The organism is Chromobacterium paludis (assembly GCF_008275125.1).
Classification (GTDB): domain Bacteria; phylum Pseudomonadota; class Gammaproteobacteria; order Burkholderiales; family Chromobacteriaceae; genus Chromobacterium; species Chromobacterium paludis.
This window is the reverse complement of sequence record NZ_CP043473.1, coordinates 4,009,798-4,118,721: the sequence shown is the minus strand read 5'-3', so window position 1 is coordinate 4,118,721 and position 108,924 is coordinate 4,009,798. Positions and strand designations below refer to the sequence as shown.

119 protein-coding genes, 12 tRNA genes and 1 riboswitch (2 of these 132 cut by a window edge) are annotated in these 108,924 nt (G+C 62.8%); of the genes, 44 read left to right on the top strand and 87 right to left on the bottom strand.

Annotated features, from left to right (window positions below; all coding sequences use genetic code 11):
• From FYK34_RS19625 to FYK34_RS19585, 9 genes are all read right to left on the bottom strand, one after another.
• On the bottom strand, positions 1 to 829 hold the 5' portion of the coding sequence (locus FYK34_RS19625) for a lipopolysaccharide biosynthesis protein (protein WP_149299434.1). The gene continues 437 nt to the left of window position 1, outside the view; the window shows 829 of its 1,266 coding nt (coding positions 1–829); it begins with the start codon at positions 827 to 829; its stop codon lies off the left edge, out of view.
• A gap of 4 nt (positions 830 to 833) precedes the next feature.
• Positions 834 to 1,931 carry a DegT/DnrJ/EryC1/StrS family aminotransferase gene (locus tag FYK34_RS19620; protein WP_149299432.1) on the bottom strand — a complete coding sequence of 366 codons (1,098 nt, stop codon included), beginning with the start codon at positions 1,929 to 1,931 and terminating at the stop codon, positions 834 to 836.
• A 126-nt stretch (positions 1,932 to 2,057) separates the two neighbouring features.
• Positions 2,058 to 2,627: an acyltransferase gene (locus tag FYK34_RS19615; RefSeq protein WP_149299430.1), complete on the bottom strand. Its 570-nt coding sequence runs from the start codon at positions 2,625 to 2,627 to the stop codon at positions 2,058 to 2,060.
• A complete protein-coding gene (locus tag FYK34_RS19610; protein ID WP_149299428.1) occupies positions 2,624 to 2,890 on the bottom strand; it encodes a hypothetical protein in 267 nt (88 codons plus the stop codon). The genes FYK34_RS19615 and FYK34_RS19610 overlap by 4 nt, the downstream gene beginning before the upstream one ends.
• 10 nt (positions 2,891 to 2,900) lie before the next feature.
• Positions 2,901 to 3,965, bottom strand: coding sequence for a Gfo/Idh/MocA family protein (locus FYK34_RS19605; RefSeq protein ID WP_149299426.1), 1,065 nt, complete (start codon positions 3,963 to 3,965; stop codon positions 2,901 to 2,903).
• Positions 3,966 to 4,073: 108 nt separating this feature from the next.
• A complete protein-coding gene (locus FYK34_RS19600; RefSeq protein ID WP_149300093.1) occupies positions 4,074 to 5,378 on the bottom strand; it encodes a nucleotide sugar dehydrogenase in 1,305 nt (434 codons plus the stop codon).
• A 219-nt stretch (positions 5,379 to 5,597) separates the two neighbouring features.
• On the bottom strand, positions 5,598 to 6,398 hold the full coding sequence (locus tag FYK34_RS19595) for a polyamine aminopropyltransferase (protein WP_149299424.1): 801 nt from the start codon (positions 6,396 to 6,398) through the stop codon (positions 5,598 to 5,600).
• Positions 6,388 to 7,353 (bottom strand): tRNA 2-thiocytidine(32) synthetase TtcA, encoded by a 966-nt coding sequence (gene ttcA, locus FYK34_RS19590; protein WP_149299422.1) that lies wholly within the window; start codon positions 7,351 to 7,353, stop codon positions 6,388 to 6,390. Before ttcA ends, FYK34_RS19595 begins: the two co-directional genes overlap by 11 nt.
• 75 nt (positions 7,354 to 7,428) lie before the next feature.
• Positions 7,429 to 8,187 (bottom strand): pteridine reductase, encoded by a 759-nt coding sequence (locus tag FYK34_RS19585; RefSeq protein ID WP_149299420.1) that lies wholly within the window; start codon positions 8,185 to 8,187, stop codon positions 7,429 to 7,431.
• An 81-nt stretch (positions 8,188 to 8,268) separates the two neighbouring features.
• Here FYK34_RS19585 and FYK34_RS19580 point away from each other — a divergent pair, with 81 nt between their 5' ends.
• The 3 genes from FYK34_RS19580 to FYK34_RS19570 all read left to right on the top strand — a co-directional run bounded on the left by FYK34_RS19580 (position 8,269) and on the right by FYK34_RS19570 (position 9,690).
• On the top strand, positions 8,269 to 9,426 hold the full coding sequence (locus tag FYK34_RS19580; protein WP_149299419.1) for a class I SAM-dependent methyltransferase: 1,158 nt from the start codon (positions 8,269 to 8,271) through the stop codon (positions 9,424 to 9,426).
• Positions 9,427 to 9,501: 75 nt separating this feature from the next.
• Positions 9,502 to 9,578, top strand: a tRNA-Met gene (locus FYK34_RS19575).
• A gap of 35 nt (positions 9,579 to 9,613) precedes the next feature.
• Positions 9,614 to 9,690, top strand: a tRNA-Met gene (locus FYK34_RS19570).
• Positions 9,691 to 9,887: 197 nt separating this feature from the next.
• On the opposite strand, the gene FYK34_RS19565 is transcribed toward FYK34_RS19570, so the two are convergent.
• Together FYK34_RS19565 and FYK34_RS19560 are read right to left on the bottom strand one after the other, a co-directional pair.
• On the bottom strand, positions 9,888 to 10,748 hold the full coding sequence (locus FYK34_RS19565; protein WP_149299416.1) for an AraC family transcriptional regulator: 861 nt from the start codon (positions 10,746 to 10,748) through the stop codon (positions 9,888 to 9,890).
• Between the two features lie 70 nt (positions 10,749 to 10,818).
• Positions 10,819 to 11,709: a LysR family transcriptional regulator gene (locus tag FYK34_RS19560; protein WP_149299414.1), complete on the bottom strand. Its 891-nt coding sequence runs from the start codon at positions 11,707 to 11,709 to the stop codon at positions 10,819 to 10,821.
• A 157-nt stretch (positions 11,710 to 11,866) separates the two neighbouring features.
• Here FYK34_RS19560 and FYK34_RS19555 point away from each other — a divergent pair, with 157 nt between their 5' ends.
• The 12 genes from FYK34_RS19555 to lnt all read left to right on the top strand — a co-directional run bounded on the left by FYK34_RS19555 (position 11,867) and on the right by lnt (position 22,854).
• Positions 11,867 to 13,087: a tetratricopeptide repeat protein gene (locus tag FYK34_RS19555; protein WP_149299412.1), complete on the top strand. Its 1,221-nt coding sequence runs from the start codon at positions 11,867 to 11,869 to the stop codon at positions 13,085 to 13,087.
• Positions 13,080 to 14,021 carry a DMT family transporter gene (locus FYK34_RS19550; protein WP_196782544.1) on the top strand — a complete coding sequence of 314 codons (942 nt, stop codon included), beginning with the start codon at positions 13,080 to 13,082 and terminating at the stop codon, positions 14,019 to 14,021. Before FYK34_RS19555 ends, FYK34_RS19550 begins: the two co-directional genes overlap by 8 nt.
• A gap of 62 nt (positions 14,022 to 14,083) precedes the next feature.
• Positions 14,084 to 14,785 (top strand): RNA pseudouridine synthase, encoded by a 702-nt coding sequence (locus tag FYK34_RS19545; protein ID WP_149299408.1) that lies wholly within the window; start codon positions 14,084 to 14,086, stop codon positions 14,783 to 14,785.
• Between the two features lie 156 nt (positions 14,786 to 14,941).
• Positions 14,942 to 16,144, top strand: a complete 1,203-nt coding sequence (locus tag FYK34_RS19540) for a cation:proton antiporter domain-containing protein (protein WP_149299406.1) — start codon at positions 14,942 to 14,944, stop codon at positions 16,142 to 16,144.
• 72 nt (positions 16,145 to 16,216) lie between these two features.
• On the top strand, positions 16,217 to 16,597 hold the full coding sequence (locus FYK34_RS19535) for a hypothetical protein (RefSeq protein WP_149299404.1): 381 nt from the start codon (positions 16,217 to 16,219) through the stop codon (positions 16,595 to 16,597).
• A gap of 30 nt (positions 16,598 to 16,627) precedes the next feature.
• Positions 16,628 to 17,962: a tRNA (N6-isopentenyl adenosine(37)-C2)-methylthiotransferase MiaB gene (gene miaB / locus FYK34_RS19530; RefSeq protein WP_149299402.1), complete on the top strand. Its 1,335-nt coding sequence runs from the start codon at positions 16,628 to 16,630 to the stop codon at positions 17,960 to 17,962.
• Positions 17,963 to 18,041: 79 nt separating this feature from the next.
• Complete coding sequence (locus FYK34_RS19525; RefSeq protein WP_149299400.1) at positions 18,042 to 18,329, top strand: YciI family protein; 288 nt, start codon at positions 18,042 to 18,044, stop codon at positions 18,327 to 18,329.
• Positions 18,326 to 18,997: an HAD family hydrolase gene (locus tag FYK34_RS19520; RefSeq protein WP_149299397.1), complete on the top strand. Its 672-nt coding sequence runs from the start codon at positions 18,326 to 18,328 to the stop codon at positions 18,995 to 18,997. The genes FYK34_RS19525 and FYK34_RS19520 overlap by 4 nt, the downstream gene beginning before the upstream one ends.
• Positions 18,994 to 19,953: a PhoH family protein gene (locus FYK34_RS19515; protein ID WP_149299395.1), complete on the top strand. Its 960-nt coding sequence runs from the start codon at positions 18,994 to 18,996 to the stop codon at positions 19,951 to 19,953. Before FYK34_RS19520 ends, FYK34_RS19515 begins: the two co-directional genes overlap by 4 nt.
• On the top strand, positions 19,940 to 20,446 hold the full coding sequence (gene ybeY / locus FYK34_RS19510; protein WP_149299392.1) for an rRNA maturation RNase YbeY: 507 nt from the start codon (positions 19,940 to 19,942) through the stop codon (positions 20,444 to 20,446). The genes FYK34_RS19515 and ybeY overlap by 14 nt, the downstream gene beginning before the upstream one ends.
• 3 nt (positions 20,447 to 20,449) lie before the next feature.
• Positions 20,450 to 21,301 carry an HlyC/CorC family transporter gene (locus tag FYK34_RS19505; protein ID WP_149299390.1) on the top strand — a complete coding sequence of 284 codons (852 nt, stop codon included), beginning with the start codon at positions 20,450 to 20,452 and terminating at the stop codon, positions 21,299 to 21,301.
• Positions 21,302 to 21,363: 62 nt separating this feature from the next.
• Positions 21,364 to 22,854 (top strand): apolipoprotein N-acyltransferase, encoded by a 1,491-nt coding sequence (lnt, locus tag FYK34_RS19500; RefSeq protein ID WP_168209811.1) that lies wholly within the window; start codon positions 21,364 to 21,366, stop codon positions 22,852 to 22,854.
• A gap of 165 nt (positions 22,855 to 23,019) precedes the next feature.
• On the opposite strand, the gene FYK34_RS19495 is transcribed toward lnt, so the two are convergent.
• Both FYK34_RS19495 and FYK34_RS19490 read right to left on the bottom strand, forming a co-directional pair.
• On the bottom strand, positions 23,020 to 24,666 hold the full coding sequence (locus FYK34_RS19495; protein WP_231137318.1) for a methyl-accepting chemotaxis protein: 1,647 nt from the start codon (positions 24,664 to 24,666) through the stop codon (positions 23,020 to 23,022).
• A 148-nt stretch (positions 24,667 to 24,814) separates the two neighbouring features.
• Positions 24,815 to 26,692 (bottom strand): methyl-accepting chemotaxis protein, encoded by a 1,878-nt coding sequence (locus FYK34_RS19490; protein ID WP_149299388.1) that lies wholly within the window; start codon positions 26,690 to 26,692, stop codon positions 24,815 to 24,817.
• A 382-nt stretch (positions 26,693 to 27,074) separates the two neighbouring features.
• On the opposite strand from FYK34_RS19490, the gene FYK34_RS19485 reads away from it, so the two are divergent.
• On the top strand, positions 27,075 to 27,869 hold the full coding sequence (locus tag FYK34_RS19485; RefSeq protein ID WP_149299386.1) for an MOSC domain-containing protein: 795 nt from the start codon (positions 27,075 to 27,077) through the stop codon (positions 27,867 to 27,869).
• 33 nt (positions 27,870 to 27,902) lie between these two features.
• Entirely contained in the window at positions 27,903 to 28,817 is a 915-nt protein-coding gene (locus FYK34_RS19480) for a glutaminase (protein ID WP_149299384.1), read from the top strand.
• Between the two features lie 95 nt (positions 28,818 to 28,912).
• On the opposite strand, the gene rplQ is transcribed toward FYK34_RS19480, so the two are convergent.
• The 49 genes from rplQ to rsmD form a co-directional block, all read right to left on the bottom strand.
• Positions 28,913 to 29,308 carry a 50S ribosomal protein L17 gene (gene rplQ, locus FYK34_RS19475; RefSeq protein WP_103903487.1) on the bottom strand — a complete coding sequence of 132 codons (396 nt, stop codon included), beginning with the start codon at positions 29,306 to 29,308 and terminating at the stop codon, positions 28,913 to 28,915.
• A 24-nt stretch (positions 29,309 to 29,332) separates the two neighbouring features.
• Positions 29,333 to 30,316 (bottom strand): DNA-directed RNA polymerase subunit alpha, encoded by a 984-nt coding sequence (locus FYK34_RS19470; RefSeq protein WP_149299382.1) that lies wholly within the window; start codon positions 30,314 to 30,316, stop codon positions 29,333 to 29,335.
• Positions 30,317 to 30,339: 23 nt separating this feature from the next.
• Positions 30,340 to 30,960: a 30S ribosomal protein S4 gene (gene rpsD / locus FYK34_RS19465; protein WP_114061424.1), complete on the bottom strand. Its 621-nt coding sequence runs from the start codon at positions 30,958 to 30,960 to the stop codon at positions 30,340 to 30,342.
• An 18-nt stretch (positions 30,961 to 30,978) separates the two neighbouring features.
• Positions 30,979 to 31,374 carry a 30S ribosomal protein S11 gene (rpsK, locus tag FYK34_RS19460; RefSeq protein ID WP_011137709.1) on the bottom strand — a complete coding sequence of 132 codons (396 nt, stop codon included), beginning with the start codon at positions 31,372 to 31,374 and terminating at the stop codon, positions 30,979 to 30,981.
• Between the two features lie 17 nt (positions 31,375 to 31,391).
• A complete protein-coding gene (gene rpsM, locus FYK34_RS19455) occupies positions 31,392 to 31,754 on the bottom strand; it encodes a 30S ribosomal protein S13 (RefSeq protein ID WP_149299379.1) in 363 nt (120 codons plus the stop codon).
• A 70-nt stretch (positions 31,755 to 31,824) separates the two neighbouring features.
• A complete protein-coding gene (gene rpmJ / locus FYK34_RS19450; RefSeq protein WP_011137711.1) occupies positions 31,825 to 31,938 on the bottom strand; it encodes a 50S ribosomal protein L36 in 114 nt (37 codons plus the stop codon).
• A gap of 36 nt (positions 31,939 to 31,974) precedes the next feature.
• A complete protein-coding gene (gene infA, locus FYK34_RS19445) occupies positions 31,975 to 32,193 on the bottom strand; it encodes a translation initiation factor IF-1 (RefSeq protein ID WP_011137712.1) in 219 nt (72 codons plus the stop codon).
• 23 nt (positions 32,194 to 32,216) lie between these two features.
• Positions 32,217 to 33,536, bottom strand: a complete 1,320-nt coding sequence (gene secY, locus FYK34_RS19440; RefSeq protein WP_149299377.1) for a preprotein translocase subunit SecY — start codon at positions 33,534 to 33,536, stop codon at positions 32,217 to 32,219.
• A gap of 11 nt (positions 33,537 to 33,547) precedes the next feature.
• Positions 33,548 to 33,979, bottom strand: coding sequence for a 50S ribosomal protein L15 (gene rplO / locus FYK34_RS19435; protein ID WP_149299375.1), 432 nt, complete (start codon positions 33,977 to 33,979; stop codon positions 33,548 to 33,550).
• Positions 33,980 to 33,982: 3 nt separating this feature from the next.
• Positions 33,983 to 34,168 carry a 50S ribosomal protein L30 gene (rpmD, locus tag FYK34_RS19430; RefSeq protein ID WP_043627110.1) on the bottom strand — a complete coding sequence of 62 codons (186 nt, stop codon included), beginning with the start codon at positions 34,166 to 34,168 and terminating at the stop codon, positions 33,983 to 33,985.
• Positions 34,161 to 34,679 carry a 30S ribosomal protein S5 gene (rpsE, locus tag FYK34_RS19425; protein WP_149299372.1) on the bottom strand — a complete coding sequence of 173 codons (519 nt, stop codon included), beginning with the start codon at positions 34,677 to 34,679 and terminating at the stop codon, positions 34,161 to 34,163. Before rpsE ends, rpmD begins: the two co-directional genes overlap by 8 nt.
• Before the next feature lie 13 nt (positions 34,680 to 34,692).
• A complete protein-coding gene (gene rplR / locus FYK34_RS19420; RefSeq protein ID WP_149299370.1) occupies positions 34,693 to 35,046 on the bottom strand; it encodes a 50S ribosomal protein L18 in 354 nt (117 codons plus the stop codon).
• Between the two features lie 13 nt (positions 35,047 to 35,059).
• Complete coding sequence (gene rplF, locus FYK34_RS19415) at positions 35,060 to 35,593, bottom strand: 50S ribosomal protein L6 (RefSeq protein WP_149299368.1); 534 nt, start codon at positions 35,591 to 35,593, stop codon at positions 35,060 to 35,062.
• Between the two features lie 9 nt (positions 35,594 to 35,602).
• Positions 35,603 to 35,998: a 30S ribosomal protein S8 gene (rpsH, locus tag FYK34_RS19410; protein ID WP_114061419.1), complete on the bottom strand. Its 396-nt coding sequence runs from the start codon at positions 35,996 to 35,998 to the stop codon at positions 35,603 to 35,605.
• A 15-nt stretch (positions 35,999 to 36,013) separates the two neighbouring features.
• Positions 36,014 to 36,319 (bottom strand): 30S ribosomal protein S14, encoded by a 306-nt coding sequence (gene rpsN, locus FYK34_RS19405; protein ID WP_011137720.1) that lies wholly within the window; start codon positions 36,317 to 36,319, stop codon positions 36,014 to 36,016.
• 4 nt (positions 36,320 to 36,323) lie between these two features.
• Positions 36,324 to 36,863 (bottom strand): 50S ribosomal protein L5, encoded by a 540-nt coding sequence (gene rplE, locus FYK34_RS19400; RefSeq protein ID WP_149299366.1) that lies wholly within the window; start codon positions 36,861 to 36,863, stop codon positions 36,324 to 36,326.
• A gap of 9 nt (positions 36,864 to 36,872) precedes the next feature.
• Positions 36,873 to 37,187 carry a 50S ribosomal protein L24 gene (rplX, locus tag FYK34_RS19395; RefSeq protein WP_011137722.1) on the bottom strand — a complete coding sequence of 105 codons (315 nt, stop codon included), beginning with the start codon at positions 37,185 to 37,187 and terminating at the stop codon, positions 36,873 to 36,875.
• 9 nt (positions 37,188 to 37,196) lie between these two features.
• Positions 37,197 to 37,565, bottom strand: a complete 369-nt coding sequence (gene rplN / locus FYK34_RS19390; protein WP_011137723.1) for a 50S ribosomal protein L14 — start codon at positions 37,563 to 37,565, stop codon at positions 37,197 to 37,199.
• Positions 37,566 to 37,771: 206 nt separating this feature from the next.
• Positions 37,772 to 38,035: a 30S ribosomal protein S17 gene (gene rpsQ / locus FYK34_RS19385; protein WP_149299364.1), complete on the bottom strand. Its 264-nt coding sequence runs from the start codon at positions 38,033 to 38,035 to the stop codon at positions 37,772 to 37,774.
• 1 nt (position 38,036) lies between these two features.
• The gene (gene rpmC, locus FYK34_RS19380) at positions 38,037 to 38,225 is read right to left on the bottom strand and encodes a 50S ribosomal protein L29 (protein WP_011137725.1); all 189 of its coding nucleotides are present in this window, start codon (positions 38,223 to 38,225) and stop codon (positions 38,037 to 38,039) included.
• Positions 38,225 to 38,641, bottom strand: coding sequence for a 50S ribosomal protein L16 (rplP, locus tag FYK34_RS19375; RefSeq protein WP_043627131.1), 417 nt, complete (start codon positions 38,639 to 38,641; stop codon positions 38,225 to 38,227). The genes rpmC and rplP overlap by 1 nt, the downstream gene beginning before the upstream one ends.
• Positions 38,625 to 39,326, bottom strand: a complete 702-nt coding sequence (gene rpsC, locus FYK34_RS19370) for a 30S ribosomal protein S3 (protein ID WP_114061418.1) — start codon at positions 39,324 to 39,326, stop codon at positions 38,625 to 38,627. The genes rplP and rpsC overlap by 17 nt, the downstream gene beginning before the upstream one ends.
• A gap of 10 nt (positions 39,327 to 39,336) precedes the next feature.
• Positions 39,337 to 39,666 carry a 50S ribosomal protein L22 gene (gene rplV, locus FYK34_RS19365; protein WP_043627133.1) on the bottom strand — a complete coding sequence of 110 codons (330 nt, stop codon included), beginning with the start codon at positions 39,664 to 39,666 and terminating at the stop codon, positions 39,337 to 39,339.
• A 9-nt stretch (positions 39,667 to 39,675) separates the two neighbouring features.
• A complete protein-coding gene (rpsS, locus tag FYK34_RS19360; protein ID WP_011137729.1) occupies positions 39,676 to 39,954 on the bottom strand; it encodes a 30S ribosomal protein S19 in 279 nt (92 codons plus the stop codon).
• A gap of 6 nt (positions 39,955 to 39,960) precedes the next feature.
• Positions 39,961 to 40,794, bottom strand: a complete 834-nt coding sequence (rplB, locus tag FYK34_RS19355) for a 50S ribosomal protein L2 (protein ID WP_149299362.1) — start codon at positions 40,792 to 40,794, stop codon at positions 39,961 to 39,963.
• A gap of 11 nt (positions 40,795 to 40,805) precedes the next feature.
• A complete protein-coding gene (gene rplW / locus FYK34_RS19350) occupies positions 40,806 to 41,114 on the bottom strand; it encodes a 50S ribosomal protein L23 (RefSeq protein ID WP_019100830.1) in 309 nt (102 codons plus the stop codon).
• A complete protein-coding gene (gene rplD, locus FYK34_RS19345; protein WP_149299360.1) occupies positions 41,111 to 41,731 on the bottom strand; it encodes a 50S ribosomal protein L4 in 621 nt (206 codons plus the stop codon). Before rplD ends, rplW begins: the two co-directional genes overlap by 4 nt.
• Positions 41,731 to 42,375, bottom strand: a complete 645-nt coding sequence (rplC, locus tag FYK34_RS19340; protein ID WP_149299358.1) for a 50S ribosomal protein L3 — start codon at positions 42,373 to 42,375, stop codon at positions 41,731 to 41,733. Before rplC ends, rplD begins: the two co-directional genes overlap by 1 nt.
• 144 nt (positions 42,376 to 42,519) lie before the next feature.
• On the bottom strand, positions 42,520 to 42,831 hold the full coding sequence (gene rpsJ, locus FYK34_RS19335) for a 30S ribosomal protein S10 (protein WP_011137734.1): 312 nt from the start codon (positions 42,829 to 42,831) through the stop codon (positions 42,520 to 42,522).
• 18 nt (positions 42,832 to 42,849) lie between these two features.
• Entirely contained in the window at positions 42,850 to 44,040 is a 1,191-nt protein-coding gene (tuf, locus tag FYK34_RS19330; protein WP_149299336.1) for an elongation factor Tu, read from the bottom strand.
• Between the two features lie 82 nt (positions 44,041 to 44,122).
• Positions 44,123 to 46,219, bottom strand: a complete 2,097-nt coding sequence (fusA, locus tag FYK34_RS19325) for an elongation factor G (RefSeq protein ID WP_149299355.1) — start codon at positions 46,217 to 46,219, stop codon at positions 44,123 to 44,125.
• Positions 46,220 to 46,246: 27 nt separating this feature from the next.
• Positions 46,247 to 46,717, bottom strand: a complete 471-nt coding sequence (rpsG, locus tag FYK34_RS19320) for a 30S ribosomal protein S7 (RefSeq protein WP_021479140.1) — start codon at positions 46,715 to 46,717, stop codon at positions 46,247 to 46,249.
• 111 nt (positions 46,718 to 46,828) lie between these two features.
• The gene (gene rpsL, locus FYK34_RS19315; protein WP_011137738.1) at positions 46,829 to 47,200 is read right to left on the bottom strand and encodes a 30S ribosomal protein S12; all 372 of its coding nucleotides are present in this window, start codon (positions 47,198 to 47,200) and stop codon (positions 46,829 to 46,831) included.
• Between the two features lie 164 nt (positions 47,201 to 47,364).
• Positions 47,365 to 51,555 (bottom strand): DNA-directed RNA polymerase subunit beta', encoded by a 4,191-nt coding sequence (gene rpoC, locus FYK34_RS19310; protein WP_149299353.1) that lies wholly within the window; start codon positions 51,553 to 51,555, stop codon positions 47,365 to 47,367.
• 55 nt (positions 51,556 to 51,610) lie between these two features.
• Positions 51,611 to 55,786 (bottom strand): DNA-directed RNA polymerase subunit beta, encoded by a 4,176-nt coding sequence (gene rpoB, locus FYK34_RS19305; RefSeq protein WP_149299351.1) that lies wholly within the window; start codon positions 55,784 to 55,786, stop codon positions 51,611 to 51,613.
• Positions 55,787 to 55,939: 153 nt separating this feature from the next.
• A complete protein-coding gene (rplL, locus tag FYK34_RS19300; protein WP_149299349.1) occupies positions 55,940 to 56,311 on the bottom strand; it encodes a 50S ribosomal protein L7/L12 in 372 nt (123 codons plus the stop codon).
• A 36-nt stretch (positions 56,312 to 56,347) separates the two neighbouring features.
• The gene (rplJ, locus tag FYK34_RS19295; protein ID WP_149299347.1) at positions 56,348 to 56,842 is read right to left on the bottom strand and encodes a 50S ribosomal protein L10; all 495 of its coding nucleotides are present in this window, start codon (positions 56,840 to 56,842) and stop codon (positions 56,348 to 56,350) included.
• Positions 56,843 to 56,928: 86 nt separating this feature from the next.
• Positions 56,929 to 57,003, bottom strand: a tRNA-Thr gene (locus FYK34_RS19290).
• A 178-nt stretch (positions 57,004 to 57,181) separates the two neighbouring features.
• Entirely contained in the window at positions 57,182 to 57,877 is a 696-nt protein-coding gene (rplA, locus tag FYK34_RS19285; protein WP_149299345.1) for a 50S ribosomal protein L1, read from the bottom strand.
• Positions 57,878 to 58,309, bottom strand: coding sequence for a 50S ribosomal protein L11 (gene rplK, locus FYK34_RS19280; RefSeq protein ID WP_149299343.1), 432 nt, complete (start codon positions 58,307 to 58,309; stop codon positions 57,878 to 57,880).
• Positions 58,310 to 58,409: 100 nt separating this feature from the next.
• The gene (gene nusG / locus FYK34_RS19275; RefSeq protein ID WP_149299341.1) at positions 58,410 to 58,943 is read right to left on the bottom strand and encodes a transcription termination/antitermination protein NusG; all 534 of its coding nucleotides are present in this window, start codon (positions 58,941 to 58,943) and stop codon (positions 58,410 to 58,412) included.
• A gap of 2 nt (positions 58,944 to 58,945) precedes the next feature.
• Positions 58,946 to 59,299, bottom strand: coding sequence for a preprotein translocase subunit SecE (gene secE, locus FYK34_RS19270; RefSeq protein WP_149299339.1), 354 nt, complete (start codon positions 59,297 to 59,299; stop codon positions 58,946 to 58,948).
• A gap of 64 nt (positions 59,300 to 59,363) precedes the next feature.
• Positions 59,364 to 59,439, bottom strand: a tRNA-Trp gene (locus tag FYK34_RS19265).
• 7 nt (positions 59,440 to 59,446) lie between these two features.
• Positions 59,447 to 60,637, bottom strand: coding sequence for an elongation factor Tu (gene tuf, locus FYK34_RS19260; protein WP_149299336.1), 1,191 nt, complete (start codon positions 60,635 to 60,637; stop codon positions 59,447 to 59,449).
• 40 nt (positions 60,638 to 60,677) lie between these two features.
• A tRNA-Thr gene (locus FYK34_RS19255) sits at positions 60,678 to 60,752 on the bottom strand.
• A gap of 24 nt (positions 60,753 to 60,776) precedes the next feature.
• Positions 60,777 to 60,850: transfer RNA gene (locus FYK34_RS19250), tRNA-Gly, on the bottom strand.
• A 53-nt stretch (positions 60,851 to 60,903) separates the two neighbouring features.
• A tRNA-Tyr gene (locus tag FYK34_RS19245) sits at positions 60,904 to 60,988 on the bottom strand.
• Between the two features lie 139 nt (positions 60,989 to 61,127).
• Positions 61,128 to 61,379: a YfhL family 4Fe-4S dicluster ferredoxin gene (locus FYK34_RS19240; RefSeq protein WP_149299334.1), complete on the bottom strand. Its 252-nt coding sequence runs from the start codon at positions 61,377 to 61,379 to the stop codon at positions 61,128 to 61,130.
• Positions 61,380 to 61,476: 97 nt separating this feature from the next.
• Complete coding sequence (gene rsmD, locus FYK34_RS19235) at positions 61,477 to 62,037, bottom strand: 16S rRNA (guanine(966)-N(2))-methyltransferase RsmD (protein ID WP_149299332.1); 561 nt, start codon at positions 62,035 to 62,037, stop codon at positions 61,477 to 61,479.
• A 224-nt stretch (positions 62,038 to 62,261) separates the two neighbouring features.
• Here rsmD and ftsY point away from each other — a divergent pair, with 224 nt between their 5' ends.
• The 4 genes from ftsY (at position 62,262) to rpoH (ending at position 65,982) form a co-directional block, all read left to right on the top strand.
• Positions 62,262 to 63,389: a signal recognition particle-docking protein FtsY gene (gene ftsY / locus FYK34_RS19230; protein WP_149299330.1), complete on the top strand. Its 1,128-nt coding sequence runs from the start codon at positions 62,262 to 62,264 to the stop codon at positions 63,387 to 63,389.
• Between the two features lie 56 nt (positions 63,390 to 63,445).
• Positions 63,446 to 64,099: a cell division ATP-binding protein FtsE gene (gene ftsE, locus FYK34_RS19225; protein WP_149299328.1), complete on the top strand. Its 654-nt coding sequence runs from the start codon at positions 63,446 to 63,448 to the stop codon at positions 64,097 to 64,099.
• The gene (gene ftsX, locus FYK34_RS19220; RefSeq protein ID WP_149299326.1) at positions 64,096 to 65,004 is read left to right on the top strand and encodes a permease-like cell division protein FtsX; all 909 of its coding nucleotides are present in this window, start codon (positions 64,096 to 64,098) and stop codon (positions 65,002 to 65,004) included. Before ftsE ends, ftsX begins: the two co-directional genes overlap by 4 nt.
• Positions 65,005 to 65,118: 114 nt before the next feature.
• On the top strand, positions 65,119 to 65,982 hold the full coding sequence (rpoH, locus tag FYK34_RS19215) for an RNA polymerase sigma factor RpoH (RefSeq protein WP_149299324.1): 864 nt from the start codon (positions 65,119 to 65,121) through the stop codon (positions 65,980 to 65,982).
• Positions 65,983 to 66,042: 60 nt separating this feature from the next.
• Here rpoH and FYK34_RS19210 read toward each other — a convergent pair whose 3' ends face one another.
• The 3 genes from FYK34_RS19210 to FYK34_RS19200 all read right to left on the bottom strand — a co-directional run bounded on the left by FYK34_RS19210 (position 66,043) and on the right by FYK34_RS19200 (position 70,318).
• Complete coding sequence (locus FYK34_RS19210) at positions 66,043 to 67,866, bottom strand: PglL family O-oligosaccharyltransferase (protein WP_231137317.1); 1,824 nt, start codon at positions 67,864 to 67,866, stop codon at positions 66,043 to 66,045.
• Between the two features lie 45 nt (positions 67,867 to 67,911).
• Positions 67,912 to 69,747 carry a PglL family O-oligosaccharyltransferase gene (locus FYK34_RS19205; protein WP_149299322.1) on the bottom strand — a complete coding sequence of 612 codons (1,836 nt, stop codon included), beginning with the start codon at positions 69,745 to 69,747 and terminating at the stop codon, positions 67,912 to 67,914.
• A 67-nt stretch (positions 69,748 to 69,814) separates the two neighbouring features.
• On the bottom strand, positions 69,815 to 70,318 hold the full coding sequence (locus tag FYK34_RS19200) for a pilin (protein ID WP_149299320.1): 504 nt from the start codon (positions 70,316 to 70,318) through the stop codon (positions 69,815 to 69,817).
• A 282-nt stretch (positions 70,319 to 70,600) separates the two neighbouring features.
• Between FYK34_RS19200 and FYK34_RS19195 the strand changes: the two genes are divergently transcribed.
• The 4 genes from FYK34_RS19195 to FYK34_RS19180 all read left to right on the top strand — a co-directional run bounded on the left by FYK34_RS19195 (position 70,601) and on the right by FYK34_RS19180 (position 75,900).
• Positions 70,601 to 71,950, top strand: coding sequence for an adenosylmethionine--8-amino-7-oxononanoate transaminase (locus FYK34_RS19195; RefSeq protein ID WP_149299318.1), 1,350 nt, complete (start codon positions 70,601 to 70,603; stop codon positions 71,948 to 71,950).
• A gap of 61 nt (positions 71,951 to 72,011) precedes the next feature.
• On the top strand, positions 72,012 to 73,544 hold the full coding sequence (locus tag FYK34_RS19190; protein WP_149299316.1) for a hypothetical protein: 1,533 nt from the start codon (positions 72,012 to 72,014) through the stop codon (positions 73,542 to 73,544).
• A gap of 75 nt (positions 73,545 to 73,619) precedes the next feature.
• Complete coding sequence (proB, locus tag FYK34_RS19185) at positions 73,620 to 74,738, top strand: glutamate 5-kinase (protein WP_149299314.1); 1,119 nt, start codon at positions 73,620 to 73,622, stop codon at positions 74,736 to 74,738.
• Between the two features lie 88 nt (positions 74,739 to 74,826).
• A complete protein-coding gene (locus FYK34_RS19180; protein WP_149299312.1) occupies positions 74,827 to 75,900 on the top strand; it encodes an ABC transporter substrate-binding protein in 1,074 nt (357 codons plus the stop codon).
• A 67-nt stretch (positions 75,901 to 75,967) separates the two neighbouring features.
• Here FYK34_RS19180 and FYK34_RS19175 read toward each other — a convergent pair whose 3' ends face one another.
• Both FYK34_RS19175 and ruvB read right to left on the bottom strand, forming a co-directional pair.
• Positions 75,968 to 76,390, bottom strand: coding sequence for a hypothetical protein (locus tag FYK34_RS19175; protein WP_149299310.1), 423 nt, complete (start codon positions 76,388 to 76,390; stop codon positions 75,968 to 75,970).
• Positions 76,391 to 76,477: 87 nt separating this feature from the next.
• Positions 76,478 to 77,515: a Holliday junction branch migration DNA helicase RuvB gene (gene ruvB, locus FYK34_RS19170; RefSeq protein ID WP_149299308.1), complete on the bottom strand. Its 1,038-nt coding sequence runs from the start codon at positions 77,513 to 77,515 to the stop codon at positions 76,478 to 76,480.
• Between the two features lie 79 nt (positions 77,516 to 77,594).
• Positions 77,595 to 77,743, top strand: a riboswitch (FMN riboswitch).
• A gap of 132 nt (positions 77,744 to 77,875) precedes the next feature.
• On the opposite strand from ruvB, the gene ribB reads away from it, so the two are divergent.
• Positions 77,876 to 78,508 carry a 3,4-dihydroxy-2-butanone-4-phosphate synthase gene (gene ribB / locus FYK34_RS19165; RefSeq protein ID WP_149299305.1) on the top strand — a complete coding sequence of 211 codons (633 nt, stop codon included), beginning with the start codon at positions 77,876 to 77,878 and terminating at the stop codon, positions 78,506 to 78,508.
• An 11-nt stretch (positions 78,509 to 78,519) separates the two neighbouring features.
• Positions 78,520 to 79,206 (top strand): riboflavin synthase subunit alpha, encoded by a 687-nt coding sequence (locus tag FYK34_RS19160; RefSeq protein WP_149299303.1) that lies wholly within the window; start codon positions 78,520 to 78,522, stop codon positions 79,204 to 79,206.
• 55 nt (positions 79,207 to 79,261) lie between these two features.
• Here FYK34_RS19160 and ruvA read toward each other — a convergent pair whose 3' ends face one another.
• The 4 genes from ruvA to amgK all read right to left on the bottom strand — a co-directional run bounded on the left by ruvA (position 79,262) and on the right by amgK (position 82,303).
• Positions 79,262 to 79,855: a Holliday junction branch migration protein RuvA gene (ruvA, locus tag FYK34_RS19155; protein WP_103901732.1), complete on the bottom strand. Its 594-nt coding sequence runs from the start codon at positions 79,853 to 79,855 to the stop codon at positions 79,262 to 79,264.
• Positions 79,856 to 80,043: 188 nt separating this feature from the next.
• Complete coding sequence (gene ruvC, locus FYK34_RS19150) at positions 80,044 to 80,574, bottom strand: crossover junction endodeoxyribonuclease RuvC (protein WP_149299301.1); 531 nt, start codon at positions 80,572 to 80,574, stop codon at positions 80,044 to 80,046.
• Complete coding sequence (gene murU / locus FYK34_RS19145; protein ID WP_149299298.1) at positions 80,571 to 81,269, bottom strand: N-acetylmuramate alpha-1-phosphate uridylyltransferase MurU; 699 nt, start codon at positions 81,267 to 81,269, stop codon at positions 80,571 to 80,573. The genes ruvC and murU overlap by 4 nt, the downstream gene beginning before the upstream one ends.
• Complete coding sequence (gene amgK, locus FYK34_RS19140) at positions 81,269 to 82,303, bottom strand: N-acetylmuramate/N-acetylglucosamine kinase AmgK (RefSeq protein WP_149299296.1); 1,035 nt, start codon at positions 82,301 to 82,303, stop codon at positions 81,269 to 81,271. Before amgK ends, murU begins: the two co-directional genes overlap by 1 nt.
• Positions 82,304 to 82,377: 74 nt before the next feature.
• On the opposite strand from amgK, the gene FYK34_RS19135 reads away from it, so the two are divergent.
• Genes FYK34_RS19135 through pdxA form a run of 3 tightly spaced genes read left to right on the top strand, consistent with a single transcriptional unit; the run spans position 82,378 to position 86,918 of the window.
• A complete protein-coding gene (locus tag FYK34_RS19135) occupies positions 82,378 to 84,624 on the top strand; it encodes an LPS-assembly protein LptD (protein ID WP_149299294.1) in 2,247 nt (748 codons plus the stop codon).
• Positions 84,625 to 84,633: 9 nt separating this feature from the next.
• Entirely contained in the window at positions 84,634 to 85,938 is a 1,305-nt protein-coding gene (locus FYK34_RS19130; RefSeq protein WP_174774532.1) for a peptidylprolyl isomerase, read from the top strand.
• The gene (gene pdxA, locus FYK34_RS19125; protein WP_168209810.1) at positions 85,938 to 86,918 is read left to right on the top strand and encodes a 4-hydroxythreonine-4-phosphate dehydrogenase PdxA; all 981 of its coding nucleotides are present in this window, start codon (positions 85,938 to 85,940) and stop codon (positions 86,916 to 86,918) included. The genes FYK34_RS19130 and pdxA overlap by 1 nt, the downstream gene beginning before the upstream one ends.
• A gap of 15 nt (positions 86,919 to 86,933) precedes the next feature.
• Here pdxA and FYK34_RS19120 read toward each other — a convergent pair whose 3' ends face one another.
• Genes FYK34_RS19120 through FYK34_RS19110 form a run of 3 tightly spaced genes read right to left on the bottom strand, consistent with a single transcriptional unit; the run spans position 86,934 to position 88,880 of the window.
• Positions 86,934 to 87,437, bottom strand: coding sequence for a TPM domain-containing protein (locus FYK34_RS19120; protein WP_149299287.1), 504 nt, complete (start codon positions 87,435 to 87,437; stop codon positions 86,934 to 86,936).
• Entirely contained in the window at positions 87,437 to 88,282 is an 846-nt protein-coding gene (locus FYK34_RS19115; RefSeq protein WP_149299285.1) for a TPM domain-containing protein, read from the bottom strand. The genes FYK34_RS19120 and FYK34_RS19115 overlap by 1 nt, the downstream gene beginning before the upstream one ends.
• A 1-nt stretch (position 88,283) precedes the next feature.
• On the bottom strand, positions 88,284 to 88,880 hold the full coding sequence (locus FYK34_RS19110; RefSeq protein ID WP_149299283.1) for a LemA family protein: 597 nt from the start codon (positions 88,878 to 88,880) through the stop codon (positions 88,284 to 88,286).
• Between the two features lie 318 nt (positions 88,881 to 89,198).
• Here FYK34_RS19110 and FYK34_RS19105 point away from each other — a divergent pair, with 318 nt between their 5' ends.
• The 5 genes from FYK34_RS19105 to FYK34_RS19085 all read left to right on the top strand — a co-directional run bounded on the left by FYK34_RS19105 (position 89,199) and on the right by FYK34_RS19085 (position 96,697).
• A complete protein-coding gene (locus FYK34_RS19105) occupies positions 89,199 to 93,053 on the top strand; it encodes a DUF3683 domain-containing protein (RefSeq protein ID WP_149299281.1) in 3,855 nt (1,284 codons plus the stop codon).
• Positions 93,054 to 93,152: 99 nt separating this feature from the next.
• Positions 93,153 to 93,947, top strand: coding sequence for a MerR family transcriptional regulator (locus FYK34_RS19100; protein ID WP_149299279.1), 795 nt, complete (start codon positions 93,153 to 93,155; stop codon positions 93,945 to 93,947).
• 94 nt (positions 93,948 to 94,041) lie between these two features.
• Positions 94,042 to 95,142 (top strand): DNA polymerase III subunit beta, encoded by a 1,101-nt coding sequence (dnaN, locus tag FYK34_RS19095; protein WP_168209809.1) that lies wholly within the window; start codon positions 94,042 to 94,044, stop codon positions 95,140 to 95,142.
• Between the two features lie 17 nt (positions 95,143 to 95,159).
• Positions 95,160 to 96,131 carry a D-2-hydroxyacid dehydrogenase family protein gene (locus FYK34_RS19090; RefSeq protein ID WP_149299275.1) on the top strand — a complete coding sequence of 324 codons (972 nt, stop codon included), beginning with the start codon at positions 95,160 to 95,162 and terminating at the stop codon, positions 96,129 to 96,131.
• A 41-nt stretch (positions 96,132 to 96,172) separates the two neighbouring features.
• Entirely contained in the window at positions 96,173 to 96,697 is a 525-nt protein-coding gene (locus FYK34_RS19085; protein ID WP_149299273.1) for a cysteine hydrolase family protein, read from the top strand.
• A 59-nt stretch (positions 96,698 to 96,756) separates the two neighbouring features.
• Here FYK34_RS19085 and FYK34_RS19080 read toward each other — a convergent pair whose 3' ends face one another.
• From FYK34_RS19080 to FYK34_RS19070, 3 genes are all read right to left on the bottom strand, one after another.
• The gene (locus FYK34_RS19080) at positions 96,757 to 98,370 is read right to left on the bottom strand and encodes a glycosyl hydrolase family 18 protein (RefSeq protein ID WP_196782542.1); all 1,614 of its coding nucleotides are present in this window, start codon (positions 98,368 to 98,370) and stop codon (positions 96,757 to 96,759) included.
• Between the two features lie 235 nt (positions 98,371 to 98,605).
• Entirely contained in the window at positions 98,606 to 98,845 is a 240-nt protein-coding gene (locus FYK34_RS19075; RefSeq protein ID WP_149299271.1) for an acid-shock protein, read from the bottom strand.
• Between the two features lie 131 nt (positions 98,846 to 98,976).
• On the bottom strand, positions 98,977 to 100,293 hold the full coding sequence (locus FYK34_RS19070) for a hemolysin family protein (RefSeq protein ID WP_149299269.1): 1,317 nt from the start codon (positions 100,291 to 100,293) through the stop codon (positions 98,977 to 98,979).
• A gap of 134 nt (positions 100,294 to 100,427) precedes the next feature.
• Here FYK34_RS19070 and FYK34_RS19065 point away from each other — a divergent pair, with 134 nt between their 5' ends.
• Both FYK34_RS19065 and FYK34_RS19060 read left to right on the top strand, forming a co-directional pair.
• Positions 100,428 to 100,844 (top strand): HIT family protein, encoded by a 417-nt coding sequence (locus FYK34_RS19065; protein WP_149299267.1) that lies wholly within the window; start codon positions 100,428 to 100,430, stop codon positions 100,842 to 100,844.
• A gap of 26 nt (positions 100,845 to 100,870) precedes the next feature.
• On the top strand, positions 100,871 to 101,710 hold the full coding sequence (locus FYK34_RS19060; protein WP_149299265.1) for a sulfurtransferase: 840 nt from the start codon (positions 100,871 to 100,873) through the stop codon (positions 101,708 to 101,710).
• A gap of 106 nt (positions 101,711 to 101,816) precedes the next feature.
• Here FYK34_RS19060 and FYK34_RS19055 read toward each other — a convergent pair whose 3' ends face one another.
• Both FYK34_RS19055 and FYK34_RS19050 read right to left on the bottom strand, forming a co-directional pair.
• The gene (locus tag FYK34_RS19055) at positions 101,817 to 102,413 is read right to left on the bottom strand and encodes an alpha/beta hydrolase (RefSeq protein ID WP_149299263.1); all 597 of its coding nucleotides are present in this window, start codon (positions 102,411 to 102,413) and stop codon (positions 101,817 to 101,819) included.
• Positions 102,413 to 103,189 carry an exodeoxyribonuclease III gene (locus tag FYK34_RS19050; protein ID WP_149299261.1) on the bottom strand — a complete coding sequence of 259 codons (777 nt, stop codon included), beginning with the start codon at positions 103,187 to 103,189 and terminating at the stop codon, positions 102,413 to 102,415. The genes FYK34_RS19055 and FYK34_RS19050 overlap by 1 nt, the downstream gene beginning before the upstream one ends.
• A 75-nt stretch (positions 103,190 to 103,264) precedes the next feature.
• Between FYK34_RS19050 and pyrE the strand changes: the two genes are divergently transcribed.
• Positions 103,265 to 103,909 (top strand): orotate phosphoribosyltransferase, encoded by a 645-nt coding sequence (gene pyrE, locus FYK34_RS19045; protein WP_149299260.1) that lies wholly within the window; start codon positions 103,265 to 103,267, stop codon positions 103,907 to 103,909.
• A complete protein-coding gene (locus FYK34_RS19040; RefSeq protein ID WP_149299257.1) occupies positions 103,909 to 104,496 on the top strand; it encodes a DUF4124 domain-containing protein in 588 nt (195 codons plus the stop codon). The genes pyrE and FYK34_RS19040 overlap by 1 nt, the downstream gene beginning before the upstream one ends.
• Positions 104,497 to 104,562: 66 nt before the next feature.
• Here the strand turns inward: FYK34_RS19040 and FYK34_RS19035 are convergent, their stop codons facing one another.
• The 7 genes from FYK34_RS19035 to cutA all read right to left on the bottom strand — a co-directional run bounded on the left by FYK34_RS19035 (position 104,563) and on the right by cutA (position 105,957).
• Positions 104,563 to 104,895, bottom strand: coding sequence for a hypothetical protein (locus FYK34_RS19035; protein WP_149299255.1), 333 nt, complete (start codon positions 104,893 to 104,895; stop codon positions 104,563 to 104,565).
• Between the two features lie 122 nt (positions 104,896 to 105,017).
• Positions 105,018 to 105,093, bottom strand: a tRNA-Lys gene (locus FYK34_RS19030).
• Positions 105,094 to 105,126: 33 nt separating this feature from the next.
• Positions 105,127 to 105,202 (bottom strand) — tRNA-Lys (locus tag FYK34_RS19025).
• A 28-nt stretch (positions 105,203 to 105,230) separates the two neighbouring features.
• Positions 105,231 to 105,306, bottom strand: a tRNA-Lys gene (locus FYK34_RS19020).
• Between the two features lie 26 nt (positions 105,307 to 105,332).
• Positions 105,333 to 105,408: transfer RNA gene (locus FYK34_RS19015), tRNA-Lys, on the bottom strand.
• Positions 105,409 to 105,440: 32 nt separating this feature from the next.
• Positions 105,441 to 105,516, bottom strand: a tRNA-Lys gene (locus tag FYK34_RS19010).
• 123 nt (positions 105,517 to 105,639) lie between these two features.
• On the bottom strand, positions 105,640 to 105,957 hold the full coding sequence (cutA, locus tag FYK34_RS19005) for a divalent-cation tolerance protein CutA (RefSeq protein ID WP_231137316.1): 318 nt from the start codon (positions 105,955 to 105,957) through the stop codon (positions 105,640 to 105,642).
• Between the two features lie 34 nt (positions 105,958 to 105,991).
• Between cutA and FYK34_RS19000 the strand changes: the two genes are divergently transcribed.
• Entirely contained in the window at positions 105,992 to 106,432 is a 441-nt protein-coding gene (locus FYK34_RS19000) for an FxsA family protein (RefSeq protein WP_149299251.1), read from the top strand.
• Here FYK34_RS19000 and FYK34_RS18995 read toward each other — a convergent pair.
• Complete coding sequence (locus FYK34_RS18995) at positions 106,426 to 106,722, bottom strand: DUF167 domain-containing protein (RefSeq protein WP_149299248.1); 297 nt, start codon at positions 106,720 to 106,722, stop codon at positions 106,426 to 106,428. The two genes, FYK34_RS19000 and FYK34_RS18995, sit on opposite strands and share 7 nt — an antisense overlap.
• Positions 106,723 to 106,798: 76 nt before the next feature.
• Between FYK34_RS18995 and FYK34_RS18990 the strand changes: the two genes are divergently transcribed.
• The 4 genes from FYK34_RS18990 to FYK34_RS18975 form a co-directional block, all read left to right on the top strand.
• On the top strand, positions 106,799 to 107,266 hold the full coding sequence (locus FYK34_RS18990) for a Dps family protein (protein ID WP_149299246.1): 468 nt from the start codon (positions 106,799 to 106,801) through the stop codon (positions 107,264 to 107,266).
• 89 nt (positions 107,267 to 107,355) lie between these two features.
• Entirely contained in the window at positions 107,356 to 108,192 is an 837-nt protein-coding gene (locus FYK34_RS18985; RefSeq protein ID WP_149299244.1) for a TonB family protein, read from the top strand.
• 13 nt (positions 108,193 to 108,205) lie between these two features.
• Positions 108,206 to 108,583 carry a VacJ gene (locus tag FYK34_RS18980; RefSeq protein WP_149299242.1) on the top strand — a complete coding sequence of 126 codons (378 nt, stop codon included), beginning with the start codon at positions 108,206 to 108,208 and terminating at the stop codon, positions 108,581 to 108,583.
• A 34-nt stretch (positions 108,584 to 108,617) separates the two neighbouring features.
• A protein-coding gene (locus FYK34_RS18975; RefSeq protein WP_149299240.1) for an acyl-CoA thioesterase crosses the window boundary here: on the top strand, positions 108,618 to 108,924 show its 5' portion. Its footprint extends 107 nt past the window's final position; the window shows 307 of its 414 coding nt (coding positions 1–307); the start codon lies at positions 108,618 to 108,620; its stop codon lies off the right edge, out of view.

Genomic DNA, 108,924 nt, shown 5'->3' with positions numbered 1-108,924 from the left:
CCGCCTGGCCGATCAGCGCCGCCGGCATCTTCAACACGCGCATCATCATGCCGTACAGGCCCACCGCATGGATGCCAGCCAGCATGGTCAACACCGTGATGGTGATCGTGTCCTGCATGGCCATGCTCAAGGCATGCGGCGCGTTGACCTTGGGAAATTCGACATAGGCCTTGGCCTCCGCCGCCATGCCGGACCGGCTGATCTCATGCCGCCAGCCGAAGCGGGCCTTGATGTCGGTCCACAGCTGGGCCAGCAGTGAAGACACTTGCCCGGCCAGCTGCCCCAGGATCAAGCCTGCCGCGCCGGCGCCCAGCACGCCGCCCAATACCTGGGTGCCGGCCATGCCGATGGATTGGGCCATGCGTCCATTGGCATTGGCGCGGTAACGGCGGTGCCGGTTGTTCCAATTGGTCCAGGCCTGCATCATGCCGTTCAGCCAGACCGAAAGCGGCAGCAACAACAGCCATGGCTGCAAGGAGGGCGCGCCCAGGTGGGTCGCCAGATGCTCGTGCCCGCCCAGTATGGCCAGCATGAACAGCGCGCCGGCCAGCAAGCTGGCGCACAGCAGCGACAAGCCCATCAGATTGACGGCGCGCTTTTCCTCGGCCGGCAATACGATGGCCATTTCATAACGCGCGGTGGCGAGGACGGCCAAGGCGGACAGCCAGCTCACATAGACTGTGCTGATGCCCTGATCGTGCGGCGTATATAAGCGTCCGATCAACGGCACCGCCAGCAAGGGAATCAGCTGCGCCACCGCAGCGCCCGTGGCCAGGGTGACGATGTGGCCGGCAAAGCCATGGCGCGGAATGCGCGGCAAGAACACCATTTGCTCAGCCCAACGCCTGCTTCACCGCATCCACAATGGCATCCTGCGCCGCTTCCGTCAGGAAGGGGTGCATCGGCAGGCTCATCACCCTGCGGCCAGCGGCCTCGGCGTGCGGGAAGCTGCCCTCGCCCTGGCCCAGGTGGGCGAAGGCCGGCTGCAGGTGCAGCGGAATCGGGTAATGCACGGCGGTGGGCACGCCCAGCGCTTTCAGCTTGGCCTGCACCGCGTCGCGCTCGTCCACCTCGATGGTGTATTGCGCGTAGACGTGGGTGTTGCCGGCGCCGATCACCGGCACGCGGGCCACGTCCTTCAACAACGCGCTGTAACGCGCGCCGATGCGCTCGCGCGCGGCCACTTCGTCGGCGAAGCTGGGCAGCTTGGCCAGCAGCACCGCGGCCTGGATGGTGTCCAGGCGGCCGTTCAGGCCGATCACCGGGTGGTGGTAGCGGCGGTCCTGGCCATGCACGCGGATCTCGCGGATTTTCTTGGCCAGCGCGTCGTCGCTGGTGAATACCGCCCCGCCGTCGCCGTAGCAGCCCAAGGGCTTGCTCGGGAAGAAGCTGGTGCAGCCTATGGTGGACAGATTGCCGGACTTGTTGCCGTGCTGGCTGGCGCCGAAGCTTTGCGCGCCGTCTTCGATCACCGGGATGCCGTGCTTGGCGGCGATGGCGTTGATGGCGTCGAAGTCCGCCGCCTGGCCATACAGGCTGACCGGCATGATGGCGCGGGTCTTGGCCGTGATCGCCGCTTCCAGCCGCGCCGGGTCCAGGTTGTAGCTGACGGGGTCGATGTCGACGAACACCGGCTTGGCGCCGAGCAAGGCGATCATCTCGCCGGTGGCGATGAAAGTGAACGGCGTGGTGATGACTTCGTCGCCGGGGCCGATGCCCAGCGCCATCATCGCGATCAGCAGCGCCTTGGTGCCGTCGCAGACGCCGATGGCGTGCTTGGCGCCGGTGTAGGCGGCCAGTTGCTCCTCCAGCTCCTTCACCTCCGGCCCCATGATGTACTGGCCATGATCCAGCACCGCGTGGATGCGGGCGTCGATGTCGGCTTTCAGATGCTGGTATTGCGCTTTCAGATCGATGAACTGGATAGACATGTTTAGGCTTTCATTTGCCGCGAAACCACGAAAAACACGCAATTACGCGTGGAATTTCCAAATTGCGAACCTGCGCGTCCGGTCTGCTATTTTTCGTGTCGTTTCGTGGGGTTCGCGGCTAAAAAATCAAACCGGCGTGCAGTGATTGCCGCCGACTTCGTAATGGATGCCGCAGGCCGGACAGCTCTGCGTGCCGATCTCGTTTGAGATGCGCTCGCCGCAGCGGCACATCCAGCCTATGCGCTTGGCCGGCGTCCCCACCATCAACGCGTAGGCCGGCACGTCGCGCGTCACCACCGCGCCGGCGCCGATGAAGGCGAACTCGCCCACGGTATGGCCGCAGACGATGGTGGCGTTGGCGCCGATGGAGGCGCCCTTCTTCACCACGGTGCGGCGGTATTCGTTCTTGCGGTTGACGTGGCTGCGCGGATTGTTGACGTTGGTGAACACCATGGACGGGCCGCAGAACACGTCGTCCTCCAGCGTCACCGCGTCGTAGATCGACACATTGTTCTGCACCTTGACGTTGTCGCCGATCAGCACGTCGTTGCCGACGAACACGTTCTGGCCGAAGGAGCAGCCTTTGCCTATCCTGGCGCCGCCGCAGATGTGCACCCAATGCCAGACGCGGGTCCCTTCGCCGATTTGCGCGCCGTCGTCGACGATGGCGGAGGGGTGGATGTGAACCTGGCTCATTTCTGCCGCTCCCATTTTTCCAAAAGCTTATCCAGACGATTCAACTGTTGCTCGTAACGAGCCATGGCTTTTTCCTGGCGGCTCATCAAGTCTTCATAGCGAGCGCGTTGGCGCTCGGCATCCCGCTGCTGGGCTGATACCGCTGGCACTTGCTTCTGGGCTTCTACATGGCTTCCGAAAGAGGAAAATATCAACATCAAAACACCACCGACCAGCCAGAATCCCAAACCCCACAATACGCCGTCTACTATCTTTCTGAACATGCTGTCCGCCTTAATAATCCAGCGGCAGGCTGACGCGGCGGCCGTCGCGCGCGGACAAATACATCGCGATCAGCAGCTCCAGCGACTTCAGGCCTTCGCGGCCGTCTGTTTCCGGCGTGGCTTCGCCGCGCATGGTCTTGATCACATTGTCGTAGTACAGCGGATGGCCGAAGCCGTAGACGCTGGTGGTCGCGTAGCTGGCTTGCTTGATGTCCTCGTCCATCGCGTGCGGCTCGGAAAACTCCCAGTGCTGGATTTCGTTGACGGCCACGCCGCCGACGCGCACCGAACCCTTTTCGCCCAGAATGGTGATGCTGCCTTCCAGATTCTTCGGGTAGGTCAGCATGGTGACATTCATGCTGCCCAGCGCGCCGGAGCGCCATTTGACGCTGACGGTGCCGGTGTCTTCCACCTCGATATTGCGCGCCAAGGTGGCGGTATAGGCTTGCACGCTCTCCACCGGTCCGATCAGCCAATCCAGCAGGTCGACATAGTGGCTGGCCTGGTTCATGAAGGCGCCGCCGTCGAATTCCCAAGTGCCGCGCCAGCCGGCCGCGTCGTAATACTCCTGCGGACGGGTCCAGAACACATTGACGTTGACCATGTAGATGCGGCCGAAGCGCTTTTCCGTCATCGCGCGCTTGAGCAGCTGCAGCGTGTCGTTGCGGCGGTTCTGCTTGACCACGAACAGGTATTTCTTGGCCCTGTCCGCCGCCTTGACCATTGCCAGGCCATCTTCCCAGCGGGTGGCCATCGGCTTTTCCGTCATCACGTGGAAGCCCGCCTCGGAGCACTCTATGCTCTGGGTCGGATGCAGGCCGGACGGCGTGGTCAAAATGATGATGTCGGCCGCGGTCTGCGCCAGCATGTCGGTCAGATTGCTGTGGCCGCGGGCGCCGGTGCGCGCCACCGCCGCCGCCAGCGCCGCCGGATCGATGTCGCAGACGTCGACCAGCTCGGCGCGGTCGGCGTGCTTTTCCAGCGCGCCGAAGTGGTTGTTGGCGATGCGGCCGCAACCCACCAGGGCGAAGCGGATCTTGCGGTCGGTAATCGGAGGAAGGTGCAGGGTTTGCATATTGCGCGATGCCTTTTATGCGCCACGAAACCCACTAAAAAACACGAAAAACCGCCCCGTTTCCGGGTTTGGCTTCCGTGGATTTCGTGGGTTTCGTGGCAAAAAAAATCAAGCCTTGACGATATTGTCGGCCGGCTGCAGATACTTGCCGCGGCTGTCGACGATCAGTTGGGCCTTGGCTTGGATCAGCTCGTAGTCGAACTTGTCGTGGTCGGTGGCCAGCAGCACGCAGTCGTAGCTGGCGATGGACTCGGCGGTCAGTACCACGCTGGACAGCTCGAAATGATGCTCGCGCATCTTCGGGAACACCGGCACGTGCGGATCGCTGTAGGACACTTCCGCGCCCAGGTCGCGCAGCTTCTCCATCAGGAACACCGACGGGCTTTCGCGCATGTCGTCCACGTTCTTCTTATAGGCGATGCCCAGCACCAGCACGCGGCTGCCGTTGATGGCCTTCTTGCGCAGGTTCAGCGCGGAGGCTACTTTCGAGACTACATAATCGGGCATGGCGCTGTTCACTTCGCCGGCCAGCTCGATGAAGCGGGTGTTGACGCCGTATTCGCGGGCTTTCCAGGTCAGGTAGAACGGGTCGATCGGGATGCAGTGGCCGCCCAGGCCCGGGCCCGGATAGTAAGGCACGAAGCCGAAGGGCTTGGTGGCCGCGGCGCGGATCACTTCGTGGATGTCGATGCCCATCTTGTCGGCGACGATCTTCATCTCGTTGACCAGGCCGATATTGACCGCGCGGTGGATGTTTTCCAGCAGCTTGGTCATTTCCGCGGCGCGGGTGGACGACACCGGCACCACTTTATCGATCACCGCGCTATAGAGCGCCACGCCGATTTCCTGGCAGGCCTCGCTGTAGCCGCCGCACACCTTGGGAATGGTGCGGGTGGTGAAGTTGGGGTTGCCCGGATCTTCGCGCTCCGGCGAGAACACCAGGAAGGCGTTCTCGCCCACCTTGAAGCCGCGCGACTCCATGCGCGGCAGCAGCTCTTCGTCGGTGGTGCCCGGGTAGGTGGTGGATTCCAGCGATACCAGATGGCCTTCGCGCAGATACGGCACCAGGCTGTCCATGGTGTCCAGCACGAAGCTGAGGTCCGGCTCGCGGTATTTGTTCAGCGGCGTCGGCACGCACAGGATCAGCGTGTCGGCTTCCGGCGCGCGGGAGAAATCAGTGGTGGCTTCGAAACCGCGCTCGCGGGCGGTGGCGATGCTCTCGGCGGAGATGTGCTCGATATAGCTCTTGCCGGCCATCAGGGCATCGACCTTGCTCTGGTCGATGTCGAAGCCCAGCACTTTGTAGCCGACTTCGGCGAAACGCAGCATCAGCGGCAGGCCGACATAGCCCAGACCCACGATGCCGATCACAGCGGATTTGTCCGCGATACGATTGAGCAGTTGCTGCTTGATCACGATGAATGTCCCAACAGGATGTAAAAGCTTGAGCGGCAGACGCCCGTCTGCCGCCCTGTCATTCGGTAAGCGTATTGTCTCGCCGCGACTGACCCTGGCCAGGCCCGAAACCGGCGCGCAAGGCGCGTGCAACTTGGCATTATACGCCGCGCGCCAGCGCTTTTTGGGTAAGCAAACGTAACCGCCGCGCGGTTTTCGCGGTGGATTTGTCCTGGCTCAGACCAGCAGGTGGCCGGCGGTCTGCTGATTGGTCTGCTTGAGCCGGTTCACGAATTCGCCGAACTCCAGCCCAAAGCGCCCCTCCAGCTCGTCGGCGCGTTTCTTCAACGCCTCCCATTGCGTCAGCGTCGGGCTTTGGCGGAAGGCCATCACCGCGACGTTGCCGTGGGTGGCGGCAGGCAGTTCGATCACCCGACCCTCGAAAACGTTCAATAAGCGTTCGACGAAACTGTGGTAGCGCTTGTCGCCGCTCCACCAGTTGGTGACGAACACGCCCTTGGGACTCAAGGCCCGCTTGCAGTCCTCGAAAAAATCTTCCGTGGTCAGCGCGTCGACGATCTGCAGGCCGTCGAAGCCATCCACCAGAATGGCGTCGGTGGAGCCGCGGAAAATCTTCACGTAGTCGGCGCCGTCGGCCTCGACGATCTCGAAGAAATCGCCCTCCTCCGGCAGCTGGAAGAAGGCGCGCGCCACCGCGATCACCTGCGGATTGATGTCCACCGCCACACTGACGGCGTCCGGCAGATACTCGTCGATGAAGCGGGCGAAGGAACCGCCGCCCAGGCCGATCTGCAGGATGTGCTTGGGGTCGTCGTTCCACAGCAAAAAGCCCATCATGGCGCGGCTGTAGCTGAGCACCAGGTCCGGCGGATCATCCAGATCCATTGAGCTTTGTATGGTTTCCGAGCCCAAATGCAGCGAGCGGATATTGCCCTCTTCCGAGATCTCCACCTCCGGCATGTCCTCCAGCGCCGGCCGCACGCGGCGGCGGAACGGATGCAAGGCCCTACGCGCCACAGTCTGTCTCCTTGGGGCGGGAGTCCAGGATGCTGATGGTGCGCTTCTTCGGCGCCGCATCCACATCCTCCGCATCGGGCGGCGGGTCGCGGAACTCTTCCTTGTCGAAAGCCGTATCGCCGTCGGCGAACGGCGCGTCGCCGGTCTTCAGCGACGCGAAGTCATACAAGCCGGTATCGGCCAGATGCGAGGGGACCACATTCTGCAGCGCGCGGAACATGCTCTCGACGCGGCCGGGGAAGCGCTTGTCCCAGTCGTTGACCATTTCCTTCACCACCTGCCGCTGCAGATTGGGCTGCGAGCCGCACAGATTGCACGGAATGATGGGGAAGGCTTTCAGATCGGCGTAACGGATGATGTCCTTCTCGCGGCAATAGGCCAGCGGGCGGATCACCATGTGGCGGCCGTCGTCGGACACCAGCTTGGGCGGCATCGCCTTCATCTTGCCGCCGTAGAACATGTTCAGGAACAGCGTGTGCAGGATGTCGTCGCGGTGGTGGCCCAGCGCGATCTTGGTGGCGCCCAGTTCGTCCGCCACGCGATACAAAATGCCCCGGCGCAGGCGCGAGCACAGGCTGCAGGTGGTCTTGCCTTCCGGCACCAGCTTCTTGACGATGGAGTAGGTATCCTCCTCGACGATGCGGTACTCCACGCCTATGGACGCGAGATACTCCGGCAGCACGTGCTCGGGAAAGCCCGGCTGCTTCTGGTCCAGATTGACGGCGACGATGGAAAAGTCGATAGGCGCGGATTTCTGCAGGCCCAGCAGGATATCCAGCAAGGTGTAGCTGTCCTTGCCGCCCGACAGGCAGACCATCACGCGGTCGCCTTCTTCGATCATATTGAAATCATTGATGGCGTCACCAACGTGGTGGCGCAGGCGCTTGGCCAGTTTATTGCCTTCAAACGCGGCCTTCTTGGCCTTGTCGTCGAGCACGGCGTTCAGTTCGGACATGGGTACGGCTAAGAAATTGAAAAACAGACGATTTTACCGGTTCCCGCCGCCAAAATCCATGGCGGCGGCAAACCGTCACAGCACGATGCCGCGCCCCCCGTCCACCGCCAGGATCTGGCCGGTGACATAAGTGGCGTCCAGCAGCAGGAAAGCCACCGCGCGCGCGATGTCCTCCGGCACGCCGGTGCGCTGCAGCGGGATGGTGGCTTCGATCTTGGCGCGAACCTCCGGGCCAAACGACTCCGCGCCGTCCGGCCACAGATTGACGCCCGGCGCCACGCCGTTGACGCGCACCGCCGGCGCCAGTTCGATGGCCAGGCTGCGAATCAGCTGGGCGTGGCCGGCCTTGGCCAGGTTGTACACCACGTGGCGCGCCATCGGCCGGTCCACATGGATGTCGGCGATGCCGACGATGGCGCCGCCGCGCCGCGTCAGCTCCGGCGCCAACGCCTGGCTCAGGAACAGCGGCGCTTTCAGATTGCTGCCCATCAGATCATGCCAGGCCGCCTCGTCTATCTTCCCCACCTCGGTGGGGAAGAAGCTGGAGGCGTTGTTGACCAGGCCATCGATGCGGCCGAAGGCCGCCAGCGCGCGCTCGGCCAAGTCCGGCAGGGCCGCTGCATCCAATAAATCCGCCTGGACCAGCGCCACGCTGTCCGCCCGCGCGGCGTTCAGCTCGCTCGCCAGCGCCTCGGCCTCGGCACGCGAGCCGCGATAATGCAACACCAGCCTCAAGCCGCGGCCATGTAATAGCCGGGCGATGCCGGCGCCTACCCGGCGCGCGCCGCCGGTAATCAACACTACGCGCTCGTCTTGTTGTCGCTCTGTCAGCATGGCTTCCTCGTTTAAAATTGCCTCTTCCCGGGCACGGCGCTTTGCACCACAATCGCGCCACATTGTAGCAGGACGACCACCATGACCACCCTCCCCGCCGCCAGCCCCGAAGCGCTGGCGCTCAGCCAGGCCCTGTGCGGCCGCATCAGCCAGACCATCGCCGACGCCGGCGGCTGGATACCGTTTTCGCATTATATGGAATTGGCGCTTTACGCGCCCGGCATGGGCTATTATGCCGCAGGCAGCCGCAAGCTGGGCGCGGAAGGCGACTTCATCACCGCGCCGGAGCTGACGCCGCTGTTCGGCCAGAGCCTGGCGCGCCAATTGGCCGAGCTGCTGCCGCAAACAGCCGGCATAGTCTACGAGTTCGGCGCCGGCACCGGCAAACTGGCGATAGACCTGCTGGCCGAGCTGGAAACGCTGGGCTGCTTGCCTCAGAAATACATCATCCTGGACCTGTCGCCAGACTTGATAGACCGCCAGCGCGACAATATCCGCGCCGCGCTGCCGCACTTGGCGGATCGCGTCGAATGGGCCAGCCTGCTGCCGGACGCCATCGACGGCATCGTCATCGGCAACGAACTGCTGGACGCCATGCCCTGTGAAATGGTGTTCCGCGACGAAAACCGCCTGCTGCGCCAACGCGGGGTGACGATACGCGACGGCGCCCTGTGCTACCAAGACCGCGACTTCGCCGATCCCCGCCTGGCCGAACTGGCCGCGCAGCTGGTGCCGGACATCCCGCGCTATGAAACCGAAATCAGCCTGGCCAACCGCGGCTTCATCGCGACCGTGGCCGGCGCGCTGACGCGCGGCGCCATCCTGATGATCGACTACGGCCACGCCGCATCCGAGTATTACCACCCGGAGCGCAGCATGGGCACCTTGCTGGGCCACTACCGCCACCACACCGTGCAGGACCCGTTCTACCTGCCTGGCCTGATGGATCTGACCTGCCACGTGGACTTCAGCGCCGTCGCGCAGAGCGGCATAGATGCCGGGCTGAACCTGATAGGCTACGCCAGCCAAGCGCAGTTTCTGCTCAACTGCGGCCTGACCGAGCGGCTGCAGCGGCTGGACCCGAACGACGTCAAAACCTATCTGCCGGTGGCCAAGGCGGCGCAGCGGCTGCTGTCGCCGCAGGAAATGGGCGAAACCTTCAAGGCGATAGGCTTCGGCAAGGGCGTCTCCATAGACTGGCTGGGCTTCTCCCGCGGCGACCGTTGCTACACGCTGTAATTTTTTCAATCCGGACTTGACAGCACTAGGAGCGGTGCGTATATTTCGCGTCTCGGTGCAACAGCATCGAAATGTGGCGAATTAGCTCAGTCGGTTAGAGCGACGGAATCATAATCCGCAGGTCCGGGGTTCGAGTCCCTGATTCGCCACCACAGTTTGTTGAGAAAACGCGCAAGCGGGTTCTCGCGGCGAATTAGCTCAGTCGGTTAGAGCGACGGAATCATAATCCGCAGGTCCGGGGTTCGAGTCCCTGATTCGCCACCAAATAAAAAATAGGCCAGCTGATGCTGGCCTATTTTGCATTCATCTTCCGACAAGCTCATTCCCACAAAATCTGCCACGGCAAGGCAGCCGCCTCCAAGCCCTGCGCGCGCAAGCGATGCGGCTGGCGATGCATCCGCCCACCGCTATCCAGGGCGCGAGGGCTCGCAACAGAAAGCCCTGCGCCAGTCCGAACGCCATCAACGCAGCGGCAGGTAGATGTCGGTTTGCAGCAGATGCTCCGGCGTGTCGCCGGCCAAGTTCAGATCGTGGAAGTACACCGGGAAGTCACGCGGCGTCTCGCCGCTGCCAGGCAGCCACTCACGATACAAATACCCCACACTGCCACCCAGCTGATGGTGGGAGCCCTGATGGCGCACCACCGCGCAGCGCCCGCCGGGGATTGGCTTGCCCACCACGCCCTGCGGATTGGCAGGCACCGGCGCGTCGACACTGCCGCAGATGTCGAAGCGGAAAGCCTCCGGCTCCGTGGTTTCCGGGTTGTCGTAGGCGATGCCGTAGGTCTGGCTGCTGGCCACCGGCGATAGGCCGCTTTCCTTGCGCCATGCGATGAAGCGCAGGGCGCTGTCGTTGACCTTCTCCGGCGGCCCCCTATGCTCCAACGCCGCCACCATGACGGTCGCCACCTTGACGATTTTCACATCCATACTGTCCATCCTTTCACTGACGGGAGGCGTCATCCGCGCATGCCACCCGGCCCAGTCCGGCCGGCGGCGAAACTCGCTGGGCGACTGGCCCTGCATCTGTCTGAAAGCGCGCGAAAACGACTCCGGATTGTCGAAACCGCAGTCCAGCGCAATGTCCGTGATCTTGGCCCCTGGCTGGAACACCAGCCGGTACGACGCCCGACGCAGCCTTTGCGTCAGGATGTAGCGGGCCACGCTCACGCCCAAATAGGCTGAAAACTGGCGGTGAAAATGAAAGACGGAGAAATGGGCCACCCGGCTCAAGCGCTCCACCTCCAGCGGCTGGTCCAGATGGCTGGCGATGTAATCCAGCACCTTGTCGAAACGCCGCGCATAGCGGTCCGCTTTGTCCATATCCGTCCTCCATGGCCGCCACTATGCCGCGGCGGGCCAGACTGTTCTTGACATGGTTTGCTGGATTCGCTCAAACGGCGAAGCCGCCTTCGCGTTGCATGCGCGCCGCCAGCTGCACAAAGGCCCGCGCAGCCGGGCTGGCCTCGGCCTCGCTTAACACGGCGATGCCGACACGCCGCGTCACCGGCGGCGACAAGGGACGGCTGACATAACCGCCCGGATACGGCACGCGGGGCAGCGACATCTCCGCCACCAGCGTCACCGCCTCGCCGCTGGCGACGATTTCCAGCGTGCTGAGCAACTGGGCGCAGCGATAGCGCACATTAGGCTGCAAGCGCGCCGACTGAAACAGGTGGCTGACCAGCTCCGCCGAGCCGGCCTCGGTCAGCACGAAAGGATCGCCGCACAACTCTGACAACGTCACTGCGGTCCGCTCCGCCAGCGCATGGCCGGCCGGCAGCACCGCCACCATCTGGTCCTCCAGCAGCGCATAGGTGTCGAAGCGCGGCTCCGGCAGCACCACGAAGCCGGCATCGATGCGCCGGTCCTGCAGCCATTGCAGCACCAGCCGGTCCGGCCCCTCGTCGATATGGATTTCTATGCCCGGGTATAGCTGGCGATAGCTCGCCAGAATGGCCGGCAACAACCGCATGGAGGAAGTGGGGCCAAAAGAGCCGATGCGCAGCGTGCCCTGGCGCATGCCGCGCGCGTCCGCCGCCTCCTGCCTTACCGTCTCCGCCAGCCCCAGCATGCCGCGCATGCGCGGCAGCAGCTGGCGGCCGATGTCGGTGAGTTCCACCGCGCCTAGCCGCCGCTGCAGCAGCTCCACGTCCAGTTCGCGCTCCAGCTGGCGGATGGCGTGCGACACGGCCGACTGCGAGATGCCCAGCCGGGCGGCCGCCGCGGTAAAGCCTTGCAACTCCGCCACCAAGGAAAAGATCTGCAATTGGGTCAAAGTCATGGCGATACCCACCAACATGAGTGAAAGCTCATTTTACCATGACTCGCATTTGGCATAAGAATATGCAATCGCAAACGATCACCATCATCCAGCATGCCGGAGCAAACCGCGCCTCAGGCACAGCGCAGCCGGCATGCCCGCAACGGAGCCGTACCGCATGAACGCTTCCCCCTTCGCCGCCACCGACGGCGCTTCGACGCTGTGGCCGGCAATCAACGGCCATTTTCTGTCGCTGAAGGGCATCCCTGACAGCCTGCTCCCGCAAAACCGCGCTCAGGCCATTTATCGCCAGTTGCTGATGGGCTTCGACGCCATCACCTCCTGCGAACTGAAAGACCTGTACAAATTCACCCTCTGCCTGCAACAACTGGACAAGGCCGAGACCGAGCGGCCGGAGCTGCGCACGCTGGTGGCGGCTTTCCAAAGCTGGGTCAGCTTCGACTACGCCGCCGCTCGCCGGCACTTCCGCCAGCATCTGCATCGCTATCCGACCGACGTGATCGCGCTGTTTTGCGCCCATATGTTCGACTTCTGCGCCAGCCAGACGCCGGAACTGATGCCCGACCTGGCGCTGTTCGACCAGCATATTGACGACCGCCATCCGCTGTACTCCTACTATCTGGGCGTCAAAGCCTTCGTTCATGTCGAAGCCGGCCGCGCCCAGCCGGCGCTGAAGCTGGGCCTGGATTCGCTGCGCCATTGCCCGGACAATATCTACGGCATCCATGCGGTGGCGCACGCGCTGCATGAACAGCAATGCTGGGAGGAGCTGTGCCTGTTCCTGGAACAGTGCCGCGAGCAGTGGATAGACAACGCCGGCATGCGCATGCATGTCTACTGGCACCTGGCCATCGCTTACGAGAAAAGCGAGCAGACCGAGCTGGCGGTGCGCACCTTCCACGAGATGTACGCGCTGAAGGACAGCCTGTTCGCCAAACAGGACCTGGACGCGGTGGCCTTCCTGTGGCGCCATCGCCTGCGCCATCCCGACGACAGCCGCTTCGACGACCAATGGCGGCAGCTGGCGGGACTGTGGAGCGGCAGCATAGGCTCGTCCATGTCCTACTTCCACCGTCTGCACGCCGCCCTGGCCTTCGCCGCCAGCGGGCAGCCCTTCCTGATTGAGAAATTGATCGCCGAATGCGATGGCTTCGGCCTGGACAGGGACACCCACCACACCGGCATCGCGGTGCTGCAGGCCATCCTGGACTTTGCCCACGGCCGCTACCAAGCCTGCCTGGACAAGCTGAACGAGCAGCAGCCGCGCTGGGGCGTGCTGGGCGGCAGCCGCGCCCAGCGCGAACTGCTGCCGCTGACCCTGCAGGCCTGCAAGCAGCGCCGCGAAACCGCCAACCAGGATGCCGCCCTCCATGCATGAACGCGCCTCGCCCCGTCTTTATCTGCAGCTGGCCCTGGTCTCCGCCATCTGGGGCGGCACCTTCATCGCCGGCCGCCTACTGGCCGGCGGCGTGCCGCCCTTGCTGGCCGCCAGCCTGCGCTTCGGCATCGCCAGCCTGACGCTATTGGCCTTCCTGGCCGCCACGCGCACGCCGCTGGCCCGCCCGTCGGCCCGGCAGGCGCTGCAATTGCTGCTGCTCGGCGGTTTCGGCATCTTCGGCTACAACCTGTGCTTCTTCTACGGTCTGCAACTGGTCAGCGCCGCGCGCGCCTCGCTGATCGTGGCGCTGAATCCGGCCATGATCGCGCTGGCCTCCTGGCTGCTGTTGAAGGAAGCGTTGCCGCCCCTCAAGCTGGCCGGCGTGGCGCTGTGCCTGGCCGGCGCCGGCCTGGTCATCGTCGGCAAAAGCGGAGGCGCGCTGGCGGGCATGCACCCTTGGCTCGGCGACCTGCTGATCCTGGGCTGCGTCGGCAGCTGGGTGGTGTACAGCGTGGCCTCGCGCGGCTTGTCGCGCAGCCTGGGGCCGCTGCAGACCGTCACCTGGTCCATCCTGCTCGGCACCGCCATGCTGTGCGCCGCCACCTGGATTCTGGGCGCCGCGGATCTCGCCGCCATCGCCCGCTTGCGGCCGGCGCAATGGGCCAGCCTGCTCTATCTGGGCGCGCTGGGCTCGGCGCTGGCCTATATCTGGTACTACGACGGCATCCAGAAGATAGGCCCCACCCGGTCCGGCGCCTTCATCGCCTTGAACCCGCTCACCGCCGTGTTGCTGGGCGCGGCGCTCCTGGGCGAGCGCTTGACGCCGGGCATGATGATGGGCGGCGCGCTGGCCATCCTCGGCATTGTGCTGTGCAATCTGGCCATCGGCCCGTCCTGGAGCAAACTCGCGCCGCTTGGCTCGCGCCAGGCCTAAGCCGTTTGTCAGTCCGTCGTCCAGGGCGGATAATCGCCGTCCATTTGATAAGGAAGCGAACAATGGACGAGACGAGCGTGCGCCTGTCCAAGCGCATGGTGGAACTGGGACTGTGCTCGCGGCGCGAGGCTGACGCCTGCATCGAGCAAGGCCTGGTGAAGGTGGATGGCAAAGTGGTCAACACGCTGGGCGCGCGCGTATTGCCGGAGCAAGAGATCACGCTGGCCGGCATGCCGCAAGCCTTGGCGACCCTGCCGGTGACGATGCTGCTGAACCGCCCGGCCGATGAGGACGCGCCGCCGGCGCAGTGGTTGGGACCGGACAGCCGCTCGCCGCAAGACGCTTCCGAGCAAGTCTGGCTGGCGCGGCATCGCCAACACCTGACAGCCTTCGGCGCCATTGACGAACTGTGCCATGGCCTGGTCGTACTGACCCAGGACAAGAAGCTGCCGCGCCACCTGGCCGAATGCGAGATGGAGTTCCTGCTGCAAGTGGCGCTGGCGCCCGCTCCCGATGAGCTGAAAAAACGCGTCGCCACCCTGCGCCTGGACGGCAAGCCGCTGCGCCAGTGCAAGATCAGCCGCCAGAGCGATCATCAGCTGCGCTGCGCCGTTTACGCGCCGCGCGCCGGTTTCTTCGACGAAATCAGCCGCCAGCTCGGCGTTGATCTGCAAGGCGCGCGCTGCATCCGCATCGGCCGCCTGGCCTTGTCCGGCCTGCAGCCGGGAGAATGGCGCTACTTGCAGCCCTTCGAGCGTTTCTGACGCCAAGCCCGGCGGCCGGCCCCCTTGCGCCGGCGCGAGCAGGCGTCGCCCGCCTCGCGGCAGAGTGATGTTGAATCAATAGAAGAAAATTTATCGGAACTAGGCCTCTGATATACCGTCTTTATATCATTCAGTCATTCCAACGGAACTTTGCCCATGCCCCACGACACCCCCCTGATCACCACCATCGTCGGCGGCCTGGTGTTCGCCTTCGCCTTCGGCGCCTTGGCGCTGCGCCTGAAGCTGCCGCCGCTGGTGGGCTATCTGACCGCCGGCATCCTGGTCGGCCCGTTCACGCCGGGCTTTCAGGCCGACACCGCTCTGGCGCCGGAACTGGCGGAGCTGGGAGTGATCCTGCTGATGTTCGGCGTGGGCCAGCATTTTTCGATCAAGGACCTGCTGGCGGTGAAGTCCATCGCCGTGCCCGGCGCCTTGGCGCAGATCGCCGTGGCCACCTTGCTGGGCATGGGGCTGTCGCATTTCCTGGGCTGGCCGCCGGGCGAAGGGCTGGTATTCGGCCTGGCCTTGTCCGTGGCCAGCACCGTGGTGCTGCTGCGCGCGTTGGAAGAGCACGGCTGGCTGGAAACCGAGGATGGCAAGATCGCCGTCGGCTGGCTGGTGGTGGAGGATCTGGTGATGGTGATCACCCTGGTGCTGCTGCCGGCCTTCGCCGGCGTGCTGGGAGGCGGCCAGGCCGCGCCGTCCTGGGCGCAGCTGGGCTGGACCCTGGCGCTGACCATGGCCAAGGTGGCCGCCTTCGTCGCGCTGATGCTGGTGGTGGGCCGCCGCTTCATTCCGTGGATGCTGGAGCGCATCGTCCACACCGGCAACCGCGAGCTGTTCCGCCTGGGCGTGCTGGCCACCGCCCTGGGCGTGGCCTACGGCGCCACTCAGCTGTTCCAGATTTCCTTCGCCCTGGGCGCCTTCTTCGCCGGCATGGTGATGGCGGAGTCGCCGTTCAGCCACCGCGCCGCCGAGGAGTCGCTGCCGCTGCGCGAGGCCTTCGCCGTATTGTTCTTCGTCTCCGTGGGCATGCTGCTGGACCCGCAGGTGCTGCTGCAGGATGCGCCGGTATTGATCGCCACCGTGCTGATCATCGTGCTGGGCAAGTCCGCCGCCGCTTACGGCATCGTGCGCCTGTTCCGCCTCAGCCGCCACACCAGCCTGCGCATCGCCGCCAGCTTGGCGCAGATAGGCGAGTTCTCCTTCATCCTGGCCGGCCTGGGCATGTCCTTGGGCTTGCTCAGCGCGCGCGGCCAGGCGCTGATCCTGGCCGGCGCCATCGTCTCCATCCTGCTCAACCCGATGATGTTCGCTTTGGCCGAGCGGCAGGCGGCCAAATCCGCCGCCCGCGCCTGAGGCGGCGCAAAAACATTTGGCCGGCACGGCCGCCGGCTATGCTAAAATCGCGCGCAACGCGTTCAATTTGCTATGAAAAAACTCCTCGCCGCCCTCTGCCTGCTATGCCAGATCCTGCCCGCCTACGCCGGCCGGCTGCTGCCGGACAGCCTGGTTTTGGGCACGCTGGGCGATGCCAACGAGGCGGGCCTGGCGTTCACCCGCGGCGACCGCACCCTGCTGCAGCGCCTCGTCACGTTGATCGCCTTAGCGCCGCAGCGCTTCCCGGTGGCGCCGGGCGTCAGGATTTTCGACGAACACAACCGCTTCCTGCTGAGCGGGCAATTGAACGAGCTGAATGGCCGCGTCGCAGGCGTGACCTTCGATCCGCAAGGCAACATCAACCGCATCTGGGTGCTGGGCGATGAGGAAATCGAGGCGCTGAAGCAGCGCCAGGCCCAGGCCTCCCCCTGAAACCGAACACAGCTGGAAATCCAAGTAGCAATGAAGAAGGTATACATCAAGACCTTCGGCTGCCAAATGAACGAGTACGATTCCGACAAGATGGCGGACGTGCTGGGCAGCGCCGAAGGCATGGTCAAGACGGACAACCCGGAAGAAGCCGACGTCATCCTGTTCAACACCTGTAGCGTGCGGGAAAAAGCGCAGGAGAAGGTGTTTTCCGACCTGGGCCGCATCCGCCCGCTGAAGGAAGCCAATCCCAACCTGATCATCGGCGTGGGCGGCTGCGTGGCCAGCCAGGAAGGCGACGCCATCGTCAAGCGCGCGCCGTATGTGGACGTGGTGTTCGGTCCGCAGACGCTGCACCGCCTGCCGGACCTGATCGAGAGCCGCAAGCAGAGCGGCCGCTCGCAGGTGGACATTTCCTTCCCGGAAATCGAGAAGTTCGACCACATCCCGCCGGCCAAGGTGGACGGCGGCGCGGCCTTCGTCTCCATCATGGAAGGCTGTTCCAAGTACTGCTCGTTCTGCGTGGTGCCCTACACCCGCGGCGAAGAAGTGTCGCGCCCGTTCGAGGACGTGTTGACCGAGATCGCCGGCCTGGCCGCCCAGGGCGTCAAGGAAATCACGCTGCTGGGCCAGAACGTCAACGCCTACCGCGGCCAAATGAGCGACGGCGAGATCGCCGACTTCGCCCTGCTGCTGGAGTACGTGCACGAAGTGCCGGGCGTGGAGCGCATCCGCTTCACCACCAGCCACCCGCGCGAATTCAGCCAGCGCATCATCGACTGCTACGCCAAGCTGCCCAAGCTGGTCTCCCACCTGCACCTGCCGGTGCAGAGCGGCTCCGACCGCATCCTGATGGCGATGAAGCGCGGCTACACCGGCCTGGAATACAAGTCCATCATCCGCAAGCTGCGCGCCATCCGGCCGGACCTGTGCCTGTCCTCGGATTTCATCGTCGGCTTCCCCGGCGAGACCGAGGCCGACTTCGAGCAGACGCTGAAACTGGTGCGCGATTGCGAGTTCGACTTCAGCTTCGTCTTCATCTACAGCCCGCGTCCGGGCACGCCGGCGGCCAATCTGCCGGACGACACGCCGCACGCGGAGAAGGTGCGCCGCCTGGAAGCGCTGAACGAGGTGATCGAGGCCAAGGGCTTCGCCATCAACCAGTCCATGGTCGGCACCGTGCAGCGTGTGCTGGTGGAAAACGTGTCGAAGAAGGACGCCACCATGCTGGCGGCGCGCGCCGCCAACAACCGCGTGGTCAACTTCGCCGGCCACCCGCGCCTCTTGGGCCAAATGATAGACGTCCGCATCACCGCCGCCTTCCCGCACTCGCTGGCCGGCGAGGTGGTGACCCACGAAAGCGTCTGACCGTGCAGGGGCGCGGCGCGCTATGCAATGCAAATTGCCGGGCGTATGCTGTGCCCTCTTTCTTCACGGAGGATGAAGCATGTTTGTCGTGTCGCTGACCTATACCGCCCCGCTGTCCGATGTGGACGCCTTGCTGCCCGCCCATGTGCAGTGGCTGAAGCAAGCCTATGCCGACGGCCTGTTTGTCGCCTCCGGCCGCAAAGTCCCGCGCGACGGCGGCGTCATCCTGGCCCGCGGCGAACGCGCGGCGCTGGAGGCGCGTCTGGCGCAAGACCCGTTCGCCCAAGGCGGCGTGGCCCGCTACGACATCATCGAGTTTGTCCCCAGCATGGCCGCGCCCGGCCTGGAAAGCCTGACAGAAGCATGAACCCGCGCGGCATCAAGGCCCTGCTGCTGGACCTGGACGACACGCTGTTCGACGACCGCCACGCCACGGCGCAAGGCTTTGCCGCCTTCATCGGCCCGCATGCCGCCCGCTTCGCCGAATCCGATAACGAGCTGCTCCGCCGCTGGCGCGGCTGCGTGGCCCGCCACTGGCATCGTTTCGAGCAAGGCGAATTGACGATAGAACAGCAGCGCCACGAGCGGCTGCGCGACTTCCTGAACCTGCCGCATCTAAACGATGACGAAGCCGCGCGGCTGTTCCAGCCCTATATGGACGCTTATCGCCGCCACCGCCGGCTCACGCCCGGCGCGGCCGCGTTTCTCGACGCCACGCGCCATCTGATCCGCATCGTGGTCAGCAACGGCGCCGCCGAACAACAGCGCGACAAGCTGGCCCACCTGGGCATCGACCATCACTTCCGCCACGTCGTCACCGTGGACGAGGCCGGCGCGGCCAAACCCGATCCGCGCATGTTCCGCCACGCGCTGGCGCTGGAAAACCTCGCGCCGGAACACTGCCTGATGGTAGGCGACGACGGGGAGCGCGACATCGCGCCGGCCCGCAAGCTGGGCATGGCGGCCTGCCAGGTCTCACACGGCAGCCATGCCGCCGTTTTTGAACAATTAAGCCGACAATTGCAAACCGCATGAGCACGAGCGAATCCCTGAGCTTCAACCCGGTGGACAACGACAGGCTGGCTCGCCTGGCCGGTCCGCTGGACGAAAACCTGAAACAGATAGAAACCGGACTGGACGTGGTGGTGCAGCGCCGCGGCGAAGCCTTCCGCGCGCAAGGCCCGGCCGCCAAGTTGGCGATCGAGGCCCTGACCCGGCTCTACCTGCTGGCCGACAAACAGGACGTCTCCATCGACGACGTGCAGCTGACCCTGGTGGAGCTGCGCCAACAGCAAGACACGGCGGAGCAGGAAGAGTCGCCGGTGCTGGCTACGCGCCGCGGCGACCTCAAGGGCCGCACGCCCAACCAGGCCCGCTACATCAAGGCCATCCAGCAGCACGACGTCACCTTCGGCATCGGCCCGGCCGGCACCGGCAAAACCTATCTGGCCGTCGCCTGCGCGGTGGACGCGATGGAGCGCGACGCGGTCAAGCGCATCGTGCTGGTGCGCCCGGCGGTAGAGGCCGGCGAGAAGCTGGGCTTCCTGCCCGGCGACCTGGCGCAGAAGGTGGACCCCTACCTGCGGCCGCTGTACGACGCGCTGTATGACCTGATGGGTTTCGACCGCGTCACCCGGCTGTTCGAGAAAAATCTGATCGAAATCGCGCCGCTGGCCTATATGCGCGGCCGCACGCTGAACCACGCCTTCATCATTCTGGACGAGGCGCAGAACACCACGCCGGAGCAGATGAAGATGTTCCTGACCCGCATAGGCTTCGGCTCCAAGGCGGTGATCACCGGCGACGTGACGCAGATCGACCTGGCCCGCCACCAGAAGAGCGGCCTGGTGGAAGTGGAGCGTATCCTCGGCCAGGTGCGCGGCATTCATTTCCATCATTTCACCAGCCACGACGTGGTGCGCCATCCCTTGGTGCAGAAAATCGTCGACGCCTACGACACCTATCAAAGCAAGCAAGATGAAAAAAGCTAAACGCCACCCGCTGCTGGCCCGCCTGAGGGCGCGGCTGGAGTTGACCCTGGACCTGCGCACCGACGCCGCCATCCTGCCGGAGCCGGCGCTGATCCGCCGCGCCTGCCAGGCCGCGCTGCAACGCCAGGTCAAACTGGCCCAGGTCAGCATCGTCATCGTCGATGCCGCTGAAGGCCGTCAGCTCAACAATGACTACCGCGGCAAGGATTATGCGACCAACGTTTTGTCCTTTGCCCTGAACGAAGGCGAGACGGTGGCCGGCCTGCCGCTGTTCGGCGATCTGGTGCTGTGCGCGCCGGTGGTGGAAAAGGAAGCCGCCGAGCAAAACAAAGACCTGATGGCCCACTACGCCCACCTGCTGGTGCACGGCATGCTGCATCTGCAGGGCTTCGACCACGAGGAAGACGACGAGGCCGAAGCGATGGAAGCGCTTGAAACCGTCATCGTTAAACGGCTAGGATATCCCGATCCCTACCACGAGGAGCAACACTAAGAAATGGAAGACCCCAGTAAACCGCGACCTAGTTGGCTTGAACGCCTGTCCACCATGCTCATGCGCGAGCCGGAGGACCGCGAGGATTTGATCGAATTGCTGCACAATGCCTTCGAACGCAATCTGCTGGACGCCGAGGCGCTAGGCATGATCGAAGGCGTGTTGGAGGTCAGCGAGCTGACCGTGCGCGACGTGATGATCCCGCGCAGCCAGATGCATGTGCTGAACATCGACGATCCGATCTCGCGTTTCCTGCCCACGGTGATCGACAGCGGCCACTCGCGCTTCCCGGTGATAGGCGAGAGCAAGGATGACGTGCAAGGCATCCTGCTGGCCAAAGAGTTGCTGCGTTACTTCCATGCGCCCGCCACCTTCAATCTGAAGAACGTGCTGCGCCCGGCGGTGTTCGTGCCGGAATCCAAACCGCTGAACGTGCTGCTGCGAGACTTCCGCGCCACCCACAACCACATGGCGGTGGTGGTGGACGAATACGGCGGCGTCTGCGGCCTGGTGACCATCGAGGACGTGATCGAACAAATCGTCGGCGACATTGAGGACGAATACGACATCGAAGACGACGAGGACGACATCGTGCCGGTGCGCGGCCACGAACGTTATCGCGTCAAGGCGCTGACCGAGATCGAAGACTTCAACCATTACTTTGGCACCGAGTACGCCGACGATGACGTCGACACCGTCGGCGGCCTGGTGATTTCGCTGACCGGCCACCTGCCCAAACGCGGCGAGAAGATCGAAGCCGCCGGCCTGCGCTTCACCGTGCTGCGCGCCGACAGCCGCCGCCTGGACACGCTGCTGGTGGAGCGCGTCCAGTCTGCCGTCGGCCAGGCCGAATAAGGCCTATGCTGAAAGCGGCCGGCTTGCCGGCCGCCAACCCCTCACACACGACACGCTAGCCCATGCGAATCCTGTTTTTATTGCTGGCCGCCGCGCTAGCCGGCGCGCTGACCCTGTTTGCCTTCGCCCCCTACCGCTTGTTCTGGCTGATGCCGCTGTGCCTGGCGGCGCTGATCGAACTATTGCAGCGCGAGCCGCGCCGCGCCTTCTGGATAGGCTATGTCTGGGGCGTGGCCGCCTATACCAGCAACTTCAAGTGGATTTACGACAGTCTGCACGACGTAGCCGGCTTGCCGGCCTGGATCGCCGCGCCGCTGGTGCTGCTGCTGCCCGCCTATCTGGGGCTGTATCCCGGCCTGGCGGCCTGGATAGCCTGCCGCATCGACAGCCGCCCCGCGGTACGCTGGCTGATCGCCTTTCCCGCCGCCTGGGAGCTGGGCGAATGGCTGCGCAGCTGGGTGATGACCGGCTTTCCGTGGGCCGCCGCCGGCTATTCGCAAATCACGGAGAGCCCCTTGTCCGGCTACGCGCCGCTGGGCGGCATCCATCTGGTCAGCTATCTGGTGGCGCTGTCCGCCGGCGCCCTGGCCATGCTGGCGCGCGCCGGCATGCGGCAGCGGCTGGCCATCCTGCTGGCGGCCGGCCTGATTTGGGGCAGCGGCTTCTGGCTGCGCGGCCGCGAATGGACTATCCCGGTCGGCAAGCCCATCACCGTGGCGCTGGCGCAGGGCAATATCGCCCAGGAAATGAAATGGTCGCCGGAAAACCTGGAATTGTCGCTGCTGACCTATTACCGCCAGGTAGCGAAAACGCGGGCCGATCTGATGATCCTGCCGGAAACCGCGTTGCCGCTATTCCTGGACGACCTGCCTTCCGGCTATCTGACCATGATGCGCGGCGAGGCCAAGCGCGCCGGCATGGCGCTTGCCAGCGGCGTGCCGCGCCGCACCCCGGATGGCCGCGGCTATCTGAATGCCGTGGTGGCGCTGACCGATCCCAAGATGCCCTACTACGCCAAGGACCATCTGGTGCCGTTTGGCGAGTTCGTGCCGGTGCCGGCGCTGATAGGCTGGATCTACCAGCACATGGACATGCCGCTGTCCGGCTTCAGCCGCGGCGGCGCCAACCAGGCCCCGCTGACGCTGGCGGGACAAAAGGTGGCGTTCAACATCTGCTATGAAGACAGCTTCGGCGAGGAGCTGATCGGTCCGGCAGCCCAGGCCGGCATCCTGGCCAACATCAGCAACCTGGCCTGGTTCGGCAAGAGCGAGGCCATGAGCCAACACCTGCAGCTATCGCAGGCGCGTTCGCTGGAAACCGGCCGCTACATGCTGCGCGCCACCAATAACGGCATGACCGCCATCATCCGGCCCGACGGCGAAATCTCCGCCATCGCCGCGCCGTTCACCACCCAGGTGCTGACCGGCTTCGCCCAGAGCCGCCAGGGACTGACGCCATACATGCGCGTGGGCAATCTGCCGGTCATCGCCGGCTGCGCCCTGCTGCTCATCCTGGCGCTGGGCTTGGGCTGGAGGCGACGCGGCCAGCATTAAGCCACGCCTGGCTGACGCTGCCCTCGCCCATTTCTCTACGGTCTGCGGCGCGGTTCGCGCGCCTTAAGGTAGCGATGCCTGCGACGCGAAACGCAGGATGAGAAAACGGCGGCGCTTCTTCCGAGACGCCGCCGTTTTCTGTCCCGCCTCCGCCAGCCCGCGCGCTCAGCGATCCACGTGGAAGCGCGATACCAGCTGGCGCAGATTGGTCGCCAATTGATGCATGCTGTGGATGGCCTGCGATGCCGCCTGCGACGCCGCCGCATTGCTGCTGGCGCTGGCCGCGATCTGCTCCACGTGCTGGGCGATATGCTGGCTGGCCACGCTTTGCTCCTGCAAGGCGTAGGAAATATCGCCCACCACGCCTATCACGCCATTGGCGCTGTTCTGAATGCGGGCGATTTCGTCGCCGGCCTGCTCCGCCAGGCCAAGCCCGGCCTTCACCCGGGCCACCGCCTCTTCCATGCTGAGGCGCGAATGCTCCGCGCCCTGCTGCACATCCTGGATCATCGTGGCGATCTCCTGCGTGGCCTGCGCCGTGCGCTCGGACAGCTTGCGCACCTCGTCCGCCACCACGGCAAAGCCGCGGCCCATCTCGCCAGCGCGCGCCGCCTCGATGGCCGCGTTCAGCGCCAACAGATTGGTCTGATCGGCGATGTCGCGGATCACTTGCATGATGCTGGAAATGGTCTGCGTCTTGCCTGCCAGGCTGGTGATGATGCCGGAAGTCTGATCCACCGCGTCGTTGATGCGCCGCATCTCGTTCACCGCCTCGGCGATCACCGCCCCGCCGCTCTTGGACAAGGTGCCGGACTCCTTGGCCAGATCGCGCGCGTCCTGCGAACGGTCGGAGATGTGATTGACGCTGACCGTCAGCTGCTCGATCGATGCCGCCATCGCGGTAGCGGCCGAACTTTGCTGCTCCGACCCCTTGTCCACCGCCTCCGCCTCGGCCGTCACTTCGCTGCTCACCTGCGACAAGCGGTTGGCGCCGTCCACGATATCGCGCACCAGCCGCTGCAACTCCATCTGCATGCCGCTCACCGCCGCCATCAGGCTGCTGGCGTCGCCTGCGCGCACCGGAACGGGTTCGCACAGCTGGCCCGCCGCAATGCGCTTGACCACCGCCACCGTATCTTGCGGATCGCCGCCCAGCTGCCCCAGCACATTGCGCAATATCATGCCGCCCAGCCCCAGCAGCAGCAGCATCGCCAGCACCATCACCCCGCCCAGCCACCACAGCTCCCGATGGAAAGCCGCTTGCACATCGTCCAGATAAATGCCGGTGCCGATGATCCAGTGCCAGCCCGGCGTGGTGCTGATATAGGACAGTTTGGGCACGGGGTCGGAGAAGCCTGGCTTGCTCCACACATATTCGGCGTAGCCCCCGCCTCCGGGTGAATTGATCGCACCTTGGAACAGGGTCTTCAGCTCGACGCCGTTCGGGTCCTTGACCCCGGCCAGATTCTTGCCTATCAGTTCGGGCTTGGCGCCATGCGCGACATAGTTCCAGTCCGCGTCATAGGCGAAAAAATAGTCCGACTTGTCGTAATGCATGGAGCTGATCACCTTGGACAGCGTGAGCTTGGCATCGGCCTCCTTGAACTTTCCCTCCGCCACCAGTTGCTCATAGGTGCTCACCATGGTCACCACGCCCTCCACCAGATTGCGCACCTTGTCTTGCCGGTCCTGCATCATGCTTTGCCGCTGGTGGGACACGCTGAACATGCCCACGGCGCACACCACCAGTATCACGATCAGCATCAAGCCCTGCAGGCGGACCTTCAGCGTCAAACCCTTCATGTTTCCCATCCCTGCACTCCTTCCCGATCCCCTGCCGCTTATTATTGTCGGAACCCGCCGACCCATTCCCCGCCGGCCACTTCCCCTTGCCCACCGGCATGCCGGTGTGAAAAAGCCCGGAATCACCGGGCTTTCTGCTGCTGGGCAGCGTTGCTTATCAGACGTGGAAGCTGGAGAACAGCTGCCGCATATTGTTGGCCGACTGGGTCAGGCCGGACAAGGTGTCTCTCACCGTCTGCAGCGCATCGTCGCTGTCGACGATGCGGCCGTTGATCTGCTCGGTGCTTTGGGCAATCAGCGTAGTGGCCTTATGCTGCTCGCTGGTGGACAGGGTGATCTCGTTCATCTTGGCCATCACCTCCTGCATCGCGTTCTGGATCTGTTCGATGCGCTCCACCGCGTTTTGCGTCAACTCCACCCCGCCATCCACCGAGTTGACGGTGCGCTGCATATTGTTGACCGCCTGGCTGGTTTCCTCGCGAATGGTGCTGACCATGCCGGAAATCTCCACCGTGGCCTGGCCGGTGCGTTCCGCCAGCTTGCGCACCTCGTCCGCCACCACGGCGAAGCCGCGGCCCATTTCGCCGGCCCGCGCGGCCTCAATGGCGGCGTTCAGCGCCAACAGATTGGTCTGATCGGCGATGTCCTTGATCACATTGGTGATGCCGCTGATCTGTTGTGAACGTTGATCCAGCGAGGCCAGCATGGTGGACAAGCCCTTCACCGCATCCACCGTGCTGTTCATTTCGTTGGAAATCTGCAGCATGCCGCTGGCGCTCTCGCTGGACACATTGCCGGTGTGGTTGACCAGGCCATCCGCCTCGCGCGCGGCATCGGCGATGTGCGAGATGCTGACGGTGATCTCTTCCAGCGTGGCGGCATTGGAGCTGGACACGTCGGCGATCTGGCGGGAATCGTGCGCCACCTTGTCCACCGTCTGCGTCACGCTCTCCACGCCGTTGGTCACGCGCTCCGCTTCCTCCTTCACCGCCACGAACATGCGTTGCAGCTGATCGATGAAGCGGTTGAAGGCGTTGGCGGTCTCGGCGATCTCATCCTGGCCGCTGACCTGTATGCGGCGGGTCAGGTCGCCCTCGCCCTGCGAAATTTCCAGCATGGCGCCGCGCAGGCGGCCCAAACCGGACAACATCTGGCTCAGCAACACGCTGGCCACCGGAATCAGGATGACCACGCACAAGGAGCCCAGACCGATGATGGTGAGCAGCAAGGTATGCAGCGGGCCGGACACCACGGAGCCATCCGTCACCACGCCCAGCAGCCAGTTGGTGCCTTCCACCGGCTGCACCTCCACCAGCTTGTCCTCGCCGCCGATCTGGATCGTCGCCATGCCATTGCTGCCCGCCAGCTGCGTCAGGCGGTCGCCGGTCAATTCCGGCACTTTTTCCGACAGCGGCTTCAGCGTCAGGCTGGCGTCCGGGTGGGCGATCACCTTGCCGGTCTTGTCCACCAGGAAGGCATAGCCGTTGCCGCGCAGCTTAACCGCCAGCACGGTTTTCACTAGGTCGTCGATGAAGATGTCGCCGCCGACCACGGCCTTCAGGCCGCTGCCGTCCTTAACCGGCGAGACGAAAGTCACCACCAATTTCTTGGTGTCGAAGTCGACATAAGGATCGGACACGCCGGGATTGCCGCTGGCCGCCGCCTGCTGGTACCAGGGGCGCGCCACCGGATCATAGCCTTGAGGCTGCGGCTTCATGTCGGAGCGGATCATCACATGCTGGGCGGTGCCGATGTACGTCATGTCGAAACCGCCAGCCTGGCTCAACCGCGCCAGGGTTTGCCGTGGGTCCTGCTCACTCACCAGCGGGTTGGCCGCAATGACCACCCCCACCTTGCTCTTGTACCAACTGGCCACCAGACCGGCATAGCCCTTGGACGTGCCATCCAGCTCGTTTTCCACGCCCTGGATGATCTCATTACGCATCTGGCCGTAGACCAGCACCGTGATCACCACGCCCAACACCACCAACAGCAGGGCAATAAAAGCAATCAGCTTGACTCTCAAAGAGCGCATACCACTTCCTCCTCATCCCCAATCACTTGCAGAGCCATCGCCGCTTTGCACATCGCCGCGTCTGGCACAGTTACGCTGTTATTACCTTCTCCGGTTTAGTCCTAATTCACACAAAGCTCAACGGCTAAACCAAATTACCTGAGTCATTCATTGCAAGATTGCAGCGGTCTTGATCTGGCACACCTCCGTAGCGTCATACGGGATTCCGTCCGACAATCGACGAATAGTTCCCAATGTAAATTGTCACTGCGATATATGCAACGAGACCTTTAAAAAGCCTGCCCGCCTCTCCATGGGATTTGATTAAAGATTGTGTCATAAAGTACTGGCAGCCCAGCCCATCCAGCTGCTAGCATCGACCTTCCACTCAGGAGTCATCCCCATGCACTTGACCGCCATGTTCACCCATCCCGTGAAGTCCGCCCGCGGCATCGCCACCACCCGCGCCTACGCGGGCAAACTTGGCTTGCTGCATGATCGAGAATGGCTGCTGGTCTCGCCGGATGGCAAGCAGATCACCGCGCGCACCCATCCTCAGTTGCTGCGCGTGCGCGTGGAACTGATGCCTGGCGCCATCTTGTTGCACTACCCTGGCAAAGCGCCCATTTTGGCCATGACCACCGTCTACACCCAAGCCCATCCGGCTCAGGTATGGCAAGACGATTTCGCCGCCCGTCATGGCGACATCCGTGTCGATGCGTGGTTTGGCGACATCTTGGAAGCCGACTGCCGTCTGCTCTGGCTTGGCGCCCAATCCCAGCGCCCCTTCCTGGAGGACGGGCAGATGAGCTTTGCCGACGGCTATCCCTATCTGCTGGTCAACCAGGCCTCCCTCGATGCCCTGAACCAGCAGTTGGCAGCACCCGTCACCCTGCGCCACTTCCGCCCCAATCTGGTCGTCTCCGGCGACTACCCGTGGGAGGAGGATGAATGGCAAGTGATCCGCATCGGCGAAGTGGAGTTCGATGTGATGAAGCCGTGCACGCGCTGCGTGCTGACCACCATGGATCCCGAGCTTGGCGTCAAGCGCGAGGACGGAGAGCCTTTGCAGACGCTGATTCGCACCCGCCGGCTGGCGGAAGGCGTCTGCTTCGGCATGAACCTTCGCGCGCGCAACGAGGGCGTGCTGGAACTGGGCGCGCCGCTAGAGATATTGGAACAGCGTTACAACTTCTAGACGGCGCCAGCGCGCGCTGATTAGAATCATTGAATGAATCTACAAGCGCTCATTGAAGACATTCGGCAGCAAGTCCTGCCGTTTTATGATCAGGGCAGAGTAGCGGACTATATTCCGGCGCTCGCCTCCATCCCTCCCCATCAGTTTGGCTTCGCCATCCATACCCTGGATGGCGAGCAGTACGCCTGCGGCGATGCCGACACCACCTTCTCCATTCAGAGCATCAGCAAGGCCTTCATGCTGGCGCTGACGCTGCAGGCCGACGGCGACGCGCTCTGGCGCCATGTCGGCAAAGAACCGTCAGGCAATCCCTTCAACTCGCTAGTGCAGCTGGAATACGAACACGGCATCCCGCGCAATCCCTTCATCAACGCCGGCGCCCTGGTGGTTACCGATAGGGCCATCGCCCATTTCGGCGACGCGCATGCGCATCTGCTTGCCTGGTTGCGGAGAGAGTGCGCTAACCCCGCGCTGCGAGCCGACGAAGCCATCGCCGCCTCCGAGCGCGCGCATGGCGATCGCAACGCCGCCTTAGCCCACTTCATGAAAAGCTATGGCAACCTCGAGCATCCTGTGGAAACCGTGCTCGATCAGTATTTTCACAATTGCAGCATCGCCTTGAGCTGCCGCGAACTGGCGCGGGCCGGCCTGTTCCTGGCCAATCACGGCGTCTCGCCACTGACAGGCGAAAGATACCTGAGCCGCAGCCAGGCCAAACAGGTGAACGCCGTCATGCTGACTTGCGGCACCTATGACGCCGCCGGCGAATTCGCTTATCGTGTCGGCCTGCCGGTGAAGAGCGGCGTCGGCGGCGGCCTGCTGGCGGTAATACCCGGCAAGATGAGCCTAGCGGTATGGAGCCCCCAGCTAGACGCGCGTGGCAACTCCGTGCTCGGCCTAGAAGCGTTGGATCGCTTCAGCACCGCCACCGGGCTATCCATTTTCTAAATGAGCAAAACCGGACGCGACGAATCGGGTCCGGTTTGGCAAGGCATGAAAAAAGCCAGCTCCTGAGAGCTGGCTTCTTTCTGCAACTTCGTCGATTACTCGGCGGAGTTGTCTTCTACGGCAACGGATTCTTCCGGACGGTCCACCAGCTCTACCAGAGCCATCGGGGCGTTGTCGCCCTTGCGGAAACCGTACTTCAGGATACGCACGTAACCACCATTGCGGGTAGCGTAGCGCGCGCCGAGCACGTCGAAGAGTTTAACCACGATTTCGCGGTCACGGGTGCGGTCGAACGCCAGACGACGGTTGGCGAGAGACGGCTTTTTGCCGAGCGTGATGAGCGGCTCGGCCACACGACGCAGTTCCTTGGCCTTCGGCAGCGTAGTCACGATTGCTTCGTGCTTCAGCAGCGAGTTGGCCATGTTGCGCAGCATCGCCAGACGATGGCTGGTCGTGCGGTTCAGTTTACGATTACTGTAACGATGACGCATTGTTAATGTCCTTTAGTCTCAAACTTACGGCTTTTCCAGACCAGCCGGAGGCCAATTCTCAAGCTTCATGCCGAGAGTCAGACCCTTGGAAGCGAGAACTTCCTTGATCTCGTTCAGCGACTTGCGGCCGAGGTTCGGAGTCTTCAGAAGCTCGGTTTCGGTGCGCTGGATCAGATCGCCGATGTAATAAATGTTCTCTGCTTTCAGGCAGTTGGCCGAACGGACCGTCAGTTCAAGATCGTCTACCGGACGCAGCAGGATCGGATCGATCGGCGGCGCCTTTTCAACGACTTCTTCAACCGCTGTGCCTTGGAGGTCGGCAAAGATCGACAGCTGATCCATCAGGATGCGGGCTGCGTTGCGCACAGCCTGCTCCGGCTCGATCACGCCATTGGTCTCGATGTCGAGAACCAGGCGGTCGAGGTCGGTACGCTGTTCCACTCGGGCGCTTTCCACAGCGAAGCTCACGCGGCGAACCGGCGAGAAGGAAGCGTCGAGTTGGATGGTACCGATGGAACGGTTGTCGTCATGGCTGGTGCGAACGGACACCGGCTGGTAGCCGCGGCCCTTCTCCACCTTAACCTCCATGTCGATCTTGCCGCCGGCGGAGATGTGACAAATCACGTGTTCCGGATTGATCACTTCCACGTCATGCGGCAGCTCGATATCGCTAGCCAAGACAGCGCCCTCGCCATCCTTTTTCAAGGTCAGCACGACACTGTCGCGACCATGCAGCTTAAGCACTACGCCCTTGAGGTTGAGGAGGATGTCAACAACATCCTCCCGCACACCGTCAAGCGCGGAATACTCATGCAAAACGCCAGCGATAGTCACTTCGGTCGGAGCATAGCCCGGCATCGACGACAGCAAGATCCGGCGCAGCGAGTTGCCCAGCGTGTGGGCATAGCCGCGCTCGAACGGTTCCATCGACACGCGAGCGTGAGTGGCGGAAACCGGCTGTACATCGATCAGACGAGGTTTCAGAAATTCCGAAGCGCTGTTTTGCATAGTCATTCCCTAAGAGCTAGCGATTACTTGGAGTAGAATTCCACAACGAGCTGTTCGTTGATATCGCTAGACAGTTCGGAACGTTCCGGAGCGGATTTGAAAGTGCCTTCCATTTTCTTGGAGTCAACCAACACCCAAGACGGGAAGCCACCTTGCTCAGCCAGAGCCAGGCCTTCGACGATACGAGCCTGCTTCTTGGCCTTTTCGCGGACGGACACTACGTCACCGGCTTTAACCTGGTAGGACGGAATGTTCACAACCTGGCCGTTCACCACGATAGCCTTGTGGCTAACCAGCTGGCGCGCTTCGGCGCGAGTGGAGCCAAAGCCCATGCGATATACAACGTTGTCCAGGCGGGACTCAAGCAGCTTCAGCAGGTTTTCACCCGTGGAGCCCTTGCGGCGAACAGCTTCCGCAAAGTAGTTGCGGAACTGACGCTCGAGTACGCCGTAGATGCGGCGGATTTTTTGCTTTTCACGCAGCTGGACGCCATAGTCCGACAGACGACCGCGACGGGCGCCATGTTGACCAGGAGCAGCATCCAGTTTGCATTTGGAATCCAGTGCACGACGCGCGCTCTTCAGGAAAAGGTCAGTGCCTTCACGACGAGCGAGCTTACACTTCGGGCCAATATAACGTGCCATGTTCTCACACTCTCCGAATTAGATACGACGTTTTTTGGGCGGACGGCAACCGTTGTGCGGTACCGGCGTCACGTCGGAGATGCTGGTGATCTTGAAGCCCAGCGAGTTGAGTGCGCGAACAGCGGATTCACGACCCGGGCCCGGGCCTTTGATACGAACTTCGAGGTTCTTCACACCATATTCTTGGGCAACTTTACCAGCGTGCTCTGCAGCTACCTGAGCGGCAAAGGGTGTACTCTTGCGCGAGCCCTTGAAACCAGCGCCGCCAGAGGTAGCCCAAGACAATGCATTGCCTTGACGGTCGGTGATCGTGATGATGGTGTTGTTGAACGAAGCGTGCACGTGCACGATGCCTTCGCTAACAGACTTGCGCACTTTTTTGCGTACACGTACAGCTGTGTTTGCTTTAGCCATTATCTGTGTTCCTTAGTTTACTTCTTGCCGGCGATCGCCTTACGCGGACCCTTGCGGGTGCGAGCGTTCGTGCGAGTGCGCTGACCGCGGCACGGCAAGCCGCGACGATGGCGGAAGCCGCGATAGCAGCCCATGTCCATCAGACGCTTGATGCTCATGGTGATTTCACGACGCAGGTCACCTTCAACGGTGAACTTAGCCACTTGATCACGCAGAGTTTCCATTTCAGCTTCAGTCAGATCCTTCACCTTGGTGGAGGGGCTCACGCCTGCAGCAGCACAAATTTGCTGCGCGCGAGTCTGACCGATGCCGAAAATTGCCTGCAGGCCGATAACGGCATGCGCATGATTGGGGATGTTTACCCCTGCAATACGGGCCATACTCTTTCCTTAAGCCTTAAGACCTTGAAAAGTTTGCGATTGTATCACGCAATTTCAGGTCTAACAAATGTTAGCCTTGTTTTTGCTTGTGACGCGGGTCCGTGCAGATCACGCGTACCACGCGATTGCGACGAATGATTTTGCAATTACGGCAAATCTTCTTTACAGAAGGCTGTACTCGCATGTTCAGATCCTTTCAAATCCTAAAAGAGCGAATGCGTTACTTCGCGCGGAACACAATGCGGGCGCGGGACAGATCGTATGGAGTCAACTCCACAGTCACCTTGTCACCTGGCAGGATGCGGATGTAGTGCATCCGCATCTTCCCAGAGATATGCCCGAGTACCACGTGTCCATTTTCGAGCTTGATCTTGAAGGTTGCGCTAGGCAAATTCTCCAAAACCTCGCCTTGCATCTGGATAGTGTCTTCCTTAGCCATATAACCCAGTGTGAACTCGTGTGTCAGCGGGTAAGGGCGTTGCCTTTGAAGTTAGCCTTCTTCAGCAAGCTCTCGTATTGATGCGACAACACGTAGGACTGTATCTGCGCCATGAAGTCCATCGTCACCACCACCATGATCAGCAGCGATGTACCGCCGAAGTAGAACGGCACGTTCCACTTCAGGATCAGGAATTCAGGCATCAGGCAGACCAGCGTGATGTAGATCGCACCGATCAGCGTCAGCCGCAGAATGATCTTCTCAATGTAACGAGAAGTCTGCTCGCCTGGACGGATGCCCGGGATGAACGCCCCGCTCTTCTTCAGGTTGTCAGCCGTTTCCTTCGGGTTGAACACCAACGCCGTGTAGAAATAGCAGAAGAAGATGATTGCCGCGGTATACAGCAGCACATAGATCGGCTGACCCGGATGCAGCTTGTCAGCTACGCCCTTCAACCAAGACATGTGCTCGCCCTGACCAAACCAGCCGAGAACGGTAGCCGGGAACAGGATGATGCTGGACGCGAAAATCGGAGGAATCACCCCCGCCATGTTGAGCTTGAGCGGCAAGTGCGTGCTCTGACCCTGCATGACGCGGTTGCCCACCTGACGCTTGGCGTAGTTCACCAGCACCTTGCGCTGGCCACGCTCGGCGTAGACCACCACGAAGGTCACCAGGATCACCCCGACGAACAACAGGATGGCAAACAGGATGGGCAAAGAGCCCTGACTGGTCAGAGTCAGGGTTTTACCGATGGCAGCCGGCACACCCGACGCGATACCCGCGCAGATGAGCAGCGAGATACCGTTGCCGATACCACGCTCGGTGATCTGTTCGCCCAACCACATCAGGAACATGGTTCCGGTGACCAGACACACCACGCTTGTCAGGTAAAACTCCCACTGAGCAGTCATCACCAGGTTTGGCTGCTTGTACAACATCACCGCGATGCCGAAACTCTGGAAAGAGGCAAGCGCCACGGTGGCATAACGCGTGTACTGGGTTATCTTGCGACGTCCCGCATCGCCTTCCTTCTTCAACTGCTTCAGGCTGGGCAGAACCTCGGCCGCAAGCTGCAGAATGATGGAAGCTGAGATGTACGGCGTGATGCCCAAGGCAAACACCGTGAATCTCGAGAGGGCGCCGCCCGAGAACATGTTGAACATGTCGAGCAGGCCCGTCTGCGATGTGTGGAACAACTTCGCTAGCTCGGCAGGATTCACGCCGGGAACCGGTATGTGGGCACCGATGCGGAAAACGATCAGCGCGCCAATCAAAAACCAGATCCGACGCTTCAAATCACCAAACTTATTGGCATTGGCCACTAGAGAAGTATTCGCCACAGATTTATGCCTTATTCAATGCTGCCGCCGGCAGCCTCGATGGCGGCGCGGGCGCCGGCGGTAGCGCCGATGCCACGCAGTTTCACTGCGCGCTCAATCTTGCCAGACAGCACCACCTTGGCCACTTGGGCTTGAGCGGATACCAGACCAGCTTGCTTGAGGGACAGCAGATCGATTTCGCTAACCGGCAGCAGGTTCAGCTCCGACAGGCGCACTTCGCAAACGAAGCGTGCCGTCAGCGACTTGAAACCACGCTTCGGCAGACGGCGTTGCAGCGGCATTTGACCGCCTTCGAAGCCTACCTTGTGGAAACCACCAGCGCGGCTCTTCTGACCCTTGTGGCCGCGGCCGCAAGTCTTACCCAGGCCGGAGCCGATGCCACGGCCGACACGGCGCTTGGCATGCTTGGCGCCGACGCCCGGTTGTACGGTGTTCAGCAGCATCTCTTAGCCCTCGAATTTGAGCAGGTAGCTGATCTTGTTGATCATGCCACGGTTTTCAGGGGTATCGAGCACTTCAACGGTCTGACGGATCTTACGCAGACCCAGACCACGGGCGCAGGCCTTGTGAGACTCCAGGCGACCGATCAGGCTCTTTACCAGAGTGACCTTGACAGTCTTGGCGTTACTCATGACCCACCCCCAGGATGTCCTCGATGCTCAAGCCACGCTTGGCGGCGATTTGCGCCGGGGTATTGATCTTGCTCAGACCATCCAGAGTCGCGCGAACCACGTTGTACGGGTTCGTGGAGCCGTGGATCTTGGCCGACACATTATGGATGCCCATGGCGTCGAAGATCGCGCGCATCGGACCGCCGGCCTTCACGCCGGTACCGTCCTTAGCAGGCTGAATCAGGACGCGGGTAGCGCCATGACGGCCTTCAACGGTGTGCTTCACGGTACCGTTGTACAGCTTGATCTTCATCATGTTGTGACGGGCTTGTTCCATTGCCTTTTGTACGGCAACTGGAACTTCCTTGGAACGGCCCTTACCCATGCCGATACCGCCGTCGCCATCACCAACCACGGTCAGAGCGGAGAAAGCCATGATACGGCCGCCCTTGACCACTTTGGTGACGCGGTTGACGCTGATCATTTTCTCGACCAGACCGTCGCCGCGATCTTCTATTTCGTGCTTAGCCATTCTTTACTCCGAATTAGAATACGAGGCCGTGTTCGCGAGCGGCGTCAGCCAAGGCCTTCATGCGGCCGTGGTACTTGAAGCCGGAGCGGTCGAAAGCCACGTTTACGATGCCAGCGGCTTTTGCCTTTTCAGCAATGCGCTTGCCGATCACGGCCGCAGCTGCCACGTTGCCGCCATTGGCGACTTCGGCGCGTACTTCTGCTTCCAGCGAAGAAGCGCTGGCCAGTACCTTGCTGCCGGTCTCGTCAATGATCTGAGCGTAAATGTGGCTATTGGTGCGATGCACAGAGAGGCGCACCATCTTGAGCTCCGCGATCCGTGCACGGGTTTTACGTGCGCGGCGGAGTCGAGCTTGTTTCTTGTCCATGTCAGTGCCTCAGTTACTTCTTCTTGGTTTCTTTCAGAACCACAACCTCGTCGGCATAACGAACGCCCTTGCCCTTGTAGGGTTCCGGCGAGCGGTATGCGCGGATCTCGGCAGCGACCTGACCAACGAGCTGCTTGTTAGCGCCCTTGACCAGGATCTCGGTCTGAGTCGGCGTCTCAACCTTGATGCCTTCCGGCATCTTGTGAGCCACCGGGTGCGAGAAACCCAGAGACAGGTTCAGGGTATCGCCTTGAGCCTGGGCACGATAGCCCACGCCTACCAGCTGCAGCTTCTTCTCGAAGCCCTTGGATACGCCGTTCACCATGTTGTTCAGCAGGGCACGCAGGGTGCCGGACATGGCACGCGCGAACTTGCTGTCGTTCTTGGCGGCGAAAGTCAGCTGGCCATTGTCCAGCTTCACTTCCACGTCGTTGCACAGAGCGGTGCTCAGGGAGCCCAGGGCGCCCTTCACAGTCACGTCTGCAGCGCCGAACTTCACTTCGACGCCGGCCGGAATGACTACCGGATTCTTAGCTACGCGAGACATTTGACCCCCTTATGCCACGACGCAGAGCAGTTCGCCGCCGATGCCGGCTGCGCGCGCTTTGCGATCGGTCATCACGCCCTTGGAGGTGGACAGGATCGCCACGCCCAGACCATTCATGACCTTCGGGATTTCGGTGGAGCCCTTGTACACGCGCAGGCCAGGACGGGATACGCGCTCGATGCGCTCGATCACCGGACGGCCAGCGTAGTACTTGAGCTGGATATCGAGAACAGGCTTCTTCTCTTCGCCGGCAACGGCGAAATCTTCGATGTAGCCTTCTTCCTTCAGCACCTGCGCCAGCGCAACCTTCAGCTTCGAGCAAGGCATGGAAACCTTGACTTTGGAAGCGTGTTGGCCGTTGCGGATGCGGGTCAACATATCGGAAATAGGATCGTGCATGCTCATTCTATGTGTCTCCTATTACCAGCTGGCCTTCACAACACCCGGAATCTCACCCTTCATGGCGATCTCACGCAGCTTGTTGCGACCCAAACCGAATTTACGGAACACACCACGCGGACGACCGGTCACGGCGCAACGACGGCGCTGGCGTACCGGGGAAGCGTTGCGCGGCAGTTGCTGCAGTTGCAGGCGGGCGGCGAAACGCTCTTCTTCCGAGAGGTTCTGGTTGTTGATGGTGGCGATCAGGGCTTCACGCTTGGCGGAGAACTTCTCAGCCAGCTTGACGCGCTTTTCTTCACGGTTAATCAGTGCAAGTCGTGCCATGTGCTTAACCCTTGAACGGGAACTTGAACGCGGCCAGCAGTGCGCGGGCCTCTTCGTCAGTCTTCGCCGTGGTGGTGATAGTGATGTTCATACCACGCAGAGCATCGATCTTGTCGTACTCGATTTCCGGGAAGATGATCTGTTCTTTAACGCCCATGTTGTAGTTGCCGCGGCCGTCGAAGGACTTGGCGGATACACCACGGAAGTCACGAACGCGCGGCAGCGCGATGGTGACCAGACGGTCCAGGAACTCATACATGCGTTCGCGACGCAGAGTCACCTTGCAACCAACCGGATAGTCGTCGCGGATCTTGAAGCCGGCGATGGACTTGCGAGCGGTGGTGACAACCGGCTTCTGGCCGGCGATCTTTTCCATATCGCCCACGGCGAATTCCATTACCTTTTTATCGGCAACAGCTTCACCCACGCCCATGTTCACGGTGATCTTCTCGATACGCGGAACTTGCATGATCGACTTGTAGCCGAACTGTTTCATCAGTTCCGGCACTACGCTGTCTTTGTAGAAATCGTAGAGACGTGCCATGTTTGCTCCTTAGGCGCCGATAACTTCGCCGCTGGACTTGAACACGCGCACCTTGCGGCCGTCTTCAAGAACCTTGAAGCCTACGCGGTCAGCCTTTTGGCTTGCCGGATTGAAAATCGCGACGTTAGAAGCGTCGATGGGCATGGTCTTCTCGACGATACCACCAGCTACGCCACGTACCGGGTTCGGCTTCTGGTGCTTCTTGGCGACATTCACGCCTTCCACAACCAGCTTGGTTTCCAGAACACGCAGGACGGTACCGCGCTTGCCTTTGTCTTTGCCGGTGATTACTACGACTTCATCACCTTTACGAATTTTGCGCATGTGACCTCCTTACAGCACTTCAGGAGCCAGCGATACGATCTTCATGAAGCGTTCGGTACGCAGTTCACGCGTAACGGGCCCGAAGATACGAGTGCCGATCGGCTCAAGCTTGTTGTTGAGCAGAACAGCAGCATTGCTGTCAAACTTGATCAAAGAGCCATCCGGACGGCGCACGCCTTTGGCAGTGCGTACCACGACCGCATTGTAGACGTCGCCTTTTTTGACGCGACCACGCGGAGCGGCATCCTTGATGCTCACCTTGATGATGTCACCTACGCTAGCATAGCGACGCTTGGAGCCACCCAGCACTTTGATGCACTGCACATGACGCGCACCAGTGTTGTCAGCGACCTCAAGCATGGTCTGCATTTGGATCATTTGAGATTACCTTTCTAATCCAACTTTATCCGTCACTTTCCACTGCCGTAAGCAAGGCTTAGATGCCAGCTCGAACAGCGGAAACGCCACAGAACATTCTGTGGCGTATCAAACGGCCAGTTTTGGACCCCGTAAGGGCGGAACTCCTACACAGTAGGTGCAGGAGATGGCCATTATACAGAGGACCTAAGTCCTCTGCAAGCTTTTTACACTTGGCGAGCTTTCTCGACCAGTGCGGTTACCACCCACGACTTGGTCTTCGAGAGCGGACGGGACTCGCTGATGATAACGATGTCGCCAGCCTTGAACTCGTTGTTCTCGTCGTGTGCGTGGAACTTCTTGGAGCGACGGATGATCTTGCCGTAGATCGGGTGCTTAACTTTGCGCTCGACCAGCACGGTCACAGTCTTATCCATCTTGTCGCTGACCACAACGCCGGTCAGCGTACGTACCACTTTGGTTTCGCTCATCTTAAACTGCCTTTTCTTTCAGAACGGTACGAACGCGAGCGATGTCACGACGCACTTTCTTCAGTTCAGAGGTCTTGGCGAGTTGCTGAGTAGCGTGCTGCATGCGCAGCGCAAACTGGGCCTTCAGCAGGCTCAGCAGTTCCGCCTTCAGCTCGTCAACAGTTTTGGCTTTCAGTTCGGACGCTTTCATTACTGACCTACCTGTTTGGTTACGAACACAGTGGCGATCGGCAGCTTAGCTGCGGCCAGACGGAAAGCTTCGCGAGCGAGTTCCTCGGATACGCCATCCATTTCGTACAGCATCTTGCCAGGCTGAATCTCAGCCACGTAGTACTCCGGAGAGCCCTTGCCCCCACCCATACGGACTTCGGCAGGCTTGGAGGTGATCGGCTTGTCCGGGAAGATACGGATCCAGATGCGGCCGCCACGCTTGATGTGACGGGTCATCGCACGACGCGCAGCTTCGATCTGACGCGCGGTCAGACGACCACGACCAACAGCCTTCAGACCGAAATCACCAAAGCTCACCTTGTTGCCACGAGTGGCGATACCGGTGTTACGGCCTTTGTGCTGTTTGCGGTACTTGAGTCTAGTTGGCTGCAGCATTGCGGGCACCCTTTCTCATTTTCTTCTCGGGAGCTGCCGGAGCGGCTACAACTTGGCCCGGCTTCAGCTCGCCTTTGTACACCCATACCTTGATGCCGATGATACCGTAGGTGGTCTTGGCTTCGGAGGTAGCGTAGTCCACATCGGCGCGCAGGGTATGCAGAGGCACGCGGCCTTCGCGGTACCACTCGCTGCGAGCGATGTCGATGCCGTTCAGACGGCCGGACGACATGATCTTGATGCCTTCGGCACCCAGACGCATGGCGTTCTGCATGGCGCGCTTCATGGCGCGACGGAACATCACGCGCTTCTCCAGCTGGGAAGCGATGCCGTCGGCGATGATTTGCGCATCCAGTTCCGGCTTGCGAACTTCTTCGATGTTCACGTGAACCGGCACACCCAGACGCTTCTGCAGTTCCTGCTTCAGGATCTCGATGTCCTCGCCCTTCTTGCCAATCACCACGCCCGGACGGGCGCTGTGAATGGTGATGCGGGCGGACTTAGCCGGACGCTCGATGGTTACGCGGCCAACCGAAGCGTGACCCAGACGCTTCTTCAGGAATTCGCGAACTTCGATATCCTGCTTCAGCATTTCCGGGAAGTTCTGCGAGGACGCGAACCACTTGGAAGACCAGTTTTTGTTAACGGCAAGACGGAATCCCGTCGGATGAATCTTCTGACCCATTTCTTACCCCTTAATTGCCAACGGTCAAGGAAATGTGGCAGGTCTGCTTTTCGATGCGATTGCCACGACCCTTAGCACGGGCAGTGAAACGCTTCAGACTAGCGCCCTTGTCAACAAAGATGCTGGTGACACGCAGGGTGTCGATGTCAGCGCCTTCGTTGTGCTCGGCGTTAGCGATGGCAGATTCCAGCACTTTCTTGATGATGACCGCACCCTTTTTCGGGGAGAAGGCCAGGATATTCAGGGCCTGGTCAACGGGCTTGCCGCGAACCAGGTCCGCTACCAGGCGGCACTTTTGAGCCGACAGGCGAACACTTTTCAGATTTGCAGATACTCTCATCGCTTCACCTTACTTCTTCTTCGCCTTCTTGTCGGCAGCGTGGCCTTTGAAGGTACGAGTCAGAGAGAATTCACCCAGTTTGTGGCCGACCATGTTTTCAGAAACATAGACCGGAACGTGAGTGCGACCGTTGTGCACAGCGATGGTCAGACCAATAAAGTCCGGCAGGATGGTCGAACGACGCGACCAGGTCTTGATCGGACGCTTGTCGCTGGTTGCCCGTACCGCATCGACCTTCTTCAGGAGATGCAGGTCAACGAACGGGCCTTTTTTCTGCGAACGTGCCATTGTCAATTACCCTTTGTTGGAATAGCGACGGCGTACGATCATGTTGTCGGTACGCTTGTTGCGACGGGTGCGGAAGCCCTTAGTCGGGGTACCCCACGGGCTAACCGGAACGCGACCTTCGCCAGTGCGGCCTTCACCACCACCGTGCGGGTGGTCGATCGGGTTCATCGCCGTACCGCGAACGGTCGGACGAATACCGCGCCAACGGGTTGCGCCAGCCTTGCCCAGCTTGCGCAGGGAGTGCTCTTCGTTACCCACTTCGCCAACGGTCGCACGGCAATCGACGTGCACCAGGCGGATCTCGCCAGAGCGCAGACGCAGTTGAGCGTACACGCCTTCACGAGCCAGCAGCATTGCAGAAGCGCCAGCGGAGCGAACCATCTGTGCGCCCTTGCCGGGTTGCATTTCCACGCAGTGGATAGTGGTACCCACCGGGATGTTGCGGATCGGCAGAGCGTTACCGGCCTTGATCGGAGCCTCGGAACCAGACAGCAGCACGGCGCCAACCTTCACGCCACGCGGGGCGATGATGTAGCGACGTTCGCCATCGGCGTAGCACAGCAGGGCGATGTGAGCGGTGCGGTTCGGATCGTATTCGATGCGTTCCACCTTCGCCGGAATGCCATCCTTGTTGCGACGGAAGTCGATCAGACGGTAGTGCTTCTTGTGGCCACCGCCACGATGACGCGTGGTGATGTGACCATTGTGATTGCGGCCACCGGTCGAGTTTTTCTTCTCAACCAGGGAAGCCAGCGGAGCGCCCTTATGCAGGTCCGGGTTTACCACCTTGACAACTGCACGACGACCCGCGGAAGTCGGTTTTACCTTAACGATAGGCATGCTCTATCTCCTCACTCCGCCGCGGCCGGGGTAGCGGTCAGGTCGATTTCTTGACCTTCAACCAGGCTAACGTAGGCCTTCTTCCAGTCACTGCGACGACCGATGGAACGGCCGAAACGCTTAACCTTGCCCTTGACGTTCACAGTGGAAACGCCTTCAACTTTTACGTTGAACAGCATTTCAACAGCGGCCTTGATTTCCGGCTTGGTTGCGTCCTTCGCAACGCGGAACGCCATTTGCTGGTTCTTCTCAGCAATCATGGTGCTCTTTTCGGAAACGATCGGAGCAAGGATTACTTGCAACAGACGTTCTTGGTTCATGCCCACTGCTCCTCCAGTTGCTTCACGGCGTCGCGGGTGATCACGGTCTTCTTGAAGCGCAGCAGGCTGTACGGATCAGCTTGTTGAGCTTCGATAACCAGCACGTTCGGCAGGTTACGCGAAGAGAGATAGAGGTTTTCGCTCAGTTCACCAGTGATGAACAGGGCTTGTTCCAGACCCATGGGCTGAACGGTGCCAACGAATTCCTTGGTCTTCGGGCTGTTGATGGACAGCTCGTCAACCACGATCAGACGCTCGTCGCGCACCAGCTGAGACAGGATAGCTGCCATGCCAGCGCGGAACATCTTGCGGTTAACCTTCTGAGTGAAGTTCTCGTCCGGCTTGTTCGGGAAGGCACGGCCACCGCCACGACGGTTCGGGGTGGAGGTCATACCGGCACGAGCGTTACCAGTGCCCTTCTGACGGAACGGCTTCTTGGTCGAGTGCTTCACTTCGGCACGAGTCAGCTGGGCACGGTTGCCGCTACGAGCGTTCGCCAAGAACGCGGTCACGACTTGGTGAACCAGAGCTTCGTTGTATTCGCGGCCGAACAGAGATTCGGACACTTGCAGGCTACCAACAGCCTTGCCTTGGGTATTGATTACGTTCAATTCCATTACGCACCCGCCTTCACGCTGGGACGCACAACAACTTGACCATTCTTGGCACCCGGGACTGCGCCCTTGACCAGGATCAGTTGACGTTCTGCGTCGACACGAACGATCTCGAGGCACTGAACAGTGCTCTTCACGTTACCGTACTGACCGGCCATGCGCTTACCCGGGAAAACGCGACCCGGATCTTGAGCCTGACCGATGGAACCCGGCGTATTGTGCGAACGCGAGTTACCATGGGAAGCACGGTTGGAGGAGAAGTTGTGACGCTTGATCACGCCGGAGAAACCCTTACCCTTGGAGGTACCGGTTACATCAACCAGCTGACCCACGGAGAAGATTTCCACAGCAATGGCATCACCAGCCTTGTAGCCAGCAACGGCGTCGGCGGTCAGAGCGAACTCGACCAGCGCTTCACCGGCTTCTACGCCAGCCTTGGCGAAGTGACCAGCGGCAGCCTTGGCTACGCGATTGGCCTTCTTGGAACCGAAAGTGAGCTGAACGGCATTGTAGCCATCAGTTTCGGCAGTTTTGATTTGCGTGACGCGGTTTGCGGACATGTCCAGCACAGTTACCGGGATGGTTGCGCCATCTTCGGCAAAAATGCGGGTCATGCCGACTTTGCGACCGACAAGACCTAAACTCATGTTTATTTCCTTTTGCAGGCGCCGATTACGATTGACCGGCATAAAAAACACAAAAGCGGACTCGCCAAAATGGCGAGTCCGCTAATGTATCAAGAAAATTCAGCAGCCGCAAGCACTTAGCGTGCAGCAAGCCAAATTACTCGATTACTGCAGCTTGATTTCCACATCCACACCGGCCGGCAGGTCGAGCTTCATCAGAGCATCAACAGTCTTGTCGGTCGGGTCTACGATGTCCATCAGACGCAGGTGAGTGCGGATTTCCAGCTGATCGCGGGAAGTCTTGTTCACGTGCGGGGAGCGCAGAACGTTGAAACGCTCGATTTTGGTCGGCAGCGGAACCGGGCCCTTGACTACGGCGCCGGTGCGCTTGGCGGTTTCAACGATTTCCTGAGCGGAACGGTCGATCAGGTTGTAATCGAACGCCTTCAGGCGGATGCGGATTTTTTGGCTAGACATTTAGAAATCTCCGCTCCGTTACTTGGTGATCTTGGCAACCACGCCGGCGCCGACGGTACGGCCGCCTTCGCGGATAGCGAAGCGCAGACCTTCTTCCATGGCGATCGGAGCGATCAGTTCAACGCTGAATTCCACGTTGTCGCCCGGCATAACCATTTCCACGCCTTCCTTCAGCGTGATCGCGCCGGTCACGTCGGTGGTGCGGAAGTAGAACTGCGGACGGTAGTTCGCGAAGAACGGGGTGTGACGGCCACCTTCGTCCTTGGACAGAACATACACGGAAGCTTCGAAGCCAGTGTGCGGGGTGATGGAGCCCGGCTTGGCCAGCACTTGGCCACGCTCGACTTCTTCACGCTTGGTGCCGCGCAGCAGCACGCCCACGTTGTCGCCAGCCTGACCTTGATCCAGCAGCTTGCGGAACATTTCCACGCCGGTGCAGGTGGTCTTGGCGGTAGCCTTCAGGCCCACGATTTCGATTTCTTCGCCGACCTTCACGATGCCGCGCTCAACGCGGCCAGTCACCACGGTGCCACGGCCGGAGATCGAGAACACGTCTTCGATCGGCAGCAGGAACGGCTTGTCGATGGCGCGTTCCGGCGTCGGGATGTAGGAGTCCAGAGCGTCGGCCAGACGGAAAATGGACGGTTCGCCCATTTCGGACTGGTCGCCTTCCAGCGCCAGACGAGCGGAGCCGATCACGATCGGGGTGTCGTCGCCCGGGAAGTCGTAGGAAGACAGCAGATCGCGCACTTCCATTTCCACCAGTTCCAGCAGCTCGGCGTCGTCAACCAGGTCAGCCTTGTTCAGGTAGACGATGATGTACGGCACGCCAACCTGGCGGGACAGCAGGATGTGTTCGCGGGTTTGCGGCATCGGACCGTCAGCGGCCGAGCAAACCAGGATCGCGCCGTCCATCTGGGCGGCACCGGTGATCATGTTCTTAACGTAGTCGGCGTGGCCCGGGCAGTCTACGTGAGCGTAGTGGCGGGACTCGGTTTCGTACTCAACGTGCGCGGTATTGATGGTGATACCGCGAGCCTTTTCTTCCGGCGCGCTGTCGATCTGGGAGTAGTCCTTAGCTTCGCCACCGAACTTCTTGGACAGAATGGTGGTGATAGCAGCGGTCAGGGTGGTCTTACCGTGGTCCACGTGACCGATGGTGCCTACGTTTACGTGCGGTTTGGTCCGCTCAAACTTTTCTTTTGCCATTTTGCAAAATTCCTTGATTAAAGAACATTAGATCAGGGCTGGCCGGGCGGTATGTTGTGACCCAGGCCAGCCACAGCGCGCATTACTTCTTAGCAGCCATTACAGCTTCGGCGACGTGCTTCGGCGCCTCGGAGTAGTGCTTGAACTCCATAGAGTAAGTAGCACGACCCTGAGACATGGAACGCAGGTCAGTCGAGTAACCGAACATCTCAGCCAACGGAACTTCGGCCTTGATCTTCTTGCCGCCCAGACCGTCATCGTCCATGCCTTGCACGATGCCGCGACGACGATTCAGGTCGCCCATCACATCGCCCATGTACTCTTCCGGCGTTTCCACTTCCACGGCCATCATCGGCTCGAGGATGCACGGACCAGCGCGGCGCATGGCTTCCTTGAATGCGATGGAGCCAGCCAGTTCGAACGCGATCTGCGAAGAGTCGACATCGTGGTAGGAACCGAAGGTCAGACGCACAGTCACGTCCACCACCGGGAAGCCGGCCAAGATACCGTTGTTCAGCGAGTTGCGGATACCCTTGTCGACGGAGGGAATGAATTCGCGCGGAATCACACCACCCTTGATTTCGTCGAAGAACTTGTAGCCCTGGCCTTCGCCGGACGGTTCCAGAGTAATCGTACAATCACCGTACTGACCCTTACCACCGGACTGCTTGGCATGCTTACCTTGCACGTCGGTAACGGTCTTGGTGATGGTTTCGCGGTAGGCAACTTGCGGGGCGCCGACATTGGCTTCCACGCCGAATTCGCGCTTCATGCGGTCAACCAGAATTTCCAGGTGCAGTTCGCCCATACCGGAAATGATGGTTTGGCCGGATTCTTCGTCGGTACGCACGCGGAACGACGGGTCTTCCTTGGCCAAGCGGTTCAGGGCGACGCCCATCTTTTCCTGGTCGGCCTTGGTCTTCGGCTCAACGGCAACGTGGATCACCGGATCCGGGAACTCCATGCGCTCCAGGATGATTTCGGCGTCGACGGCGCACAGGGTTTCACCGGTGGTGACTTCCTTCAGGCCGATGGCCGCGGCGATGTCGCCGGCGCGCACTTCGTCGATTTCCTTACGGTCGTTGGCGTGCATCTGCACGATACGGCCGATACGCTCCTTCTTGCCCTTGACCGAGTTCAGCACGGTGTCGCCGGACTTCACCACGCCGGAGTAGACGCGGAAGAAGGTCAGCTGGCCCACGTACGGGTCGTTCATCAGTTTGAAGGCCAGAGCCGAGAACGGCTCTTCGTCGGAAGCGTGACGCTCGGCTTCCACGCCATCGGTCTCGCCCTTGATCGCCGGTACTTCGGTCGGCGACGGCAGCAGCTCGATCACGGCGTCCAGCATGCGCTGCACACCCTTGTTCTTGAAGGCGGAACCGCACAGCATCGGCTGGATTTCGCACTTCAGGGTACGTTCGCGCAGACCAGCGATGATTTCTTCCTCGGTCAGCGTTTCGCCGCCCAAGTACTTGTCCATCATCTCGTCGCTGACTTCGGCAGCGGCTTCGACCATCTTTTCACGCCACTCTTCGGCAACGGAAACCAGATCGGCCGGGATGTCGGCGTATTCGAACTTCATGCCTTGCGAGGCTTCGTCCCAAATAATGGCCTTCATCTTCAGCAGGTCAACCACGCCGGTGAAACCGTCTTCGGCACCGATCGGCACCACGATGGGCACCGGATTGCCGCGCAGGCGGGTCTTCACTTGCTCGACCGCGCGGAAGAAGTTGGCGCCTTGACGGTCCATCTTGTTCACGAACGCGATGCGCGGCACGTGGTATTTGTTAGCCTGACGCCATACGGTTTCAGACTGCGGCTGCACGCCACCCACGGCGCAGTACACCATCACGGCGCCGTCCAGAACGCGCATGGAACGCTCCACCTCGATGGTGAAGTCCACGTGTCCCGGGGTGTCGATGATGTTGAAGCGGTGCTCGGGGAACTGCATCCCCATGCCCTTCCAGAACGTGGTGGTAGCAGCAGAGGTAATGGTGATGCCACGCTCCTGCTCTTGCTCCATCCAGTCCATGGTGGCGGCGCCGTCGTGCACTTCACCAATCTTGTGGTTTACGCCGGTGTAAAACAGAATACGTTCAGTAGTCGTCGTCTTACCAGCATCGATGTGAGCGGAGATACCGATATTGCGGTAGCGCTCAATAGGGGTTTTCCGTGCCACGGTTTACACCTTAATAAGTGAACTAGCTTAGAAACGGAAGTGCGAGAAGGCCTTGTTGGCTTCTGCCATGCGGTGCACTTCGTCACGCTTCTTCATCGCGCCGCCACGGCCTTCGGCCGCGTCGAGCAATTCACCAGCCAGGCGCAGGTCCATGGACTTTTCGCCGCGCTTGCGAGCGGCATCGCGCAGCCAACGCATGGCCAGAGCCATACGACGGGACGGACGGACTTCAACAGGAACTTGATAGTTTGCACCACCTACGCGGCGGCTCTTCACTTCCACCACCGGCTTGGCGTTGGACAGCGCGGCGTTGAACACTTCCAGAGCGTTCTTGCCGGATTTCTTTTCGATCTGTTCCAGAGCACCGTAGATGATGCGCTCGGCAACAGACTTCTTGCCGTCGATCATGACGACATTCATGAATTTGGAGAGATCCTGCGAACCGAACTTCGGATCCGGCAGAATTTCACGCTTGGGGACTTCTCTGCGACGTGGCATGTTACTTCCTTAAATATTCAGTTGAGCTGAACTGGCTCATGACTACCCAACGGAGCAGTCACTTACTAGACGACCCTGAGTGTTGATCAGGCCGCCTTCAATACATCCCGATTACTTGGGACGCTTGGCGCCGTACTTGGAGCGAGCTTGCTTACGATCCTTCACGCCCGCGGTATCCAGGGAACCGCGCACGGTGTGGTAACGCACACCCGGCAAGTCCTTGACACGACCGCCGCGGATCAGCACCACGGAGTGTTCCTGCAGGTTGTGGCCTTCACCGCCGATGTACGAAATCACTTCGAAACCGTTGGTCAGACGCACCTTGCACACTTTACGCAGAGCCGAGTTCGGCTTCTTCGGAGTGGTGGTGTAAACACGGGTGCACACGCCACGCTTCTGCGGGCAGGCTTCCAGCGCAGGCACCTTGCTCTTCGCCGTGATGGCGACGCGGCCCTTGCGAACGAGTTGGTTAATGGTTGGCATTACTATCAGTTCCTAGTTGAAGCTTCCCGGAAGCAACACGCCTCCAGAAAGGACGGAGGATTATATTTTAGTCAACGCGTCAGCGTCAAATAAAAAACGCCGCACCACCAACGTTAACCGTTGATGGAGCAGCGTTTTTTCAACACTGGGCCGCGAGGCCTAGCTTAGTCGTCGCTTTCCAGCGCGGCTGGAGCCGGATCGAACAGCATGGACTCGCCTGCGTCCAGACCCAGGTTCTGGCGACGGCGGGTGCGGTGGTAGGCGAGACCGGTGCCAGCCGGGATCAGACGGCCGACGATCACGTTTTCCTTCAGACCGCGCAGGTCGTCCTTCTTGCCCATGATGGCCGCTTCGGTCAGCACGCGCGTGGTTTCCTGGAAGGAAGCCGCGGAGATGAACGAGTCGGTGGACAGCGAGGCCTTGGTGATGCCCAGCAGCACGTTTTCGTACTGCGCCGGCTCCTTGCCCTCCGCCATCATCTTGTCGTTCATTTCCAGCACGTCGGCGCGTTCCACCTGCTCGCCCTGGATGAACTCGGTGTCGCCGCTGTCGGAGATCACGACGCGACGCAGCATCTGGCGAATGATCACCTCGATGTGCTTGTCGTTAATCTTCACGCCCTGCAGTCGGTACACTTCCTGCACTTCCTGAACGATGTAGCGAGCCAGCGCTTCGATACCCTGCAGACGCAGGATGTCGTGCGGATCGACCGGGCCGTCGACGATGGATTCGCCGCGGTTCACCACCTGGCCGTCGTGGACCAGCACGTGCTTGTCCTTCGGGATCAGGTTTTCGTAACCGCTGCCTTCCAGATCAGTGATGATCAGGCGTTGCTTGCCCTTGGTGTCCTTACCGAACGATACGGTACCGGTCACCTCGGCCAGCATGCCGGCATCCTTCGGCGAACGCGCTTCGAACAGCTCGGCCACGCGCGGCAGACCACCGGTAATGTCGCGGGTCTTGGACGATTCTTGCGGGATGCGGGCCAGCACTTCGCCCTTGCCCACGTCCTGACCGTCGCGCACGGTGATGATGGCGCCCACCTGGAAGGTGATCGACACCGAGGCATCGGAACCCGCCAGCTTCACTTCGTTGCCGTTGTCGTCCAGCAGCTTCACCAAGGGGCGCAGCATCTTGGACTGCGAACCGGCGCGGCGCTTCGGATCGATCACCACCAGCGTGGACAGGCCGGTCACTTCGTCGGTCTGCTTGGCTACGGTGTTGCCTTCTTCCACGTTTTCGAACTTCACGCGGCCAGCGTACTCGGTGATGATCGGACGGGTGTGCGGGTCCCATGTGGCCAGAACCGTGCCTGCCTTGATCTGCAGGCCGTCGGTCACCATCAGGGTCGCGCCGTACGGCACCTTGTGGCGCTCGCGCTCGCGGCCCATGTCGTCGTGGATCACCACTTCGCCGGAGCGGGTGATGACGATCAGCTCGCCCTTGGTGTTCGCCACGTAGCGCATCTGGCTGGAGAAGCGCACGGTGCCGTTGGACTTGCCTTCCACCTGGCTAGCGGCAGCGTTTCGAGACGCCGCGCCACCGATGTGGAAGGTACGCATGGTCAGCTGGGTGCCCGGTTCGCCGATCGACTGCGCGGCGATCACGCCCACGGCTTCGCCGGCGTTCACTTGCTTGCCGCGCGCCAGGTCGCGACCGTAGCACTTGGCGCACAGGCCGTAGCGCGTGTCGCAAGTGATGGCGGTGCGGACCTTGACTTCGTCGATGCCGAGGCTGTCGATCAGGTCGACCATCTGCTCGTCCAGCAGCGTGGCGGCTTCGATCACGGTTTCGCCGGTGGACGGATCCACCACGTCTACCGCGGTCACGCGGCCGAGGATGCGGTCGCGCAGCGCTTCGATCACGTCGCCGCCCTGCAGCACGGCCTTCATGGTGAAGCCGTTGGTCGTGCCGCAATCGTCTTCCACCACCACCAAGTCCTGGGTCACGTCAACCAGACGACGCGTCAGGTAACCGGAGTTCGCGGTCTTCAAGGCGGTATCCGCCAGACCCTTACGCGCGCCGTGAGTGGAGATGAAGTACTGCAGTACGGTCAGGCCTTCGCGGAAGTTGGCGGTAATCGGCGTTTCGATAATCGAGCCGTCCGGCTTCGCCATCAGACCCCGCATGCCGGCCAGCTGCTTGATCTGGGCGGCGGAACCCCGCGCGCCCGAGTCGGCCATCATGTAAATGGAGTTGAAGGACTCTTGGTCCACTTCCTTGCCTTCGCGGTCCAGCACCTTCTGCTTGGACAGCTCGTCCATCATGGCCTTGGCGATCTTGTCGCCGGTGCGGCCCCAGATGTCCACTACCTTGTTGTAGCGTTCGCCCTGGGTCACCAGACCTTGACGGTACTGTTCCTCGATTTCCTTGACTTCCTTGTTCGCCTCGCCCAGCAGCTCGACCTTCTTGGCCGGGATTTGCATGTCGTCCACGCAAATCGAGATGCCGCCGCGGGTGGAGTAGGCGAAACCGGTGTACATCAGCTGGTCGGCGAAGATCACCGTGTCGCGGATGCCGCAACGACGGAAGGAAACGTTGATCAGTTTCGAGATTTCCTTCTTCTTCAGCGCCTTGTTGATGTGCTCGAACGGCAGGCCCTTAGGCAGGATGTCCGACAGGATGGCGCGGCCAACGGTGGTGTTGTAGCGCTTGATCACCGGCTGGAACTCGCCCTGCTCGTCCTTTTCCCATTCCTTCAGGCGGACGGTGATGCGGGTGGCCAGTTCAACCTGACGGGTTTCGTAAGCGCGATGCACTTCCTTGGTGTCCGCGAACACCATGCCTTCGCCCTTGCCGTTTACCTTGTCGCGGGTCATGTAGTACAGACCCAACACGATATCCTGCGACGGCACGATGATAGGCTCGCCGTTGGCCGGGGACAGCACGTTGTTGGTGGCCAGCATCAGGGTGCGGGCTTCCATCTGCGCTTCCAGCGACAGCGGCACGTGAACGGCCATCTGGTCACCGTCGAAGTCGGCGTTGAACGCCGCGCAGACCAGCGGGTGCAGCTGGATGGCCTTGCCTTCGATCAGCACCGGCTCAAACGCCTGGATGCCCAGACGGTGCAGGGTCGGGGCGCGGTTCAGCAGCACCGGATGCTCGCGGATCACGTCTTCCAGGATGTCCCACACTTCCGGCACTTCCTGCTCGACCAGCTTCTTGGCCGCCTTGATGGTGGAGGCCAGGCCCATCACTTCCAGCTTGTGGAAGATGAAAGGCTTGAACAATTCCAGCGCCATCTTCTTCGGCAGGCCGCACTGATGCAGACGCAGGGTCGGGCCCACGGTGATCACGGAACGACCGGAGTAGTCCACGCGCTTACCCAGCAGGTTTTGACGGAAGCGACCGCCCTTACCCTTGATCATGTCGGCCAGCGACTTCAGCGGACGCTTGTTGGCGCCGGTCATCGCCTTGCCGCGACGACCGTTGTCCAGCAGGGAGTCAACCGATTCCTGCAGCATGCGCTTTTCGTTGCGCACGATGATGTCCGGCGCGCGCAGCTCCAGCAGGCGCTTCAAACGGTTGTTCCGGTTGATGACGCGGCGGTACAGGTCGTTCAGGTCCGAGGTGGCGAAACGGCCGCCATCCAGCGGCACCAGCGGACGCAGTTCCGGCGGCAGCACCGGCAGCACTTCCAGGATCATCCATTCCGGCTTCATGCCGGAACGTTGGAAGGCTTCCAGCACCTTCAGGCGCTTGGCGATCTTCTTGATCTTGGTGTCGGAGTTGGTGGCTTCCAGTTCGCGACGCAGGGTCTCAATCTCGCTGTCCAGGTCCAGCTTTTTCAGCAGTTCCTTGACCGCCTCGGCGCCCATCATGGCGACGAACTCTTCGCCGTATTGGTCTTCCTTGTCCAGGAAGTCCTCTTCGGTCAGCAGCTGGCGGTATTGCAGCGGGGTCATGCCCGGGTCGGTCACGACAAACGCTTCGAAGTACAGCACGCGCTCGATGTCGCGCAGCGTCATGTCCAGCACCATGCCCAGACGCGACGGCAGCGACTTCAGGAACCAGATGTGCGCGGTCGGGCTAGCCAGCTCGATGTGGCCCATGCGCTCGCGGCGCACCTTGGACAGCGTCACTTCCACGCCGCACTTCTCGCAGATCACGCCGCGATGCTTCAGGCGCTTGTACTTACCGCACAAGCACTCGTAATCCTTCACCGGTCCGAAGATGCGGGCGCAGAACAGGCCGTCGCGTTCCGGCTTGAAGGTACGGTAGTTGATGGTTTCCGGCTTCTTGACTTCGCCATAAGACCAGGAACGGATCTTGTCAGGCGAGGCGATGCCGATCTTGATCGCATCAAACTCTTCTTCTTGCGTAACTTGCTTAAAGAGATCGAGCAAAGCTTTCATTGCGTCTCCAGTTCAGGGGACAGGCGCGGCGGCAGTGCGCCGCGCCCTCACCCAATCAATAACGTTCCAGGTCCATGTCGAGGCCCAGCGAGCGGATTTCCTTCACCAATACATTGAAGGATTCCGGCATGCCGGCGTCGATCTTGTGCTCGCCCTTGACGATGTTTTCGTAGACCTTGGTACGACCGGTCACATCGTCCGACTTCACCGTCAGCATTTCCTGCAGGGTGTAGGCGGCGCCATAAGCCTCCAGCGCCCACACTTCCATCTCACCGAAACGCTGGCCGCCGAACTGGGCCTTACCGCCCAGCGGCTGCTGGGTCACCAGCGAGTACGGGCCGGTGGAACGGGCGTGCATCTTGTCATCGACCAGGTGATGCAGCTTCAGGTAGTGCATCACGCCCACGGTGACCTTGCGGTCGAAGGCTTCGCCGGAGCGGCCGTCATGCAGGGTCATCTGGGTCTTGGACTCGTTGAAGCCCATCTTGTCGGTCAACTCGTCGCCATCCGGGTAGGCCAGATCCAGCATGTGCTTGATCTCGGCTTCCTTGGCGCCGTCGAATACCGGCGTGGCGAAGGTCATGCCCTTGCTCAGGTTCTGCGCCAGCTGCAGCACTTCGTCGTCGCTCAGGCCGGCGATTTCTTCCGGCTTGCCGGTTTCGTTATAGATGCGCTCCAGGTAGGCGCGGATATCGGCCACCGACTGCTGCTGCTTGACCATGCGGTCAATGCGCTCGCCGATGCCCTTGGCCGCCCAGCCCAGGTGCACTTCCAGAATCTGACCGATGTTCATACGCGACGGCACGCCCAGCGGGTTCAGCACGATGTCGACCGGACGGCCGTCGCCCATGTAGGGCATGTCTTCCACTGGCAGGATGCGCGATACCACACCCTTGTTGCCGTGGCGGCCGGCCATCTTGTCGCCGGCCTGCAGGCGACGCTTCACGGCCAAGTAGACCTTGACCATCTTCTGCACGCCCGGCGGCAGCTCGTCGCCCTGAGTCAGCTTGCGCTTCTTGTCTTCGAACTTGAGGTCGAACTCTTCGCGCTTCTGCGCCAGGCTTTCCTTGATCAGCTCCAGCTGCTTGGCGATGTCTTCATCGCTCATGCGGATGTCGAACCAATCATGCTTGGTCGGCAGGCTGGCCAGGTATTCCTGGTCGATCACGGTGCCCTTGGCCAGGCGCTTCGGACCGCCGTTGGCGGCCTTGCCCACGATCAGGCGCTCGATACGGCTGAAGGCGTCGTTGTCGAAAATACGCAGCTGGTCGTTCAGGTCCAGACGATAGCGCTTCAGTTCCGCGTCGATGATGGACTGGGCGCGCTTGTCGCGCTCGATGCCTTCGCGGGTGAACACCTGCACGTCGATCACCGTGCCCACGGTGCCGGTCGGCACGCGCAAGCTTGTGTCCTTCACGTCGGAAGCCTTCTCGCCGAAGATCGCGCGCAGCAGCTTCTCTTCCGGCGTCAGCTGGGTTTCGCCCTTAGGCGTCACCTTGCCCACCAGCACGTCGCCGGCTTCGACTTCCGCGCCGATGTAGACGATGCCGGACTCATCCAGACGGCCCGCCATGCGTTCGGACAGGTTCGGGATGTCGCGGGTGATTTCTTCCGGTCCCAGCTTGGTGTCGCGGGCCACCACGGACAGTTCTTCGATATGGATCGAGGTGTAGCGGTCTTCGGCGACCAGCTTCTCCGAGATCAGGATCGAGTCTTCGTAGTTGTAACCGTTCCACGGCATGAAGGCGATGGTCATGTTCTGACCCAGCGCCAATTCGCCCAGGTCGGTGGAGGCGCCGTCGGCCACCACGTCGCCGCGCGCGATGTGGTCGCCCACCTTCACGATCGGACGCTGGTTGATGTTGGTGTTCTGGTTGGAACGGGTGAACTTGGTCAGGTTGTAGATGTCCACGCCCACTTCGCCAGCGGTCGCTTCTTCGTCGTTGACGCGGACCACCACGCGGCCGGCGTCGACGTAGTCCACCACGCCGCCGCGACGAGCGACCACGGTGGTGCCGGAGTCGACTGCCACCGAGCGTTCGATGCCGGTGCCGACGAAGGCTTTTTCCGGACGCAGGCAAGGCACGGCCTGACGCTGCATGTTGGCGCCCATCAATGCGCGGTTGGCGTCATCGTGCTCCAGGAACGGAATCAAGGATGCGGCCACGGACACCACCTGGCCGGTGGCCACGTCCATGTACTGCACGCGGTCCGGCGTCGCCAGAATGGTTTCGCCCTTCTCGCGGCAGGTCACCAGCTCGTCGATCAGCGCGCCTTCGTCATTCAGCTCGGCGTTGGCCTGAGCAATGACGTAGCGGCCTTCCTCGATCGCCGACAGGTAGTCGATCTCGTTGGTCACCTTGCCGTCCACGACCTTGCGGTACGGGGTTTCCAGGAAGCCGAACTCGTTGGTGCGCGCGAACACGGACAGCGAGTTGATCAGACCGATGTTCGGACCTTCAGGCGTTTCGATCGGGCACACGCGGCCATAGTGGGTCGGGTGCACGTCGCGCACTTCGAAGCCGGCGCGTTCGCGGGTCAGACCGCCCGGGCCAAGAGCCGATACGCGGCGCTTGTGGGTGATTTCCGACAGCGGGTTGGTCTGGTCCATGAACTGGGACAGCTGCGAGGAACCGAAGAATTCCTTGATCGCGGCGGACACCGGCTTGGCGTTGATCAGATCGTGCGGCATCAGGTTGTCGGACTCGGCCTGATTCAGGCGTTCCTTGACCGCGCGCTCCACGCGCACCAGGCCGGCGCGGAACTGGTTTTCCGCCAGTTCGCCCACCGAGCGCACGCGGCGGTTGCCCAGGTGATCGATGTCGTCCACTTCGCCGCGGCCATTGCGCAGCTCGGTCAGGATGGCGATGACGGACACGATGTCTTCCGTGGCCAGCGTGCCTTCCATCACGTCGCGGCGCGACGCGAACTTCTCGCCGATCAGGGTCTTGAACCACTCCGGCGTCTTGTCGTCGAACTTGTACTGATAGGTGCGGGAGCTGAACTTCATGCGGCCCACGCGCGACAGATCGTAGGTTTCCTCGCTGAAGAACAGGCGCTGGAACAGCGCTTCCACCGCGTCTTCGGTCGGCGGTTCGCCCGGGCGCATCATGCGATAGATCGCCACGCGAGCCTGGGTCTGATCCTGGATGTCGTCGGAACGCAGGGTCTGCGAGATGTAGGCGCCCTGGTCCAGATCGTTGGTGAACAGCACCTCGACCTGCTCCACCTCGGCCAGCGCGAACTTGGCCAGGCTTTCCTCGGTCACTTCCTCGTTGGCGCGCGCGATCACTTCGCCGGTGTTCTGGTTCACCACATTGACAGCCAGTACCTTGCCCAGCAGCGCGTCGGCCGGCACTTCGATGCGGTCCAGCTCAGCCGCTTGGATGTCGCGGATGTGCTTGGCGGTGATGCGCTTGTCCTTGGCCACGATCAGCTTGCCGTCGGCGGCAACGATGTCGAACTTGGCCACTTCGCCCTTCAGGCGATCCGGCACCACGCGCATGAACACGCCCGACTTGGTCAGGTAGAAGGTGTCGAAGCTGTAGAATTCGGACAGGATTTCTTCGTTGGTGTAGCCCAGCGCCTTCAGCAGGATGGTCACCGGCATCTTGCGGCGACGGTCGATACGGAAGTACAGCAGGTCCTTCGGATCGAATTCGAAGTCCAGCCAGGAGCCACGGTAAGGAATCACGCGGGCGGAGAACAGCAGCTTGCCGGACGAGTGCGTCTTGCCGCGGTCGTGCTCGAAGAACACGCCCGGAGAACGGTGCAGCTGGGAGACGATGACGCGTTCGGTACCGTTGATAATGAAGGAGCCGTTGGCCGTCATGAGCGGAATTTCGCCCATATAGACTTCGTTCTCGCGCACTTCCTTCACCACCGGCTTGGACGATTCCTTGTCGAAAATCGTCAGGCGGATACGCGCGCGCAGCGGCGCGGCAAACGTGATGCCGCGCAGCTGGCATTCCTGCACGTCGAACGGCGGCTCGCCCAGAATATAGTGGGCAAAGTCGAGACGCGCGTAACCATTATGGCTGACGATCGGAAAAATCGACTTGAACGCAGCCTGAAGACCCACATCCTTGCGCTCATCCAGCGGCGTACCCAGCTGGAGAAATTCGGTGTAGGAATCAATCTGGGTCGCCAACAGGAAGGGGACATCGAGAACACTGGCACGTTTCGCAAAGCTCTTACGAATACGCTTCTTCTCAGTAAACGAATAACTCATAGAGTCTCCATCGAGGTGGGTGGCGCAAGAAACCAAAAGTCAGCAGCCACGCCTAGTATATTGCTGGCTTTTACTTTCTTCGCTTCCGCCAACTACAAGCGCAATAAGGCTGGCGGATTTCTCCGCCAGCCTCACCTTCTTTTTCAAAGAAGATTATTTGACTTCAGCCTTGGCACCGGCTTCGATCAGTTGCTTAGCGATGTCATCGGCTTCAGCCTTGGACACGCCTTCCTTCACGTTCTTCGGAGCGCCGTCTACCAGGTCCTTGGCTTCCTTCAGACCCAGACCGGTGATAGCGCGAACAACCTTGATCACGCCAACCTTGTTGTCGCCGGCGCCGGTCAGGACGACGTCGAACTCGGTCTTTTCTTCAGCAGCGGCAGCGCCACCAGCGGCCGGGCCGGCAACGGCAACGGCAGCGGCGGAAACGCCGAACTTCTCTTCGAACGCCTTAACCAGGTCGTTCAGTTCCATCACGGTCAGACCAGCAACGGCCTCGAGGATGTCTTCTTTGGTGATTGCCATGTGAAAATCTCCTGAATTCTATAAGAATCAAATAAGTTAAGCGGCTTCGGCTTGCTTCTCGGCCAATGCAGCCAGCGCGCGGGCGAAGCCAGCGACCGGAGCCTGCATAACGTAGAGAAGCTTGGACAGCAGTTCTTCGCGGCTCGGGATGGAAGCCAGCTCAGCAACCTGAGCGGCGTTCATTACCTTGCCATCGTAGGAACCGGCCTTGACGATGATCTTGTCGTCAGCCTTGGCAAATTGATGCAGCACCTTGGCAGCAGCAACCGGGTCGGCGGAGATGCCGTATACCAGCGGACCGACCATTTGGTCAGCCAGCTCGGCAAACGGAGTGCCTTCCACGGCGCGACGCACCAGCGTGTTCTTCAGAACGCGCAGGTAAACGCCGTTCTCGCGCGCCTGAGCGCGGAGCTTGGTCATGCTGCTAACCTCGATGCCCCGATATTCAGCGATAACGAGGGTCTGAGCTTGTGCCAGTTGAGCAGCAACTTCAGCTACGACCGCCTTTTTATCTTCGATATTGAGACTCAAGGTCTACCTCCTAGACTGAAATGAGACGAAAGGATTTTCGCCTCGCTTTGCAGCGGCGACCTGTATCAGGAGACATCAAAAAGAACTGGTGCTCATGGACGGAATTGAACCGTCGACCTCTCCCTTACCAAGGGAGTGCTCTACCCCTGAGCTACATGAGCTTTGAACTTAAGAAGCCTGTTTCGGGTACACCATCTGCGTAGGATGCTGAGTCATCTTGCGACGATTTCGCGATTAAGCCTTGCGGCACCTACGGTCTTTGACAATCCGGCGGGCAAGCCCGCCAGCCCAAAGCCTTTGACGAGGCGGCTTTCGCCGCCCGTCATGCTCCGGCAGCGATTAAGCGCTGACGGTAGCGGTATCTACGCGAGCGCCGACACCCATGGTGCTGGATACGGCGATTTTCTTCAGATACACGCCCTTGGAAGCTGCCGGCTTGGCTTTCACCAGGGCATCCACCAGAGCGGAGAAGTTTTCGCGCAGAGCTTCAACTTCGAACGAAGCGCGGCCGATGGTGGCGTGAATGATACCAGCCTTGTCGGTACGGTATTGAACCTGACCGGCCTTGGCGTTCTTCACGGCTTCGGCGACGTTCGGGGTCACGGTGCCAACCTTCGGGTTCGGCATCAGACCGCGCGGACCCAGGATTTGGCCCAGCTGACCCACAACGCGCATAGCGTCCGGGGAAGCGATCACGACGTCGAAGTTCAGGTTGCCGGCCTTGACTTGTTCAGCCAGGTCGTCGAAACCCACCACGTCAGCGCCGGCAGCCTTGGCGGCTTCGGCGTTGGCGCCTTGAGCAAACACGGCAACGCGCACGCTCTTGCCAGTACCACGCGGCAGCACAACGGCGCCACGGACGACTTGGTCGGATTTACGCGGATCCACGCCCAGGTTCACGGCGATGTCGATCGACTCGTCGAACTTGGCGGTGGCGGCAGCCTTAACCAGAGCGATAGCTTCTTCGACAGCGTACAGCTTGTTGCGGTCAACCGTAGCCTTCAGGGATTGCATGCGCTTGGAGATCTTAGCCATTTACACGCCCTCCACTTCCAGACCCATCGAACGGGCGGAGCCGGCGATGGTGCGAACAGCGGCGTCCAGATCAGCAGCGGTCAGATCCGCTTGCTTGGTCTTGGCAATTTCTTCCAGCTGAGCGCGAGTTACCTTGCCAACCTTGTCGGCGTGAGCCTTGGCGGAGCCGGACTTGATGCCAGCAGCCTTCTTCAGCAGGAAGGTCGCCGGCGGCGTCTTCATGGTGAAGGTGAAGGATTTGTCCGCGTAGGCGGTGATCACAACCGGAATCGGCATGCCGGGTTCCATGCCCTGGGTTTGAGCATTGAACGCCTTGCAGAATTCCATGATATTCAGACCGCGCTGACCCAGAGCCGGACCGATCGGAGGCGACGGGTTGGCCTTGCCAGCGGCGACTTGCAGCTTGATGTAGCCGACAATTTTCTTTGCCACGATTAAAACTCCTAAAATGGGTATAACGCGAAGCGAGCTTCGCTCCCCTGACGAAAGCGCAACATGTTACACGCTTTCAAAAATCTTGCCAAGCAAAATCTTACAGCTTTTCTACCTGGCTGAATTCCAGCTCCACCGGCGTATCGCGACCGAAGATCTGTACCGACACGCGCAGCTTGTTGCGCTCGTAGTTGACCTCATCGACCGTGCCGTTGAAATCATTGAACGGGCCATCAACAACGCGAACCTTCTCACCCACCTCGAACAGCACCTTGGGCTTCGGCTTCTCCACGCCCTCTTGCATTTGCTGCATGATGGCCTCGACTTCCTTCTTGGAAATCGGCGCCGGGCGATTGGCGGTACCTCCGACAAAACCCGTCACCTTGGGCGTACTCTTCACCAAGTGCCAGGTGTCGTCGGTCATTTCCATTTCCACCAGCACGTAGCCAGGGAAGAACTTGCGCTCGGTGATGGATTTACGGCCGTTCTTGACGTCCACAACCTCTTCCACCGGCACCAGAATCTGACCAAATTGATCGGCGATGTCGGAACGCTCGATACGTTCACGCAGCGCCTTTTGCACGCTCTTTTCAAAACCCGAATAGGCGTGTACCACATACCAGCGCTTAGCCATTATCAACCTCGACCGAGAATCACATCATAAATCAGCCAGGACAGCCCGGAATCGACCATCCACATAAAAAGAGCCAACACGGCGACGAAGAGGAAAACCATCAAGGTCACCTGAGTCGCCTCCTTGCGCGTCGGCCAGACCACCTTGCGAGCCTCGACCATGGACTCGTTGGCATACGCCACCAAGCCCTTGCCCGGAGCCGACGTCCAAACCACGCCGGCAGCCAGCAAAATGGACACGACAAAAGCCAGCGCGCGCAGCAAGCCCTGACCTTCCGGAATCATGTAAAAGGCCACGATGCCGGCGACAACCACAAGACTAGCCAGAGCCAGCTTGATCTTATCTTGCATTTCCATGTTGAATCTTCTCTCGCATATGCGACAAAAGACCAACCGGCGCATAGCGCCGGCTGGTCTTAATTGGCAGGCCAGGAGGGTCTCGAACCCCCAACCCTCGGTTTTGGAGACCGATACTCTACCAATTGAGCTACTGGCCTTTAAACCTTACTTAGTAATCTTGGCAACCACGCCGGCGCCGACGGTACGACCGCCTTCGCGGATAGCGAAGCGCAGACCTTCTTCCATGGCGATCGGAGCGATCAGTTCAACGCTGAATTCCACGTTGTCGCCCGGCATAACCATTTCCACGCCTTCCTTCAGCGTGATCGCGCCGGTCACGTCGGTGGTGCGGAAGTAGAACTGCGGACGGTAGTTCGCGAAGAACGGGGTGTGACGGCCACCTTCGTCCTTGGACAGAACATACACGGAAGCTTCGAAGCCAGTGTGCGGGGTGATGGAGCCCGGCTTGGCCAGCACTTGGCCACGCTCGACTTCTTCACGCTTGGTGCCGCGCAGCAGCACGCCCACGTTGTCGCCAGCCTGACCTTGATCCAGCAGCTTGCGGAACATTTCCACGCCGGTGCAGGTGGTCTTGGCGGTAGCCTTCAGGCCCACGATTTCGATTTCTTCGCCGACCTTCACGATGCCGCGCTCAACGCGGCCAGTCACCACGGTGCCACGGCCGGAGATCGAGAACACGTCTTCGATCGGCAGCAGGAACGGCTTGTCGATGGCGCGTTCCGGCGTCGGGATGTAGGAGTCCAGAGCGTCGGCCAGACGGAAGATGGACGGTTCGCCCATTTCGGACTGGTCGCCTTCCAGCGCCAGACGAGCGGAGCCGATCACGATCGGGGTGTCGTCGCCCGGGAAGTCGTAGGAAGACAGCAGATCGCGCACTTCCATTTCCACCAGTTCCAGCAGCTCGGCGTCGTCAACCAGGTCAGCCTTGTTCAGGTAGACGATGATGTACGGCACGCCAACCTGGCGGGACAGCAGGATGTGTTCGCGGGTTTGCGGCATCGGACCGTCAGCGGCCGAGCAAACCAGGATCGCGCCGTCCATTTGGGCGGCACCAGTGATCATGTTCTTAACGTAGTCGGCGTGGCCCGGGCAGTCTACGTGAGCGTAGTGACGGGACTCGGTTTCGTACTCAACGTGCGCGGTATTGATGGTGATACCGCGAGCCTTTTCTTCCGGCGCGCTGTCGATCTGGGAGTAGTCCTTAGCTTCGCCACCGAACTTCTTGGACAGAATGGTGGTGATAGCAGCGGTCAGGGTGGTCTTACCATGGTCAACGTGACCGATGGTGCCGACGTTTACGTGCGGTTTGGTCCGCTCGAACTTTTCCTTAGCCATGGCAAATTTCCTGAATACGAAACAAGCTACAGTTGAACGATGGTGCCCATGGGCAGAATTGAACTGCCGACCTCTCCCTTACCAAGGGAGTGCTCTACCCCTGAGCTACATGGGCCCTAAAACAGGCTAATCAAACGCTTGGAGCGGGTGAAGGGAATCGAACCCTCGTCGTAAGCTTGGAAGGCTTCTGCTCTACCATTGAGCTACACCCGCCTGGCTCTACAACAAGACAGCTAGACTTCACTGCCAAGCGCTTCATCTAATTCTGGTGGAGGGAGAAGGATTCGAACCTTCGAAGGCAGAGCCGTCAGATTTACAGTCTGATCCCTTTGACCGCTCGGGAATCCCTCCTGAAAGAGACCCGAATATTATAGATGCCTCCGCAGGTCGTCAACACCTTTCGTAAAAAAAATTGCAGTTTTTCGCAGTCGCAATAAAAATGCCCCACCAGCGGCGGGGCATTTCCTTTCCTATCAGGCACTTAACGCAATCAGGCCTGGCCGGAAATTTTCAGATACTTCTGGTACAGCTCATCCTTGCTCTCCGGATGGGACGGATCGAGCGGGATGCAATCCACCGGACAGACCTGCTGGCACTGCGGCTCATCGTAGTGGCCGACGCACTGCGTGCACAGATTCGGGTCGATCTGATAAATCTCCTCGCCCTGGGAGATCGCGTTATTGGGGCACTCCGGCTCACAGACGTCGCAATTGATGCATTCGTCGGTAATCATCAAAGACATAGTACTTTCCTCAAGTATTTCACATGGTGAATTCTGTCACCCGCCGCGCGCAGTCGCAAGCGCGCGCTGGTTATATCCATAGATGGGCGAATCGCGATCAGGCGCCCTGCGTCGCTCGGCCCAGCAGCCCGTAGTGCACCATGCCCGCCTTGTCCCGACGCAACAGCGTCAGCCCGGCCGGCAGCGCATCGGGCCATTGCCTCGCCTCCACGTAGGCCACGCCGTCGTCGCTCAACAGCTCGGCCAGCCTGGGCAGCACCTGCTGCAGCAGCTCGCTATCGTAAGGCGGATCGACAAAGACCACATCGAAGCGCTCGCGCGCATTCTTCAGATAGAGCAAGGCATCGCCGCCCACCACCTCTAGCGCCTCGGCCTTCAGCAATTGTCGATTAGCCTGCAAGGACTCGCATACCAAGCGCGACTTCTCCACCATCACCACGCGCCGCGCATTGCGCGACGCCGCCTCGAAACCGAGCGCGCCGCTACCAGCGAACAAATCCAGGCATGATTTGCCGTACAGATCCTGGCCCAACCAGTTGAACAGGGTTTCGCGGACGCGATCGGGGGTGGGACGCAAACCGGCCGCATCCGGAAAAGGCAGCATGCGGCGCCGGAATTCGCCACCGATGATTCTGACCTTGTTACGTGATTGACTCATGACTCTCGACTTCCTGAAACAAGGGCAGGAGTGTAACCCGATCAGCACCTTAACGCCTCATTCCCGCTCGGACATGCGGAAATTCTGTCGCATGGCGGATGCAAAACGAAAAGATTCCTTATATATGTATGCCACACTGCGCTTTCTGATGCGCGCAATCCTGTGCGATGCGCCGTTTGAGGATACAATTTAGCCATTTATCGCTTTTCCTGGTCCATTTACGCATGTTTAGCTTCTTCAAGAAAAAGCCCAAGCCAATCGAAACGCCCGCCAGCGAAGCGCCGGCGCAGACGCCAAGCACGCCGGCAACGGATATCGCAGAGCCGACGCAAACCGAAGCCTCCCCGGCCGCCCCCACCCTCGCCACGCCGCCGGCACCGGCGCCAGCCGAGCCCATGTCTGCCGCCTCCGCCCCGCCTGCGACCGAACCGGCGCCGCTGAAGAAAATGAGCTGGACCGAGCGTCTGAAGGCCGGCCTGGCCAAAACCCGAGACAAGCTGGGCAAATCGCTGGCCGGCGTGTTCGGCGGCGGCAAGATAGACGAAGACCTGTATGAAGAACTGGAAACGGTGCTGCTGACCGCCGACATGGGCATGGATGCCACCGTCCATTTGCTGGGCGATGTGCGCGAGCGCGTGTCGCTGAAGGGGCTGAAGGACGCGTCCGAGCTGAAAGGCGCGCTGAAGGATTCGCTGCAGGATCTGATCGGCCCGCTGGAAGTGCCGCTCAATGTGGAGGGCAAGAAGCCTTTCGTGATCATGATGACCGGCGTCAACGGCGCCGGCAAAACCACCTCCATCGGCAAGTTGGCCAAGTACTACCAGAGCCAGGGCAAGAGCGTGTTGCTGGCCGCCGGCGACACCTTCCGCGCCGCCGCGCGCGAACAGTTGATCGCCTGGGGCGAGCGCAACAACGTCACCGTGATCGCGCAGCAAGGCGGCGACTCCGCCGCCGTATGCTATGACGCGATCCAGGCCGCCGTCGCCCGCGGCATCGACATCGTACTGGCCGACACCGCCGGCCGCCTGCCGACGCAGCTGCACCTGATGGAGGAAATCAAAAAGGTCAAGCGCGTGATACAGAAAGCGCTGCCGGACGCGCCGCATGAAGTGGTGCTGGTGCTGGACGCCAACATCGGCCAGAACACCGTCAATCAGGTCAAGGCCTTCGACGACGCGCTGGGCCTGACCGGCTTGATCCTGACCAAGCTGGACGGCACGGCCAAGGGCGGCGTGATCGCAGCCATCGCCAAGCAACGTCCCGTTCCGCTGCGCTTCATCGGCGTGGGCGAGAGCATAGACGACTTGCGGCCGTTCAACAGCCGCGACTACATCGACGCGCTGTTCGAATAAGACGCTCCAGCGGCCGCCTGCCGGCCGCCTTTCTCAGCCAATCCGCGGGAAACCACATGATACAGTTCGACCAGGTAACCAAGCGCTACCCGGGCGGCAACGAAGCCCTGAAGAACCTGTCCTTCACCATAGAAACCGGCGAAATGGTGTTCCTCGCCGGCCACTCCGGCGCCGGCAAGTCTACCTTGCTGAAACTGATCGCCGGCATCGAGCGCGCCACCAGCGGCGGCGTCATCGTCAACGGCCAGAACCTGTCCAAGCTGCGCGCCAGCCAGGTGCCCTATGTGCGCCAGCACCTGGGCATGGTGTTCCAGGACCACAAGATCCTGTTCGACCGCAGCGTGTTCGACAATGTGATGCTGCCGCTGGACATCATAGGCTTCGACCGCCGCGACGCCGCCAAGCGCGTGCGCGCGGCGCTGGACAAGGTGGGCCTGCTCAGCAAGGAAAAGAGCATGCCCATCCGCCTGTCCGGCGGCGAGCAGCAGCGACTGTGCATCGCCCGCGCCGTGGTGCACCGTCCCAGCATCCTGCTGGCCGACGAACCGTCCGCCAACCTGGATCGCGCCTACGCGCTGGACATCATGGAGCTGTTCAAATCCTTCCATCAGGTGGGCGTCACCGTACTGATCTCCGCCCACGACGAAACGCTGATGGAAGACTACGGCCGCCGCATCATCCGCCTCAGGGAAGGACAGTTCGCCGCATGAAACACTTTCTCTATTTGAACTGGCAGAGCGCCAAGCAAGCGCTGGTCAAGATTCTGCGCCAACCCTTCGGCAGCATGCTGACGCTGCTGATGCTGGCGCTGGCGCTGGCGCTGCCTTTGTCGCTCTACCTCGCCGTCAGCAGCGTGCAGGACTGGGTGGGCCGCCTCACCGCCACACCGCAAATCACCTTGTTCATGGAGTTGTCCGCGGAAGAAGCCGATCTGGCCGCGGTGCAGACCACGCTGGCCCACCATCCCAAGGTCCAGAGCTTCACTTTCGTCAGCAAAGCCAAGGCCCTGCAAGACCTGGAGCAACGCAATGGCCTGGCTGGCCTGTCCGACGGCTTGGCCGGCAACCCGTTGCCAGACGCCTTCGTGGTGACCCCCAAGACCATGGAGCCACGCGAACTGGACATGCTGCAGAAGGAGCTGTCCGGCCTGCCCATGGTGGAAATGGCCCAGTTCGACGCGCACTGGGCCAAGCGCCTGTTCGGCATGGTGGAGATGGGCCAGAAGCTGACCTGGTTCCTGGCCGCCGCGCTGGGCCTCGCCCTGGTGCTGGTGACGCACAACGCCATCCGCATGCAGATTCTGGCGCGCCAAGATGAAATCGAGGTCTCCAAGCTGATCGGCGCCACCGACAGCTTCATCCGCCGCCCCTTCCTGTACCACGCGCTGTGGCAAGGCGTGCTGGCCGCGCTGCTGGCATGGGGCCTCAGCAGCTGGTTGGCGGCGCTGGCCAATCCGTCCATTCGGGAGTTCGCCATGCTGTACGGCGAAAGAGTGGAGCTGCGCGGCCTGAATGCCCCGGAGCTGGCGGCGCTGATCGCCACTTCGGCCGTGCTGGCCATGCTGGGCGCGCGGCTGGCGGCGGACCATCATCTGCGCAAGGTCGAACCCAAATGAACAGAATGGCTATCGAGCCGATTGTTAAAAATCATTGACTCGGGAACCTTTCCTTGCTAGCACTCTCAATACACGAGTGCTAACATAGCACTACCCAAGGAGGTAGCCATCGCAATGAACACAACATTTGCCCTTCCCGTCCCGTCCACCAGCGGCAGCCTGGAACAATACATCCAGGCCGTGAACAGCGTGCCGATGCTGACGCCGGAGCAGGAAACCGAACTCGCCACCCGTTTCCAACAGGAAAACGATCTGGAGGCGGCTCGGCAAATGGTGCTGTCGCACCTGCGCGTGGTGGTGTCCGTCGCGCGCGGCTATGCCGGCTACGGCCTGCCGCAGGCCGACCTGATCCAGGAAGGCAATATCGGCCTGATGAAGGCGGTCAAGCGTTTCGAGCCGGGCCGCGGCGTGCGCCTGTTCTCGTTCGCCATCCACTGGATCAAGGCCGAGATCCACGAATTCATCCTGCGCAACTGGCGTTTGGTGCGCATCGCCACCACCAAGCCGCAGCGCAAGCTGTTTTTCAATCTGCGCAGCATGAAGAGCGGTTTCTCCGCGCTGTCCGAGCAGGAAGCCAAATCCATCGCCGCCGACCTGGGCGTCAAACCCGAAGAAGTGCGCGAAATGGAAATCCGCATGACCGGCCAGGATGTTTCCCTGCTGGCCGACAGCGACGACGATGACAGCTACGCGCCGATAGACTGGCTGGCGGACAGCCACAGCGAGCCGACGCGCGCGCTGGAGCGCCGCGCCTTCGACCATCTGCAGTCCGAAGGCCTGGAATACGCGCTGTCCACGCTGGACGACCGCAGCCGCCGCATCGTGGAGGCGCGCTGGCTGGCCGACGACAGCGGCGCCACGCTGCATGAGCTGGCGGCGGAGTTCGGCGTCTCCGCCGAACGCATCCGCCAGATCGAAGCCAAGGCCTTGAGCAAGATGAAGGCCGCGCTCAGCGAAGGCGTGGTACTGGATCAATAGGCGCCTTGGCCCGCAAAGAAAAAGCCAGCTCTTGGAGCTGGCTTTTTTACGCGCTGCGGCTTATTCCGGCAAGGTGCGGAACTTGGCCGGCAGCTTGTCGTAGGCCTCGCGGCTGATCTTGCGCATCGGCTCCCATGCCGGATTGGCGTCGCCCAAGATTTCGAGGAACTGGCCGGCGTAGGTGGGGAAGGACGCCAGCGTGGTGCGCAGCGTCTGCTCCGCCTTGGCCTGCTGCCCGGCCAGCATTTCCAACTGCGCGCGCTTCAGCATCACGTCGGGATACGGACGGAAGGCGGTCAGCCTGTCCTCCAAGGCCAGCTTGCGCTGCAGATTATCGCGGTTGATCGGCAGATAATCATCCAGCGAGTACAAGGCGTGGTAGGCGAACAAGGGCTTGGTTTCAATGATTTCCTCCAGACGCGCCGCGCGTTTGGCGTCCTTCTGCGCATTGCCGGTGGGCGTGTACAGATTGACCAGCTCCCAGAACATGGGCGTGCTGCTGATGGACAGCCAGCCCACCCAGATCAGCGCCGCCAGCATGGGCAAGCGCAACAGCGGCGACGCGACTCTGTCCGCGCGCGGCGCCATGGCGGTAAAGATCACCAGCATGGCCAGGAAGTAGAAGTACCACAGCGGATACTCCAGCATGCTGTGGGTCAGCGTGACCGCCAGGCAGCCCAGGGCCAGCACGCCTTCCGGCTCCGCCTGGCGGCCAAAGAACGGCCACACCGCCCAGACGAAACCGCCCACCACCAGCGCCGTGGCCGGCCCGCCCATCTCCGCCAGCAGCTGCATGATCAGATTGTGCGCGTTGGTGAACAGCCCGCTGTTGTAGCCGGCGGAAGCAAACTGCGGCAAGGGCTGCAAGCGCACGCTTTCCGCCGCGTACTGCGCCCAGCCCACGCCCCACAGCGGATGCGCCTGGAACGTCAGCCAGGCCTTGTGCATCTCGGCGAAGCGGCGCGCGCCCATGTCGTCGCCATTGGCCGCCAGCCGCGCCACGCCGGAAGCGTTTTCCACATCGGCGTGCGTGATCAGCGAAATCAGATGGTTGAACAACGGCAGGGCGAACTGCGCGGCCACGATTACCGCGCTGGCCAGCCACATCGCCTTCATCAGCCGGCCCATCGTCTCGTCGCGCCGGCGCCAGTACCACAGCGCGGACAGCGCGGACAGCGCCACCAGATACAGCAGGATGGAGCGCGAGCCGGCCCAGGCCAGCATCAGCGACATCCACAGCACCAGCGCGATCAGCCAGTTGCGGCCCAGCCGGCCCACCGCGTACAGATAAACGCCGGACGCCACCGACCACATCAGGTAATGCGCGTACTGATTGCGTTGGCCGATATGGCCGAAGATATTGCTGGTGGGATGGGAGCTGTCATAGAACAGCCCCAGCACCGGCGCCAGGCCGGTCACCTGCGCGGTGCCGATCAAGGACTGCACCAGGCCGCCGACGATCACGGCGCGCGCCAGCCAGACTGTAAAGTCACGCTCGCCAAACGCGCCGCGCAGCGACGCCGTCACCGAAGCCAGCAAGGCCAGCGACAACCACGCCAGCGCCGTGACATAGCTCATGCCAGGGAACAGCAAATGGACAAATTGGGGCTGAATGGCCCAGATCGCGGCCAGCAGCAGACACCACCAAGACGCGCGCGGCATGGCATCGAACAAGCGGCCGGAAGGCAGCAGCAAGACCGCGGCCGCCAGCAGCAGCCAGATTACATTGATTTCGCCAAACCACTGCGGCAGCGGCACAAAATGCACGCGCGAGGCGAACGGCACGATGGCGATCAAGCCCAGGGCCAGCAGCGACAGGCGCTCGGATAGTTTCGGTAAAGTCATGGCGGACCAGAAGGACGGAAACAGCAGAGCCGGCAGCATACCGCATGCGCCGGCTCCGTTGAACACGCCATATGTTTCGGGCTGTTACAAGCCGCCGAACATGGGCTTGCGCGTGACCGGCGCCGCCACTGCCATCACCGCGGCCAGGCGGCCGGCATCGGTATTCCCGCCCTGCGCCGCGCCGGCCGCCACCGCCTTGGAAGCCATGTCCTGCAAAGGCTTCAGCTCTGGCTGGCGGTAGCGCGCCAGCTCATGCTGAAACACCGGCGTGTAATTGGGATAATTGGCAATTGCCATGGTCAGCGCCTGCTTCGCCGGTGCGGCTTGACCATTCAATGCCCGCAAAATGGACAGCTTGATCAGCACATTCGGAAACGGCTGATAGCGCGCCACCCGCTCAGCCAGCTCCAGCTGCAAGTCGCGCATGATGCCGTCCGGCTGCAGATAATTGACCATGGACAAATCCGCCTCCCAGCTCCACAAGGGGTTACGCGCCAGCTGGGCCAGTTTCAAGGAGCGCTTGGAATTCTCCAGGCTGGCTTGGAAGGTGTTTTCTGGCAGCGGCGCGAAATTATGGATCAACTGCCGGTAAGGCATGATGCCGGTCACCACATAGGCCAGAGCCAGCACACCGACGCTCATGCCCAGAACTTGCCGGAAGCGCCCGCTCAATTGCACGGTCCAGCCCTTGGCCGGACTCAGCGTGCAAATGATCACCAGCATCAGCAAAAAAGGCAGATACCACAGCGGGTATTCAAACATCGAGTGCCCCAACAACATCATGGCAATGCTGATCAACAGCAGATTGCCGGCCGTCTGCTCGCCGCGCCGGAAATAAGGCAACAGGCAAAACAGCAGGCCGCCGATCGCCAGCAGCGTGCCAACAATGCCGGTTTCCGCCAGCAGCTGGAAAACCAGATTATGGCACTGCGTGAACAAAGTGCTTTCCGGCACTTTGGGCCAGCCGCCATAAGCCTCCAACCAGGCGGAGTGCCAAGCATAGCCTCCCAGGCCCACGCCAAACCAGGGATGCTGGGTAAACACCAGCCAGGCCTTGCTCCACTCGATATAGCGGCGCGCGCCGAAACCAGCCTCCAGCAGGCGGTCCGAACCGCTCCGCACATGAATGGGCAAGCCCAAGGCTTGCAATAGACTATCAATCTGCTGATTGAATATCTGCATCAAGGCCAGGGCCAACACCGACCAAGCCAAGGCGTGGGTCATGCGCGCCACCGTCTCGTCTTGCGGCTCGCGGCGATGCCAGAACCAGGCCAGCAAAGCCAAGCCCAAACCATAGGCCAGCGGCAGCCGCGCCCCTGTCCAGCTCATCAGCAACGCCAACACCAGCACGGCGCTGCCCGTCGCCACTCTCCCCATGCGGCCCGTAGCGTAGAGGTAAGCTGCGGAGACCGCTCCCCAACCCAAAAACTGCGCCAGCTGGTTGCGCTGGCCGAAATTACCCATCACATCATTTGAACCGGGATTGAACAGCACCCAGCCGTGCGCCGAGGGGGCAAATCCAAGCAGCTGAACGAAACCTAATACTCCTTGCAGCAAAGCTGTCATCAGCACCAATAAGGCCGCAACAGCCAGTAAATACTCGCGGGAGACGATATCAAACTGCGCCAGCCCCAAGCTAATAACTGCACACAAAAACAGATTAGAGGCTGAAAACGGCAAGTTATATTGCAGGCGGGAAAATTGCAAGAAACTGAAGAGCAGTAAAACAATAAACGCTGGGGAGATGCTAGATGTCTTTTCACCATCCCCGTCAAAATGCATCGCGACGAAGCCAATACCGAGAAAAAAAAGGCAAACCGCAATTACAACCCAATCACCCACAGGTTGGAAATGCCATGGACTGAAAAATGGCAACACAACCGACGCCACCACAAATCCAAGAGACCAAGAAGCTCTCATTCACGCACCCGAAACAGTAAAAACGGCCAGCAAGCTGACCGTTTTCTAACTATATTAAATCATTCTATTAGCGACATTCTGCAGGAACCAGGCTGGAATCCAAGGTGCCTTTAACAGAACCCACTTTAAGTGTAGCGGTACCAGCAGACGCACACTGCCAAACAATGTTACTGGACGGCGGAGTGAAAGAAGCAGTGCTGTCAGGCAATGCTACGTCAGTTCCGCCACTTGCAACAGTATACGGAATCAGAACCAGAGTATTGGCATTAGACGCGGCAACGTTGGCCTGATACGTAATGGTAATAACACCAGTTGAATCCGTAATGCCAACGGTAGAAACATTCTTAGTCGCCGTCGGAGCATTCCAACCATTGGAATATTTCACCCCGCTCGCCGCATTCTCAGCCACTGCCAGTTTAGCGGTGTCAGCCAGCGACAAACCTTCCGTCACGCGTGCGCGCACGGTGTAGTTCTGATAAGCGGGGATGGCTACCGCCGCCAGAATGCCGATAATCGCCACCACGATCATCAGTTCGATCAGGGTGAAACCCTGTTGCATTTGTTTCTTCATGTTGAACTCCATGGTCTAGTCAAGCTTGAGCCAAGCAAGGCGCCGCGTGGCTTGCGGCCGGCGCAACGTCCCCGCCTCTTCTTCCGTGACGGGCGCGTCCGGCGCGCCTCTTTGTCGTGTCCGACAATGGAGCAGGAAACATGCCAGCCTGTCCCGCCGCGGCTTTAGCCCCGCCCTGTGACAAATCCTAGACCACAGCGCGGCATAAACTGACGTTTTTCGTCACATCGGCCATCACGCTACCCTGTGTTAGCATCGGCCATCACCCCACAGGAGGCCCCCATGAGCAACCATGCCTGGCTGGAACGCAGCCGCGCCGCCGTTTGGCACCCGTGCACCCAGATGAAGCGGCACGAGAGCCTGCCCATCGTCCCCATCGCCAGCGCCGACGGCGTCTGGCTGACCGATTTCGACGGCAAGCGCTATCTGGACGGCGTCAGCTCCTGGTGGGTCAATCTGTTCGGCCACGGCCATCCGCGCATCAAGCAGGCGATACGGGATCAACTGGACCGGCTGGAGCATGTGATGCTGGCCGGCTTCACCCACCGCCCGGTGGTGGAGTTGTCGGAGCGGCTGGCGAAACTGTCTGGCCTGGGCCACGCGTTTTATGGGTCCGACGGCGCCAGCGCCACGGAAATCGCGCTGAAAATGAGCTTCCATTATTGGAAGAACAGCGGCCAGCCGGGCAAGACCCGCTTCGTCAGTCTGGAAAACAGCTACCACGGCGAAACCGTGGGCGCGCTGGCGGTGACCGACGTGCCGCTGTTCTCTTCCACTTACGCCGACCTGCTCAAGCCCGGCCTGCGCGCGCCGTCGCCGGATGCCCGGCAGGCCGCGGCCGGCGAGACCGCGGCCGACGTCGCGCGGCGCGCCGCCCAATCCTTGGAAAACCTGCTGGCCAAGCATGGCGCGGAAATCGCCGCCGTCATCGTGGAGCCGCTGGTGCAGGGCGCGGCGGGGATGGCGATGCACGATCCCATCTATTTAAGCGAATTGCGCCGCTTGTGCGATCACTACCAAGTCCACCTGATCGCCGACGAGATTGCCGTCGGTTTCGGCCGCACCGGCAGCTTCTTCGCCTATCAACAGGCCGGCATCGTCCCGGACTTCCTGTGTCTGTCCAAGGGCATCACCGGCGGTTTCTTGCCCTTGTCCTGCGTGCTGACGCGCGACGATATCTATCAAGCCTTCTATCACGACGACGTGGCGCGCGGATTTTTGCACTCGCACAGTTATACCGGCAACGCGCTGGCCTGCGCCGCCGCGCTGGCGGTGCTGGACATTTTCGAGCAGGAAAACGTGCTGGAGGCCAACCGCGCCAAGGCCGAGGACTTCACGCGGCTGATGGCGCCGCTGCGCCAGCACCCTGCCGTGCGCCACTTCCGCCAGCGCGGCATGATCTGGGCCTTTGACGTGGATACGCCGCGTGCGGACTTTGCATTGGCGTATTTTTCGGCCATGCTGAAACGCGGATGCCTGTTGCGGCCGATAGGCAAGACGGTCTACTTCATGCCGCCCTACATCCTGAGCCGCGATGAGATGGCCGGGCTGGTCGAGGCTAGCCTTGATGCCCTGGACGAGGTGCTGGCCAGCGGCCAAAGTCTGACGGGCGATCCGACCGCGCTGCCTTGACGCGCTTGTCGCGACCAGACAATACCAATAGCATACAGCGTCCCGCCATCGGAGCCTCCGCATGCCGCCGCTCGCACTGCCAAAGAAGGATATGGACCTGCAACTCGTCGACACCCAGCCGGCCAGCGTGGAAGCCTGGCTGGAGCGCCTGCCCTATACCGACCTGCTTGAGTGCGGCCGCCTGCTGGCCCAGGCGCTATACCAACTGGGCCGCGCGCCCATCGAACCGATGCAGCGCTACAAGCTGCTCAAACTGTATTTGAAGGCGCTGGACCGCTACTATCCGTTGCTGGAAAGCGAAACCCAGCACAGCGATATCCTGACCTCGCCCAAGAGCCGCCAGCTGGCGGTAGTGGGCGTCAAGCTGTTTGCCAATCTGTTTGTCGATTTCAAACAGACGCTGAACGAAAAACTGGCGCGCCAAGGCCTGCTGGAACGCGAGCAGCCCAAGATAGAGCTGCTGCTGTACACCATGATGGCGGCGCGGCAATGCCTCAACATCTGCCAACAGTATTACTGCCCGCTGCCGGACGGCTTCTGGCTGGACTGCCACCAGCTGTATGCGCTGGCGCAGGAGAAGGGCTGGCAGGACCGCTCGCTGGCCAACGACGATTCATTGTCCGACATCTACCGCCAGATCCTGCTGTTGGGACTGACCGCCACCAACCGGCTATCCCCATCCGAAATGCGGCTGACCCGGCAACTGGTGTACGACCTGGCCCGGCAAGTGGCCTTGCGCCCGGTGAGCGAGCTGAGCGACAGCCGCCACGGCTATGTGCTGGACCCGCAGGAGGACGCGCCGCCGCGTTATCTGCTGGCGGCGGCAGGCGCGCAGCAAAACCATTGCTATTTGCTGGAACTGAGCGGCGCCCTGGCCAGCATGCGGCGCAGCCTGGACCAGCTGCAGAAAAGCAGCGCCTCGCCCGGCGGCGGCCTGGTGGGGGAGGAGATCCAGCTGCTGAGCCTGCTCAGCGAGGCCTGGCAGCGGCCGCGCCGGCGTAAGCACGCGCGCGAAACCGCCCAGGCCGTGGTCGAGATCATCGCCGGCACCGCGCAGATCTGGCACCGCGTCAACGGCGGCAGCTGGTCGCTGCGCGGCAGCGACACCGAAGAAGAAAGCTCCAGGCTGCGCCCGCCCCCGCTGCCCTGCCTGCTATCCATCATCAATCAAAGCGAAAGCGGCTACCTGCTGCGCGGCATCCCTCGCGACCAACCCTTGCGCGCCGGCGAACTGCTGCTGGTCAATCCGCCGGATCAACCCGCGGCCGCCTGGCTGTGCACGGTGCGCTGGGTGCTGATGCAGCCCAGCGGCAAGGAAATAGAATGCGGCGTCGAGATCATCGGCCCGCCGCCCCTGCCGGCCCTGGCCATGCCCAGCATCACCCACAACGGCGACGCCTTCCAGCGCTGCCTGCTGCTGCCCGCGCATAACGGCCGCCCCGAGCTGCTGGAAATGGTGGGCCGCCCATTCAGCCAGCTGCGCGAGTTCCGGCTGCGCGACGCCAGCGGCGAGCGGCTGGTCCGCGCCTCCCGGCTGCAGCTGCAATCGCCTTATTTCCAGCTCATGGAGTTCCGCCCCAGCGAGCAGTTTTGACCTGGCGCAAGCCACGCGCTTTTTCGGTTACACTGACCTCTCTATAATCATTTGCTTTCATAGCGAGGTCTGTTGATGCATTCGGTGATTCACGCTTCCGACCGTATCGTGGTCAAGGTCGGCTCCAGTCTGGTGACCAACGACGGCAAGGGCCTGGACCTGTCCGCCCTGGCGCGCTGGGCCGCCGAAATCGCCGAACTGAAGCGCCGCGGCAAGCAGGTGGTGCTGGTTTCCAGCGGCGCCATCGCCGAAGGCTGCCAGCGCCTGGGCTGGACCGTGCGGCCCAAGGGCGTGCATGAGCTGCAGGCCGCCGCCGCCGTCGGCCAGATGGGCCTGTGCCAGGCCTACGAGAGCGCCTTCCGCGCCTTCGGCCTGCAGACGGCCCAAATTCTGCTGACCCACGAAGACCTGGCCGACCGCACCCGCTACCTGAACGCCCGCACCACGCTGACCAGCCTGCTCAATCTCAACGTGGTGCCCATCATCAACGAGAACGACACCGTGGTCACCAGCGAAATCCGCTTCGGCGACAACGACACACTGGGCGCGCTGGTGACCAATCTGATCGAAGCCGACGCGCTGGTGATCCTGACCGATCAGCAGGGCCTCTTCAGCGCCGACCCGCGCAAGCATCCGGATGCCGAATTCATCCATGAAGCCGAGGCCGGCGACCCTAAATTGGAAGAAATGGCCGGCGGCGCGGGCTCCAGCGTCGGCACCGGCGGCATGATCACCAAGATCCTAGCGGCCAAGCGCGCCGCGCGCAGCGGCGCCGCCACCGTGATCGCCTGCGGCCGCGAGCAGCAGGTATTGTCGCGCCTGGCCGACGGCGAGGCCATCGGCACCCAGCTGGTGGCCGCCACCAGCCGCATGGCCGCGCGCAAGCAGTGGCTGGCCGACCATCTGCAATTGGCCGGCCGCCTGCTGCTGGACGACGGCGCGGCCCAAGCCATACGCGAGCGCGGCACCAGCCTGCTGCCGGTGGGCGTCAGCGCGGTGGAGGGCGAGTTCCTGCGCGGCGAGGCCGTGGCCTGCGTCGACGCCGCTGGCCGCGAGGTGGCGCGCGGCCTGGTCAATTACAGTTCGGACGAGGCGCGCCAGATCATGCGCAAGAGCACGCGCGAAATCGAAGGCGCGCTCGGCTACATCGTCGAACCCGAGCTGATCCACCGCGACAATATGGTGGCGCTGTAAAGCGTCGCCCAGTCCGATACGCGTTCCCCCCGCCCCGGCCAGTGTCTGGCCGGGGTTTCATTTTTAGCTGACACAAGGATGACAAGATATGAACAAGCTGGCTCTTACGGCGCTGATGACACTAGCCTGGGGTTCGGCCTTCGCCGCGGATGTGCTGCACATCTACAACTGGAACAACGCGCTGTCGCCCGACACCGCCAAGCGCTTCGAACAATCCTGCCAATGCAAGCTGGTGCAGGACTATTACGGCGACAATGAGGAAATGCTGGCCAAGCTGGCTGCCGGGGCCAAGGGCTACGACATGGTGTTTCCCACCGCCTTCGCCGTGAACGCGCTGCTGAAGCAAGGCAAGCTGCAGCCCCTGGATAAAGCCAAGCTGCCCAATTGGAAAAACCTGAACGGCGGCTATCTGGTGCTGAACCAGCCCTTCGATCCCGGCAACCGTTACGCCGCGCCCACGGTGGTCTCGCTGACGCTGCTGGGCTACAACGCCACCCAGCTGAAGAAAGCCGGCCTGGCCGACAAGGCCAATAGCTGGGCCTTGGTCTTCGATCCGGCGCTATTGGCCAAGATCAAGGGCAAGGTGACGGTGCTGGACAGCCAGCGCGAGCTGATGGCCGCGGCGCTGATGTATCTGGGCAAGGACGCCAACTCCACCAAGCCTGCCGACTGGAAGGCCGCGGCGGAGGTGATCCGCCAGGCCAAGCCCTACTGGGCGGCGTTCAACAACCAGAGCTACATCAAGGAGCTGACCGTCGGCAATATCTGGGTGGCGCTGGGCTATTCCAACGACCTGTTCCAGGCCCAGCAGGACGCCAAGGCGGCCAAGCGGCCGTTCGAGCTGGCCTACCAGCCGCAGAAGGAGGGCAATGTGCTGGCCATAGACAATATGACCATCCTCAAGGACGCGCCGCGTCCGGACCTGGCGCACAAGTTCATCAACTTCATGCTGGACGGCAAGAACGCGGCGGAAATCTCCAACCAGATCGGCGCCACCAACCCGGTCAAAGCGGCGGAAGCCTTCTTCAAGCCGCAGATCAAGGCCAATCCGGTGATCATGCTGGACCCGGCCAAGGGCAAGTACGTCGCGTTGAAAGACCTGGACGCCAAGTCCCGCCGCGAGCTGAACCGGCTGTGGACCCAGGTCAAGATAGGCCGCTGAGTCCAGCCGACAAAAAAGCCCGCCACCTTGTCGTGGACGGGCTTTTTTTGTCGCCGTCGGCGGCTAATCAACGGTCCACGTGCGGACGGCGGCTCTCCGCCTCCTGGCGGCGGAATTCGACGGCGCGCATGATGACATAGGCCAACATGGCGCACAGGAAGAACAGCAGCACCACCCAGGCAATGGAACGCAGGGTTTCGATGCCGGCATTGAACAATTCCAGCATCCAGCGCTGGCCGCTCAGGTCCAGCTGGGTGCTGCCCTTGCCCGGCGCCGGCGGCAAATAGCGTTCCAGCGACCACGGCCGCACGCCGCCGGAAATGCCGCTGACCACGATGGCGAAGAACACATACTTGCGCCAGGCTTCGGCCAGGTCCTGGCCCAGGGTGCGGCCCAGAATCTTGGCCACGGCGGGGTCGAAGAAACGCGCGGCGGCGACGGCGGCCACCACGACCACGATCAGAATGGTGGCGAACAACACGTAGAACATGATTTCTCGCTTAACGATGCAGAATAGTTTTCATTGTACGCCAATCGCATGCCGGCCACCGGCATCCGCGTTTGCGCGCGGGCAAACTCAGGCGTCCTTCAGCGGCAGCCCGAAATGCAGATAGGCCTGCGCCGTGGCCATGCGGCCGCGCGGCGTGCGCTGCAGATAGCCCTGCTGGATCAAATAGGGCTCGATCACGTCTTCAATGGTGTCCGTGGACTCGCCTATCGCCGCGGCGACGTTGTCCAGCCCCACCGGCCCGCCGGAAAACTTCTCCAAAATGGCCTGCAAGAGCTTGCGGTCCATCACGTCCAGGCCGGCCGGGTCCACGTCCAGCATGGCCAGCGCCGCGTCCGCCACCTCGGCCGTCACCACGCCGTCGGACTTCACCTCGGCGTAGTCGCGCACCCGGCGCAGCAGCCGGTTGGCGATGCGCGGCGTGCCGCGCGAGCGCTTGGCCACCTCGAAGGCGCCGTTGTCGGACAGCTGCACATTGAGCAGGCCGGCGGAGCGGCTGACGATGCGCGTCAGTTCCTCGGCGGTGTAGAACTCCAGCCGCGCGACGATGCCGAAGCGGTCGCGCAGCGGATTGGTCAGCATGCCGGCGCGCGTCGTCGCGCCCACCAGCGTGAACGGCGGCAGGTCTATCTTGACCGACCGCGCCGCCGGCCCCTCGCCTATCATGATGTCGATCTGGTAGTCCTCCAGCGCCGGGTAGAGGATTTCCTCCACCACCGGGGACAGCCGGTGGATCTCGTCGATGAACAGCACGTCGTGCGGCTCAAGGTTAGTCAACAGCGCCGCCAGGTCCCCGGCGCGCTCCAGCACCGGGCCGGATGTCTGGCGCAGGTTGACGCCCATCTCGCGCGCCACGATATGCGCCAGCGTGGTCTTGCCCAGGCCAGGCGGGCCGAACAAGAGCACGTGGTCCAGCGCCTCGCCGCGCTTCTTCGCCGCCTCGATGAAGATTTCCAGCTGCTCGCGCGCCTTCTTCTGGCCCACGTACTCGTCCAGCAGCTTGGGCCGCAGCGCGCGCTCCAGCGCTTCCTCCTGGTCGGACGCGCGTTGCGGGGCGACCATGCGGCGCTCCGGCGCGGCGCCAAACAGCTTGTCAGTTTCTATCATCGGGGGAACTCTTGGGATGAATCTTGCTGCCGACATTCTAACACCGCGCTATACTCGCCGCTGGCCGCGCTGTAGCGGCCAACGTCTTCGGGGCGGGGTGAAATTCCCCACCGGCGGTATGGCGCGCAAGCGCCGAGCCCGCGAGCGCCTTTGCCGCACGGCAAAGGGTCAGCAGATCTGGTGAAACGCCAGAGCCGACGGTCATAGTCCGGATGAAAGAAGACGACGGCAGCCATTCGTCCGCGCCCGCGGCGGGATGGCTGTGTCGTATCCGCGCGTTTATCGCGCCGGCTGGCCTTGCGCCATCCGCTTCACGCCCACGGGACGTGTTTCTCAATCCATCATTTGAGGACCGTTTCCATGAACGCCCATACCGATATCCTTTCCCTGCGCGTCCACGCCGCGCTCGACGCCTTTCGCCAAGGCCTGCCCGTCATCGTCGCCGACGACCCGGACCGCGAAAACGAGGCCGACCTGATTCTGGCCGCCGACGCGCTCACCGTGCCCGAGATGGCGCGCATGATCCGCGACGGCAGCGGCATCGTCTGCCTGTGCATCACGCCGGAGCGCGCCGCCCAGCTGGATCTGCCGCCGATGGCCGCCGAAAACGGCAGCCACTACGGCACGGCCTTCACCGTCGCCATCGAGGCGGCCGAGGGCGTCACCACCGGCGTGTCCGCCGCCGACCGCGTGACGACCATGCGCGCCGCCATCGCGCCGAACGCCAAGCCGAGCGACCTGGTGCGCCCCGGCCACGTCTACCCCATCGTCGCCCGCGCCGGCGGCCTGGCGGAGCGGCGCGGCCACACCGAGGCCTCGGTGGCGCTGGCGCGGCTGGCCGGCTTCAGCCCGGCCGGCGTGCTGTGCGAGCTGATGAACCCGGACGGCAGCATGATGCGCGGCCAGCAAGTGCAGGACTACGCCGAGCGCCACGGCCTGCCGCAACTGTCCGTGGCCGAGCTGGCCGAATGGCTGCAACGCGAACAGGCTTGAGGGGAGACGATATGTTCAGCGGCATTACCCAAGCCATCGCCCGCGTCATCGCCATCCAGGAGGGCGAAGGCAGCCGGCGGCTCACCCTGACTTTCCCCGCCGGTTTTTGCGATGGATTGCGCCAGGGCGCCAGCGTCGCCGTCAACGGCGCCTGCCTGACCGTGGCCGCGCCGCCGCACGGCGACAACGCGGATTTCGACCTGATTCTGCCGACATTGATCACCAGCACGCTGGCCGCTTGCCAGGTGGGCGACGCGCTCAACGCCGAGCGCGCGCTGGCCGATGGCGCGGAGAACGGCGGCCACGCGCTGTCCGGCCACGTCGACTATCAGGCGACGGTGGAGCAGGTTCGGCGCCACGGCGACAATCTGTGCCTGCGGCTGACCGTGCCGGCAGGCGCCTTGCGCTATCTGTTCGCCAAGGGCTACGCGGCGCTGGACGGCGTCAGCCTGACCATCGCCGGCATAGACAAGCGCGAGGGCTGGTTCGAAGTGTGGCTGGTTCCGGAAACGCGCCGCGCCACCACGCTGGGCGTCAAACAGCCGGGAGACAGGCTGAACCTGGAAATCGAGCGGCAGACCCAGGTGCTGGTGGATTCGACGCGCGAGGCGCTGGAAGACAAGCTGTCGGCCTTGCTGGAATTGCTAGGGCCGCAGCTGACGGGAAGCCGCCCGCCCGCGCTGGCGCAAAGCGCCTGAGCGTGCGCAACCAAGGGCGGCCTGGGCCGCCCTTTCAAGTCAAGATGCGCGCGTCTCAGCCCTTCATCAAATTCTTCAGGGCCAGCCGCACGCCCTCGCTGACCGTGACATCGGCCGGCAGGCTCTTGGTGGCCGCCGCCGCCTCCTTGTCGTTGTAACCCAGGGCCAACAGCGCGTTGACGATGTCGCTCTTCTCGTCCGGCGTGGCGGCGAAGGGCAGGCCGCCCGGCACCGTCAGATTGCCGCCGGTGGCCAGCTTGCCGCGCAGCTCCAGCACCAGCCGCTCCGCCGTCTTCTTGCCTATGCCCGGCACCGAGGACAGGCGCTTGATGTCCTCGCTGGCCACGGCGATGGCCAGCTCGTCCGCCGTCATGCCGGACAGAATCGCCAGCGCGATCTTGGCGCCGATACCGGACACCTTGATCAATTGGCGGAAGGTCTGCCGCTCGTCCTTGCTGGCAAAGCCAAACAAGAGATGGGCGTCCTCGCGCACCACCAGATGGGTGAACAGAGTGCAGGGCTGGCCCAAGGCCGGCAGCTGGTAAAACGTGGTCATGGGCACATCCACCTCATAGCCCACGCCGCCCACGTCCACCACCACCTGCGGCGGCAGCTTTTCGATCAATTTGCCGCTGAGGCGTCCGATCATGATGATTCTTTCTTGTGTATTCGTTGTGATTCAGCCGTAGAGCGGATGCCTCAACGGGGCGACCCGCCAAGCTTGCCGACGCGAAGGCCGCAGCGCCCCCTCTCCCCAAGCCCTCTCCCGCGAGGGGAGAGGAGCTTGCAGACGGATGTGCCGAGAGGCGGAGCGCCCGGCTGCGCCGGGCTTCCGCCCTACACCAGCCGTCCGCCCCGCACTTTGAGGCCGCGCAGCGCCAGCTTGCCTATGGCCCCGCCGCTATGATTGGCATGGGTCAGCGCCACCGCCAGCGCGTCGGCGGCGTCGGCCTGCGGCGTGCCGGACAGGTTGAGCATGCGCACCACCATGTACTGCACCTGCTCCTTCGGCGCCTTGCCCTGGCCGACGACGGACTGCTTGACCTGCAAGGCCGTGTATTCCGCCACCGGCAAATCCTTCAACACCAGCGCCGTCATGCAGGCGCCGCGCGCCTGGCCCAGCATCAGCGTGGCGGCCGGATTGACGTTGACGAATACGCGCTCCAGCGCCGCCTCGGTGGGCTGATAGGTTGCGATGACTTGGTGAATGCCGTCCACCAGCACCTTGACCCGTTCGGCCAGCGGCGAGCCGCTCTTGGTGCGGATGGCGCCTGAGGCGACGTAATGGCGCTGGTTGCCCACCACGTCGATGACGCCGAAGCCGGTGATCAGGCTGCCGGGGTCGATGCCGAGTATGCGCCGGCTCATGCCGTCCAGCCGGCGGCGATGCGGTCGGCCTCGGCCAGCCGCTCCGGCGTGCCCACGTCCAGCCACAGGCCCTGTTGCACCTCGCCGCGGACTTGGCCCCGCTCCATCGCCGCCAACAGCCACGGCAGCAAGGGGCTGGCCGAACCGGCCTTCACCTCGCGGAAGAAGACCGGATGGTAGGCGGCCAGGCCGCAAAAGGTGTACGGCGTGTCGCCGTCCGCGCAGGCGGCGACTTTGCCGTCGGCGCGCAAGGTCAGATCGCGACCGGTCTTATAGCCGGCCTTGGGCGTCAGCGCCAGGTGGGCCAGCGTCGATTCGCCATCCAGACGGCCAGCCGCCTCGACCAGACGCTGAACCGGAAAATCGCTCAACACGTCGCCGTTGAGCACGATGAAAGGGGCGTCTCCCAGCAGCGGCAGGGCCGTGGCGATGCCGCCGGCCGTCTCCAGCGCCTCGCCCTCCGGCGAGTAGACGATGGACACCCCGAAGCGCGAGCCGTCGCCCAGCACGTCTTCAATCTGCGCGCCCAACCAGGCGTGGTTGATCACCAGCTCCGTCACCCCGGCGCGGGCCAGCCGCTCGATATGCCACTGGATCAGCGGCTTGCCGCCGGCCGTCAGCAGCGGCTTGGGCGTGTGGTCGGTCAAGGGCCGCATGCGTTCGCCGCGGCCCGCGGCCAGTATCATCGCCCGCATCAGCTGCCCTTCACGCCCAGCACCGGGTAGCTGGACTGCAGCTCCTCGTCGGTTTCATCGCGGCCCACCAAGTCCACCAGCAGCTGGTAGAACGGCGCCAGCTCGCTGTAGCGGCGCGTGGTGCGCTTCAGGTATTTGATGAAGCGCGGGATTTCGGCGCGGTACTTGTCCTTGCCGTCGCGGTGGAACAGGCGGGCGAAGATGCCGGCCACCTTCAGATGGCGCTGCACGCCCATCCATTCGAAGGCGCGGTAGAAATCGTCGAAGCCTTCCGGCACCGGCAGGCCGGCGGCGCGCGCCTTCTCCCAGTAGCGGATGGCCATGTCCAGCACAAACTCCTCTTCCCACTCGATGAAGGCGTCCCGCAGCAAGGACACCGCGTCGTAGCTGATCGGACCGTACACCGCGTCCTGGAAGTCCAGCACGCCGGGCGCGCCGGCGGTCAGCATCAGGTTGCGCACGATGAAGTCGCGATGGACGAAAACCTTGGGCTGGGCCAGCAGCTCGGGCAACAAAGCCTTGACGCCGGCGTCCCACAATTGGCGCTGCTTGAAGTTGAGCGGCTTGCCCAGCTCCTTGGCGCAGAACCATTCCGGAAACAGGTTCAATTCGCGCGTCAGCAGCGCTTCGTCGTATTCCGGCAACACATCCGGCCGGCTGGCCTGCTGAATCGCCACCAGGGTATCCAGCGCCTCTTCCAGCAGGTGGCGGTGCACCAGCGGGCGCTCGTCGTGCTGCAGCGCGGCCAGGTAAGTCACCTTGCCCAGGTCTTCCATCACGATGAAGCCCTGCTCGCGGTCGCGCTTCTCCAGCCGGGGCACGTTGACCATGGAGAAGATGTCGCGCACGTTGACGTAGGCGTCGGTGCCGATATGCTCCGGCGGCGCGTCCATCACGATGCGCGTGGCGCCGTCCGGCCAGATCGCGCGGAAGTAGCGGCGGAAGTCTGCGTCGGCGGCGGCGAATTCAACCTGGATGGCGTCGCCAGGATATTGCTCCGCCAGCCATTTCTTGAGCTGTTCCAGTCTTTGCATGTCGCTTTGTCGTGGTGCTGATAGAATTGAGCGATTTTATACCGCCCACTAGCCCCCACGATATGGCTTTGTGCATGCCCAAACCAAAACCGACTACGCTGGCGCTGGCCCTCGCCGCCGCCTTCGCCCTTAACGCCCAGGCGGCGCGCGCCGACGCCTCCGCCCCCATCGCCCTGCCCACGCCCAAGCCGCAGACGGGCCAGGCCGTCGTCACCGCCGACCACATCGACGGCGAGAACGAGGTGGTCCTGCACGCCAAGGGTCAAGTGGTGGTGACGCGCGACGACCAGAAAATGGAATCGAACTGGCTCGATTACTACCAGGAGAAGAATCGCGCCAAGGCGGGCGACCACTTCCGCCTGACGCGCGGCAAGGATGTCATCACCGGCACCACGCTGGACTACGACATGGATAATTACACCGGCACCGGCATGCAGCCCGTGTTCTCCATGTCGCCGCATGGCGAGGGCAAGCCGGCGGCCGGCGCGCCCGCCATCACCATGCGCGGCGACGCGCGGCAGATAGATTTCCAGGGCCAGAACCAATACCGCGTCTACGGCAGCCGCATGACCACCTGCGACCCCGGCGACGATGCCTGGTATCTGCATGCCGGCAGCACGGACCTCGATTACAACCGCGGCGTCGGCGTGGCGCGCCATGCTTGGATGCAGTTCTACGGCGTGCCGCTGCTGTACACGCCGTGGCTGGATTTCCCGCTGAACGGCAACCGCAAGTCCGGCTTCCTGACACCCACCTTCAAGACCGGCAGCGCCGGCACCGAATTCTCGCTGCCGTATTACTGGAACATCGCGCCCAACTACGACGCCACCATCACGCCGCACTTCAACACCAAGCACGGCAACATGCTGTCCGGCGAGTTCCGCTACCTGCAGCCCGACTACAGCGGCAGCATCTACACCGAGCAGCTGCCGCACGACAAGGTGACCGACTCGGCGCGCAATGCCTGGTACGTGACCCACTCGCAGAACCTGGGCCATGGCCTGAGCTTTTACCTCAACTACAGCGCCGTTTCCGACCGCACCTACTTCACCGACTTCGGCGACCAGGTGGCCATCGCCTCCAACGTCAACCTGAACCAGGAAGCGGCGCTGAACTACGGGCTGGGATGGCGCGGCGGCTCCGGCACCGCCACGCTGCGCGTGCAGCACTACCAGAACCTGACGCTCAATCCGCAGCCGGGCGACATCCCGTATGCGCGGATGCCGCAGCTGTCCTTCGTGGCCAATCAAAACCTGCCGGCCGGCTTCAGCGCCAATCTGATCACCGATCTGACGCGCTTCGACCATCCCAGCTTGCAGACCGGCGACCGCGTCGTCGCCTATCCCAGCGTAAGCTGGAATTTCGACCGCAGCTGGGGCTTCATCCGGCCCAAGCTGGGCGTCAATTTCACGGAATACAATCTGAACGCCTTTCAAGGCACGGCGCGAAGCACGCAAACCCGCTCCCTGCCCATTTTCAGCACCGACGCCGGCCTCTACTTCGACCGCGACACCAACTTTCTGGGCAAAGACCATCTGATGACGCTGGAGCCGCGGCTGTTCTACGTCAGCATCCCGAACAAGGACCAGAGCAAGATTCCGCTGTTCGACACCTCGGTCAACGACTTGAACTTCGCCCAGCTGTTCACCGAGAACCGCTTTTCCGGCTACGACCGCATCAACGGCGCCGACCAGCTCACCACCGCCCTGACCAGCCGCTTCATCGACCAGACCAACGGCCTGGAGCGGCTGCGCCTGGCCGTGGGCAAGCGCTTCTACTTCAAGGACGACATCACCCAGAGCGCCAACCAGCCCAGCTCCGACCTGCTGCTCAGCGCCGCGGGGGACCTGAGCCGGACATGGCGCTTCGACAGCAGCTACCAGTACAACCAGGAGCTGGGCGTCACCGAACGCTACAACGTCCAGATGCGCTACAGCCCGGCGCCGGGCAAGGTGGCCAGCGTGCGTTACCGCTACGGCCGCAACGAGCAGCTGCTGGACACCTCCTCCGAGACCGGTCCGTTGCGCCAGGTGGACGTGGCCGGACAATGGCCTATCGCCCAGCGCTGGTACGCCATCGGCCGCTACAATTACTCGCTGATCGAACGCAAGCCTATTGAGCGACTGGCCGGCTTCGAGTACAACGATGGCTGCTGGTCGGCGCGCGTATTCGGACAACGCTACGTGACCGACCCGCAGACGACCAAGAACGCCTGGTTCCTGCAGCTGGAACTGAGGGGGCTGGGCGCGTTGGGCAGCGGCAGCGTGCAGGACACGCTGCGCTTGGCCATTCCCGGCTACACCAAGACTAACCCGCAATAAAGCCTGACCATGAAAAAGACCCTGCTTGCCCTGTTGATCGCCGGCGCCGCGCAAGCCGCGCTGGCGGCCCCCGCCGTCCCCGCCGCCCCGCAGTCGGTCCGCGAAGTCGACCGCATCGTCGCCGTGGTCAACAAGAATGTGATCACCTGGCAGGAGCTGCAGGCGCGCGTCAACGAGGCGATCAAACAGCTGGAGGCGCAAAAAGTGACGCCGCCGGCCCGCGACGTGCTGGCGCACCAGCTGCTGGAACAGATGATCACCGAAGAAGTGCAGCTGCAGTACGCCGCCAGCGGCGGCCTGCGCATCGAAGACGCCGCCATCGACCAGGCGGTGGCCAATCTGGCCAAGCAGAACAAGCTCAGCGAAGCCGGCCTGAAAGCGCAGCTGGCCCGCGACGGCATCAGCATGGACCGCCTGCGCGGCGACATTCGCCGCGAGCTGACCATCTCCCGCCTGCGCGACAGCGAAGTGGCCTCGCGCGTCAGCGTCAGCGACAGCGAGGTGGAGCAGGTGCTGAAGAGCGCGCAGAGCGCCAACCGCACCGAATACCACCTGGCCAGCGTGCTGGTCAGCGTGCCGGAACGCGCCGACGCCAAGCAGATCGACGCGCTGTCGCAGAAGGTGCACAAGGCGCTGGCCGACCTCGACGCCGGCCAGCCTTTCGCCAAGGTGTCCGCCACTTACTCCGACGCGCCCAATGCCCTCAAGGGCGGCGACATGGGCTGGCGCCCGGCCACCTCGCTGCCGGTGGAATTCGTGCAATTGCTGGAAAAACTGAAAACTGGCGCCCACACCGACGTGATCCGCACCCAGCAAGGCTTCTTCATCTTCCAGCTGGTGGACAAGCGCAGCGGCGGCGCGCCCATGCTGGTGGAGCAATACCATGTGCGCCACATCCTGATCCGCACCAATGAGGCGGTGTCCGAGGCCGACGCCAAGGCCCGCATCGAGCAGGTGCGCGACCGCATCCTGCGCGGCGCCAAGTTCGCCGACATGGCCAAGCTGTACTCCGAGGACGGCAGCAACGCCAAGGGCGGCGACCTGGGCTGGGTCAGCCCGGGCGACCTGGTGCCGGAGTTCGAGAAGGCCATGGTGGCGCTGCCGGTGGGCCAGCTGTCGCAGCCGGTGCGCTCGCCGTTTGGCTGGCACTTGATCGAAGTCGAAGGCAAGCGCAATCAGGACGTATCCAGCGACCATGAGAAAATGGCGGTGAAGCAACAGATCCGCGCGCGCAAAATGGAGCAGGCCTACGCCGACTGGGTGCGCCAGCTGCGCGACTCCGCTTTCGTCGAAGAGCATCTGGACGACAAGTGATGCCCGTCCCCGTCCTGGCGGTCACCGCCGGCGAGCCGGCCGGCATCGGCCCCGACCTGGCGCTGCGGCTGCCGGCCTTGTTGCCGGATAGCCGCTGCGTCGTCATCGCGGACCGCGGCCTGCTGGCGGAACGCGCCGCGCGACTGGGTTTGAAGGTCGATCTGGCGGACTACCGCCCCGGCCAGCCCGCCCCCGCCGGCGCGCTGGAAGTGCTGCACGTGCCGCTGGCCGCGCCGGCCGAAGCCGGACGGCTGGATCCGGCCAACGGCCGCTATGTGCTGGCCACGCTGGACGCGGCGATAGACGGCTGCGTGTCCGGCGAATTCGCCGCCATGGTCACCGCGCCGGTGCACAAGGGCGTGATCAACGAGGCCGGCGTGCCGTTTTCCGGCCACACCGAATACCTGGCCGAACGCACCGGAACGAAGAAGGTGGTGATGATGCTGGCCGGCGGCGGCATGCGCGTGGCGCTGGCCACCACCCACCTGCCATTGCGCGCCGTCGCCGACGCCATCACCGCGCCGCTGCTGCATGAGGTGATCCGCATCCTGCATGCCGACCTGACGCGCAAATTCGGCATCGCCGCGCCGCGCATCCTGGTGGCAGGCTTAAACCCGCATGCCGGCGAAGGCGGCCACATGGGCCGCGAAGAAATCGACGTCATCGAACCGGCGCTGGCCACGCTGCGCGCCGAAGGCATGAATCTGATCGGCCCCTTGCCCGCCGACACGCTGTTCAATCTGGACAAGCTGGCCCAGGCCGACGCCGTGCTGGCCATGTACCACGACCAGGGCCTGCCGGTGCTCAAGCACGCCAGCTTCGGCGCCGGCGTCAACATCACGCTGGGCCTGCCCATCATCCGCACCTCGGTGGACCACGGCACGGCACTGGACCTGGCCGGCAGCGGCCGCGCCGACTCGGGCAGCCTGGTCGAAGCCGTGCAATTGGCGGAACAACTGGCGCTGCGCTCCGCCGGCTGAAATCCACCGCGCCGCTCAGCGCACGATCACCTGATCAGGCAATTCATTGACGAAGGGCGCGTCGCCGCGCGGCGCATGCCGCGCCAGCAGGGCGTGGATGCGCCGCAAACCCAGCTCCAGGCCGGCCACATGCTCGCCCGCGGCAAAAGCCTGCTGCATCTGCGCGCAGATATCGCCCCACTCCCGCTCCGGCGCCAGGCGATTGATGCCGCGGTCAGCCACGATCTCGATGCGCCGCTCCGCCAGCAAGAGATACACCAGCACGCCGGTGTTCTCCTCGGTGTCCCACACCCGCAGCTCGCCGAACCACTGCAGCGCCCGCTGCCGCGCGCTCAGTCCGCGCCAGGCGGCGCGCCAGTCCAGCGCGGACTCCACCACGAAACGCAACTGGCCGCGATGCGCGCGCTCGGACTCGGCGATCTGCCGCTCCAGCCTCGCCAATTCGGCCGCCGGGAATTGACGGCGCGCCTGCCAGCCCGTGCTGCACAAGTGGCGCCAAACTCTTTGCCATTGATTCATCACCAGTCTCCCGACGCGCCGCCGCCGCCAAAGTCGCCCCCGCCGCCGGACCAACCGCTGCCGCTGTCGGAAGAACCGCCGCCGCCGCCCCCCCAACTGCCCCAGCTGGCCAGGGACAGGCCATGCTCGCCCAAGGCCAGGCACAGCCCGGCCGCCACCGCGCCTATCAGCACGGCCATCAGCGCGCCCGCGCCCAGCAGCAAGGACAGCGCGATGCTGAGGCTGCCGATGATGAAGCTGCCGATCAAGCGGCCAAACAGCTTGCCGGCCAGGCCGGACCCCATCAGCAGGAAGAAGGCCAGCAACGGCCAGCTGTCTTCCCAGCCACCGTCTTGCGTGGCCTGTCGCTTCGGTTCCGGCAGTTTTTCGCCGTCGATCAAGCCCTCTATCTGCGTCGCGGCGGCCTGCAGGCCCTGCAGGCGCAGGCCCTGTTTGAACAAGGGGCGCAAGGTGTCCTGCAGGATGCGCTTGGCGTAGATGTCCGGAATCGCGCCCTCCAGGCCGCGGCCCACCAGCAGCTGGGTCTTGTGCGCATCGGTCACGATCAGCAGCAGCACGCCATCGTCTACACCCTTGCGTCCCAGCTTCCAGCTGTCCATCACCCGCGTGCCGTAGTCGAACGGCGTTTCCGGGGCCACCGACGGCACGATCAGCACCGCCAGCTGGCTGCCCTTGCGCTGATGGAAGTCCAGCAGCTGCTTCTCCAGCTGGCCGCGCTCGTCCGCGCTCAGGAAAGCCGCCTGGTCTATCACCGGCGAGCTGGGCGGCGGCACCGCCACCTCGGCCCGCGCCACGCCCGCCAGCAAGCACAGCGCGAAAACCAGCCAGACCCATGCGCGGCGCATCTTACTTGCCCTGCTCGTCGAAGCTCACCTGCGGCGGCGCGGAGATCGCCTTCTCGTTTTCCACGGTGAAATTCGGGCGCGTCTTCAGGTTGAACATCTTGGCGGTCAGGTTATTGGGGAAGCTGCGCACAGTGCTGTTGTAGTATTGCACCGCGTCGATATAACGCTTGCGCGCCAGGGCGATGCGGTTTTCCGTGCCCTCCAGCTGCGCCTGCAAATCGCGGAAGGACTGATCGGCCTTCAGTTGCGGGTAGTTTTCCGACACCACCAACAGGCGGGACAGCGCCGAACCCAGTTGATTCTGCGCGGCGGAGAATTGCTTGAGCTTGTTCTCGTCGGTGGCCGAATCGGCATCCATCTGGATGCTGCCGACGCGGGCGCGCGCCTCCGTCACCTGGGTCAGCACCTCCTTCTCATGCTTGGCGTAGCCCTGCACCGTCTTCACCAGATTGGGAATCAGGTCGGCGCGGCGCTGGTATTGGTTCAGCACCTCGGACCAGGCGGCGTTAGCCGCCTCGTCCTGCGCTTGCATGGCGTTGTAGCCGCAGCCGCTCAGCGACGACACCAGCAACAACATCAACAGAATCTTCTTCCACATAGTCATTATCCTTCTCAATCGTGCGCTTTCCCGGCCGGGAAAGGTTCAAAAACGCTAGCTTACCCAAAAACGCCCGCCAGCCGTAAATAGAAAAACTCATAGTCATATCCTAAGCAAAAGCAAAATGACGAAAAGGCGGCGCGCGCCATACGGGGGCATTGAATAAAATATACAAAAAAAGCGCCATGATGCGCGCGCATGCCGCCCACAATCTCTTGATCTAAAGAGGGAAAATCCCTGTTCAAGTCGGGTTTTTCGCATCGCAACAATTACGCTACACTGGCAGACATTCCTCTAATAAAAGCCAGCTTGCGGACAATGACAGCCATCACCAGCGAACAGCGCCTGCGGGAGATCCCGTACAACTACACCTCGTATTCCGACCGCGAAATCGTGATTCGCCTGTTAGGCGAACCGATGTGGAGACTGCTGGACGACTTGCGCGGCCAGCGCAAGACCGGCCGCTCCGCGCGGATGCTGTTCGAGGTGCTGGGCGATATCTGGGTGGTGGACCGCAATCCCTATCTGGTGGACGATCTGCTGGACAATCCCAAGCGCCTGTCCGCGCTGGTGGAGGCGATGCGCCACCGCCTGGCCGAGATCGAAAAGCGCCGCGACGGCAACGACAAGGTGCAGCTGATGATAGCCGCCGCGCGCGAGGCGGTGGACGCCTTCGCCCGCCAGTTCGACGACACGCGCGAGCTGCGCGCCCGCGTGCTGAAAAAGCTGAGCCGGCTGACCCGCCGCGACAACATTCTGTTCGACGGCCTGTCGCGCGTGGCCCACGTCACCGACGCCACCGACTGGCGCGTGGAATACCCCTTCGTGGTGCTGAGCCCGGACAACGAGGCTGAGATGGCGCCGCTGGTGCGCGCCTGCATCGAGCTGGGACTCACCATCATCCCGCGCGGCGGCGGCACCGGCTACACCGGCGGCGCGGTGCCGCTGGACCGCATGAGCGCGGTGATCAACACCGAAAAACTGGATCGCCACCTGGGCGTCGAGCACATCGAGCTGCCGGGGCTCTCGGGCCCGCGCGCCACCATTTCCTGCGGCGCCGGCGTAGTCACCGCCCGCGTGTCCGAGGCCGCTGCCGCCGCCGGACTGGTATTCGCGGTGGACCCCACCTCGGCCGAAGCCTCCTGTATCGGCGGCAATATCGCCATGAACGCCGGCGGCAAGAAGGCCGTGCTGTGGGGCACCACGCTGGACAATCTGGCCAGCTGGAAAATGGTGGACCCGAACGGCCATTGGCAGCTGGTGGAACGCATCGGACACAACTACGGCAAGATCCACGACGTGGAAGAAGCGCGTTTCCGCGTGTCGCGGCTGGCCGACGACGGCCAGACGGTGGAAAGCAGCCGCGAGCTGATCATCCCCGGCAGCGCCTTCCGCAAAGTGGGCCTGGGCAAGGACGTCACCGACAAATTCCTGGCCGGCCTGCCCGGCGTGCAGAAGGAAGGCTGCGACGGCATCATCACCAGCGCCCGCTTCGTGCTGCACAAGATGCCCGGTCATACCCGCACCGTCTGCCTGGAGTTCTTCGGCACCGTGGCCGAGGCCACGCCGGCCATCGTGGAGATCACCGACCTGTTCAAGCCGGGCGGCGCTTGCCTTGCGGCCGGCGTACAGCTGGCCGGCCTGGAGCACCTGGACTGGCGCTATGTGCGCGCCGTCGGCTACGCCACCAAGGCCAAGAGCAAGGGCCGGCCCAAGATGGTGCTGATCGCCGACATCGTGTCCGACGACGAAAACGCGGTGGCGGAAGCCGCCAGCCAGGTGGTGCGCATCGCCAACGCCCGCCACGGCGAAGGCTTCATCGCGGTGACGCCGGAGGCGCGCAAGACCTTCTGGCTGGACCGCAGCCGCACCGCCGCCATCGCCAAGCACACCAACGCCTTCAAGATCAACGAGGACGTGGTGATCCCGCTGCCGCGCCTCGGCGACTACAGCGACGGCATCGAGCGCATCAATATCGAGCTGTCCATCGCCAACAAGATAGAACTGCTGGACACGCTGACCGAGTACTTCCACGGCCGGCTGCCGGTGGACAAGATGGACACCAACCTGCCGTCGGAAGAGCTGATCGGCGACCGCCGCGCCGCCGCGCTGTCCATGCTGGCCGTCAACCGCGACCGTTGGCAGTGGCTGCTGGACAATATGGACGCGCCCTTCCACGAATACGCGGGCCGCTGGCCGGACGCGCCGCTGGAAGACCGCGCCGCGCAACCGGCCACCGTATTCCACGCGTTGCGCGACTTCGTCCTGCGCGTCAGCTGGAAACGCGAAGTGCTGGCCGAGCTGGAACAGATCTTCTCCGGCAGCGCCGCCGCCGGCATCCGCGCCGCCATCCGCGAGCTGCAGCAGCACGTGCTGCGCGGCCGGGTGTTCGTGGCGCTGCACATGCACGCCGGCGACGGCAACGTCCACACCAACCTGCCGGTCAACTCCGACAACTACCGCATGCTGCAAACCGCCCACCAGGCGGTGGTGCGCATCATGGCGCTGGCCCGTTCCTTGGGCGGCGTCATCTCCGGCGAGCACGGCATCGGCATCACCAAGCTGGAATTCCTCCGCGACGACGAAATCGCCCCCTTCCGCGCCTACAAGGCTCAAGTGGACCCCAATGGCCACTTCAACCGCGGCAAGCTCTTGCCGGGCGCGGACCTGGCGCTGGCCTACACCCCGTCGTTCTCGCTGCTGGGCGCGGAGTCGCTGATCCTGGAGCAGTCCGACATCGGCGAAATCAACAACTCGATCAAGGACTGCCTGCGCTGCGGCAAGTGCAAGCCGGTGTGCTCCACCCACGTGCCGCGCGCCAACCTGCTCTACTCCCCGCGCAACAAGATACTCGGCGTCGGCCTGTTGACCGAAGCCTTCCTATACGAGGAGCAAACCCGCCGCGGCGTCAGCCTCAAGCACTTCGAGGAGCTGTCCGACGTGGCCGACCACTGCACGGTGTGCCACCGCTGCGTCAAGCCCTGTCCGGTCAAGATAGACTTCGGCGATGTGTCGGTGGCCATGCGCAACTTCCTGCGCAAGGCCGGCAAGAAGAAGTTCAACCCCGGCACCGCGCTGGGCATGGCCTTCCTCACCGCCAAGGACCCGGCCACGGTCAAGACGATACGCGCCGGCTTGGTCGGCGTCGGCTACAAGGCGCAGCGCCTGGGCAACCAGTTCGGCAAGCGGCTTGGGTTGATCGGCGGCCAGAAGAAGCAGCCGCCGTCCACCGTCGGCCCGGCGCCGATCAAGCAGCAGGTGATCCATTTCATCAACCGGCCGATGCCGGGCGGCCTGCCGAAAAAAACCGCGCGCGCGCTGCTGGACGTGGAAGATCCGCACGTGGTGCCGGTGATCCGCAACCCCAAGGCGGCCGAAGACGCCGAGGCGGTGTTCTACTTCCCCGGCTGCGGCTCGGAGCGGCTGTTCAGCCAGGTGGGCCTCGCCACCCAGGCCATGCTGTGGCATGTCGGCGCGCAGACCGTGCTGCCGCCGGGCTATCTGTGCTGCGGCTACCCGCAGACCAGCGCCGGCTACCAGGACAAGGGCGACGCCATCACCACCGAGAACCGGGTGCTGTTCCACCGCGTGGCCAACACGCTGAACTACCTGGACATCAAGACCGTGGTGGTCAGCTGCGGCACCTGTTTCGACCAGCTGGCGCACTACCGCTTCGAGGACATCTTCCCCGGCTGCCGCGTCATCGACATCCATGAATACCTGATGGAGAAGGGCGTGAAGCTGGACGGCATCGAAGGCCAACAGTATCTGTACCACGACCCCTGCCACACGCCGATGAAGACCCACCAGCCGCTGAAGGTGGTCAACGAGCTGATGGGCGGCGGCGTGCCGCTGACCGACCGCTGCTGCGGCGAGGCCGGCACCTTCGCCGCCAGCCGGCCGGACATCGCCACCCAGGTGCGCGCGCGCAAGGAAGAAGAGATCAACAAGAACCTGCAAGCGCTGACCGGCGGCCAGCCGCCCGCCCAGCCGGTGAAGATCCTCACCTCCTGCCCGTCCTGCCTGCAGGGCCTGTCGCGCTACAACGACGATACCGGCACCGAGGCCGACTACATCGTGGTGGAGATCGCCCGCCACATCCTGGGCGAAAACTGGCTGCCGGAATACGTGGCCCGCGCCCGCGACGGCGGCGTCGAGCGCGTCTTGTTGTAAACGCATGCCCGGCTTCTTCCTGGCGGGAGAGGCCGGCCTTGACCTTGCCCTTGGGGCAAGGTCCACACTGGCGTCATCCGTCGCTCATTCCTCAAACTCATGCTCACCATCGGACAACTGGCCCGCTGCCACGGCCTCAGCACCAAGACGCTGCGCCATTACGACAGCATAGGCCTGTTCAGCCCGGCCCTCACCGGCCGCGACAACGGCTACCGCTACTACCTGCCGGCGCAGGTGGCGGAGCTGGGCCGCATCGTCATGCTGCGCGAGCTGGGCCTGTCGCTGGACGACATCGCCCGGCTGCGCGGCGCCGATGAGGAAACCCTACGCCAAGCGCTACGCGAACACGCCGCACGGCTGCAGGGAGAAATCGAGGAGCGGCGGCAGCGGATCGCGCGCATCGAGCGCCATCTCACGCAAACCGAATGGAGCCAGACCATCATGCAAACACCCGACATCGTCAACCTGCCCGCCTTCCGCGTCGTCGGCCTCGCCTGGAGCCCCCAGGACGAAGGCGACATCCCGGCCCTGTGGCAACGCTTCCTGCAACGCGAGCATGAAATCGCCGACGCCCGCCCCGGCAGCAGCTACGGCCTGTGCCAGCCCTTGCCGGACGGCGGCTGGCGCTACCTGGCCGCGCTGCAAAGCCCGCCGGACGCGCCGGTGCCGGACGGCATGACCGCCGTGGAGGTGCCGGCCCAGCGTTACGCCCGCTTCCGCCACGTCGGCCCGGTCAGCGGCCTGCCCGCCACCTTCCAGGCCATACACGGCAGCTGGCTGCCGGCGGCCGGGCTGGAAGCCGCCGAGGGCATAGAGTTCGAATACATGGACGAGCGCTTCCTCGCGCCGGACCACCCCGATTCACTGACCGAGCTATACATTCCCATCCGTTAATACCGAGCCAGACACGAACGAGCGGCGCGCCAGCAAAGAACAAACGCATAGTCCATTGTGATAAAATTTCGGCTCCTTCATGCTGGAGCCGGACATGCTGCTGCGCGCCGACCGAGATACCCTGCTCGCCCCGCTGGCCGCCGTCTGCGGCGTGGTGGAGCGCCGCCACACTCTGCCCATACTGTCCCACGCTTTGCTGGCGGCCGACGGCGAAAACCTGACGCTCACCGCCAGCGATCTGGAAATCCAGGTAGAGAGCCGGCGCGCCATCCGGGCCGAGCAAGCTTTCCGCCTATGCGTGCCCGCCCGCAAGCTGCTGGACATCCTGCGCGCGCTGCCGGCTGGCTGCGGGCTGCAGCTGAAGCGCCAGGGCGGACAATTGTTGCTCTTGGCCGCCGGCAGCCGCTTCCAGCTGCAAACCCTGCCGGCCGAGGACTTTCCCCTGCTGACGCCGGACGGTGCCGCATCCGCGGCAATCGAACTGAATCCGGCCGAACTCAAACACAAGCTGGACCAGGTGCTGTACGCGATGGCCGGCGGCGACATCCGCCCCTACCTGAACGCCTTGCTGCTGCAACTGGACGCCGGGGAGCTGAAGCTGATCGCCTCCGACGGCGTGCGCCTGGCCATCCAGCGCTACCCCTTGGCCGGCGCGCATGCGGAGAGAAAACTGCTCCTGCCGCGCAAGGCCGCGCTGGCCTTGCACAAGCTGCTGGGCGAACAAACCGCGCCGCTCCAGCTAAGCCTGGGCGAGAAGCAGCTGCACTGCCAGCTGGGCGACACCCAGCTGCGCGCCAAACTGGTGGACGCGCGCGCCCCGGATTATCTGCGCCTGCTGCCGGACCATCACGACTGCGAACTGACCCTGCCCCGCCAGGCCTTACTGGAAGCGGTGCAGCGCGTGGCCGTGCTGGCCCACGCCAAGTTCCGCCAGCTGGAGCTGGCGATCCGTCCCGGCCAGCTGGCCCTGCGCTGCCATAACGCCGAGCTGGAAGAAGCGGAAGAAACGCTGCCGCTGGACTGGCAAGGCGCGCCGCTGCAGGCAAGCTTCAACCTCGGCTATCTGCAGGATGTGTTGCAGTCTCAACAAGCGGAACAGCTGCGCTTCGGCCTGGGACAGGGCCAGCGCGGCATGCTGATCACCAATCCCGACGATCCGCACTTTCAATACCTGGCCATGCCCATGCGCGGCTAAGCCCCTCAGGAAATCCCATGCCCGCCATCCAGCTGCTGATCCCCGACGACTACCAGAACATCGGCCCCAGCCTGGCCGAACTGCACGGCGACCCCGGCTACGTCTGCCGCAGCCTGGGCGACCTGGCGCGCGCGCCCGGCGCCGACGCCGCGCTGGCCCGGGCCGAAGCGCTGCTGCTGATACGGGAGCGCACCGTGGTGGACGAGGCGCTGCTGGCCAGAATGCCGCGGCTGCGCCTGGTCAGCCAGACCGGCAAGCTCGCGCGCAATATCGACGTGGCCGCCTGCAGCCGCGCCGGCGTGGCCGTGGTGGAGGGCAGCGGCTCGCCCTACGCGCCAGCCGAGCTGACCTGGCTCTTGATCATGGCGGCGCGGCGCCGGCTGGTCGAGAATGTCGACAGTCTGCGCGCCGGCCAATGGCAAGGCCCGGTCGGACGCGCGGTGCGCGGCGCGACGCTGGGCATACTCGGCTTCGGCAAGATAGGCAAGCTGGTGGCCGGCTACGGCCGCGCCTTCGGCATGGAGATCCTGGTCTGGGGCAGCGAGCGCGCGCGCGAAGAAGCCCGGGAGCTAGGTTATCTCGCGGCGGCTAGCCGCGAGGCCTTCTTCGCCGAGTCCGACGTCCTCAGTCTGCACCAGCGTCTGGTTCCCGCCACCGAGGCCAATGTGACGGCGGCCGATCTGGCCGCGATGAAGCCCGACGCGCTGCTGGTCAACATCAGCCGCGCCGAGCTGATCGCGCCCGGCGCGCTGGAGGCGGCGCTGGACGCCGGCCGTCCCGGTTTCGCCGCGCTGGACGTGTTCGAGCAGGAGCCGATCTACGACGCGGACCACCCCTTGCTGCGCCGCGCCAATGTGCTGTGCGCGCCCCATCTGGGCTATGCCGAAGAAGCCAGCTACCGCCAGTACCTGGAAATCGCCTACCGCAACGCGGTCCGCTTCTTCGATGGCGACACCCAACACGTATTGAACCCTGAAGCCCTGATCTGAAACGCCGCGCCCAGTCGCGCGCGCCCTACTGGAGAAGCCATATGTCCGATACCGCCCTGTTGATCATCGACGTCCAAGTCGGCGTCGTCGAAGGCGAACCGCGCGCCGCTCGCTTGGACAGCGTGCTGGACCATCTCAACCTCGCCATCGCCAAAGCGCGCCAGCGCGGCATGCCGGTGATCTTCGTCCAGCACGAGGAGGCCGACCTGCCGCACGGCTCGGCAGCCTGGCAGCTGCATCCGAAGCTGGCGCGCCAGGATGGCGACCTGCTCGTATTCAAGCGCTACGGCGACAGCTTTTGCGAGACCGATCTGGCCCAGCGGCTGTCCGAACGCGGCGTGGAAAAATTATGGATAGGCGGCGCCGCCACCGACTTCTGCGTGGACAGCACCTTGCGCAACGCGGTGTCGCGCGGCTACCAGGTCAACGTGATCGCCGATGGCCACACCAGCTGCGGCTGGTTCTCCCTGAGCGGGGAGCAAGTAGTAGACCACTTCAATACCGCCTGGAGCCACACCAGCGCCACCCCCAAGCCGCTGCGCGTGTTGCCGGCGGCAGAGCTGTAATCTGTTGGCCATAAACGCGAAAACGGCGGGTTTCCCCGCCGTTTTGCCTGCCTGCCGCCTTACTGCTTCTTAGCCGCCTTGCCCTTGGCGGCCGTCGCCGCGCGGAACTTGGCCGCCGTCGCCGCGTCCTGCCGCACCTCGGCGCTGGTCTTCAGCAAGGTGGCTTGCGCGTCGTCGCCGTCCAACGACCAGCTGAACACGCCGCCCAGCTGCTGCTGGCGCACATAATCCAGCTTGCCGCGCAGGGTGGCCGGATCGTCATAGCTCCAGAACTCGTTGCCGTCATAGGTCCAGAACTGCTTGGCCACCGGGTTGGAGAACTGCTTGGCGTTGCGGCCCACCAGCACGCGGTAGTCTTCTATGCCCTGCTCGTAGGTGCCCTTGGCCGGACCGGTGGCTACTTGATACAGGCCATCGCCCTTAGGCCCCGCCGCCACGCCGGCCCAGCCGCGGCCGTAGAACGGCAGGCCGACGTTGATCTTGGCGCGCGGCACGCCGGCATTGACCAGGGTCTTCACCGCGTCGTCGACGTTGTAGTAGACCTGATCGCCGGTCACCGGCGCGGCCGGATCGCGATAGAGGTTGGATTGGAAGTTGGTCGGCCCCTTGGCCTCCCAGCCGCCGTGGAAGTCGTAGGTCATCACATTGATCCAGTCCAGATACGCGCTGTACTTGTCCGGCTCGGTGTTGCGGATCTTGTCGACGCCGGAGCCTATGGCCGCGGTCAGGTAATAGCGGCGCTTGTTGGCCGTGGACAAGGCGTTGAGCTGGTTGCGGAACTCCGCCATCAGCAAGGTGAAGTTCTGCTTGTCGTTAGGGTCGACCGTATTGGTCGGCAGGCCGCCGCCGCCCGGGTATTCCCAGTCGATGTCGAAGCCGTCGAACACGCCCAGCGCCGCGCCCGGACCGCCGGCATCCTCGCCCTTGGGCAGGTTGCCCTTGATATAGAGGTCGATGCAGGAGCTGACCAGCGCCTTGCGCCCGGCATCGGTGGCGGCGACTTTGCCGAAGTTCTTGGACCAGGTCCAGCCGCCCAGCGATATCAACACTTTCAGCTGCGGATTGGCCAGTTTCAGCTTGCGCAGCTGGTTGAAGTTGCCGCGCAGCGGATCGTTCCAGCTGTCGGCCTTGCCGTCCACCGACTCGTTGGCGGCGAAGGAGCGCTGGTAATCTGCCCAGGCGTCGCCGCCGTCGCCATTGCCGTTTTCCGCCTTGGTGACCATGCCGCACTGGCCGTTAGCGTAGACGTTGCCGAAAGCGTAGTTCAGGAAGGTCAGCTGCTTGTCGCCGCCGGACTTGACCAGATCGCTGACCTTGTAATTGCGCTGGTAGATGCCCCATTGCGTGAAGTAGGAGCCGACATTGCGGCCGACCGTCGGTTTGGGTTCCGGCGGCACGCCGTTGCCCGGCTGGTTCGGATCGCTGGGCGTGCCCGGCGTGCATTCGCTGGCCGGCCGCTCCTGCCAGGCGCCCCACTGGCTGCTGCCCGGCTGCTCGCCCTGAGTCCACCAGCTGGCGCGCCAGGTTTTGCCATTAAACGTGGCGTAGTCGCCCGCGTTGTAAACCTGGCCGCTGCTCCAGGCCGCGCAAGTGGGCGCGGCGTATACCGCCTGGGTCAGCGCGAAGGCGGCGCCGACGGCCAGCAGCGTGCGCGACAACGAAAAATGCATCATGGTCTTCTCCTCTGTATCGATGGTGAGGCGGCATATCGCCCGGTGACGCCTGCAATCTCCGACATGAAATCATCATGTGGTATTACATTGGTATCAGCATCGAATATCTGTAGTTGAATACAAGGGGAGAATCACTTACCTGTCATTTCGTACAGTTTGCACGCCGCCATTCGTTTCCAGAAAAGAAAAAGGAGGCTTGCGCCTCCTTTTGCCGTTATCGGGACAGCCCCGCCGCTCAGCCCGCCTTTTTCATCGGGTGGTGCTTGTGGTGGTGATGCTTCTTGTGATGAGGCTTCTTGGCGGCCTGGGCCTTTTGCGCGGCGGGCTCGGAGCCGGCCTTCTTGGCATGGTGCTTCTTGTGATGCTTGGCCTTGTGGTGATGCATGGCGGCCGGGGCCGAAGCGTCGGCGGCGTAGGTGGCGACGGAAGCCAGGCCCAGGGTGGCGGCCAGCAGGAGGGCGGTCAGTTTCTTCATGGTCAGTCTCCCGAATCAAGGTGGGGGATCGTTGTCTGGCGCGCCGCGCGGCGCATCCTTGAAACCATCTTAGGCAGGCCCCCCCACCCCGTCTGTGAGCCGCGTGTAAGCGGGTGTAACCATTCGTAATGTCAGCGGGCGGACTCGGCCTCGGCCGGAGCGGGCGGAATCAGGGTCACCAGCAGCTGGTCGATGCGGTAGTTGTCTATGTCCACCACCTCGAACTTGTAGCCCTCGAACTCCACGCTGTCCGTGCGTTTGGGGATGCGGCGCAGCATATACATCATGAAGCCGGCGATGGTTTCGTAGTTCTCGTCGTCGGGGAAGGACTCGATATCCAGCGCGCGCAACACGTCCTCCACCGGCGTGGCGCCGTCCACCAGCCAGGAGCGGTCGTCGCGGCGCACGATCTGCTCTTCCTGGAACTGGCTGACCAGATCGCCCATCACCGTGCTCATCAGGTCGTTCAGCGTGATCACGCCCACCACCAGCGCGTATTCGTTCATCACCACGGCGAAGTCCTCGCGCGAGGCCTTGAAGCGCTCCAGCAGCTCGGACAGCGTCAGCGAATCCGGGATGATCAGCACATTGCGTATCGTCAGCTCGCGCTTCATCGACAGGCTCTGCTGGTTGATCAGCCGCATCAGGATGTCCTTGGAATCGACATAGCCGATCACCGAGTCGATCACGCCGTCGCACACCAGGAACTTGGTATGCGGATGTTCGGCGATCTTCTGCTTGATGCTGGCTTCATCCTCGTGCAGCGTGAAATAGACGATGCTCTCGCGCGCCGTCATCGACGACGGCACGGTGCGGCTTTCCAGCTCGAACACGTTTTCAATCAGATGATGCTCGCGTTGCTGCAGCACGCCGGCCTCTGCGCCGGCGTCCATCATCGCCAGCAGGTCGGCCGGGGTCAGGTCTTCCGGCCGCGCGGTCGGCACCCCCAGCATGCGGAAGAACACATTGGCCAGGCCGTTGAACAGCCACACCAAGGGGCGGAACAAGGCGACGCAAAACAGCATGGGCCGCACCACCATCAGCGCGATGCGCTCCGGCGCCACCATGCCCAGCCGCTTGGGCATCAGGTCGGCAAACAGCACGAACAGCGCGGTGACGGAAACGAAGGACAGGATGAAGCTGAGATGTTCCACCCACTCCGCCGGCGTCAGCAGATGCAGCAGGGTGGCGAAGTAAGGCGTGAACGCCGCCTCGCCCAGGATACCGGCCAGGATGGCCACGGCGTTGAGCCCAATTTGCACCACGGTGAAGAAATAGCCGGGCTGGTCCTGCAGCTCCAGCACCCGTTCGGCATTGTGATTGCCCTCTTCCGCCAGTTGCCGCAGCTTGATCTTGCGCGCGGCGGCCAGCGAGATTTCCGAAATAGAAAAGAAAGCGCTGGCGGCGATCAGGATGGCGATGACGAAGAGGCTGTTGACGAAACTCACGATGATTCCCGGCTGGTTATGATTCTGGAACACCCATCGGCAAGGCCGACTCCATCAGTATAACAGACCGCCATGACTGCCCCATTGCGCATAGCGGGGGTAGAATCAACAAACCGTTAGAACGAAAGCAAACCATGGATTGCGAATTGTGCCGCGCGCCGGCCGGCGAATTGCTGTTCCAGGACGCGCGGCTCCGCGTTGTTCTGGTGGATGAGCCCGGCTATCCCGGCTTCTGCCGCGTCATCTGGCAGGCCCACGCCGCCGAAATGACCGACCTCTCGCCCGCAGACCGCGCCCACCTGATGGACTGGGTCTACCGCACCGAAACGGCGCTGCGCGAGCTGCTGCAACCGGCCAAGATCAATCTGGCCAGCCTGGGCAATATGGTGCCGCACCTGCACTGGCACGTGATCCCTCGCTTTGAAGACGACGCCCACTTCCCCAGCCCGATTTGGGCCGCGCCGCGCCGCGAAGCCGCGCCCCGCGCCTTCCCGAACCTAGCCGAACGGCTGCGCGAACGGCTGCGGGCCACCGCCCATCCATCGAACTGATGCCCACCAGATACGAAAGGAATACCATGTACCGAACGCTAATCCGCGCCGAGGAACTGCTGGCGCTGCCGCCTGAACAACGGGTTTTACTAGACTGCCGCTACCAGCTGGACAATCCCGACTATGGCCACGCCGCCTATGAGCAAGGCCACATCCCGGGCGCCCACTACCTGCATCTGGACTACCATCTGTCCGGCAGCAAGAACGGACACAACGGCCGCCATCCGCTGCCGGACGGCCAGAGGCTGGCGGTGGACCTGGGCGCGCTGGGCGTCGGCGAAAGCACCCAGGTCATCGCCTACGACGACGGCAGCGGCCAATACGCGGCGCGCGCCTGGTGGCTGCTGCGCTGGCTGGGCCACGGCAAGGTAGCGGTGCTGGACGGCGGCCTGTCCGCCTGGCTGGCCGCCGGTGGCGCGATAGATCAGGAAGCGCCGCAGCGCCGCCCCTGCCGCTTCACCATGCACCAGGGTTTGCAGCGCCCGCTGGATGTGACGGACATATTGGCCAATCTGGACGACAAGCGTTTCACCGTGGTCGACGCGCGCAGCCCGCAGCGCTTCCGCGGCATAGGCGAAACCATAGACCCGGTGGGCGGCCATATCCCCGGTGCGGCCAATCGCTTCTTCATGGACAATCTGACCGCCGACCAGCATTACAAACCGGCGGCGCAGCTGCGCGAAGAGTGGCAAGCGCTGCTGGGCGAAGGCTTCGACCCGGCCGCCATCGTGCATCAATGCGGCTCCGGCGTGACCGCCTGCCAGAACCTGCTGTCCATGGAAATCGCCGGTTTTGCCGGCAGCCGGCTCTATCCCGGCTCCTGGAGCGAATGGTGCAGCGACCCGGCGCGGCCGGTGGAGCGCTGAGGGCAGGACCAAGCGCCCTCTCGCGGAAATCCTTGCGCGAGGGAGAGGCGGCGAAGACTGGCCTCCTGGCGATCGGCGGAACGCCCGGCCTTGCCGGGCTTCCGCCCTACCCCAGCATCAGCCGCTGCAGCAGGCTCTGGCCTGCCGGCCAACTGCCCAGGCCGGCGTGGCTGCCCATGTGGCCGCAGCGGCCGGCGTCGAACAGCCGCGCTCCCCAGCCCTCGGCCATGCGCGCCGCCTCGGCGAAATCGCAGAACGGGTCGTCATGGCTGGCGGCGACGATGGCCGGCAGCGGCAGGCGCCACGCCTCGGCCGCCTCGAAGCCGGCGAAATCCGGCAAGGCCGAGCCTGCCTGCAGCTCGCCGCTGGCCCGCGCGGTTTCCGGCAGAATGGGCAAGGCCGGCGGCGCCACCAGCAGCGCGCCCTTGATCCGGCGCTGATCCGCCAAAGACGCCTGCCGCAGCCAAGCCGCCGTCGCGTAGCAACCCAGGCTGTGCGCGGCGATGACCAGTTGGCCCGGAATATCGGCTACCGCCGCCGCCAGTCCGGCCACCCAGGCGTCGCGGCGCGGATACAGCCAGTCCTGCTGGACGACCCGCCGCGCCAGTGGATAAGTCAGCTCCCAGCGGCTCTGCCAGTGCGCCGGACCGGAGTCGCCCCAACCGGGAACCGTCAGCAGCGTCACATCATCGTCGTCCCACATCACAGCGGCCGGCGGTAATCGACGATCAGCGGCGCGTGGTCGGAGAACTTCTCGTCCTTGTAAACGCTGGCGGATTCAGCCAGCTCCATCAAGGACGGCGTGACGATGTGGTAATCAATGCGCCAACCCACGTCCTTGGCGTAAGCCTGGCCGCGGTTGCTCCACCAGGTGTAGCCCGGCGCGTCCGGGTAGAGATTGCGCCACACGTCGCGCCAACCCACGCGGCCCAGCAGATCCGTCATCCAGGCGCGCTCCTCCGGCAGGAAACCGGAATTCTTCAGATTGCCCTTCCAGTTTTTCAGGTCGATCTCGTTGTGCGCGATGTTCCAGTCGCCGCAGATCACGATGTCGCGGCCGGCGGCGCGCAGCGTTTCCAGATGCGGCATGAACACGTCAAGGAAGTCGAATTTCACTTGTTGGCGCTCGTCGCTGCTGGAGCCGGACGGCAGGTACAGCGAGACCACGGACAGATTGCCGAAATCCAGCTGCAAAAAGCGCCCCTCGGCGTCTATCCAGTCCACGCCCAGCCCTTCCACCACCGCATCCGGCTGATGGCGGGTATACAGGCCGACGCCGCTATAGCCCTTCTTCTCCGCGTAGTGGAAATAACCGGTCAGGCCATCCGGCGCGCGCATGCGCTCGGACAGATCGCCGGCCTGCGCCTTCAACTCCTGCACGCAGACGAAGTCGGCGCGGATGGTGGCCAGCCAGTCGAAAAAGCCTTTCTTGTCCGCGGAGCGGATGCCGTTCAGGTTGGCGGAAACGATTCGAAGCAAGGGTGTCTCCCGTGGTATGCTTGCGGCGATTTAAGCCGCCATTCAAACAGTTAACGATTTCATCAAGGAGTAAAGATGAGCGATTTCCGTCAAGAGTTTATTCGTTTTGCGCTCGACAAGCAGGTTTTGAAGTTTGGCGAGTTCATCACCAAGGCGGGTCGCCAATCCCCTTACTTCTTCAATACCGGCCTGTTTAATGACGGCGAGTCCACGCTGAAGCTGTCGCGCTTCTACGCCCAATCCATCCAGCAGAGCGGCGTCGAGTTCGACATGCTGTTCGGCCCCGCCTACAAGGGCATCATCCTGGCCGCCGCCGCCGGCATGGCATTGGCCGAGCGGGGCCGCAACGTGCCCTTCGCTTACAACCGCAAGGAAGCCAAGGACCACGGCGAAGGCGGCACCCTGGTGGGCGCGCCGCTCAAGGGCAAAGTGCTGATCATAGACGACGTGATCTCGGCCGGCACCTCGGTGCGCGAATCCGTGGAAATGATACGCGCCGCCGGCGCCACGCCGGCCGGCGTGGCCATCGCGCTGGACCGCATGGAGCGCGGCCAGGGCGAACTGTCCGCCGTCCAGGAAGTGGCCAAGCAACACGGCCTGCCGGTAGTGGCCATCGCCACGCTGAAGGACCTGCTGGGCTATCTGGAAAACCATCCGGAAATGGCCGCCCACCTCGACGCGGTACGCGCCTATCGCGCCCAATACGGAGTCGATTACTGATGAAAGCGCTGGCCGGATCGCTGCTGCTATTGTGTTCGCTGGCCCACGCCGGCGTGTACAAATGGGTGGATGACTCCGGCAAGACGCATTACAGCGACGCGCCGCCTCAGCAAAACCAGAGCCGCGGCGTGGCGGAGCTGAGCAAACAGGGCGCGATGAAGAAACCGGCGGAGACGGAGGCGCAACGGCTCAGCCGCGAGGCTTCCGCCGCGGCCGCGCGCCAGGCGCAGCAAAAAAGGCTGGAGGCCATCCGCCACGACCAGGCGCTGACCCAGGGCTACTCGACGCTGGCCGAGCTGCAGGCCGACCGCGAGAAACAGCTCGCCGTGCTGCAGTCGGCCTATCATGCGCTGGAACTGCGCGCGCAGGGACTGGCCCTCCAGCAGCGAGACCTGCAACGCGACCTGGAGCAAAGCCGCAAGTTGCGCCAGCCGCCGCCGGCCAACACCATCCACAACCAACAAGTGCTGCAGCAGGAACAGAAGGCACAGCAAGCTCTGCTGGCGGCCAAACGCGCCGAGATCGCGGCTTACCGCCAGAAAATGCAGCAGGACCTGCAGCGCTATCGTCAGTTGATAGGCCAGTAAGCTTGGATCGGCCAACAAAATTAGTTTCATGCTTGAGGCAAGCCGGGCCGCGGCAGGAGGGTTGTGCTACTGGCCGCCGTCCTTGCGCTGCCAGGCCTGCTGCAGGACCTGCGTGGCTTGCTGCATGGCCTGCTGCGCGGCGCCGGCCGCCGCCGTGGCATTGCCCAGTTCCTGATTGGCCCGCTCCAGGTCGGCCTGGGCGCCGGCCAGCTTCTGCTCTGCCAGCGTCTTGGCGTCCTGCGCGGCCTTGACCCGCTTGTCGGCCTGCTGCTGCTGGTTTTGCGCCTGCTGGAAAGCCATTTGCGCCGACAGCAGCTGCTCATCCGCCGTCTGCGCCAGCGCGGCGCCGCACCACAGCCCCGCCAGCAGCCATCCGCATTTCATGAATTTACGCATCATGCTCCCCTTTCCAAATCATTCGGGCTAGACCCGCCATTATGCGGCAAGCCGGCGCCCGGCGACATCGCGAACGCGGAAAACAAAAAGCCCGGCGTCGAAACGCCGGGCTTTTTGAGGAATGCTGGTGGGTCGTGAAAGGCTCGAACTTTCGACCTACGGATTAAGAGTCCGCTGCTCTACCAACTGAGCTAACGACCCAGCGAAAACAATCTCGGCCAAGAAGCAGGATGGTGGTGGGTCGTGAAAGGCTCGAACTTTCGACCTACGGATTAAGAGTCCGCTGCTCTACCAACTGAGCTAACGACCCATCCTGAAACACTGCATCATAAACTTGATGGTGGGTCGTGCGGGATTCGAACCTGCGACCAACGGATTAAAAGTCCGCTGCTCTACCAGCTGAGCTAACGACCCGCACAACGTACGGCACATGTCTTGGATGGTGGGTCGTGAAAGGCTCGAACTTTCGACCTACGGATTAAGAGTCCGCTGCTCTACCAACTGAGCTAACGACCCGTCCGGGACATGCAATACACTATATCAAGCTTTGGTGGGTCGTGCGGGATTCGAACCTGCGACCAACGGATTAAAAGTCCGCTGCTCTACCAGCTGAGCTAACGACCCATGCGAGAGACCGGAACTATAATGAAACCCTTCAGCGCCGTCAATACGTTATTGCAGATTTTTTCGCAACCGATGCCAAGCGGGAACGATGGCCGACTTGACCGGTCGCAAACAAAACGCGGCTCAAGCGCCCGTCCCACTTGAAAGCACGCTCTGCGATACCCATGTCAGGTAGGCGGGCAAACCCTGAGCCAAGGGCCAGGCGACGATTTCCGGGACCTCGTAGGGGTGCAAAGCCAGCAGCCTGGCTTCCAGTTTCGCATAGGCATCGCGGCGGGTCTTGATCAGCAGCGGCACCTCGTCGGCCCGCTCCACCGCGCCCTGCCAGCGATAAACCGAGCGGCAAGGCGCCAGAATATTGACGCAAGCGGCCAGCCGCTCGCTCACCAGGGTCTCCGCGATGCGTTCGGCCGTTTCGGCGTCCGGAACATTGCAGACCACCAATACACATTCGTCAGATGGAAAAGAATTCACGATGCGCGCACTCCCGCTATTGTTGCTGATTTACCCCTTCGCCGAGATCGCCGCGCTGGTGGCGCTGGCCGACCGCATCGGCGGCTTGGCCGTTTTCCTGCTGGTCATCCTGTCTTCCCTGCTGGGACTGTGGATGCTGCGCAACCAGAAGCTGGGCGCCTTGTTGACGCTGGGCAGCGTGATGCGACAGGGCGACAAGGTTTCGCTGTACTCGCTGCTGTGGCCGCTGCGCTACGCGCTGGCCGGCCTGCTGTTCCTGCTGCCGGGCCTGCTCAGCGACCTCGCCGCCATCCTCTTGCTGCTACCGCTGAAGGGCCCGGACATCCAGTTGCGCACGCCTGGCGCGGGTCCGGCTAGCGAACCGGCCGCCGGCAGCGACATCATCGAGGGCGAATACCACCGCGTGGACGAGGAAACGCCGCCCGGCCGTCGGCTTCAGTGAAGATCGAACAAGGCCAGCACGGCGGCGGCGTCCAGATCGCACTGGATTTCCACCACCTTGTGCCGGTTCTTGTCGCCGGACAGCAAAGACACGTCGCGCTTGGCCACCCCGAAGCGATCCGCCAGCCAGGCCAGCAGCGCGGCATTGGCCTTGCCGTCCACCGGCGGCGCGGCCAGCCGGATTTTCAGGCAGTCGCCATGCTCGCCGGCCGGCTCCGTCTTTTTGGCGCCAGGCTGCACGTGCAGCGTCAGGCGCACGCGGCCGGCTTGGCAGGACAACCAGGGTTTCATCGCCATTTCCCGACAAAACGGGGAGTGTAGACCAAAACGCGGCCAGCCTGCACGGCCGCCACACAGGAGCATCGTCATGGATATCGGCATCAACGAACAAGACCGCCAACACATCGCCGAGGGCTTGTCCCGCCTGCTGGCCGACAGCTACACCCTGTACCTGAAGACGCACAATTTCCACTGGAACGTCACCGGCCCGATGTTCAACACCCTGCACCTGATGTTCGAGACCCAGTACACCGAGCTGTCGCTGGCCGTGGACGCCATCGCCGAGCGCATCCGCGCCCTGGGCCACTACGCGCCGGGCAGCTACGCCGATTACGCGCGCCTGACCTCCATCCCGGAAGCCGCCGGCGCGCCGCCCAAGGCCGAAGACATGATCCGCCAGCTGGTGGAAGGCCATGAAACCATCTGCCGCACCGCGCGCGGCATTTTCGAAGTGGTGGAGCACGCCAGCGACGAGCCGAGCGCCGATCTGCTGACCCAGCGCCTGCAGGTGCATGAGAAAACGGCCTGGATGCTGCGCAGCCTGCTGGAGAAATAAGTCCGTTCCCGGCCACCTGCCCCGCCGCGCCCCGCGCGGCGTTTTCGCGCGCGGCCGTGCTACACTCCGGCAAAGTCCGGAAACTCGACATGGCCGACCGTCTGCCCTTTCTCCGCCCCCATGTGCCCGACAACCGCCCGCTGTGGCTGATGGCGGGCTTATCCCTGCTGGCCCACTTGGCGCTGCTGAGCCTGGGCGGATTCGCGCCGCCAGTCGCCCCCATCCAGCCTCCCAGTCCGCTGCAGATCACCCTGCGCCCTCGCCACGCGCCCGCCCCGGCCGCGCCGCTCACCGAAAGAGTGGCGGAAGACAATAGACAGGGCGCCGGCAACACGCCTGAGCCGCGACAGTTGCTCAGCCGCAGCGAACCGCCCAAGCCCACCGCCGCGCCCGCGCCGGCGGAGCAAACCGCGGCGCCGCTCAACCGCATCGCGCGCGACGCGCCCGCCCCCAGCCAGATGGCGGCGACGCCGCCGGCCGCCAAGGTCAGCACCGGCTCCCTGCTGGCCCAGGTCGGCGCGTTGTCGCGCGGCGGCGACGACGCGGCCGCCGACAACGACAAGGAAAGCGGCCAGACCGGCAATCATCTAGGCGAGGCCGCGCGCGGCTACCCTTGGGCCCGCTACCAGGCCGACTGGCGCATGAAAGTGGAGCGCATCGGCAACCTGAATTATCCCGAAGAGGCCCGCCGCCAGGGCTTGCACGGCGCGGTGACGCTGGAGGTGACCATCGCCGCCGACGGCAGCCTGCGCGGCCAGCGCGTCACCCGCTCGTCCGGCTCGCCGGTGCTGGACCAGGCCGCCCAACGCATCGTAGAACTGGCCTCGCCGTTCGCGCCATTTCCGTCCGCGCTGACGCGCTTCCCCACGCTGCGCATCAGCCAGAAATTCGTCTTCACCCGCGACAACCTGTTGTCCAGCCATTGAACAAGGATGCATCATGTTTGAAGTCAACCGCAGCCTCGCGCTCTTGCGCCCGCAGGCCCCGTTTCTCGCCTGGCTGAAAAGCCTGCCCGGCGGCATCGACCCGCAACTGACGCTGGAGGCGCTGGCCGCCGACTGCAACGCGCTGCTGATCCCGCCGGCCGAGGACGCCGACGCCGCCCGCCGTTTCGTCCAGCAAAGCTACCGCCAGCTGTTCGAGGCCGAGCTGGCCGACTGGTGCGAGGACGAGGACCTGTGGCCGCAGAACATCAGTCCCAACCTGTTCCAGCAATGGTTCAAGGTGGAAATCCATTCGGTGCTGACCGATCTGGTCCCTGAGCCGCTGGCGCGCGAAGCGTTCACGCCGCTGGACCTGGACGGCGGCGCCGACTAAAGCCACGCCAACACACCTAAAGAGGGGAAAACACATGGCGCATGAAACACGGATCAAGGTCCGCGGCTATCATCTGGACCTGTTCGGCCACGTCAACAACGCGCGTTATCTGGAGTTCCTGGAGGAAGCGCGCTGGAACTGCTTCGAAGACAGCGGCGCCCTGCCGCACTTCCTGCAAAGCGGCCTGGCCCTGGCCGTGGTCAACATCAATATCGACTACGCGCGTCCGGCCACCATGGGCGAAATGCTGGTCATCGAAAGCACCGTCAAGTCCATCGGCAACCGCAGCGCGGTGATTCACCAGCGCGTGCTGCTGGACGGCACCGACACCCTGGTGGCCC

Excerpts from the sequence above, each read along its gene's own strand:
- FYK34_RS19615 (WP_149299430.1), bottom strand. The coding sequence starts at position 2,627 with ATGAGCCAGGTTCACATCCACCCCTCCGCCATCGTCGACGACGGCGCG.
- rpsH (WP_114061419.1), bottom strand. The coding sequence starts at position 35,998 with ATGAGCATGCACGATCCTATTTCCGATATGTTGACCCGCATCCGCAAC.
- rpoB (WP_149299351.1), bottom strand. The coding sequence starts at position 55,786 with ATGAGTTATTCGTTTACTGAGAAGAAGCGTATTCGTAAGAGCTTTGCG.
- FYK34_RS19585 (WP_149299420.1), bottom strand. The coding sequence starts at position 8,187 with ATGCTGACAGAGCGACAACAAGACGAGCGCGTAGTGTTGATTACCGGC.
- rpoH (WP_149299324.1), top strand. The coding sequence starts at position 65,119 with ATGAACACAACATTTGCCCTTCCCGTCCCGTCCACCAGCGGCAGCCTG.
- rplE (WP_149299366.1), bottom strand. The coding sequence starts at position 36,863 with ATGGCACGTCTCTACGATTTCTACAAAGACAGCGTAGTGCCGGAACTG.
- rpsN (WP_011137720.1), bottom strand. The coding sequence starts at position 36,319 with ATGGCACGACTTGCACTGATTAACCGTGAAGAAAAGCGCGTCAAGCTG.
- FYK34_RS19520 (WP_149299397.1), top strand. The coding sequence starts at position 18,326 with ATGAACCCGCGCGGCATCAAGGCCCTGCTGCTGGACCTGGACGACACG.
- FYK34_RS19195 (WP_149299318.1), top strand. The coding sequence starts at position 70,601 with ATGAGCAACCATGCCTGGCTGGAACGCAGCCGCGCCGCCGTTTGGCAC.
- FYK34_RS19240 (WP_149299334.1), bottom strand. The coding sequence starts at position 61,379 with ATGTCTTTGATGATTACCGACGAATGCATCAATTGCGACGTCTGTGAG.
- dnaN (WP_168209809.1), top strand. The coding sequence starts at position 94,042 with ATGCTGCTGCGCGCCGACCGAGATACCCTGCTCGCCCCGCTGGCCGCC.
- rpsC (WP_114061418.1), bottom strand. The coding sequence starts at position 39,326 with ATGGGTCAGAAGATTCATCCGACGGGATTCCGTCTTGCCGTTAACAAA.
- pyrE (WP_149299260.1), top strand. The coding sequence starts at position 103,265 with ATGAGCGATTTCCGTCAAGAGTTTATTCGTTTTGCGCTCGACAAGCAG.
- FYK34_RS19105 (WP_149299281.1), top strand. The coding sequence starts at position 89,199 with ATGACAGCCATCACCAGCGAACAGCGCCTGCGGGAGATCCCGTACAAC.
- FYK34_RS19135 (WP_149299294.1), top strand. The coding sequence starts at position 82,378 with ATGCCCAAACCAAAACCGACTACGCTGGCGCTGGCCCTCGCCGCCGCC.
- FYK34_RS19200 (WP_149299320.1), bottom strand. The coding sequence starts at position 70,318 with ATGAAGAAACAAATGCAACAGGGTTTCACCCTGATCGAACTGATGATC.
- FYK34_RS19545 (WP_149299408.1), top strand. The coding sequence starts at position 14,084 with ATGGACGAGACGAGCGTGCGCCTGTCCAAGCGCATGGTGGAACTGGGA.
- infA (WP_011137712.1), bottom strand. The coding sequence starts at position 32,193 with ATGGCTAAGGAAGACACTATCCAGATGCAAGGCGAGGTTTTGGAGAAT.
- FYK34_RS19205 (WP_149299322.1), bottom strand. The coding sequence starts at position 69,747 with ATGAGAGCTTCTTGGTCTCTTGGATTTGTGGTGGCGTCGGTTGTGTTG.
- tuf (WP_149299336.1), bottom strand. The coding sequence starts at position 60,637 with ATGGCTAAGGAAAAGTTCGAGCGGACCAAACCGCACGTAAACGTCGGC.
- FYK34_RS19505 (WP_149299390.1), top strand. The coding sequence starts at position 20,450 with ATGGAAGACCCCAGTAAACCGCGACCTAGTTGGCTTGAACGCCTGTCC.
- proB (WP_149299314.1), top strand. The coding sequence starts at position 73,620 with ATGCATTCGGTGATTCACGCTTCCGACCGTATCGTGGTCAAGGTCGGC.
- rpmD (WP_043627110.1), bottom strand. The coding sequence starts at position 34,168 with ATGAGTAACGCCAAGACTGTCAAGGTCACTCTGGTAAAGAGCCTGATC.
- FYK34_RS19120 (WP_149299287.1), bottom strand. The coding sequence starts at position 87,437 with ATGAATCAATGGCAAAGAGTTTGGCGCCACTTGTGCAGCACGGGCTGG.
- ruvB (WP_149299308.1), bottom strand. The coding sequence starts at position 77,515 with ATGATAGAAACTGACAAGCTGTTTGGCGCCGCGCCGGAGCGCCGCATG.
- FYK34_RS19490 (WP_149299388.1), bottom strand. The coding sequence starts at position 26,692 with ATGCGCTCTTTGAGAGTCAAGCTGATTGCTTTTATTGCCCTGCTGTTG.
- FYK34_RS18995 (WP_149299248.1), bottom strand. The coding sequence starts at position 106,722 with ATGAAACCCTGGTTGTCCTGCCAAGCCGGCCGCGTGCGCCTGACGCTG.
- rpmJ (WP_011137711.1), bottom strand. The coding sequence starts at position 31,938 with ATGCGAGTACAGCCTTCTGTAAAGAAGATTTGCCGTAATTGCAAAATC.
- rsmD (WP_149299332.1), bottom strand. The coding sequence starts at position 62,037 with ATGAGTCAATCACGTAACAAGGTCAGAATCATCGGTGGCGAATTCCGG.
- ribB (WP_149299305.1), top strand. The coding sequence starts at position 77,876 with ATGAACGCCCATACCGATATCCTTTCCCTGCGCGTCCACGCCGCGCTC.
- nusG (WP_149299341.1), bottom strand. The coding sequence starts at position 58,943 with ATGGCTAAGCGCTGGTATGTGGTACACGCCTATTCGGGTTTTGAAAAG.
- FYK34_RS19560 (WP_149299414.1), bottom strand. The coding sequence starts at position 11,709 with ATGACTTTGACCCAATTGCAGATCTTTTCCTTGGTGGCGGAGTTGCAA.
- FYK34_RS19110 (WP_149299283.1), bottom strand. The coding sequence starts at position 88,880 with ATGTGGAAGAAGATTCTGTTGATGTTGTTGCTGGTGTCGTCGCTGAGC.
- rplX (WP_011137722.1), bottom strand. The coding sequence starts at position 37,187 with ATGCGCAAAATTCGTAAAGGTGATGAAGTCGTAGTAATCACCGGCAAA.
- ftsE (WP_149299328.1), top strand. The coding sequence starts at position 63,446 with ATGATACAGTTCGACCAGGTAACCAAGCGCTACCCGGGCGGCAACGAA.
- FYK34_RS19180 (WP_149299312.1), top strand. The coding sequence starts at position 74,827 with ATGAACAAGCTGGCTCTTACGGCGCTGATGACACTAGCCTGGGGTTCG.
- rpsM (WP_149299379.1), bottom strand. The coding sequence starts at position 31,754 with ATGGCCCGTATTGCAGGGGTAAACATCCCCAATCATGCGCATGCCGTT.
- rpoC (WP_149299353.1), bottom strand. The coding sequence starts at position 51,555 with ATGAAAGCTTTGCTCGATCTCTTTAAGCAAGTTACGCAAGAAGAAGAG.
- rplQ (WP_103903487.1), bottom strand. The coding sequence starts at position 29,308 with ATGCGTCATCGTTACAGTAATCGTAAACTGAACCGCACGACCAGCCAT.
- FYK34_RS19115 (WP_149299285.1), bottom strand. The coding sequence starts at position 88,282 with ATGCGCCGCGCATGGGTCTGGCTGGTTTTCGCGCTGTGCTTGCTGGCG.
- rpsK (WP_011137709.1), bottom strand. The coding sequence starts at position 31,374 with ATGGCTAAAGCAAACACAGCTGTACGTGTACGCAAAAAAGTGCGCAAG.
- rplW (WP_019100830.1), bottom strand. The coding sequence starts at position 41,114 with ATGAACCAAGAACGTCTGTTGCAAGTAATCCTTGCTCCGATCGTTTCC.
- FYK34_RS19485 (WP_149299386.1), top strand. The coding sequence starts at position 27,075 with ATGCACTTGACCGCCATGTTCACCCATCCCGTGAAGTCCGCCCGCGGC.
- FYK34_RS18985 (WP_149299244.1), top strand. The coding sequence starts at position 107,356 with ATGGCCGACCGTCTGCCCTTTCTCCGCCCCCATGTGCCCGACAACCGC.
- FYK34_RS19605 (WP_149299426.1), bottom strand. The coding sequence starts at position 3,965 with ATGCAAACCCTGCACCTTCCTCCGATTACCGACCGCAAGATCCGCTTC.
- secE (WP_149299339.1), bottom strand. The coding sequence starts at position 59,299 with ATGGAAATGCAAGATAAGATCAAGCTGGCTCTGGCTAGTCTTGTGGTT.
- FYK34_RS19160 (WP_149299303.1), top strand. The coding sequence starts at position 78,520 with ATGTTCAGCGGCATTACCCAAGCCATCGCCCGCGTCATCGCCATCCAG.
- FYK34_RS19055 (WP_149299263.1), bottom strand. The coding sequence starts at position 102,413 with ATGTGGGACGACGATGATGTGACGCTGCTGACGGTTCCCGGTTGGGGC.
- FYK34_RS19535 (WP_149299404.1), top strand. The coding sequence starts at position 16,217 with ATGAAAAAACTCCTCGCCGCCCTCTGCCTGCTATGCCAGATCCTGCCC.
- rpsS (WP_011137729.1), bottom strand. The coding sequence starts at position 39,954 with ATGGCACGTTCGCAGAAAAAAGGCCCGTTCGTTGACCTGCATCTCCTG.
- FYK34_RS19620 (WP_149299432.1), bottom strand. The coding sequence starts at position 1,931 with ATGTCTATCCAGTTCATCGATCTGAAAGCGCAATACCAGCATCTGAAA.
- FYK34_RS19580 (WP_149299419.1), top strand. The coding sequence starts at position 8,269 with ATGACCACCCTCCCCGCCGCCAGCCCCGAAGCGCTGGCGCTCAGCCAG.
- rplD (WP_149299360.1), bottom strand. The coding sequence starts at position 41,731 with ATGGAATTGAACGTAATCAATACCCAAGGCAAGGCTGTTGGTAGCCTG.
- rpsG (WP_021479140.1), bottom strand. The coding sequence starts at position 46,717 with ATGCCACGTCGCAGAGAAGTCCCCAAGCGTGAAATTCTGCCGGATCCG.
- rplV (WP_043627133.1), bottom strand. The coding sequence starts at position 39,666 with ATGAGAGTATCTGCAAATCTGAAAAGTGTTCGCCTGTCGGCTCAAAAG.
- FYK34_RS19080 (WP_196782542.1), bottom strand. The coding sequence starts at position 98,370 with ATGATGCATTTTTCGTTGTCGCGCACGCTGCTGGCCGTCGGCGCCGCC.
- FYK34_RS19555 (WP_149299412.1), top strand. The coding sequence starts at position 11,867 with ATGAACGCTTCCCCCTTCGCCGCCACCGACGGCGCTTCGACGCTGTGG.
- FYK34_RS19190 (WP_149299316.1), top strand. The coding sequence starts at position 72,012 with ATGCCGCCGCTCGCACTGCCAAAGAAGGATATGGACCTGCAACTCGTC.
- FYK34_RS19565 (WP_149299416.1), bottom strand. The coding sequence starts at position 10,748 with ATGGACAAAGCGGACCGCTATGCGCGGCGTTTCGACAAGGTGCTGGAT.
- rpsQ (WP_149299364.1), bottom strand. The coding sequence starts at position 38,035 with ATGAGCGAAACCAAAGTGGTACGTACGCTGACCGGCGTTGTGGTCAGC.
- FYK34_RS19525 (WP_149299400.1), top strand. The coding sequence starts at position 18,042 with ATGTTTGTCGTGTCGCTGACCTATACCGCCCCGCTGTCCGATGTGGAC.
- rpsE (WP_149299372.1), bottom strand. The coding sequence starts at position 34,679 with ATGGCTAAGCACGAAATAGAAGATCGCGGCGACGGTCTGGTCGAGAAA.
- rplB (WP_149299362.1), bottom strand. The coding sequence starts at position 40,794 with ATGCCTATCGTTAAGGTAAAACCGACTTCCGCGGGTCGTCGTGCAGTT.
- FYK34_RS19090 (WP_149299275.1), top strand. The coding sequence starts at position 95,160 with ATGCCCGCCATCCAGCTGCTGATCCCCGACGACTACCAGAACATCGGC.
- ybeY (WP_149299392.1), top strand. The coding sequence starts at position 19,940 with ATGAAAAAAGCTAAACGCCACCCGCTGCTGGCCCGCCTGAGGGCGCGG.
- rplR (WP_149299370.1), bottom strand. The coding sequence starts at position 35,046 with ATGGACAAGAAACAAGCTCGACTCCGCCGCGCACGTAAAACCCGTGCA.
- lnt (WP_168209811.1), top strand. The coding sequence starts at position 21,364 with ATGCGAATCCTGTTTTTATTGCTGGCCGCCGCGCTAGCCGGCGCGCTG.
- FYK34_RS19610 (WP_149299428.1), bottom strand. The coding sequence starts at position 2,890 with ATGTTCAGAAAGATAGTAGACGGCGTATTGTGGGGTTTGGGATTCTGG.
- rplL (WP_149299349.1), bottom strand. The coding sequence starts at position 56,311 with ATGGCAATCACCAAAGAAGACATCCTCGAGGCCGTTGCTGGTCTGACC.
- FYK34_RS19040 (WP_149299257.1), top strand. The coding sequence starts at position 103,909 with ATGAAAGCGCTGGCCGGATCGCTGCTGCTATTGTGTTCGCTGGCCCAC.
- FYK34_RS18990 (WP_149299246.1), top strand. The coding sequence starts at position 106,799 with ATGGATATCGGCATCAACGAACAAGACCGCCAACACATCGCCGAGGGC.
- FYK34_RS19075 (WP_149299271.1), bottom strand. The coding sequence starts at position 98,845 with ATGAAGAAACTGACCGCCCTCCTGCTGGCCGCCACCCTGGGCCTGGCT.
- ruvC (WP_149299301.1), bottom strand. The coding sequence starts at position 80,574 with ATGAGCCGGCGCATACTCGGCATCGACCCCGGCAGCCTGATCACCGGC.
- FYK34_RS19480 (WP_149299384.1), top strand. The coding sequence starts at position 27,903 with ATGAATCTACAAGCGCTCATTGAAGACATTCGGCAGCAAGTCCTGCCG.
- FYK34_RS19495 (WP_231137318.1), bottom strand. The coding sequence starts at position 24,666 with ATGGGAAACATGAAGGGTTTGACGCTGAAGGTCCGCCTGCAGGGCTTG.
- FYK34_RS19085 (WP_149299273.1), top strand. The coding sequence starts at position 96,173 with ATGTCCGATACCGCCCTGTTGATCATCGACGTCCAAGTCGGCGTCGTC.
- rplF (WP_149299368.1), bottom strand. The coding sequence starts at position 35,593 with ATGTCTCGCGTAGCTAAGAATCCGGTAGTCATTCCGGCCGGCGTCGAA.
- ftsY (WP_149299330.1), top strand. The coding sequence starts at position 62,262 with ATGTTTAGCTTCTTCAAGAAAAAGCCCAAGCCAATCGAAACGCCCGCC.
- rpmC (WP_011137725.1), bottom strand. The coding sequence starts at position 38,225 with ATGAAAGCGTCCGAACTGAAAGCCAAAACTGTTGACGAGCTGAAGGCG.
- pdxA (WP_168209810.1), top strand. The coding sequence starts at position 85,938 with ATGCCCGTCCCCGTCCTGGCGGTCACCGCCGGCGAGCCGGCCGGCATC.
- FYK34_RS19470 (WP_149299382.1), bottom strand. The coding sequence starts at position 30,316 with ATGCAAAACAGCGCTTCGGAATTTCTGAAACCTCGTCTGATCGATGTA.
- FYK34_RS18980 (WP_149299242.1), top strand. The coding sequence starts at position 108,206 with ATGTTTGAAGTCAACCGCAGCCTCGCGCTCTTGCGCCCGCAGGCCCCG.
- rplN (WP_011137723.1), bottom strand. The coding sequence starts at position 37,565 with ATGATCCAAATGCAGACCATGCTTGAGGTCGCTGACAACACTGGTGCG.
- FYK34_RS19060 (WP_149299265.1), top strand. The coding sequence starts at position 100,871 with ATGTACCGAACGCTAATCCGCGCCGAGGAACTGCTGGCGCTGCCGCCT.
- murU (WP_149299298.1), bottom strand. The coding sequence starts at position 81,269 with ATGCGGGCGATGATACTGGCCGCGGGCCGCGGCGAACGCATGCGGCCC.
- rplA (WP_149299345.1), bottom strand. The coding sequence starts at position 57,877 with ATGGCTAAGATCTCCAAGCGCATGCAATCCCTGAAGGCTACGGTTGAC.
- FYK34_RS19130 (WP_174774532.1), top strand. The coding sequence starts at position 84,634 with ATGAAAAAGACCCTGCTTGCCCTGTTGATCGCCGGCGCCGCGCAAGCC.
- rpsD (WP_114061424.1), bottom strand. The coding sequence starts at position 30,960 with ATGGCACGTTATATTGGCCCGAAGTGTAAGCTCGCTCGTCGTGAAGGC.
- rplC (WP_149299358.1), bottom strand. The coding sequence starts at position 42,375 with ATGAGTTTAGGTCTTGTCGGTCGCAAAGTCGGCATGACCCGCATTTTT.
- FYK34_RS19515 (WP_149299395.1), top strand. The coding sequence starts at position 18,994 with ATGAGCACGAGCGAATCCCTGAGCTTCAACCCGGTGGACAACGACAGG.
- rpsJ (WP_011137734.1), bottom strand. The coding sequence starts at position 42,831 with ATGTCTAGCCAAAAAATCCGCATCCGCCTGAAGGCGTTCGATTACAAC.
- ruvA (WP_103901732.1), bottom strand. The coding sequence starts at position 79,855 with ATGATCGGACGCCTCAGCGGCAAATTGATCGAAAAGCTGCCGCCGCAG.
- rpsL (WP_011137738.1), bottom strand. The coding sequence starts at position 47,200 with ATGCCAACCATTAACCAACTCGTTCGCAAGGGCCGCGTCGCCATCACG.
- FYK34_RS19000 (WP_149299251.1), top strand. The coding sequence starts at position 105,992 with ATGCGCGCACTCCCGCTATTGTTGCTGATTTACCCCTTCGCCGAGATC.
- rplO (WP_149299375.1), bottom strand. The coding sequence starts at position 33,979 with ATGCTGCTGAACACCGTACAACCGGGCGTCGGCGCCAAGCATGCCAAG.
- miaB (WP_149299402.1), top strand. The coding sequence starts at position 16,628 with ATGAAGAAGGTATACATCAAGACCTTCGGCTGCCAAATGAACGAGTAC.
- FYK34_RS19540 (WP_149299406.1), top strand. The coding sequence starts at position 14,942 with ATGCCCCACGACACCCCCCTGATCACCACCATCGTCGGCGGCCTGGTG.
- FYK34_RS19100 (WP_149299279.1), top strand. The coding sequence starts at position 93,153 with ATGCTCACCATCGGACAACTGGCCCGCTGCCACGGCCTCAGCACCAAG.
- ttcA (WP_149299422.1), bottom strand. The coding sequence starts at position 7,353 with ATGTCCGAACTGAACGCCGTGCTCGACGACAAGGCCAAGAAGGCCGCG.
- tuf (WP_149299336.1), bottom strand. The coding sequence starts at position 44,040 with ATGGCAAAAGAAAAGTTTGAGCGGACCAAACCGCACGTAAACGTAGGC.
- amgK (WP_149299296.1), bottom strand. The coding sequence starts at position 82,303 with ATGCAAAGACTGGAACAGCTCAAGAAATGGCTGGCGGAGCAATATCCT.
- FYK34_RS19065 (WP_149299267.1), top strand. The coding sequence starts at position 100,428 with ATGGATTGCGAATTGTGCCGCGCGCCGGCCGGCGAATTGCTGTTCCAG.
- FYK34_RS19035 (WP_149299255.1), bottom strand. The coding sequence starts at position 104,895 with ATGATGCGTAAATTCATGAAATGCGGATGGCTGCTGGCGGGGCTGTGG.
- FYK34_RS19175 (WP_149299310.1), bottom strand. The coding sequence starts at position 76,390 with ATGTTCTACGTGTTGTTCGCCACCATTCTGATCGTGGTCGTGGTGGCC.
- FYK34_RS19210 (WP_231137317.1), bottom strand. The coding sequence starts at position 67,866 with ATGCTGCCGGCTCTGCTGTTTCCGTCCTTCTGGTCCGCCATGACTTTA.
- rplP (WP_043627131.1), bottom strand. The coding sequence starts at position 38,641 with ATGCTGCAGCCAACTAGACTCAAGTACCGCAAACAGCACAAAGGCCGT.
- FYK34_RS19550 (WP_196782544.1), top strand. The coding sequence starts at position 13,080 with ATGCATGAACGCGCCTCGCCCCGTCTTTATCTGCAGCTGGCCCTGGTC.
- ftsX (WP_149299326.1), top strand. The coding sequence starts at position 64,096 with ATGAAACACTTTCTCTATTTGAACTGGCAGAGCGCCAAGCAAGCGCTG.